Genomic DNA, 115343 nt, shown 5'->3' on the forward strand with positions numbered 1-115343 from the left:
AGATAATACACCTGTCTGTCATTTTGGATTGGCGGCAAACGCGGCAAGCTCTTGCGGAGAACGAATATGGATGATCCGAGCCCGTTCCCGATGCGCTTCAATGGCGACAAGCAGCTTTGGGCGCATGTCCCGATGCAGTTGCCACATCATTTTGAAAAGGCGAATGGTAACCGGAAACATGGGGCATCCATCGGGTCCATCCGGACGACCGTGGAATAGGGATTTTATCTGGCGTTTACTGGCCCACCAATAATGAACCCATATCGGGTGATCCACGAAGATGATCGTATCGGCCATCTCCATTCGACGCAGAATAGATGCCCATGAGCCATAACCATCGATCAGCCACCGCGCTTGCGAGAGCCAGGTCTCATGGGCAGCCGTGAATTCCGCCTCGGATATCTGAACCCAGTTCGGTTTCCACTGAAGCTTGTCGATAGCATGATAGGGCAAGGCGTGTGCAATGCTCAGCGCCCTGCACATCGTCGACTTTCCGCCGCCTGCGTTTCCAATCACCATTACGCGCGTCATAAATGAAGAATAATGCATCGCCCCAGCAACGCAAAGGCTGCCGTAATCGCTTTGGACCCGGCACCCATCACGGCAAACGAGTACATCCCAAAAATTCACTAAATCATTGTAATTGAATAAATTTTGGCGACCCCTGCAGGATTCGAACCTGCGACCACATGCTTAGAAGGCAAGTGCTCTATCCAGCTGAGCTAAGGGGCCTTGAGGCCAAATCACCGCGTGTTGCTCGCGGCGGGCAACACATGCCTGAAAGTGCCGCCAAACTCAATGGGCGGCACTGCAATGAATGCTCGGGTTCAATGCGTCCAGGGCTGGATGCGGTTGAAGCGGAAGTTATCGGTATAGGAAACCACCTGGCGATTGGCATCCTTGGGCGCGATGACGCGATATTCGATGCCTTCGCGCTGGGCATAGGCTTCGGCCTGTTCCTGCGTCTCGAAGGTCAGCTTCAGCTGCTGGCGGGTGTCGCCCGAGGAGGTATAGCCCATGATCGGATCGATCTTGCGGGGGCTCTCCTGGTCGAACTCCAGAACCCAGAGATGGGTCTTGGCCTTGCCGGACTGCATGGCGGTCTTCGCGGGACGATAAATCTTGGCAGGCATCGCTGCAGCGCCTCCGAATAAGCGGGAAAGCCCGCTTTCTTGCTTCTCTTGTCTTAGCGCCACGCTTTCGAGCAGCGCCCATATGGGATTTTGCTTAGCTGCGAATCCCTTTGTTTTCAAGCCCAAAAGGCGGACAGGCCCGATCTCGATCCAACGATATCATGGGAGATAAAAATGGTCGGAGTGGAGAGATTCGAACTCCCGACCCTCTGGTCCCAAACCAGATGCGCTACCAGACTGCGCTACACTCCGTACCCTTCCGCATACCCCTTCTGAGCATGAAGTCGCTCGGCCAAAGGATCTGCGTCGAATTCAAACACCGTGCATATTGCCCGGCGGAACGAGTGGGGAGATACACGGTTCATCCCCGCGCTGCAACAGCTAAAATTGCGCCGGCACCACCTTCCCCGGCAAATATCTATTTGCCGGGCTTGGCGGAAATGGTGGCGCTCGTTGCCTTGTCGCCGACAGCGAGACCGAGCTTCCGGACGATGCCGGCGTTCAGCTCGATGACGTAAGCAACCGGGCCGCCAGAGCTGATGATCGCTTCCGAATAGGGAACGGCATTTTCCTGGATATGGGTGACGACGCCATTGCGGTCCAGAAACAGCATGTCCAGCGCCAGCTTGGTATTCTTCATCCACATCATGACGGGACGCGGCGCGCCGAAATCGAAGAGCATGCCATGATCGGCCGGCATGCTGTCGCGATACATCAGGCCGTATTCCAGCTGCGGTTCCGTCAGCGCCAGTTCCACGGTGAACTTATGGGTCTCGCCTTTGGGGCTGGCAATCGACAGCGGCTCGGATGAGAACTTGACCGCTTGCTGGCTCATCGCCGGCGCGACAAAGACCGGAACGGGGGCGCCAACAAGAAAAAGCGCCATGGCGGCGCTCTTCAAGATGGTGGAAATCACATTTTTGGCCATATCAATGCGGCCGCGTGGCCGGGCTCGGCGCGTCAGGATGGATTTCCGCCGCCATCAGCCCCTTTTCGCCCGGTCCGAAGCGGACGAGCACCACCTGCCCCGGCCGCAGCTCGGCGAGACCGAAGCGGCGCAGCGTTTCCATATGCACGAAGATATCTTCCGTGCCCTCGCCGCGCGTCAGGAAGCCGAACCCCTTGGTGCGGTTGAACCACTTGACCAGAGCCCGCTCCAGTCCGCTTGTGGCGGTCACCTGGACATGCGTGCGCACCGGCGGCATCTGCGAGGGATGCACGGCGGTCGATTGATCCATGGAGAGGATCTTGAATGCCTGATAGCCGCGCTCGCGGCGCTGAATCAGCGCGACGATGCGCGTTCCCTCGAGAATCGTCTGGTAACCGTCACGACGAAGGCAGGTCACATGCAACAAAACGTCCTGCATGCCGTTATCCGGAACAATGAAGCCAAAGCCCTTCGCGACGTCGAACCATTTGACGACACCGGAGATTTCGATGAGCTCGACGGCTTCGCCCGACATCTCTTCGAAGTCAACGATTCCCTTCGATGAAATTCTGTCACTCATCCTAGCCAGCCCTCGATTACGCGTCACACTGTTACGGTTAACTGATTCCTTGAAATCAAGATTAACATCTTGGTAACGGAAAAGCGCAAGTCCTAGTTTTCGTTTATTCCCACCCTTAGATTATCACGCGCAAGTCTTGCCTGAAGCTGGAGCCACGCCCCATGATCGGCCCGGCGCAACATTAGAGAGGAAATAGAATGCGTTATCTCCACACCATGGTCCGTGTTACGGATCTCGACGCATCACTGCATTTTTACAGCACCCTGTTCGGCCTTACCGAAACGCGCCGTCACGAAAACGAGAAGGGACGCTTCACGCTGGTCTTCCTAGCCGCCAGCGCCGACGTCGAGGCGACGCGCGCCAATGGAGCCCCGTGCCTGGAACTGACCTACAACTGGGATCCGGAAGACTATACCGGAGGACGCAACTTCGGTCACCTCGCCTATGAAGTCGACGATATCTATGCCATCTGCCAAAAGCTCATGGACAATGGCATCACCATCAACCGGCCGCCCCGCGACGGTCATATGGCCTTCGTGCGCTCCCCGGACGGCATTTCCATCGAAATCCTGCAGAAAGGCGCAAACCTTCCGCCGGCCGAGCCCTGGTCCTCGATGCAGAATACCGGCGCCTGGTAAGCCCAGGCTTTCGCGAGGCTTACGGCACGCGCGCAGCCATCGGTTTCGCGCTTGCCGGCCATACCCGCTCTCCGGCATGCTTGGACGACTCGAAGCATCATGCATCGGATTTCGCGGGGTCTTCCGTTCCCAGTCAGCACCGCGCGATATCATCGTCCCTCGCAGGAGGCCGTTCCGATGCAACCTTTTCAAGCGGGGAACGTCCTTTGTGCCACAGGCAGATTTTATCCGGCAACGAGAAGCGTGCAAGCGCTATCGCCATCGCTCTTTCGTTCATGATGCTCGCCGGTTGCGCGACGACGGGCGACAAGCCGAAGCAGACGGCGGAGGCCACGCCGCCACCCAGCGCCGACGAACAGCTTGCCGATGCCCTCAACAGCAGGGCCGAGGCGAAGCGGCTGAGGGGCGATGTCGCCTATCGCGATCCGCTGGTGCGCAGCGTGCATGGGGTACGCTCGCAAATGATCGTGGGACAGGCAACGGATCAATCCGCCCTCGTGTCGGGACAAGGTCAATCCGCCGACACTCCGACCGGCATTGCCGGCCTGGTGACGCAGCCGACCGGGGTCAATGCCAGCAGGAGCAGCATCTATTCAGCCCCGCCGCCGATCGCCGTCAATCCCGATGGCACCCTGGCCAAGACGCAGCCCGGCGCGGAACCGCAGGGAATCGTTCCGATCACGCGCAGCGTCTACAGCATGCCGCCCAACGCCATGCAAAACATTGCGCCGCAGCAGGACAATGGCGGCATGGCATCCGGCCGGACCTCCGAATCGGTACTGCCGCCACCCGTCATCCGCAATGCCGCTCCCACGTCGGCAAGTCCGATGAAGCCGACAGCGGACGCAACGCCCTCGAAAATCATGCCGGCGCCCGGCTCCAACGCCCACAGGATCGATAGCAAGGAAGCGTTGATGCTGGCGCATATTGCCGCGTCGAAGGGCCAGGGCCAGAGCGGCAAGCCACTGATCGGGCAAACCGTCAGCACGCCGGGCCTTTGAACCGTCCCTGTCGGCAGACGTCCACAACATCCTGTTTAGGCAGGCTTATTCAAATTTCGCTGTAGCTTCATGCACCTGTCATTTTTTCGAAGAAAAAGCGAAATAGGCGCTTGCGGGAATGAAATCACCCCGCTATAAGCGCGCCACACAACAGCAGCACGCGCCCTTCGTCTATCGGTTAGGACGACAGATTTTCATTCTGTAAAGAGGGGTTCGACTCCCCTAGGGCGTGCCACTGCTGTGTGTAGTTCCCAAACAATCTTGTTTCTTCCCGTTGTGGCGCCTTTGCGGTATTCCTATATGCTCGCAGATGGTATGCGCCCTTCGTCTATCGGTTAGGACGACAGATTCTCATTCTGTAAAGAGGGGTTCGACTCCCCTAGGGCGTACCAATCGCGTGCGGCTCCGGCTTTTCCACAATCGCCTCGAAAAATCTTCTCCTGGCTGTGGATTTTTCTCGATTTTCCGCTTGCGGGAACGGAAGGTGCTGACTATAAGGGCGCCACAGCACGCGCCCTTCGTCTATCGGTTAGGACGACAGATTTTCATTCTGTAAAGAGGGGTTCGACTCCCCTAGGGCGTGCCACTGTTTCCTCCCGCAAAGCACTGATTTTTCATTGAAAAGACCGCGAATTTCCGTCGCCGGTCAGACTGCCTTGGCGGCGTCCGTGACGCGGAGCTGAACGCGCCTGCTCCCCTGCCAGTGATCGGCGCCGAGCGTGCCGGCGACATGGAGCTGAGCCCCTCTGGACGACAGCAGCAATTCGCCGAGCGGTGTCTCCGCGGCACGGAAAGCGATGCCGTCGAGACGGCCGCCATCCTGCGATTCCAGCGTGACCTTGATGTGCGACTGGCCGACCAGACGCGAGTCGCGCAGGCGGTGGCTCGGCAGGGCGAAGACCGGCTGCGGATGACCGGAGCCATAGGGGCCGGCTGTTTCGAGCTGGTCGATCAGCTCCACGGTCGCGCCGCTGGCGCCAAGCGCGCCGTCGATCTTCAGCGTTTCGTTGGCGACCAGCCCCGCCACCTGCTTTTCCGCCTTCTCGGTGAAGAAGGCGCGCAATTTGCCGAGATTGCCGCGCTCCACGGTGAGCCCTGCCGCCATGGCATGACCGCCGCCCTTGACCAGGAGGCCGGCATCGACGGCGGCGCGCACCATGCGGCCCATGTCGAAGCCATTGATCGAACGGCCGGAGCCCGTGCCCTTGCCGGTGGGATCGAAGGCGATCGCGAAGGCCGGGCGACGGAACTTGTCCTTCAGCCGCGATGCGATCAGGCCGACGATGCCGGGGTGCCAATTCTCGCGCGCCGTGATGATGACGGAAGCGCCGTCGCCGTTGCCATATTCCGCCAGCGCCTCGGCCTCGGCCTCCTGCAGCATGGCCGCTTCCATGGCCTGACGCTCGCGGTTCAGTTCGTCCAGCTTCTCGGCAATGGTCTCGGCCTCCCCGGCATCGTCGAGCGTCAACAGGCGTGCGCCAAGCGCCGCATCACCGATTCGGCCGCCGGCATTGATGCGCGGACCGATGAGGAAGCCGAAATGATAGGGCGTGACCGGCCCTCCTAGGCCTGCCTTGCGGAAGAGCGCCGCGAGGCCGGGATTGCCCTGGTGCCGGGCGGCGATCAGGCCCTTGACGACATAGGCGCGGTTCAGTCCCTTGAGCGGCACGACATCGCAAACGGTGGCCAGCGCGACGATGTCGAGCAAAGCGAGCAGATCGATAGAGCGGACGCGGGCATCGCCCGCCTCGCGCAGCTGCCGCAAGGCGGCGACAAGCACGAGGAAGACGACGCCGGCAGCGCAGAGATGCCCCTGCCCCGACAGATCGTCCTCGCGATTGGGATTGACCAGCGCATGGCAATGCGGCAGCTCGTGGCCGACCTGATGGTGATCGATGACGACGACGTCGATATTGCGAGCCCTTGCCGCATCCAGCGATTCGAAGCTGGTGGAACCGCAATCGACGGTGACGATGAGCTTCGCGCCATTGTCGATGAGCTGGTTGATGGCGGCCGGATTCGGGCCATAGCCTTCAAAGATGCGATCGGGAATATAGATGCTGGCGGGCACGCCGAAATGGGTTAGGAAACGATAGAGCAGCGCCGAAGACGCGGCGCCATCGACATCGTAATCGCCGAAGATCGCAACCGTCTCGCCCGTCCTGACGGCGCGCAGCAGACGGGCGGCCGCCTTTTCGCAATCGGTCAGCAGATAGGGGTCCGGCATCAGGCCGCGAATCGTCGGATCGAGGAAGGCCATGGCCTCGTCGAGGCCGACACCGCGCCCCGCGAGCACGCGAGCAATCAGATCCGGCAGACCGTGGACCTGGGCGATGGCAAGCGCCCTGTTCTGGCCGGCCTGGTCGAGCCGGGAGATCCAGCGATTGCCGGAAACGGAGCGTTCGACGCCCAGAAATGCCCGCTGCACTGGATCTGCCGGTTGTTCCACCATGTCTCCCAGAATTGAACGGCCCGCTTCGTTTTCGCGCGGGCCGACGCCGGATTATTCCTTCGGCCGCTCGATACGGATAACCTGCGGCTCGCCGACGAGATAGCCTTCCGTCTTGATCGAGGCTACCGCCTTGCGCACCGAATCTTCCATCGTCGCATGGGTGACGAGGATGATGGTCTGGTGATCGGAGGGCGACAGATGCTGGGTCGAGCGCTGCACGATCGATTCCAGCGAGATGTGATTTTCCGCCATGCGGGTCGCGACGCTGGCGAAGACGCCGGTGCGGTCGAGCACGGTCAAGCGAATGAAATAGCCGCCCTCGTGGCTCTGCATCTGCGCCTTGCGGTAAGGCTCGAGCGCCTTGGCGGGATGGCCGAGAACCGGTACGCGCTGGGCGCCCGGCCGGCTCTTGGCGATATCGGCGATATCACCAAGCACGGAGGATGCCGTCGCATTGCCGCCGGCGCCCGGGCCGACCATCAGCAGCTCGCCGAGAATGTCGGATTCGATCGCCACGGCATTGGTGACGCCATCGACCTGGGCGATGACCGATTCGAGCGGCACCATCGTCGGATGGACGCGCTGTTCGATGCCGCTTTCCGTGCGCTGGGCGACGCCGAGCAGCTTGATGCGGTAGCCGAGTTCGGCGGCGGCGCGGATATCCTCGATCGAGATATTGGTGATGCCTTCGAGATAGATGTCGTCGGCCGCGATGCGGTTGCCGAAGGCGAGCGTCGTCAGGATGGCGAGCTTATGCGCGGTGTCGTTGCCCTCGATGTCGAAGGCCGGATCGGCCTCGGCATAACCGAGACGCTGGGCTTCCTTCAGACAATCGGCAAAGGACAGGCCCTCCTTCTCCATCCGGGTCAGGATGTAGTTGCAGGTGCCGTTCATGATGCCGTAAACGCGCGAAATCGTGTTGCCGGTCAGGGATTCGCGCAGCGCCTTGATGACGGGGATGCCGCCGGCGACCGCCGCTTCGAAATTGAGCAGCGCGCCCTTCTCCTCGGCAATCTCCGCCAGCTCGACGCCGTGATAGGCCAGCAGCGCCTTGTTGGCCGTGACTACATGCAGACCGCGGGCAAGCGCGGCGCGCACCGCGGCATTGGCCGCGCCTTCGGAACCGCCGATCAGCTCGACGAAGACATCGATATCGGCCTTCTGCGCCAGATCGACCGGGCCGCCGAACCATTCGATGCCGTCGAGATCGAGACCGCGATCCTTGGTGCGGTCGCGCGCCGAGACGGCGACGATCTTGACCGGGCGACCGCAGGTGACCGCGAGCTCGTTGGCGCGACTTTGGATGATGCGGACCAACGAGGCACCAACGGTGCCCAAGCCCGCAATGCCGATTTTGAGGGCATCTGCCATGAGGAATTCCTGATCAATGTCTTGGGACACGGCAGCCGGGGAAACGGCTGCCGTGAAAAATTAGGACCGATGAGCGTTCAGCGAAATCACATTATGCATGGTTTCATCCGCGGTCGAGAGGAAACGCTTCAGGTTGCGCGCCGCCTGGCGGATGCGATGCTCGTTCTCGACCAGCGCGATACGCACATAATCATCGCCCTGCTCGCCGAAGCCGATACCCGGCGCCACGGCGATGTCGGCCTTTTCGACCAGCAGCTTGGAGAATTCCAGCGAGCCGAGATGACGGAACTTTTCCGGGATCTTCGCCCAGGCGAACATCGTCGCTGCCGGCGGCGGCACGTCGAAGCCGGCCTTGCCGAAGCTGTCGACCAGCACGTCGCGGCGGCGCTTGTAGATGTTGCGGACTTCGGCGATGTCGGAACCGTCGCCGTTCAGCGCATGGGTCGCCGCCACCTGGATCGGCGTGAAGGCGCCGTAGTCCAGATAGGACTTCACGCGCGTCAGGGCCGCGATCAGGCGCTCATTGCCGACGGCGAAGCCCATGCGCCAGCCGGGCATGGAGAAGGTCTTCGACATCGAGGTGAACTCGACGGTGACATCCATGGCGCCCGGAACCTCCAGCACCGACGGTGGCGGGACGTCGTCGAAATAGATTTCCGAATAGGCCAGATCCGACAGCACGATGATGTCGTGCTTCTTGGCGAAGGCAACGACTTCCTTGTAGAAATCGAGCGTCGCCACATAGGCTGTCGGGTTGGACGGGTAGTTGAGAATCAGAGCCAGCGGCTTCGGGATCGAGTGGCGCACGGCCCGCTCGAGCGGCGGGAAGAAGCTGTCGTCCGGTTCGACCTGCATGGAACGGATAACGCCGCCGGCCATCAGGAAGCCGAAGGCATGGATCGGATAGGTCGGATTCGGGCAAAGAATGACGTCACCGGGCGCGGTGATCGCCTGCGCCATGTTGGCGAAGCCTTCCTTCGAGCCGAGGGTGGCGACAACCTGCGTATCCGGGTTGAGCTTCACGCCGAAGCGGCGGGCATAGTAAGCGGCCTGTGCGCGGCGCAGACCGGGAATGCCCTTGGAGGAGGAATAACGATGCGTGCGCGGGTCCTGGACGACTTCGCACAGCTTGTCGACGATCGCCTTGGGGGTCGGAAGGTCCGGATTGCCCATGCCGAGGTCGATGATGTCGGCCCCGCCCGCTCGCGCGCTGGCCTTCAAACGGTTGACCTGTTCGAAGACGTAGGGCGGCAAACGCCGGACTTTATGAAACTCTTCCATTTCTTTCCCCATGGGACAGCGGCCCTTGCAACCGCAGTGAAGTTCGTCGATCTCCCGGTCAGCCACGATACGAACTTGGGAATCGCGGCGCCGTATTATGCAGACGCGAAAGATACGGTGAATCTTGGGCGGCTATGAGCGCGAAACACTCTCAACCAGGAAGAAACATCGAAATTCGGCCTATCGGAACGCTTTGCGTCCAAATCGCCTGAAACGCAAGGCTAATTCTGCGTCTGGCCGGGCTGTCCGCTCTGCTGCTGTATTTCGGACAGCGTATCCTGGCCGTGTTCGGCGGCGAGCTTGCGCATGTCGGCGACGCGCTTCTGGTATTCGGCCTCGGAAATCGAACCGGCCTTGCGCGCCGCGCCGAGCGCCGTCATCTGCTTGACCATGTCGGCGGCCTGCTGATCGTTGATCTGGACGTTGGCGGCCGTCGGCGGAGCGTTGAAGGAAGGATAACCGTCCTTGTAATGCTGCTGGGTGCTGCCTTCGTCGACAGGGCTGCCATTGGCGGACTTGACGACTACGGCCTGCGGCGCCTGCTTGCGCTTGGCGAAGGCGGCCTTTTCCTCAGGGGTGGAGCAGCCGGCGAGTGCCAATGCGAGGATGCCGAACAAAGCACCGCAGAATACGGAATTCCGGTTAAGTCTTGCCACCATGCCGCCCATATCGTCGTCCTGCCCTATTGCCTTGCTGTGGGATGCGACTGTTAAATTTGTCGCAGCGGCAAAGCAAGAGCAGGGTTGCGTTTCATTCGACTTGTATTCCTTTTCCCGCAAGATGTACAAATGGAAAACAAAAGAGATTTGCCGCCGGGAGGATGATGCGTGACCGACAGCAAGCGGGACAAAAGTGAAGGCAACGGCGCCTTTCCCGGCTTCGATCCGAAATCGGTCGAGCCCTATATCGTCAGGGATCCCGAGGCGATGGCCGTCAACTTTGCCCGCGCGCTGGAAAACCTCGGCAAGGCCGCCTCCGCCTGGCTTGCGCCGCGCGAAAGCGGCGAGAAGGTCGATACCGTCGCCGATCCGATCACCGACATGGTCAAGACGCTTTCCAAGGTCGGCGAATATTGGCTTTCCGATCCACGCAGGACGCTCGAAGCGCAAACCCATCTCCTGTCCGGCTATTTCGGCCTGTGGACGAAGACCATGCAGCGCCTCAGCGGCGATTCGTCGACGGAGGCCGCGCCCGAACCCGTCAAGGACAAGCGCTTTGCCGACGAGGATTGGCAGAAGAACCCCTTCTTCGACTTCCTCCGCCAGACCTATCTCCTGACCTCGGGATGGGTGGAGAAGCTGGTCAGCGACGCCGAGGGGCTGGACGAGCATACGCGACACAAGGCCACCTTCTATACCAGGCAGATCACGGCGGCGCTGTCGCCGACCAATTTCGTCGCGACCAATCCGCAGCTCTATCGCGAAACGGTCGCCTCCAACGCGGAAAACCTGGTGCGCGGCATGAAGATGTTTGCCGAGGACATCAGCGCCGGGCGCGGCGAACTGCATCTGCGCCAGACCGACATGAGCAAATTCGCCGTCGGAAAGAACATGGCGCTGACGCCCGGCAAGGTGATCGCCCAAAGCGATGTCTGCCAGATCATCCAATATGAGGCGACCACCGAGAAGGTGCTGAAGCGGCCCTTGCTGATCTGCCCGCCATGGATCAACAAATTCTACATTCTCGACCTCAACCCGCAGAAATCCTTCATCAAATGGTGCGTGGAACAGGGGCACACGGTCTTCGTCATCTCCTGGGTCAATCCGGATAATCGGCATGCCGCCAAGGACTGGACCGCTTACGCTCGCGAAGGCATCGATTTCGCGCTGGCAACCGTCGAGAAGGCGACCGGCGAGAGAGAGGTCAACGCCGTCGGCTACTGCGTCGGCGGCACGCTGCTGGCGGCCACGCTTGCCCTGCATGCCAAGGAAAAGAACAAGCGTATCCGCACGGTGACCTTCCTGACGACGCAGGTCGACTTCACCTTCGCCGGCGATCTCAAGGTTTTCGTCGATGAGGAACAGATCGCCGCACTCGAACAGCAGATGAACGCCCTCGGCTATCTCGAAGGTTCGAAGATGGCCACCGCCTTCAACATGCTGCGCGCCTCCGAGCTGATCTGGCCCTATTTCGTCAACAGCTACCTGAAGGGCCAGGACCCGCTACCCTTCGATCTTCTGTTCTGGAACGCCGATTCCACTCGAATGGCAGCGGCCAACCATTCGTTTTATCTGCGCAATTGCTATCTCAACAACGCGCTGAGCCAGGGCAAGATGGTGCTCGACGGCAAGACCCTGTCGCTGAAGGACGTCAAGATCCCCGTCTATAATCTCGCCACGCGCGAGGACCATATCGCGCCGGCCAAGTCCGTCTTCGTCGGCAGCCAGTTCTTCGGCGGGCCGGTGGAATTCGTGGTCACCGGCTCCGGCCATATCGCCGGCGTCGTCAATCCGCCGGACAAGCATAAGTACCAGTTCTGGACCGGCGGGGCGATCAAGGGCGAATACGACCAATGGCTGGCGCAGGCCACGGAAACGCCGGGCTCCTGGTGGCCGCATTGGCATGGCTGGATACTTGCTCAGGACAAGCGCATGACCGATGCGCGCAAGCCTGGCGGCGCGGCCCTCAACGCCATCGAGGAAGCGCCGGGCAGCTATGTCATGGAGCGCGCCTGAGCGGCAATCCATGCTCTTCCATCCGCCTCTCGTTCCCGCGCGGCTGATCGCCCGCTACAAGCGCTTCCTGTTCGACGCCGAGCTGGAGAATGGTGAGATCATCACCGGCTCCTGCCCGAATACCGGTTCGATGCAAGGCCTGACGACGCCCGGATCGCGCATCTGGCTCTCCGAGCATGACAGTCCCAAGCGGAAATATCGCCATGTCTTCGAGCTGATCGAGGCCGACGGCACCACGGTCGGTGTCAATACGGCCATGCCGAACCGGCTGGCGGCGGAAGCCATCGCTCTTGGCCAGGTCGCCGATCTTGGCGACTACACGACCGTGCGGCGCGAGCAGAATTACGGCCGCAACTCCCGCATCGACCTGCTCTTGACCGACCCGCTGCGGACGACCACCTATGTGGAGGTCAAGAACGTCCATTTCATGCGCCGGCCCGGCCTCGCCGAATTTCCCGATACGGCCACGGCCCGGGGGGCCAAACATCTCGAAGAGCTGGGCGACATGGCGGAGGCGGGATACCGCGCCGTCATGCTGTTCGTGATCCAGCGGCACGATTGCCATCGCTTTCGCGTATGCGGCGATCTCGACCCCATCTATGCCGCGGCCTTCGAACGGGCCTTGAAGCGCGGCGTCGAAGTCTATGCTCTGAAATGCAGGGTTTCGCCCACGGAAATAGCGCCGGCAGGGTTGATCCCGATAGACGAACCCGGCATAGCTGCATTAGATACCAAGTATAAAGATTTCCACTGAAGGCTGACCATGGTGAATTACATCGAAGCGGCAACGGCGCCGGCGAAAAATACGGGGGCGATCCGCCTCTACGGGCCGGATGCCTTTGCGGGAATGCGCAAGGCGTGCCAGCTCACCGCCCGCTGCCTCGATGAACTGGCCGCCATCGTCGCACCTGGCGTGCCGACCGACACCATCGATCGCTTCGTCTTCGAATTCGGCATGGATCACGGCGCCTATCCGGCGACCCTGAACTATCGCGGCTATACGAAATCCTCCTGCACCTCGATCAACCATGTGGTCTGCCATGGCATTCCCAACGACAAGCCGCTGCGCGAAGGCGATATCGTCAATATCGATGTGACCTATGTGCTCGACGGATGGCATGGCGATTCCAGCCGCATGTATCCGGTCGGCGAGATCAAGCGCTCGGCCGAACGGCTGCTGGAAGTGACCTACGAATCCCTTGTGCGCGGCATCGCCGCCGTTCGCCCAGGCGCGCGCACCGGCGCCATCGGCGAAGCTATCCAGACCTATGCCGAAGGGGAACGCTGCTCGGTCGTTCGCGACTTCTGCGGCCATGGAGTCGGCAGCCTGTTCCACGATTCGCCCAACATCCTGCATTATGGCCGCGCCAGCGAAGGTCCGGAACTGCGTGAGGGCATGATCTTCACCATCGAGCCGATGATCAATCTCGGCCGTCCGCATGTGAAGGTACTCGGCGACGGCTGGACGGCCGTCACCCGCGACCGCTCGCTGTCGGCCCAATACGAACACACGGTCGGCGTCACCGCGACCGGCTGCGAGATCTTCACCCTGTCGCCCGGCGGCCTCGACCGCCCCGGCCTGCCGCCGCTGCAGGCATAATTCATGGCGAAACGCCCCGCTTCTTCCTCCGGTCATGGCGACATGCCCATCGATGGCGGCGGGGCGACGGATGGGCTTGAAGACGCATCGCTTTTCGACGAGCGGCTGTTTTTCGCGCCTCAAGCCGCCAAAACCGGCCGGCTCAACAAGGCAGCGAAGCCACAGAATACACCCGCCCCTGCCGAAGCGCATTATCACGGCCATCGCGAGCGGCTGCGCAACCGCTATCGCGACAGCGGCGATGCAGCGCTTGCCGATTACGAAATCCTTGAATTGCTGCTGTTCCGGCTGATCCCGCGCCGTGACACCAAGCCGATCGCCAAGGCGCTGCTTGCACGCTTCGGCACGCTCGGCGGCGTTTTCGGCGCGCCCGCGCATCTGTTGCAGGAAGTCAGCGGCGTCGGCGAGGCCGTGGCACTGGATCTGAAGCTGGTGGCGAGCGTTGCCCAGCGCATGCTGAAGAGCGAGATCGCCGGTAAGCCGGTACTATCCTCCTGGAAAGCCCTGATCGACTATTGTCACACGGCGATGGCGCATGAGACACGCGAACAATTCCGCATCCTGTTTCTCGACAAGCGCAACGCGCTGATCGCCGACGAGGTGCAGGGCCATGGGACGATCGACCACACGCCGGTCTATCCGCGCGAGGTGGTGCGGCGGGCGCTGGAGCTCTCAGCCACCGCCGTGATTCTCGTGCACAACCATCCCTCGGGCGACCCGACGCCCTCACGCGCCGATATCGACATGACCAAGACGATCGTCGACACGGCCAAGCCCCTCGGTATCACCGTTCACGATCATGTTATCATCGGCAAGAACGGTCATGTCAGTTTCAGGGCGCTGCGATTGTTCTAATTCGGGCGCACATCACGCAATGTAAGACATTAGAAAAAGATAATATCTTTTTTATTTTCAAATTACTTTCTGCGGCCGGCGCACCTTGCTCGTCCGCAGTCTGGCCTGTCCTCGACATCGCGCGCCGCCGGCTATCGCTTTTCAGGTAGGCGTCAGGATGATCTGGCAAAAGGGCGATGCTACCGTATCGGCCCGTTCGCCTCCGGAAGCTGTTGTTTTGATTGCGCCCGCCCGTTCGAGGTTCGGCGTGCCCGGAGACCACATGCTGAAGCCCTCGTCGCCGCTCTCCCGCCGTTTACGCCGTATCGGCCGTGCCGCGTTCCTTGCCATCTCGCCATTCGCATTGGTCGCCGGCGGCTTCTATGCCCATATGCTGTGGACGACGAATTTCCATCCGGTCATCGCCGGCGAGGTCTACCGCTCCTCGCAGCCCTCGGCCGCCACGATCGCGGAACTGCAGAAGCAATACGGCATCAAGACGATCATCAATCTGCGCGGCAACAATACCGGCCACGCCTGGTACGACAATGAGGTCGCCCAGGCGAAAGAGCTGAACATCACCCACATCGATTTCGGCATGTCGTCCAGCCATGAGCTTACCCAGGAACAGGCTTCACGGCTGGTCGAGATCATGCGCGATGCGCCGAAACCACTCCTGATCCATTGCCAGGCGGGCGCCGACCGCACGGGACTGGCCTCGGCCCTTTATCTCGCTGCAATCGCCAAGACCGGCGAGGCCACCGCGGAAGGCCAGATGTCGATCATCTATGGCCACCTGCCCCTCTCCTTCACCCATGCCTATGCGATGGACCGGACATTCGAGAAGCTGGAGCCCTGGCTCGGCCTCCCGAACTCCTGAATATCGCGCCTTCCCTGTTAGATAATCTGTAACATTGAGCCGCTACCGGTTGACGGACTGCATGTTGCATTGCGACATTGATTCCGTATTCAAACATCCGAGGCTTTCCCATGGACCAATTCGATCTCCTCGTCGTGGGCAGCGGCCCTGCCGGCCGCAGAGGCGCCATTCAGGCTGCCAAGCTCGGCAAGAAGGTGCTCGTGATCGAACAGGGCAAGCGTGTCGGCGGCGTGTCCGTCCATACCGGCACCATTCCCTCAAAGACGCTGCGCGAGACGGCGCTCAATCTCTCCGGCTGGCGCGAACGCGGCTTCTATGGCCGCGCCTACAGGGTCAAGCAGGAGATCAGCGCCGAGGATCTGCGCCGCCGTCTGCTGATCACCCTCGATCACGAGGTCGAAGTGCTGGAGCATCAGTTTGCCCGCAATCGCGTGCAGCACATTCGCGGCCGCGCGAGCTTCATCGATCCCCGGACCATGCAGGTCGTGAAGGATGACGGCGAAATCGTCAACGTCAGCGCCGCGAGCATTCTGCTTGCCGTCGGCACGAAGCCCTTCCGCCCGGACTACATGCCCTTCGACGGCAAGACCGTTCTCGACAGCGACGAGCTGCTGGAGATCGAGCAGCTGCCACGCTCCATGGTCGTTATCGGCGCCGGCGTCATCGGCATCGAATATGCGACGATTTTCAGCGCGCTCGATACGCAAGTGACGCTGATCGATCCGAAATCGACCATGCTCGATTTCATCGACAAGGAGATCGTCGAGGATTTCATCTATCAGCTCCGCGACCGCAACATGAAGCTGCTGCTTGGCCAGAAGGCCGATAAGGTTGTCCGCCAGGATGGCAAGGTCGAGCTGACGCTCGATAACGGCCGCCGCATCGTCACCGACATGGTTCTGTTCGCCGCCGGCCGCATGGGAGCGACCGATACGCTCAATCTCCCCGCTGCCGGCCTGGAGGCCGACGGCCGTGGCCGGCTCAGCGTCAATCCGGAAACCTTCGCCACCAGCGTGCCGCATATTTTCGCGGCCGGCGACGTCGTCGGTTTTCCGAGCCTGGCCTCGACCTCGATGGAACAAGGCCGCATCGCCGCCCGCGTCGCTGTCGGCGCCATCGCCAAGGAGCCGCCGAAATACTTCCCCTACGGCATCTATGCCGTGCCGGAAATCTCTACCTGCGGCCTTTCCGAGGAAGAGGTCAAGGAACGGCACATCCCCTATGAATGCGGCATCGCCCGCTTCCGCGAGACCTCTCGCGGCCATATCATGGGCCTCGATACCGGCCTCCTGAAGCTGATCTTCTCGCTGAAGACCCGCCGCCTGCTCGGCGTCCATATCGTCGGCGAAGGCGCAACCGAACTCGTGCACATCGGCCAGGCCGTGCTGAATCTCAAGGGCACGGTGGAATATTTCGTCGAGAACACCTTCAACTACCCGACACTCGCCGAAGCCTACAAGATCGCTGGCCTCGATGCCTGGAACCGCATGGGCGATATCAAGTCGGAGCTTTGAAGGAGCGACGAACCTCACAATTGTGGAATAGTCCCCTCTCCCCGTAAAACGGGGAGAGGGTGAGGGGCCATTCACGAGGACAGTCAATTGCGTGGTCCTAAACCAGAAACAACACAACGAGCCCGTACTCTGCGCCAATCAGATAATGACGCGGAAGCAAAATTATGGTCGGAGCTGCGTGACCGGCGCCTGAATGGCTTTAAGTTCGTCCGGCAGCATCCCGTAGGACCCTACTTTGCCGATTTTGCCTGCCGTGAAAAGTATCTCATTGTAGAACTCGATGGCAGCCAGCACCTCAATAATGCTCATGATCTTCAACGTGATGCTTTTATGAATGGCCAGGGTTGATCCGTCGTCCGTTTCTGGAATGTTGATGCGCTGACAGCAATGTCGTCAGTTCTTGAAACCATCGTTGCCATTTGTGATGACCGGCTCACAGACACGGTGGACGCGCCTGATCTGCGGTTCTTTCCCGCGCAAAACAAACGATAACTCTCTGTCCAGCCGATAGCTGGCGGCCCCTCACCCCAGCCCTCTCCCCGCATGCGGGGAGAGGGAGTCTATGCCATGCTCACCCACCCAACCCCACTAACGAAAAAAAGCCCCGCCGCGAACGGCAGGGCCTGATTTCAGTCCGGAAGAAAAACCGATTATTCGGCGCTGTCTTCAGCAGCCTTCTTCTTCGGGGCGGCCTTCTTCTTCGGCGCAGCAGCAGCTTCTTCGCCTTCGGCAGCTTCAGCCTTGGCGGCAGCCTTCTTCTTCGGAGCGGCCTTCTTGGCGGCCGGCTTGTCTTCGGCTTCGTCGTCCGCCAGCAGCGCTTCCTTGGAAACGGTCTTGTCGGTGACGTCGACTTCGGTCAGCAGGTGATCGATGACCTTTTCTTCGAAGATCGGGGCGCGCAGGTTGGCGGAAGCGCCGGGCGTGTTGCGGAAGAAGTCCAGGATTTCCTTTTCCTGGCCCGGGAACTGCTGGAGCTGGGCGTAAAGCGCGCGCTGCAGTTCGTCTTCGCTCACTTCGACGCCGGCCTTTTCGCCGATTTCGGAGAGAACGAGGCCGAGGCGGACGCGGCGTTCGGCCAGCTTGCGGTAGTCTTCGCGAGCCTTTTCTTCCGTCGTGTCTTCGTCTTCGAAGGTCTTGCCGGATTCGCTGAGATCAGCCTGGATCTGGCGCCAGATGCTGGCGAATTCGGCTTCGACCAGCTTCTGCGGCGTGTCGAACTGGTACATTTCGTCGAGCTGGTCGAGGATCTGGCGCTTGACCTTCTGGCGGGTGACCGAACCGTACTGGCTTTCGATCTGGCCGCGGACGATTTCCTTCAGGCGGTCGGCCGATTCCAGGCCGAGCTTGGAGGCGAGTTCGTCGTTGATCTCGACGTCGCCGGGAGCGGCAACTTCCTTGACGGTGATGTCGAAGGTGGCTTCCTTGCCGGCGAGGTTCTTGGCCGGATATTCAGCCGGGAAGGTCACGGTGATGACCTTCTCGTCGCCAGCCTTGACGCCGACGAGCTGCTCTTCGAAGCCCGGGATGAAGCGGTTGGAGCCGAGAACCAGCTGGGAATCTTCGTCCTTGCCGCCGTCGAAGGCAACGCCATCGACCTTGCCGAGGTAATCGATGGTGACGCGGTCGCCATTGGCGGCCTTGCCCTTCTTGGTTTCGTAGCTGCGAGCGCTTTCAGCGATCTTCAGGATCTGCTCGGTGACTTCGTCTTCGGCGATCTCCGCGACTTCGCGGGTGACCTTGATGCCCTTGACGGACTTCAGTTCGATCGCCGGAATGACTTCGTAGGAGAGCGTGAATTCGAAATCGGCCTCGGCGGCGAGGATCTTCTCAGCCTCGTCCTTGTCCTCGGTCATGGCGATTTCCGGCTGGGTTGCCGACTTTTCGCCGCGCTCGGTCAGGATCGCCGGCGGCTGGTCGCGAACGATCTCGTTGACCAGGTCGGCCATGATCGACTTGCCGTAGACCTTCTTCAGATGCGCAACCGGCACCTTGCCCGGACGGAAGCCGTTGATACGGACCTTGTCCTTGACCTCGGCCAGGCGTTCGTTCATGCGAACTTCCATGTCCTTGGCGGGGATGACCACCTTGATTTCGCGCTTCAGCCCTTCAGCGAGCGTTTCGATAACCTGCATTGTCCTACCTTCATTCATGCCGGCCGTGCTCGGACAGCCGTTCGTTTCGATGAGCACGACGCCGGAAAATCCGAGCGTGGCTTGGATGCAATTCCTTGTCATTCTGCCAGAGCGCCGCGCGTTCCAATCGAACGCGCTAAAGGCAGCCCTGTCTCCGAACATCTTGTCCGCCTTCGACTTGAAAGCGGGATGCTCAAGGCAAAATGGCGCTTCCAACAGCGGGTCGGGAGGCAGGCCGTTAAGCCTCTCCCGTCCACAAGGCAGCCTTGGTGCGGGTAGAGAGACTTGAACTCCCACGCCTTGCGGCACCAGAACCTAAATCTGGCGTGTCTACCAATTTCACCATACCCGCGTTCCCAAAACCGCATGGCGATGCCTGCCCATGGGGCCTTCCGGAGCGCGGCGTCTCTATATCACCCGTTTCAAACCACGCAAAGGAAAAATGACGGTTCCGCGACCATGCGCAAGCTTATCCGGTTTCCATGGACAAACATCGTCAATAAAGCGGCTCCTCGTACACAGGTTTGCCGTCGAGAAGCAGGCTTCTGATATGGGCAACGCCATCGGGCGAGATACGGGCCGCGATGGCGACGCGACCGTCATTGCGGGCATGCTCTAGCTCGCGCCCCTGGCCTTCCGGCACGTAGTAGCGCTCAATACCGTAGGTGACCCCGATTATCGCCTGCGATGCGTCGGTCGGATCGCCATCGAAAGCATAAGCGACAAAAGGCAAGCTTTTGAGCACGACCGTGTCAGGCTTCGGATCGAGCGCGCCGAATGATGATTCGACAATGCCCCAGTAACCGTCGTCCTGCCTCTTCAGGCGAACGGACAGGATCACGGCATTCAGGCTCATCTTCGGCGGGCCGACGATCAGTGTCGAGATCGGAACCCGTGAAATGTCATAGTTCAGCGTCACGTAGTCGCCGCGCAGCAGATCGCGCGGATCAACCGGCGCGGTTTTCAGCAGGATCTCGACGCCGCTCCGCAGGCCCCAGGCCCGCTCGCCGACCATATAGGCAAGGACGGCTGTCTGCAGGGCTGCGACGATCATGGCCGCAAGCCACAGGCGGCGGGAGAGATTGCGCCCAGGCGCATTCGTATCAACGATCGGCGTCATGCCTTTTCTCCCTGCCCGTTACCATGCGAAAAACGGCGCTCCAGCCGGATGACCAGCCAGGCGGCGGCCGCGACCAGCACGCCGCAGATCAGGAAAAAGCCCGAGGTGCCGATGATCGAGCCGACCGTCTCGCCGGCCAGATAGAGAATCTCGCCGGCGAACACGACATAGGCGAGATAGCGCACGGCTCCATTGTCCCGCCCGACAAGAGCGATCGCGACGACAGCGCTTGCCAGCGTCGCGAAGGCGAGCAGGATAAGGGCCAGCTTGCCGTGACCCCAGATAGTCTCGTCCAGGATGCCGCCGTCGATCTCGCCATGGATCGCCAGCAACCCGATGGCGGCAACAAGAAAGCTATAGAATGCCGGTGCCGCACCGGCAGTCAGCGTCATCCGCCGCAAGGGCGAAGCCGGCAGGCTGACAGCCAGAAAGGCGGCCATGCCGGCGGCGGCGAGCAGGATCGCCGCCCGCAGGCTCTCATGCCGGGCGAAAATCCATGTCAGCCAGCCGACGATGACGAGATAGGCCAGGTGCCGCGCGCGCGGCGCATCAGCATAGCGCACAAGCACAATCACGACCGCCGCCATGACCGGAGGCACCCAGGGCATGGGGCCGTACCAGTCATCCGCATGCTCCCAGAGATAGAAGCCACAGAACCCCCAGGCCAGGAACCCGGCAAGCGCGACCTGCGCCGACGAGCGAAACAGCGCAGCCGCGACAGCAGCGGCGGCGAACCACACGACCATCATCGTCAGGCTATCGCCGGATATATTGTACATCTGGCCAACCAGCGACATGGCGCCGCCGAAACTGATCGTTCCGAGAATGAGAAGCGCCGAGGCGAGGACCGAACGTCCCTGCGCGGCGACATAGGCGCCGCCGAGATAAAAAGCCCAGATGATCCCGACGATACCGAAAAGGCGGACGATCCGTGGGATCTCCTGCCAATTCGAAGCCACGAAGAGCAGGATGGCGGCCCCGACCAGCAGCGCCGCCATGGCGGCCAGCACGCGGCCGAGGCTGAAGCTCGCCGGACGGCTGTCATATTCGCCGAGAATAGCCGCGGCCGCCGGCGCACCGATCAGCCCCTTGTCAACCCAGATCTTCAGATCACGCTCAAGCCTGCCTCGATACATGGTGCCCCGCCCGCGATTCCTCACCCCACATATGTCTTAGCACATCTCGATACGTGAACGAGATCGACACCTTGCGATCATATCGGCCAAAGAAATCCGCCCCACATTCATCCAACATTAAGACTTTATTCGGCATACAGAAGGCTTGCCTTGAGAAGCCGGAATGAGTCATGCGCGACAGACATATCTCCCATGATATTATTGCGCTGCACAAAATCCAAAAGTCATACTATTGATAGGTTATTGAAGGACGGCGGTGGCGCGCCGCTTCGGCGAAAGCCGGAAAGAGCCCGGGAAGATTTTCCTGACATGGAATTCGGAGCCGCACTCTCCTCCTCCCAGTGCGCTTCGATGGATTGACGACACTCCTCCTCCCAGTCGTCAATCACCACAAATGACGCCCACCGCATCCTCCTCCCGCGGTGGGCGTTATTTTTTCCACCATCTAAATCGTTTAAAGCACTCAAAACCACAAACATCGCGTTCGCTTGCTCCGATGTCGATCAAGACAAGGAAAGCAAGTCAGGCGTCGGAACCTTCGATTCCGCCGCGCCCATCGCGACAGCACCCGACAACACCATGGAGGACGTCGCGCATCGCCGCCGAATATTGGCGGAATTCGGGCATTTGCCCGACACCTGAGCGTAAGTGCTTATTTTTGGCGAACTATGCGCCTCTCGGAAGCAGGACCACATAGACACCCTGTTGCACACAAAGCAGCCACCATCTTGGGCAAAAGGTCCATGAGGATTGCAAATGATGCATAGGTGACATGAGGCTTTCGCTCTTTTAGTTTTCGCGGCGCAGCATATATTTAAATCCATTAGATCGACGACGGAACCAATCGCGGAACCGCTCGATACCAGATCCTCGAAAGGGACTTACAATGAACCTGACCCGCTCTTTCAACAACTGGCGCAAGTATCGTCAGACCGTTTCCGAACTCGGCCGCATGAGCACCCGCGAACTGCACGACCTCGGCATCGACCGTTCCGACATTCATCGCGTCGCTCGCGAAGCCACCGGCCGCTAATCGCCGGACAGGCTTCGCCGATAGCGAAAGCCTCACAACGCCCGTTGCGGACAACCGCGGCGGGCGTTCTTTTTTGTGCGTTTGTTAGCAATCGCAGCAGCGGACTGCCGCCTCCGAGCCATTCCTCCCATGCATGGCACATAAAAATTGGGCATTGGCGGGTTTTTAGGCGTCATATTGCACAAATGCATAGCAGATGCCTTTTATTCGCACTGCAAAATCAACGTCCTTATGTCTATATGTATCTCAAGCGCTGAGACGGCAATCACGCCGCTCGCAACCAAATGACTGAGGACACGATCATGAACCCGATTCGCATTGCTAAGAACTGGATCAGCTACCGCCGCACCCTGAACGAACTCGGCAACCTTTCCAGCCAGACCCTGTCGGATATCGGCGTAAGCCGTTACGAAATCCGCAACATCGCTTCCCGCTCCTTCCGTTAATACGACGGACCAAGTGGACTGCCTCAAGACGGCGCCCTTCGGCGCCGTTTTTGATTCCGGGGTCTGCGTAAAGCAATTGGATCGCCGGCCTGCCCGTGGTAATGACGCGCGCATGACAAAGACCAGCTCCTTTTCCCCCATCCATGTGATCGGTGGCGGCCTTGCCGGCTCCGAGGCCGCCTTGCAGATCGCCAGCGCCGGCGTACCCGTCATCCTGCATGAAATGCGCGGCGTGCGCGGCACCGAGGCACACAAGACCGACGATCTTGCCGAACTCGTCTGCTCCAACTCCTTCCGCTCCGACGATGCGACCAGCAATGCGGTTGGCGTCATCCATGCGGAAATGCGCATGGCCGGCTCCCTGATCATGGCCTGCGCCGACAAGCATCAGGTTCCGGCCGGCGGTGCATTGGCGGTGGACCGCGACGGCTTCTCGGCGGCGGTGACGCAGGCGATCAACGAGCATCCGCTGATCACCGTGCAGCGCGAGGAGATCCAGGGACTGCCGCCGCGGGAATGGGACCAGGCGATCATCGCCACCGGCCCGTTGACGGCGCCCGGCCTTGCCGGTGCCATCCAGGCCGAGACCGGCGCGGATGCCCTTGCCTTTTTCGATGCCATCGCGCCGATCGTCTATCGCGACAGCATCAACATGGACATTTGCTGGTATCAGTCCCGCTACGACAAGGTCGGGCCGGGCGGCACCGGCAAAGACTATATCAACTGCCCGATGGACGAAGCCCAGTACAACGCCTTCCTCGACGCGCTGATCGCCGGCGATGCCGTCGGTTTCAAGGAATGGGAGGGCACGCCCTATTTCGATGGCTGCCTGCCGATCGAGGTCATGGCCGAGCGCGGCCGCGAGACATTGCGCCACGGGCCGATGAAGCCGATGGGCTTGACCAATGCGCACAACCCGACCGTCAAGGCCTATGCGGTGGTGCAGCTGCGTCAGGACAATGCACTTGGCACGCTCTACAACATGGTCGGTTTCCAGACGAAGCTGAAATATGGGGCACAGGCCGAGATCTTCCGGCTGATTCCTGGTCTGGAGAATGCCGAATTCGCCCGGCTCGGCGGCCTGCACCGCAATACCTACATCAACTCGCCGACCCTGCTCGACCGCTCGCTCGTGCTGAAGTCGCGGCCGGGCCTGCGTTTCGCCGGCCAGATCACCGGCTGCGAAGGCTATGTCGAAAGCGCCAGCATCGGTCTGCTCGCCGGCCGCTTCGCCGCAGCCGAACGCAAGGGCGAAAGCCCGTCACTGCCGCCGGACACGACGGCGCTCGGTTCGCTGCTCAACCACATCACCGGCGGCCATATCGTTTCCGACGAGGAGCCGGGAAAGCGGTCTTTCCAGCCGATGAACATCAATTTCGGACTGTTTCCGGAGCTGGAGCCGGGCTCGATCGTCAAGCCGGAAGGCGTCAAGCGCTTCCGTGGCAAGGACAAGACAATCATGAAGCGGCAATTGATCGCCAAGCGAGCGCTTGCGGATTGCGCGCAATGGCTCGGCGTGGAGACGCCCGCCGTCGCCGAAAGCGCCTGATGTCTCTTGATTACGCCTTCGCCGCCGGCAAGGCGGCGGAGGGCTTGCCTTCATCGCCCGCAACATAATTGCCCAGCAGCCAGAGCGAGACCTCGGCGGCTTCCTGCGCCGTTGCGAATTCGAATGTGCCGTTGTGATGGGGCGCGTCGAGGAAATCGATGGTGAGGCCGCGGCCGGTTCCCGAAGCCTTGGCTCGCGCCCGCCCCGGCTCGATCAGGTGAACGCTGAAATGATTGCGCAGGCTGCGCATGAAACCGGCCTTGCCGTCATGCAGCCGCACGAAAACGGCCTGCCCGTTCGTGGTCGCCTGCAGTTGCCGGATCGCTTCGGTCGGAAAAGCCCGTCCGAACTCGAGGATGGCAAGCCCCGTATCATGCAGGCCGTCTTCCTTGTTCTGCGACGCCATGCGCGTCGCGAAGAAGGCGAAGAAAACGACGATCGCGAAGAGTGTGCACCAGACGACGATGCCCATGGCGGCTCCTCCATGAATGCGGGCGACCAGAGCGGCTCAACGTTTCTCAGAATCGCAGAAGCGCTCTATCTTTGTTTTGACGCAATTCCGGACGGAAAACCGCTGCGCACTTTTCCTGGAATTGCTCTCATCGGCAATCTCCTTAAACCACGAGACTTGCGCGAGCGTGGTCGGATTCAGATTTTCTTTGTTATCGAAGCCAGAGCCATGCGCAATTGTCTGCGCCATTGCGGCTCTTGAAGCGACCGATCGAACAGACCCGCGCCCAAGGTCTGCGCGCGCTTCAGCACAGGTTCGGCCAGCACCGCCGGCAGGAATGCCGGGAATACGGCCGGCGCGATAGGGCCGGCGGCCCTCGCCTTCGCCAGATGTTCGCGGCCGAGCCCCGCAAAGGCTTCGATGGCGGCGGAAATGCGCGCCTTGTCCTCCCCGGCGAGGAAGGTATCGCGATCGAGGCCGGTTGCCGTCAGGATTTCCAGCGGCAGGTAAAGCTGGCCACGCCGGCGATGCAGCGGCATCAGCAGCAGCAGCCCGGCAATGGCCTGCGCCACGCCGGCATGACCGGCGGCGTCCGCGGAGCGCGGTGCATCGTCGGGCGACAATATCAGGCTCGCGAGCTGGATCAGTGCCGAGGCCGTCTCGCCGGCATAGCCTTCCAGCGTGCCGCGGGTCTCCATCGGATCGTCATAGAGGTCGAAGATCCTTGCGTCGACCATGTCGATCAACGTCTGGCGCGGCAGACGGTACTGCTCGATCGTGGCCAGCAGCTCGGCCGCAACGGGATTGGCCGCGCTCGATCCATGCGCCTGCCCTTCCAGCAGGTCGCGCCAATATTGCATGCGCACCTCACCCGGCAGGGGCTCATGAACGAGGTCGCGGACACGCGCCAGTTCGGCACTGAAGGCATAGAGCGCGGCAAGCGCGGCACGCTTGTCCTGCGGCGACAGCAGGCATGCGAGATAGCGGTCTCGATCGGTGTCGCGGAGCGTCGCCAGGCAAATCTCCTGGTTGCTGCGAGGAACGGCATTCGTCGTCATGCGTGATCCGATCCCCGTCAAACGGCGATCAGCGCCGCGGCCACCGCTCGCGACTCGGACAACATGATGTTGAAGGTGCGTACGGCGGCTCCGGTGCTCATCGGGTCGGAGGAAATTTGTTTGGCGCGCAGCGCTGCCTTCAGCTCCGCCGGCAGGGGCCGCAATTCCGGGCCCGTACCGACCAGAAGCACCTCGATCTGGGCGGCTTCGTCGAGCACCTTCTGGAAATGCGCCGGCGTCAGCGCATCCTCCAGCGTCATGTCCCAGCCGTAAATGCCGGAGGGCAGGCACAGCAGCGAGCCGCGATGCGACATATCGGCGAAGCGGAAGCCGCCATTGCCGTAAGCGTCGATCGGTGCGCGGCCGGGAAAATGCGCATTCCGGATTTCTATACCTTTTGCCACTCTGTCACACCGCTGGTTTGCCTGATTGCACGTCGCTCCCCGTTTCTCCCTCGTTCTCGTCGCCGGTCTGGAACTTATCCGGCCGCAGCTTGAAAACGATCAGGACCGGCGCCGCGATATAGATCGACGAGAACGTGCCGACCGCGACGCCGAAGAGCAGGACGAAGGTGAAGGAGCGGATCACCTCGCCCCCGAATATATAGAGCGCGAACAGCGCCAACAACGTCGTCGCGGATGTCAAAACCGTGCGCGACAGCGTCTGATTGATCGAGGCATCGATCAGGATCGGCAACGGCATCTGCGAATAGCGCCTCAGATTCTCGCGCATGCGGTCATAGACTACGATCGTGTCGTTCAGCGAATAGCCGACGATGGTCAGCAGCGCCGCGATCCCCGTCATGTTGAATTCCATACCGGTCAACACGAAGAGGCCGAGCGTCAGGATCACGTCGTGCAACGTCGCGACGATCGCACCGACGGCGAACTGCCATTCGAAACGCAGCCAGATATAGACGAGGATGGCGGCGAGCGCGGCCAGAACGGCGAGCGAGGCTGTCCTGGTAATCTCGCCGGAAACCGCAGGCCCGACCACTTCAACGCGGGAGAAATCATAGTCCTTGCCGAGCTCATCGCGCACCATGGTCACCGCGGATTGCTCGGCATTCTCGCCGCCCTCCTGCGCATGCACCCGGATCACGGCGCCAAGGCGGTCATCCAACCGCTCGACCCGCACGTCGCCGGCAATGATGTCCTGCAGGCGCTGCTGGATATTAGCGGGATCGGCCACGCCCTGCTTGGCGCGAACCTCCAGGATTGAGCCGCCGGTGAAATCGATGCCGAGATGCATGCCGACAGTGGCGAAAGCGAGCAAGGTCGCAAGCGACAGCGCAGCCGATATGGTGAACGTATAGCGGCGAATGCCCATGAAGCGAATATTGGCGCCGTCGAAGATGCCGCTGCGCACGCCAGCCAACAGCGAGCGCGGCTTGCGATGCGAAATCCAGGCATCGATGAGCGAGCGCGTGACGAAGCAGGCGGTGAAGAAGGTAGTGAAGACGCCGACGATCAGGGTCGCCGCAAAGCCACGCACCGCGCCGCTGCTGACATAAAAAAGGATGGCCGCGACGATGAGCACGGTCAGATTGGCGTCGGCCACCGTTGCCGCCGCCCTGTTGAAGCCGTGCCGCAGCGCATCGAAGAGATGGTGCGTCGTCTTTTCCTCCTCGCGCACGCGCTCGTAGATCAGTACGGTCGCGTCGAGTGCGATGCCGATGATCAGCACGATGGCGGCAATGCCGGGGAGCGTCAGCGTGATGCCGAACAGGCCCATGATCGCCAGAACCATGATCATGTTGACGATGAGCGTCGCGGTCGCGGCGACACCGAGCAGCCCATAGAAGCCGATCATCAGTACCGCGACGAAAATCGCGGCGACAACGCAGGCGATGATGCCCGAACGCATGGTCTCGCTGCCGAGGCCCGGCTTGATGGTCCGTTCCTCGACCGTGGTCAGTGTCGCCGATAAGGGGCCGGATTTCAGCATCACGGCCAGATCCTGGGCGCCCTGCGCCGTGAAGTCGCCTGGGAGATTGATTTCGCCGGTGGTAATGGCGTTTTTCAGCGATGCGGCCGAGAGGACTTGACCGTCCAGGACCACGACGATGATCTTGCCGAGATTGGCCGCCGTCGCCTGCGCGAACCGGCCGCTCGCCTCCGGCGTCAGCCTCACCGAGACAGTGCCAGCATTATTCTCGACGTTGGAGACGGCAACCGCGTCGGCGACGTCTATGTTCGAGAGAAGCGGCTGTCTCTGAACAAGATAGCCGACGGGCGGATCATCCTCGGAAAACAGCACTTCCGAACCGGCGGGCGGACGGCCGTTGATGGCATCCTGCACCGGCATCGACGGATCGACCAGACGGAAGCTGAGACTGCCCTGCTGATTGACCAGTGCCTTCAGGCGCTGTGGATCGCCGAGGCCCGGCACCTGGATGGCGATGCGCTCGCCCCCCTGCCGACGGATCATCGCTTCGCCGACATCGATCTGCCCGACGCGATTGCGGATGACCTTCAGCGACCGCGCCATGATGCCGGACAGGGCATCGTCGATGCCGGCATTGGTGATGTCGATGGTCAGGGCGCCGTTGTCGCCTTGCGACAGAACGGCCTGCAGCTTGCCCGAGGCCGCATCGGTGATCGGCTTCAAGGCATTGACGGCAGCTTGCACCTGGGCGGGATCGTTGATGCGGAGCTGGATTTTCTGACCGGTGCCCGTCAATCCGGAATAGGCAATATTGACCGTGCGCAATCGTGCACTGATGTCGCCGACGACCGTTTCCAGCCGATCCCGCACGACATCGCCACGCTCGATCTTGAGCATGATGTGCGAACCGCCCTGCAAATCGAGCCCAAGCCCGACCTTGCGTTGCGCAAGCCAGGACGGCAACGAGGAAAGCCGGTCTTCGCTGAGCAGATTGGGTATGGCAAGAACGACGCTCAAGAGAACGGCGAACCAGATCAGGGCGGTCTTCCACCAGGAGACGTGCAGCATCGCTCTCTCGAGTTTGGGCTTCCTACCGCGCCGGGCATGCAAGAACACATGCAAACGGCGCAGTAACACCTTGAATTTGTGCACAATCCCTTGCGAAAGTCGAATCCGATCTTCGAAGCCCTGTGCAAGATGGGCAGGCCTCGACGGCCTGCCGCTGCATCAAGACCTTACGCGGCGTCCGCCTTGACCGGTTCACCCTTCACGCGCACTTCCGAGATCGCGCCGCGAACGACGCGGATTTTGACGCCCTCGGCGATTTCCACTTCCAGCTCTTTTTCGTCGACAACCTTGGTCACCTTGCCGACGATGCCGCCGCCGGTGACGACCTGGTCACCGCGGCGGATGTTCTTCAGGACCTCGTCGCGCTTCTTGGCCTGCGCACGCTGCGGGCGGATAAGCAGGAAATACCAAACGACCATCAGCGGCACAAACAGGATGATCATTTCAAAGCCGGAACCGCCGAAGGCACTCGCGGCTGAATCTGTCGCGCTCTGCGCATATGCGTTGGTGATAAACATCGAGAACTCCCATTAAACTTCCAGCGGGAACAGGCCCCGCGTCAGGTGGCCGGAATATAGTTACGCGCATGACGATTGCAACAAAAACAGCCGCCAACCGTACCGTTTTCCCGGCCTCTTAGCCTTTCAGCCCCGGAAGGAGCATGATAGCCGACAAGACAAGGCACGATTTAAGACCTTCCCGACCAATTTTCTGGAGGAAAAACGGTGACCGAAAACCAGAACGCCCTGATCCTTGCGGAAGTCCGCCGTCTCGCAAACGCCCTCGAACGGCTTGCCGGCCCAGCACCCGCGATCAATGACTGGGACGCCGCCGATTGCTTTGTCTGGGCGCCTGCCCGGCTTCATCTGCAGCCCGTCGCCCGACCGAACCGCGTCGCGCTCAGCCTCATTCGCGGTGTCGATCACGTCCGCGATATCCTCCACGAAAACACACTGCGTTTTGCCGAAGGCTTTGCCGCCAACAATGTCCTGCTCTGGGGCGCGCGCGGCATGGGCAAGTCGTCGCTCGTCAAGGCCGTGCACGAGGACGTGCGCCGCTCGACCGGCATCTCGCTGAAACTGATCGAGGTGCATCGCGAGGATATTTCCTCGCTGCCGGTGCTGCTCGACATCCTGAAAGCCACGCCGCACCGTATCATTCTCTTCTGCGACGACCTTTCCTTCGACCATGACGACACGGCCTACAAGTCTCTCAAGGCGGCGCTCGACGGCGGTGTCGAAGGACGTCCGGACAATGTGCTGTTTTACGCCACCTCCAACCGCCGCCATCTGTTGCCGCGCCACATGATGGAAAACGAGCAGTCGACGGCGATCAATCCTTCGGAAGCCGTCGAGGAAAAGGTATCACTTTCCGATCGCTTCGGTCTCTGGCTCGGCTTCCACAAATGCAGCCAGGAAGACTATCTGCAGATGATCGACGCCTATGCCGATCATTTCAAGCTCGGCCTCGAGCGCGAGCAGATGCATCATGAGGCGCTTGAATGGGCGACCACGCGCGGCGCGCGCTCCGGACGCGTGGCCTGGCAATATATCCAGGACCTGGCGGGACGGCAAAGGATCGTTCTGGAGCGGGACTGAGCCAGCTTTCAATCGTCAAACGACAAAAAGCCCGGTGTTGACCGGGCTTTTTGCAGACTCCTTGAGACGCACTACCTATTCAAGGAACGTCATTGGGTTGACCGGGGCCGAATTCTTGCGGACTTCGAAGTGAAGCTGCGGCTGCTGGACGTCGCCGCTCATGCCGGAGGTCGCGAGCGTCTGGCCGCGCTGGACCTTCTGGCCGCGGGCGACGCTGAGCGCGTCGGCATGGCCGTAGACCGTGACCGTACCGTCATCGTGGCGAACCAGGACCGTATTGCCGAGCTGCTTCAGGCCATTGCCGGCATAGATGACGACGCCGTTTTCGGCAGCCTTGATCGGCGTACCCGACGGAACCGAGATATCGATGCCGTCATTGCGGCTGCCGTTGACGTTGGAGCCGTAGCCGGCGATGACCGCGCCACGGACCGGCCAGCGATACTTGCCGATGCCGGTTGCTTCCGGTGCGTCGGCGGATACGTCGGACTTGTTGGCGGCGTCGCTGACCGACTGCGTCGGTGCGATGCTGGCCACGGCCTGCGGCTTGGAAGCGTCAGCATCGGCGGCACTTGCGACCTTGGCGCTGACCTTCGTAACCGGTTTTGCGTCCTGCTGAACAGCGGCCTGCTTTTCGACAACCGGAGCGGCCACCGATTTCGCCGCCGACTTCTGGGGCTCGATGGAGGCGGTCTTGATCGCATCCGCACCGTTGCCCTGCAGGTGCAGCGTCTGGCCGACACGGATGCCGTCGCCCGACTGCAAGCGGTTTGCCTGTTTCAGTTCATCGACGCTCACACCGGTGTTCCGGGCAATCCTGGCGAGAGAGTCGCCCGGCTTGACCACATAGGTGCCGTCGCCCTTCGGCAGCGGGCCTTTGCCGTTGCCAGCGGCAAGCTTGCCAGGCTCCGCGAGGCCGGCCTGCGATTTGCCGCGCAGCTGACCGTTGGACGGCAGTACGACCGCATCCTGCTCCGGCGCCTTGGCGGGGCCGGGCATCTTGCCACCCCTTGAGAGATCGGTCGCTTCCGAAGCAACCTTTGCTGGGCTCGGAGCGCCCGTACCGTTCATGGTGGGAATGATGATCTGCTGGCCGGGCTGCGCGCCAGCGCCGTTTCTCAGGCCGTTGGCCCGCAGGATTTCCTTTTCCGGCACACCGTAGCGGCGGGACAGGAGAGCGACGCTCTCGCCGGGGCGTAGCGTTACGCTCGGAGCATTGACGGTCGTCCAGCCGGAAGAGTTCGCGGCAGAGGCCCCAGCGTCCTTGACGACGCCAGCCGAAGCCGTATCCGGCGCGAGCGTCGGCTCCATGCGGGTAGCGGCCTTGTTGCGCGATGCCGGGAAAGGCTGCGCGAGCGCCTGCCCCTCGGCAACCGGCGCCGGGCGCTGCCGTGCCGGCGATGTGCTGGGGGCGGCAAGCTCGGAGCGCTGGATGGCGACGGGCGCGGTCGATACCCGGGCGCTGGAATAGGAAGGATTGTAACCGGCTGGAGAGTTCGGATAGGTCCGACGCACCGGCGCGTTCTGTTGCGAATAATCCTGCTGCTGGTAGCCGCCATCCTGGGCGACATCAGCTCTTGGAACAGGATCGCCGTCCGGGCCGTTCAGGGCGCCGCCGCGATTGATCGAGCCTGTCATCGTGCTTCGATCCGGCGAACTGGAGAAAAGCCCGCTGAAACGGGTCGTGTCCGAACTGCAAGCTGTCGCGGTGCTCGCCAAGAGAATGGCCACCAGGACTTTCCCTGCCGATTTACCGTAGTTTGAAGAAAGACTGAAACCCATGACTCGACCCACTAGAGACGCAACTGTTTATGGGTCGATTAAAGCGCGTTAATCTTACCATGCGGTTAAAGCACTGGTGTCGCATGTGTTTTTTTGAGGAATTGCTAACCATAGAAAACGAATCCGCCGCGCATCCGGGATACGCGGCGGCTATCGATCCAAATTTGGTCTCAAAGATAGGAAGCGAGCAGCGGCACGATCGGCTGATACGGAACCTCGAAAAGTTCCTCCCGCTCGAAGCGGCTGCCGGTCTTGGTGAGTCGCACCATGCGGCATTCCGTCTCCGACAGCATCAACGGCGCGATCATCGATCCGCCGGATACCAGTTGTTCGGCATAGAAGCGCGGCATGGCGCTGAAAGCCGATGTCACCAGGATGCGATCGAACGTGCCCTCGCCCGGCAAGCCGGCGCTGCCATCGGCCTGACGGATGATGACGTTGCGCAGACCGAGCGCATCCATGCGCTGCTGCGCCGTCGTGGTCAGGGTCTTGTAGCGATCGACCGTCAGCACCCGCTCGACGATGCGGCCCATGACGGCGGCCGTGAAGCCGCTGCCGGTTCCGATTTCGAGAACGCGGTGCCCGGGCTTGATCTTCAAGGCGTGCAGAAGGCGAACGACCAGATCCACGCCTTCCATGAAGGCGCCGCACTCGATCGGGATCGTACGGCTGGAATAGGCATCGTCGGCGAACTGAGCCGGCACGAAGGGCAGACGCGGCGTCTGTTCGACGGCCGTGAGAAGGTCGATATCCAAGATGCCTTCGGCGCGCAGCCGCAACACAACGGCTGCAAAGCCTTCCTTCTCGACCAAACGAGGTGTCAATCCGCTACTCCATACCCGAGCGCCCGCGCCACGCGGTCTTGCGCCGAATAATCCGTCAAATCGAGTTTCAAAGGAGTTACCGAAATACGATTTTGTTTCAGCGCGTGGATATCCGTGCCGGGGCGAAAGATGCCGCTACGCTCGCCGAAACGCAGCCAGTAGTAAGGAAAGCCGCGGCCATCGGCGCGCTCATCGACCTGCAGATTGAAGGCGAGATTGCCCTGCGCGGTGACTTCCGTGCCGGAGACTTCCTCCGGCTTGCAGTTCGGAAAATTGAGGTTGAGAAACGTGCCTTCGGGCAGGTCGACATCGATGAGCTTGGCGATCAGGGCCGGCGCGTGCGCCTCCACCACATCCCACGGCACGACACGCGTGCCGTTCTCGCGCACATAGGCCTGGCTCAGCGCAAAGGAACGCACGCCCTGCAGCGTACCCTCGATTGCACCGGCGATCGTCCCCGAATAGGTGACGTCATCGGCGACATTGGAACCGGCATTGACGCCCGACAGCACCAGATCGGGCTTGATGTCCATGACTTGGCGGATACCCATGATGACGCAATCGGTCGGCGTGCCGCGCAACGCATAATGCTTGTCGGAGATCTTGCGAAGACGCAGCGGCTCCGAGAGGCTCAGCGAATGCGCCAAGCCGCTTTGATCCGTTTCCGGCGCGACGATCCACACATCGTCGGACATGGTGCGGGCAATGCGCTCCAACGTTGCCAGTCCTTCGGCATGAATGCCGTCGTCGTTGGTCAGAAGTATCCGCATCGCCCCACCGATCAATTATGCTGCTTTTTCGATCCTCTTCAGACCACCCATATATGGCAGCAGTGCGTCCGGAATAGTCACCGAACCATCATCATTGAGATAATTCTCAAGAACCGCGATCAGGCAGCGACCGACGGCCGTGCCCGAACCGTTGAGCGTATGGACGAATTTCGTCGCCTTGTCGTCCTTGCCGCGATAGCGCGCATTCATGCGCCGCGCCTGGAAATCGCCGCAGACGGAGCAGGAGGAAATCTCGCGATAGGTATCCTGCCCCGGCAGCCAGACTTCGAGGTCATAGGTCTTGCGCGCACCGAAGCCCATGTCGCCGGTCGACAGCGTCATGACACGGTAATGCAGGCCGAGGCGCTTCAGCACCTCCTCGGCGCAGGCCGTCATGCGCTCGTGCTCGGCGATCGAGCTTTCGGCATCGGTGATGGAAACGAGCTCACACTTCCAGAATTGATGCTGGCGCAGCATGCCGCGCGTGTCGCGTCCGGCCGAGCCCGCTTCCGAGCGGAAAGACGGCGTCAGCGCGGTGAAGCGCAGCGGCAGCTTTTCCTGATCGAGGATATCACCGGCGACGAGATTGGTCAGCGTCACCTCGGCGGTCGGGATCAGCCAGCGGCCATCCGTGGTTTTGAATGAGTCCTCGGCAAATTTCGGCAGCTGGCCGGTGCCGAACATGGTTTCGGCGCGCACCATCAGCGGCGAACTGACTTCGGTATAGCCATGTTCGCCGGTATGCAGGTCGATCATGAACTGGCCAAGCGCACGCTCCAGGCGGGCAAGCTGCGAGGTCAGAACCGTGAAGCGCGAGCCGGAAAGCTTGGCGGCGCGCTCGAAATCCATATAGCCGAGCGCCTCGCCGATCTCGAAATGCTCCAGCGCCTTATGATTCCAAGTGGGCTTTGCGCCCCATGCATGCTTGACGACATTGTCATGCTCGTCCTTGCCGACCGGCACGTCGTCGAGCGGAATATTGGGAATGCGCGACAGGGCGTCGTTGAGCTCGGCCGACAGCACGCGCTCTTCTTCCTCCGCCGCCGGCAGCGAGGTCTTGATCTCGGCGACTTCGGCCTTCAGCTTCTCGGCAAGCTCGGTATTCTTCTGCGCCATGGCCGCGCCGATCTCCTTGGAGGCGGCGTTGCGGCGGGACTGCAGATCCTGAACGGACTGGATGACGGAGCGGCGCTTCTCATCGAGTGCGATGAGGTTTTGCGACAAGGGCTCGGCACCGCGCTTGGCAAGCGCCGCATCCAGAGCCTCGGCATTCTCACGAATCCATTTGATATCAAGCATCGTCGTTCCGCGTCGTTAGACATGACTATAACTCCGACCGAAAATTCGGTCGGAGATCGAATTGGCACCCCCCTATGGAAGGACGTTTCCGACCTGCCGCTTAGACATTATCCGTCTTGGCGACATCGGAGGTCTCGCCATTCTCCTCGAGCGCTTGCCGGGCACGCTGGCGCTCCACGAGTCGCGCCGCGTAAATGGAAATCTCGTAGAGAAGGATCGTCGGCAGTGCAAGGCCGATCTGTGACATCGGGTCCGGCGGCGTCAGCACGGCAGCAACGATGAAGGCGAAGACGATGGCAAACTTGCGCTTCTCCGCCAGCCATGTCGAGGTCAAGAGGCCGACACGTGCCAGCAGCGTAGTGACCACCGGCAGCTGGAAGACGAGACCGAAGGAGAAGACGAGCGTCATGATCAGGCTCAGATATTCCGAGACCTTCGGCATCAGCGCGATCGCCACCTGGCCCTCACCGGGCGCCTGCTGCATCTTCAGGAAGAACCACATCACCATGGGGGTGAAGAAGAAATAAACGAGCGCCGCCCCCATCAGGAACAGCACGGGCGATGCGATCAGGAACGGCAGGAAAGCCGCCCGCTCATTCTTGTAAAGGCCCGGCGCCACAAACTTGTAGATCTGCGCAGCGATGATCGGGAACGCGATCACCAGCGCGCCGAACATGGCGACCTTCACCTGCGTGAAGAAGAACTCCTGCGGCGCGGTATAGATCAATTCGGCCTTGGCGAGATCGAGACCAGCCCAGACCACGGCCCATTTATAGGGATAGACCAGGTAGTTGAAGAGATGCTTGGCGACCGCGAAGCATCCGATGAAGGCAATGAAAAAGGCGGCCAGCGACCATATGAGCCGCGTGCGCAATTCCATGAGGTGCTCGATAAGCGGCTGGGGCTTATCGTCGATATCACCCGTCATGCCTCGTCCTTCTTCTTAGGCGTTGTTTTGCTGGCCGTGCGCTTCTTCGCAGCCGCTGCTGGTACATCGGCGCCGGCTGCGGCGACCTTGGCGCGCGGTGCCCGCTTCGGCTTTTCCGTGACGACCGGTGTAACGACTACGGCCGCCACTTCGTCGACCTTGGCCGGCGCCTTCGCCCGAGGCTTGCGAGCCGGCTTCGGCTTGGTAACAGCTTCCGCAGATGCGACAGCGGGTGCCGCCGCGGCCACCGTTGGAGCCACAGTCGCGGCGGGAACGGTCGGCGGCGTTTCCGGCAGACCGAGGCTAGGCTCGGTCATCGGTTCGGATGGCAACGGCGTGGCGGCTACGGGCTTGTCGATCGTCGTCGAACGCTGAAGGTCCGCCTTGATGTCGTTGCCCATCTGCCGCAGCGGGTTCATGGCCTCGCGCAACGAATTGACCGGATTGAGTTTTTGCGCGTCTGAGATCGTCTGACGCACATCGTCCAGATCCGCCTCGCGCATGGCCTCATCGAACTGCGCACGAAACTCGCCCGCGACCTTGCGGGCGCGCGCTGTCATTTTGCCGATCGTCCGTAAGGTTGCGGGCAGCTCCTTAGGGCCAATGACCACAAGCGCCACAACGGCGATAACCACCAGCTCGGACCAGCCTACGTCGAACATGAAAAGGCTCCTGGGCCGACAGCAGGCCTTTCAGCCCGCGGCGTGCCCGACATGATTACTTCGTTTCGTCGGCCTTATGCTCGACCGTGCGGGACGTTGTCGTCTGCGCCGTCGTGTCTTCGTCGTCGTTCATGCCCTTTTTGAAGCTCTTGATGCCCTTGGCGACGTCACCCATGAGCTCCGGGATCTTCCCACGACCGAACAACAACAGCGCGATGGCCAGGACGATGAGCCAGTGCCATATGCTTAGAGAACCCATTGCGATAACTCCCAATTTCAATGTCATCTCGATGTAAGACGTTTGCGAATGTTTTTCAAACACCAAAATGCACTGGATCGGCGCTTATGGGGATAGTGCGCACCGATACCAGAGCCAAACGTCTCCAACCCGGGAGAATGACATCCATATTCGCATTCACTAATGGCGAAAGCGAGACGCGGCGCGCGATTGTGAAAAAAGCCCGGCCGGGGCTGGATCGATTCCAAATACCCCATAGACCGGGACAAGGCCTATTCGTCCGAACCGCCGCTCGGCGCCAGGAGGCCCAGTTCCTCCAGATCCAATTGCGTGATCGGATCTTCGTCTTCGGTCAATTCATCACTCATCAGCGGCGACGGCACGTTGAAATTGGCCGGGATGCGGCCGGACAGCAGCCCCGCCCCTTTCAGCTCCTCGAGGCCGGGCAGATCGCGCAGCTCTTCAAGGCCGAAATGATCGAGGAAATCGCGGGTCGTACCCAGCGTCACCGGCCGGCCAGGCGTGCGCCTGCGCCCACGAAAACGAACCCAGCCGGCTTCCATCAGTACGTCGAGCGTACCCTTGGAAGTCTGCACGCCTCGGATATCTTCGATCTCGGCACGCGTCACCGGCTGATGATAGGCGATGATCGCCAGCACCTCGAGTGCCGCCCGCGACAATTTCCGGGCCTCATTGTCGTCCCGCCGGATGACGAAGGAGAGATCGGCGGCGGTGCGGAAGGCCCAGGCGCCATCGACCTGGATGAGGTTGACGCCTCGCATGGCATAATCCGCCTTCAGCCGCTGCATGATGGCGTGGACATCCACGCCGCGCGAGACGCGCTCGGCAATGAACCCCTCGGATACGGGCTGCGCGGAGGCGAAGACCAGCGCCTCCGCGATACGTTCGGCCTCGCGAAGCGCGCGTTCGTCGACGACTGGTACCGTCGGTTCGGCTGCCTCGTCGTCCAAGGACTGTTCGTTATCGGAAACGGTCACGCTCGCTCCTATTCCGCAGCCTCAAGCTCGGCATGCTTCGGCCCGCGCCGCATGTAGAGCGGCTGGAAGGCACCCTCCTGGCGCATTTCCAGCTTCCCCTCGCGCACGAGTTCCAGCGAGGCGGCAAAGGCGCTGGCGATCGCGGTGACGCGCTCGCTCGCATTGGTCATATAGTCGAGCAGATAATGCTCCAATGCCGTCCAGTCGGTGATTTCGCCGATCATCCGATTGAGAATCGTGCGGGCATCGACCAGCGACCAGACGCGCCGGCGCTCGATCGTCACCTGCGTGACGGCCTGACGCTGGCGCAGGCTGGCATAGGCGGTCAGAAGCTCGTAGAGGCTGGCATCATAGGCGGATTGGCGCCGGTCGGGAATATGCTCCGGCGCGCCGCGCGCGAACACGTCGCGGCCGAGGCGATTACGGTTGACGAGATCGCTCGCCGCGTCGCGCATGGCTTCGAGGCGTTTCAGGCGGAAGGCGAGCGTCGCAGCCATCTCCTCGCCGGTCGGGCCGTCTTCCTTGCTCTGCTGCGGAATGAGCAGCTTCGACTTGAGATAGGCCAGCCAGGCCGCCATGACCAGATAATCGGCCGCCAGTTCGATGCGGATACGGCGGGCGCTCTCGATGAATTGCAGATATTGCTCGGCCAGCGCCAGCACGGAAATCCGCGAGAGGTCAACCTTTTGGTTGCGGGCAAGATGCAGCAGGAGGTCGAGCGGGCCTTCGAAGCCGGCGATGTCGACGACAAGCGCCGGTTCGTGCATGCCGCGCTCGGCATCACCGTCCTGCCACAGCTTGTCCATCGGTGCTGCCGCCTGCTGGCTCTTTTCCATGCCGCTCAACTTGTTCACCCGTCAGATCCCCGGAACCGGCCTATGCCACAGCGAACATGGCGTCGAATTCGGCGCGAATCGCTGCTTCGTCGGCACCGTCATTATAACCGAAAGCCGCCTCGACCGCCTTTGCCCTCGCAAGGGCCGCGCCGGCCAGGACCGGAACATTGCGCACCACCTGCTGCATCTCGTCCATGACACCATTGCAATGCAGCACGATATCGCATCCGCCCGCAACAATATTCGCCGCCCGCTCGCCGATCGTACCGGCGAGCGCGTTCATCGACGTGTCGTCGGAAAGCAGCAGACCCTTGAAGCCGATATAGCCGCGGATGATCTCATCGATCACCTTGCGCGACGTCGTTGCCGGATTGGCGGGATCGATATCGGTAAAGACGACATGGCAAGTCATCGCCATCAATTCATCTTTCAGCGCGACGAAGGGCGGGAAATCATGGGCTTCCAGCTCGGCGCGCGAAACGGTGACGACCGGCAACTCGTGATGCGAGTCGGCAAAGCCACGGCCGTGGCCGGGCACATGCTTCATGACCGGAAGAACGCCGCCGGCCTTGAGACCCTCGGCCGCCGCACGGCCCATCTCCGCCACCGTCACGGGATCGCCGCCATAGGCGCGATTGCCGATGACGTTGCTCGATCCCTCCACCGGTACGTCGAGCACGGGCAGGCAATCGACATTGATGCCGAATTTCAACAGATCGAAGGCGTGGAGGCGCGACATCAGCCAGGCGGCGCGAAGTCCCTTCTGCCGATCCTGGCGATAGATGTCCCCCAGGGCCTGGCCGGAAGGATAGTGCGGCAGAAGCGGCGGACGGATGCGCTGCACCCTACCCCCTTCCTGATCGATAAAGACAGGCGCATCGCGGCCGACGCTATCGCGCAGGGACGCGACGAGATCGGAGATCTGCGCCGCCTCGGAAATATTGCGCCCGAAAAGGATGAAGCCCCAAGGCTGCTCAGCCTGATAGAAGGAACGCTCTTCGGGAGTGATGGAATGGCCGCTACAGCCGAGGATCATGGATTTTGATTCGGTCATGCCCGAATCATAGCCGCCACGTCGAGAAATGCGAAGGACGTCAAGGCGAGATACACAAGAAGAAGCTGTTTCAAACGAAAATGGCGGGCATTTGCCCGCCATTTTTTACGATGTGTGGTCCTGCCGCTTACTTCGAGATCAGGCAGGTGCCGCCGGCAGCGCGGAAGCGCTGGCAGAGGTCGGCAGCCTCGTCCTTGGAGCCGGCGACGACGCGCACGCGATAGTACGTGCCCTTGCCGGCAATGTCGGCCTTGCGGATTTCAAGCGGATGACCGCCGATGACGCTGGCGAACTTGGCCTTCAGGTTTGTCTGCGACCGCTGTGCTTCGGCCTCGGAAGGCAGCGAAGCGATCTGCACGCCGTAAGCGCCGCTGGCGCTGACCGACGCCGCAGGCGTGGCCTGAGCCGCCGCCGGGCTCGCGGATGCGACCTGCTGCGGTTTCGGCTGGGCCGGGGCAGCAGCAGGGCGGGCAGCGGCGCTGGTGTTCTCGGCCGCCGCGCTCTTGGCCGGCGGCTGTGCCGGGCGCGAGGTCGGAAGCGGCGTCGTCTTGACGACCCGGATCGGCGTGCTTTCGGCGCTGGCCGCGTCATCGTCGGCGGCTGCCGGCTGCGTATCCTGCCGAACATCGGCGGTTGCGACCTGGGTATTGCTGACCGGCTTTACCGCGGCGGTCTTTGGCGTCGAGGCGGGAGAAGCAGCCGTCGTGGTATTGTCGACGACGGGCTCGTCGCGTGCAACCAGCGAACCATCCGGCTTGACGATCATGGTGCGCACCTTGCGCGGCGAGACCGACGGAACCTGACCATCGTCATTGGAAGCCACATCGGCGTTATTGCCGTTCGGCAACAGACGCGGATCCTCGGTTTCTCCAACCGGCGTCGGCGAGACCTGATCGGCGCTGCCGTCATCCGGCGACACCGCTTCCGGGATCAGCGTCTTCTGGACGACATCCACCGGCTGCTCATTGGAGGACACCAGTTCCTTCTGCTTGGGCGCCGCATTGCCGTCACCAGCGACGCGATCGTAAACAGCCTTGTCCTGGTTCGGGACAACGGTGCCGCCCGGATTTTCCGGAGCGACCTTCACCGGATCGGCGTCGGCGGTGATCACCCGCGGCTCGCCGGAGAAACTGGAGATGGGCGAGCCATGACGAACCCAGCCGTAGACGCCATAGGCGCCGAGGCCGAGAACCGCGATGACGGCCGCTGCGGTCGCCATGCCACGGAAGGAGCGTGCCGGACGGCGATAGGCGTGAGCCGCCGGGTTCAGCGTCATGCGGGCGACGTTCTCGACCGGATTAGCCGCTTCGCGATAGCTGCGGCGGAAATCTTCCTCCAGCGCGCGCTCGAACTCGTCGAACTCCTCGACGGGCTGCTTGGCGACCACCGGGGCGGGTTGCGCTGCCGTGTTCTTGGACCAGGAGGCTGCCGTCGCGGCTCCGCCAAGTGCCGCGGCAACGGCCGGCTTCACCGGATCGGATGCCGTTTCCTTGGCGGGCGTGCCGAACAGGCTCGCCATCTCCGCATCGATATCGAAATCATATTCCGGCGGAACCGCGATCGGCGCTTCCGGCTCGACCGGCGGCAAGTTCGGAACATGCGAGCCTTCGAAGGTCTCGACACGATCTTCCGTATCGGCAATTTCCGACGGATCGAAAGGCAACGCCTGATCGATGTCGAGCGCAGGTACTGCCTTCTGCGCCAGCGGCACGGCGGCTGCGACCGGCGGCTGAACCGGAGCGGGTCGGGGAGTCTCCACGACCGGCGGCACAATGGCGGCCGGCGCGGCGGCAACGGGAGCCGGGATTATCGGCGTTGCCCTGGAGATGACCGGCGCGGCCACTGCTGGAGCCGGCGGCGCGACCGGAGCGGCCGCCTTGGCTTCGGCAAGATCGAGTTGAGCAAGTTCCATCTCGATATCGGCAAGATCGAACTCGAAATCATCGCCAATGAAAGGATCGTCAGCCTGCAGGGTGATCGGCTTCACCTCTTCGCGCGCCGCAACCACGGGCGCAGCGGCAACCACGGGAGTGGCAGGCGTCGGTACCGGCTGCGAGGCGAAACCCTCGAAGGCGGGCTCGACCGGCTCCTCGGACGCGTTGCTCCGCGCGGGAACGGGATAGCGGTCAACATCGGCCAGTAGATCGTCAATCTCGGCGGCAAGAGCTGCCGCATCGAAGCTGGCCGGCTTGGCCGGTTCCGATGCCGTGGCGACTGGCTGCGACGCAACGGGGTGCGCCCGCGGGACTTCCCGCGCCGCCGGCAAATCGAAATCGATCGAAGTATCGATGGCGCGCACCGAAGCGATTGGAGGCGCGACAGAAGCGGCGGCGGCAGGCTTCGGCTGCTCACGCGTGTCAGATTGAGACGCCAGGGTAAAATTGGCGATCGGCAACCGCACGGTGGCGGCAGCAGACTGCGGCGTCGGCTTGACAGGCTGCGGAGCTACCGGCTGAAGAACGGCGACGGGCTGCGGCGCTACCGGAACCGATGCGGGCTGCAAGGCCGGAGCGATCGACATTTCCAACTCGTCGATGAGATCACGCGCACCGATGGTGGGCTTGATCGGAACAGCAGGCTGCTGCGGCTCAACGAATTGGGGCTCGATGCTCGCCGGCGCGGCCGGACGGGCAGGTTCAGCTGCTTCGGCAGCAAGCGGCTGCTCTTCCGGCACGACCGGGATGTCATCAGCAGGACTCAAACGAGGCGCATCATAGCGCTCGAACTCCCTGAGGAGTTCGTCTTCGAGGTCAAAGGCGGGATCTTGCCGCTGAGACGCAGGCGCCGCCTGGGCGGCTGGCCGCGGCTCGAAACCGACGATGCGGGCGAGTTCGGCAAGCGGATCATCATCCGCAAAGAACCCGTCGTTTCCGCTTGCGCGATACGCCAACTGTTTTTCTGCCATCACCCAATCCACTCGCAAACGCTACAGTTAAATGCCAGCGCAATGTGGGTAAATGGTGACGTTATCGCATTTCGTCCGGCGCTGCGGTCCCGGTTATACCAAGACCCGACTTCAAAACCGACGCGACAGCGTGCACCAGCCCAAGTCTGGCAATGCTTAATTCTCGGTTCTTATCGTTAACAAATCGTAATTCAGGTAAATCTTTACCTTTGTTCCAGTGTCCGTGGAACGAACTTGCCAAATCGTAAAGATAAAATGCGATGCGATGCGGCTCCTGAGCCTGCGCCGCAGCTTCGACGATTCGCGGGAATTCGGCAATCTTGGCGACGAGCTGCAATTCGGCCGGATCGGAGATCGTGCCGACGACGGCCTTGGCCAGATCGAGCGAGGCGATATCGAGATCCGGGAACGCTTCCTTGGCCTGGCGGAAGACCGACATACAGCGGGCATGCGCATATTGCACGTAGAAGACCGGATTGTCCTTGGACTGTTCCGTCACCTTGGCGAAATCGAAATCGAGCGGCTCGGAATTCTTCCGGTAGAGCATCATGAAGCGGACGGAATCGCGGCCCACCTCGTCCACCACTTCGCGCAGCGTGACGAAATCGCCCGAGCGCTTCGACATCTTCACCGGCTCGCCGTTGCGGAACAGCTTGACGAGCTGGCAGAGCAGCACTGTCAATTTCGCCTTGCCTTCCGACACGCCACGCGCGACGGCTTCCAGCCGCTTGACGTAGCCGCCATGGTCGGCGCCGAGAATATAGATCATCTCGTTGAAGCCGCGGTCGAACTTGTTCTTGAAGTAAGCGACGTCGGCGGCGAAATAGGTGTAGGAACCGTCCGACTTGATCAGCGGCCGGTCGATATCGTCGCCCACTTCCGTCGAACGGAAGAGCGTCTGCTCGCGGTCTTCCCAGTCCTCCGGCAACTGCCCCTTCGGCGGCGGTAGCGCGCCCTTGTAGACATAACCCTTGAAGGTCAGGTCGTTGATGGCGGTACGGATCAGCGCGGCGCCGTTGGCGTGCAGGGTCCGCTCCGAGAAGAACACGTCGTGATGGACGTTCAGCGCCTCGAGGTCCTCGCGGATCATCGCCATCATCGCGTCGATGGCGCGCTCCTTGACGATCGGCAGCCACTGCTCTTCCGTCATGCCGCGAAGCTTGCTGCCGAATTCCTTGACCAGGGCTTCGCCGACCGGAACCAGATAATCGCCGGGATAGAGACCGGCCGGGATGTCACCGACCTGCTCGCCAAGCGCCTCGCGGTACCGGATGAAGACCGAGCGCGCCAGCACGTCGATCTGTGAGCCGGCGTCGTTGATGTAATATTCCTTGGTGACCTCGTAGCCGGCAAAACCGAGCAGATTCGCCAGCGCGTCGCCGACGACGGCGCCACGGCAATGGCCGACATGCATCGGTCCCGTCGGATTGGCGGAGACATATTCGACATTGACCTTCTGGCCCTCGCCGAGCGTCGAGCGGCCGAATTTCTCGCCTTCGGCGATCATCGTCGCCAGCAGGCGCTGCCAGTAGCCGACTGAAAGGCGGATGTTGATGAAGCCCGGACCGGCCACCGAGACCTCGGCGACGTCGGCATCTTCCTTCAGCTTGCCGATGATGATTTCGGCCAGAGCGCGCGGATTCGTACCCAGCGGCTTTGACAGGACCATGGCCGCATTGGTCGCGACATCGCCATGGCTGGCGTCGCGCGGCGGCTCCACGCCGATACGTCCGAAGTCGAGTTCGGATCGCTTTTCTCTCACAATATCAATTTGCTCAAGGGCGTTCTTAATTCTTGCTTCGAAGTCGGTGAAAAGGTTCATCATATCGTCCACATGTCGCTTGGGCGGGCCGCTTCGGCCCGACGCCGCCGCTGCCTACCGCAAATCGGGAGTCTGGTCAAACAGACGCCTGTGGGCACTGATCGCATAGGTGTCGGTCATGCCGGCCAGATAATCGCCGACATGGCGAGCCTTGGCGGCAACGGCAAGCCCGGCGATGTGATCGACCCAATAGTGGCTCTGCATCTCCTTGGGATTGTCCATATAGGCCCGGAACAGGTCCGTGACGATCTGCGCGGCGCCGGCGCGGATGCGCATGATGTCGGGATGACGGTAGATGCGCTTGAAGAGCATCTGCTTGATCTGCTTGTCCGTCTCGGCCATCTCGGGAGAGAAGGCGGCAATGACGCGGCCGGCGGCGCGGATATCGCCGACGCTGCCGGGCTTGATCTCGCTCAAGGCCTGCTGCGAGACGGCAATCACGTCCTCGACCATGCGGGTAATCTGCCGGCGCATGATCTCATGGGTAAAGCGGCTCGGCTCCAGATGCGGGTAGCGCTCCCGCACCTCGGCCATCAGCTTCGACAGGAACGGCACCTCTTCCAGCATCTCGAAGGTCAGGTAGCCCGAACGCAGACCATCGTCGATGTCGTGGGTGTTGTAGGCGATATCGTCGGCAATGGCCGCGACCTGCGCCTCAAGGCTAGCATAGGTCGCGATTTCCAGATCGTGGATCTGGCAATAGTCGAGGATCGGCTGTGGCACGGGACCGCGCGTCTCTTTACCATCGGGCGTCAGCAACGGGCCATTGTGCTTGACCAGCCCTTCCAACGTTTCCCAGGTGAGATTGAGGCCGTCGAATTCGGCATAGCGCCGCTCGAGCTTCGTCACGATGCGCAAGGATTGGGCATTGTGGTCGAACCCGCCATAGGGCACCAGCATTTCGTGCAGGGCATCCTCGCCGGTGTGGCCAAAGGGCGTGTGACCGAAATCGTGGACCAGCGCGACGCCTTCGGCGAGATCCTCGTCGAGCCTGAGCGCCCGTGCGAGCGCGCGCGCCACCTGCGCCACCTCGATCGTATGCGTCAGGCGCGTGCGGTAATGATCGCCGTCCTGGGCGATGAACACCTGGGTCTTGTGCTTCAGGCGCCGGAAAGCCGTCGTATGCACGATGCGGTCGCGGTCGCGCTGGAAATCGGAGCGTGTCGGGCTCGATCCTTCTTCATAGAGCCGCCCACGCGACCTCCAGGGATCGGTCGCATAGACCGCCTTCTCTCCATAACCAAAACCCAATGCATGCCTGTCGATCGTCATCATCCATCCATTCCGGCGTTGAAGCGCCGCGTATCCGACTGGACACGCAAGGATCGTTCCATTTCCTGAGCCGCCTTCCCCACATTTGGATGCTGCCATCCGAATACAAGAGCCGGCCCATTGACGCCGCTTCGCGCCCTTCATACCTATAGCAAAGACAAACAGCAAAATGGCGCGCGGCTCAACCGTCAAACCATCGCTGTCACCAGCCGCACTTTCATGATAAAGGCTATGGATATCAGCCGTTTGAAAGTCGGACGGCCCATTGGTTCTCTCCGGATCTTGACCCCGGCAGGAGGAAAGCATGACTGAGACAAGTGTAACCCTATCGGACGCAGCGGCAAAGCGAATCGCCGCGATCGTCGGCGCCGAGGCCGGCAAGCACGCGCTGCGCGTCGCCGTCGAAGGCGGCGGATGTTCCGGATTTTCCTACAAATTCGATCTTGCCGAAGGCCCGCAAGACGATGACATCATTGTCGAAAAAGGCGATGCCAAGGTGCTGATCGATCAATTGTCGCTGGTCTACATGGCCGGTTCCGAGATCGATTTCGTCGACAACCTGCTTGGCCAGTCTTTTCAGATCAAGAATCCGAATGCGGTCGCAAGTTGCGGCTGCGGCACCAGTTTTTCGATCTGACGCTCCTGTTTTTCCACAGTTTGATCACCGGCCGGAAGCGCCCGCTCCCGGTCGGTTTTCATTTGCATGGTGGTCAAGGCCGGCGGCTGCGGATAGAAAGAAGGCGAAGCAGAGGAGCCGACCCTTCATGAAGATCGCCACCTGGAACATCAACGGCGTCAAGGCGCGCATCGAGAATCTGTGCCAGTGGCTGAAGGATTCCGATCCGGATATCGCCTGCCTGCAGGAGATCAAGACGGTCGACGAAGGCTTTCCGCGGCTGGAGATCGAAGCGCTCGGCTATCATGTCGAAACGCACGGCCAGAAGGGCTTCAATGGCGTCGCCATCCTCTCCAAGACGAAGCCGGATGAGGTTAATCGCGGGCTGCCGGGTGACGATGCGGATGAACAGGCCCGCTTCATCGAGGCGGTCTTCTCCGTGCCGGGACATGGCGTGCTGCGCATCTGCTGCCTCTATCTGCCGAACGGCAATCCCATCGATACCGAAAAATACCCCTACAAGCTCGCGTGGATGGAGCGTCTGCGGCGATTCGCAGCCGACAGGCTTGCGCTGGAAGAGCCGATCGTCCTCGCCGGCGACTACAATGTCATCCCGGAGCCGCATGACTGCTTCGATCCGAAGGTCTGGGAAAACGACGCGCTGTTCCTGCCGCAGACCCGCCAGGCTTTTCGCCAGCTCGAAAATCTCGGCTTCACCGACGCCGTGCGCGCCACCACCGATGCGACCAAACTCTATTCATTCTGGGACTATCAGGCCGGTGCCTGGCCGAAAAACAACGGCATCCGCATCGACCACCTGATGCTCTCGCCCGAAGCCACCGACCGCCTGACCTCCACGGCCATCGAAAAACATGTCCGCGCCTGGGAAAAGCCCTCGGACCACGTTCCGGTCATTGCACATCTCGATTTTGCGGACAGGAACGCCGCCTGACATACGGACGGAAACGCAGCCGTGCCATGAAAGCGGCTGCTGCGCCAGGCTGACGCCGGTCACTCGGAACCGGCGACATCCAATTGATGCGACATGGATACGGCGACGCGACGGTCGTTCTCGGTGGCGACCGAGAAGGCCTGCTCCTGCAGATCTTCCATCCAGCCACAGTCCTTCGGCTTGCACTTGTCGAGCGCCGCCGTCATGAAGGCCAGGCCACGCACGGACTGACCTTCCTGGAACAGGATATTGCCGAAGACCGCCATGGCGCCGGGATGGCCGCTCTTGCGGGCCTGGTTCAGCCACTTCTTGGCCTGCTGCACATTCGCGGAGCCGCCCTCACCCGTCAGCATCATCTGCGCGAGCTGGAACTGTGCCTCGGGAACGCCGAAGGTGGAGGCGACCTGGAAATAGAGCTGGCGAGCCTGGCTGAGATCGATCTTGACCGGGCTGTTCTGAATGCCGGTCTTGTAATAATTGGCGAGCGCAAGCAGCGCATTGATGAAGAAGCCGGTATCTTCCGAGCCAGGCTCCACACCCTGCTGGGCGATCTCACTATAGATCTTGAAGGCCTCGAAATCGTCCTGCGTGACGCCATCGCCGTCGGCATACATGTTGGCCAATGCCCAGCGCGAACCCGTATGGCCCTTTTCGGCGGCATAGCGATAGGCCTCGACCGCCTCTTCCTTCTGGCCGTTCTTATAGGCCCGGAAGCCGAACTTGAAGAGATCGAAAGGACCGGATTCCTTGGTGACGCCGGCATTGATATCGAATGCCCGGCACTGACCCGTAAGCACCACAAGGGTGGCAAGCGACAGGCTGAGCAGCATTACTCTCGCTGATATGAACTCGGACTTAAACATAACAGTCGATTTCTCTCGCTCCATTCGCATCCGCCACGGCGTTTCCGCCTGTACCGTAAGGTCCGCGAATGTATTCCCTACCGACGCACGGACCAGCCTGACCTTCCGTTGAGAAGGTTCGCGCGGCAACAGTCCAATGCTGTTCGCCACATTTCCGAACATAGTGGGAAATTGTGTCCAAACGAGCATTCTTGTTGCTGCGAACGCTCGGCGCTGCCGAAACAACGCCCCGCGTCACCGCTCTGAAAGGGGTGCTCGCGACCGGATGATTTCGGGATTCCCGCTGGAAATAACGGCTTTCCGGCTGCATCGGAAACGTCACCGTTCCGGTCCCGGACTGCTCGTTCTGACTAAGTGGAAACTGACCCATCAACCGTTTACGCACTTTCTAAAAGGCTCACCCCTTTGCCTGTATAATCGCTGCTCCTCATTTGTGGCGGGAAATGGACAAATTGGGCATCGAACACGCGGCTGTAATCTGTTGAAATGAAGTGTTGCTGAATCGTCACAAAGAGATTGCCGATCTTGAGCTTCTATTAACCATAGAACCGCTATCCGGGATGGTTTTGCGCGGCGCGACCGCAAATGATCTTCGCAAGACACAGTATAAAAACGCCGCGAGACCAAAAAGGGCTCGCGGCGCGGGAATCGATTGAAGCTATAGAGGAAATTCTTCCAAACTTGCTTCAATTCAATGGGTTAGGCTCAGAACCTCACCTTCATCGAGGTCGACAGGGCGGCAACCAGGTCGTTGCCGTAGCTGTAGGTAGCGTCACTGCCGTAGACGATGCCGTTGGAAGTCATCTGGCCGGACTTGCCGCTGGTCAGCAGGCCAAGCGCACCGGCGAAGGTAAACTCGACATGCTCCGTCGCCTTGTAGTTGACGCCAGCGCCCAGCGTCCAGGTATCGGAATTCATGCCATAGCCATGGCTGGTGCCGCGATCCCACGTCAGGCTGAGCGCGCCGCTCCACTTGTCATTGAACTTGTGACCGATACCGCCGGAGATCGTCCAGCCGTCCTGATAGAGCAGATCGAGCGAGGTAAGCTGGGTGGCGCCACCCGGACGGCAGGATATGCCGCGCGTGGAGGTCGGGCAAAGCGCGATGCTCTGCAGAACGCTCCAGTTGGTCCACTTGACCGAGCCGAAGGCCAGCCAGTCCGGAGCAATGCCGGTTTGGATCTTCCATTCCAGCGAGTCCGGCGCATCCGCCGAGCCGAAGACGGAGGTGGTCTTGCCGAAGAACGCGCGGATCGGCGGCAGTTCCGTCAGATCGACCGTGCCCTTGAGGTTGTCGTATTTGACGCGGCTGTTGTAGAGCAGGCTGGTGCGGAACGCGTATTCGTCGATCTCATAGGCAAGACCGGCGCGCCAGCCCCAACCATGACCGTCGACGTCGAGCGAGCCGACACCGTCATAGACGGCGGAAAGCGGAGCCGGAATGGCCGAGACCAGACGGGACTTGTAGCCGCTGACCTCCTGGTAGAAGCCGCCGCCGATCAAGCGTAGCTGACCCGGACCGGCATCGAATTTGTACGAGCAGGTCGCCGCATAATTATGCGTGCGCAGCTTGGTCTCGATCTCGTTGTTGGCGCCAGCCCAATTCAGACCGGGATTGCTGTGGCCACCAAAAGGTTCGGAATAATCCGCCAAGCAGTCGATGTCGTCGGTGATGCCGATCTTGAAGCCGATATACGGGATCGCATAGTTCTCGGTCACATCCGTGGAACTCGAGCGTCCGTTGAGATTGCCGTCAGCCGGATTGGTATCCTTGGCGTTCTTGAACTTGCGGCCGGGCATGACATACGTCACGCCGGACTCGAAAGCGTAGCGGCCCTTGTCGAAAAGCAGGTCGATATCGTAACCGCCGCGATCAAGCCCGCCCGCAAAGGCGGCGCTTGCAAAGGACGAGGTGATAACGAGCGCGAACGTGCTCTTCAACGCAATACGAAATGCCATTGTGTCTCCCCCACTTGTGCATCCATCCATGCGATTGTTGCGACGATCCTTCGACTTGGCAATGCACCCTTCGTGCCCGGCAAGCCTGGAGGATGGTGACTGATTTACGTAAGAAAATGAGCGACCTGTCTCATTGTGGCGGAAATTAGATAATTTTTGCTTTTTGAAAAACATTAAATGCCTCAGATAGATTATTATACCTCCCTGAAACAATTCTGTTACAATCTGACAACAGTTTCGCTTTTCGAGAGAACCTTCAATTTAATAGGATAATTGCTTTTACCTGCGCGAAGCTGGCGATTGGCAGGATGGCCATCTTCGATGCCGCCATCGAATCGACGGCGCAAACAAAAAGGGCATGCGGCGCCTGTCCGCATGCCCTTCCGCTTGAATGAATAAAGACCGATTATCAGCCGGCTTCGCTGACCCTCGCGAGCGCGACCTTGAGGCTGGCGAGCTGACCTTGCAGCTCATCCAGGCGCTCGCGTTCGGCGGCGACCACGTCCGGATTGGCGTTGGCGACGAACTTCTCGTTCGAAAGCTTGCCGGTGATGCGGGCCATCTCCTGTTCGTTCTTGGCGATGCTCTTCTCCAGACGCGCCTTTTCGACCGAGAGGTCGATGAGGCTGCCGAGCGGCAGGCAGATGGTCGCCTCGCCGACGACGATCTGTGCCGCACCCCTCGGCGCCACGTCGGAGAGCAAAATCTCCTCGACGCGGGCAAGCCGCTTGATCGCCGCGTCGTGGCGGAACAGGCGCTCGCGGGTCAGGCTGTTGGCGCCGACGATCACCAGCGGCGCGGTGGCGGCCGGCGGCACGTTCATTTCCGAACGCACGGAACGCAGGCCGGAGACCAGATCGATCAGCCAGTTGATCTCATCGGCAGCGACATCGTCGGCATAGGACGGCGCCGGCCAGTCGGCGTGGCAGATCAGGCCATCGCGTTCCTTGCCCTCGCCCGCCGTATGCGCCCACAGCTCTTCGGTCATGAAGGGCATGAAGGGATGCAGCAGCTTATAGGTCTCCTCAAGCACATAGGCCGCGCAGGACTGCGCTTCCGCCTTGGCGTTCTCGTCGTCGCCGCTGAAGACCGGCTTCAGGAGCTCGAGATACCAGTCGCAGAACTGGTTCCAGATGAAGCGGTAGAGCGCTCCCGCGGCGTCGTTGAAGCGATAGGCTTCGATCGCCTCCGTGACGTCACGCTCCGTCCGGGCAAGCTCGGTCAGAATCCAGCGATTGATGGTCAGCTCGGCTGCTTCCGGCACGAAATGCGGATCGCTCTTGGCGCCGTTCATCTCGGCAAAGCGCGTGGCATTCCAAAGCTTGGTGCCGAAATTGCGGTAGCCGGCGATGCGGGACGGGTCGAGCTTCACGTCGCGGCCCTGCGCCGCCATGATCGCCAGCGTGAAACGCAGGGCGTCAGCGCCATATTGATCGATGAGCTCGAGCGGATCGATGACGTTGCCCTTGGACTTCGACATCTTCTGCCCGTTCTTGTCGCGGACCAGGGCGTGAATATAGATCGTATGGAAGGGTTCGACGGGATCGCCGTTCTCGTCCTTCATGAAATGCAGACCCATCTGCATCATGCGGACGACCCAGAACGGGATGATGTCGAAACCGGTGACGAGAACGTTGGTCGGATAGTAACGGGCAAGCTCCGGCGTCTTGTCCGGCCAGCCGAGCGTCGAGAACGGCCAGAGGGCGGACGAGAACCAGGTATCAAGCACGTCTTCGTCGCGCGTCAGGATCTCGCCCGGCTTGAAGTTTTCCAAGAGGTCCTCGACATAGGCCTTCATCGGCCCCTCATGCGACAGATAATGCTGGATCGCCGCCTGCAGCGCTTCCTCTTCGCTCTTCTCGACGAAGACCTGCCCATCGGGACCGTACCATGCCGGGATCTGATGTCCCCACCAGAGCTGGCGGGAAATGCACCAGGGCTCGATGTTTTCCAGCCAGTTGAAATAGGTGTTTTCCCAGTTCCGGGGCACGAACTTGGTTTTTCCCTCGCGGACGGATTCCAGCGCGGGCTGTCCCAGGGTCTTGTTGTCGACGAACCACTGTTCGGTCAGCCGCGGCTCGATCGGCACACCGCCACGGTCTCCGTGCGGCACGACATGCGTATGCGGCTCGATCTTGTCGAGCAGGCCTGCCTCTTCGAAGATGCGGACGATGATCTTGCGCGCCTCGAAGCGGTCCTTGCCTTCCAGCTCGTCCCAGGCGCCGTGCAGCGCCGCCGGATTGTCGAGGCCTTCGAGGAAGTCCTCGTTCTCCTTGATGGTGATGGTGGCATCGACGTTCATAACGTTGATGGCGCGCAGCCCTGCCCGCTTGCCGACCTCGAAGTCGTTGAAATCATGGGCGGGCGTGATCTTCACCGCGCCGGTGCCGGCTGTCGGGTCGGCATAGGAGTCGGCGACGATCGGAATCCTGCGGCCGACGATCGGCAGGATGACATGCTTGCCGACGATCGGCTGGTAGCGCTCGTCTTCCGGATTGACGGCAATGCCGGTATCGCCCAGCATCGTCTCCGGACGTGTCGTCGCGACGACGATATAGTCGCGCGTCTCGAACTCGGTCGGCTTGCCGTCCTCGTCGAAGGCGATCGGATACTGATAGGTGACGCCCGGCTCGAGCGGATAGCGCAGGTGCCAGAGATTGCCCTTCATCTCCTGCTGCTCGACTTCCATGTCGGAAATTGCGGTCAGGAGCTTGGGGTCCCAATTGACCAGGCGCTTGTCCTTATAGATCAAGCCTTCCTTGTAGAGCGTGACGAAAACCTCGAGAACGGCCTTCGACAGGCCTTCGTCCATGGTGAAGCGTTCGCGCGACCAGTCGCACGACGCACCCAGGCGCTTCAGCTGGTTGAAGATCAGGCCGCCCGATTCCGCCTTCCATTCCCAGACCTTCTCGACGAAGGCTTCGCGTCCCATGGCGTGACGGTTGGGCTGCTGCCGTTCGGCGAGCTGGCGCTCGACCACCATCTGCGTGGCGATGCCGGCATGGTCCATGCCCGGCTGCCAAAGTACGTCCTTGCCGCGCATGCGCTCGAAACGCACCATGATGTCCTGCAGCGTATTGTTCAGCGCATGCCCCATGTGCAGCGAACCGGTCACGTTCGGCGGCGGGATGACGATGGTGAAGGTTTCGGCGCCGGGCTTGGCGTTCGCACCGGCGCGAAAAGCGTCGACCTCATCCCATTTCTGGGCGATTTTCGGTTCGACGGCGGCGGAATCATAGGTTTTGTCGAGCATTTTGGGACCGGATCTCTAGGGTTCGGTTATGCGGGTTGTAAATAGGATGGCCGCGGGCAAGTCAATAAAAAAGCCGCCCCGGAAGCCGGAGCGGCGGAGGTCTACCCGAAGCTCAGGCCGTCAGCGGCGCGGGCCGCGCGCCACTCGTTCGATTTCTTCGCGCACGAGACGCTCGACCAGCGTCGGCAGATTGTCGTCGAGCCACTCCTGCAGCATCGGCCGCAGCATCTCCTGTGCGATCTCATCCAGCGAACGGCGCGGACCGCCGTCGATCGCGGCCGCAAGCTCATCGAAGGAGCGCGCCACTTGCACTCCGGTCGCTTCCGAGATCAGCGACGGCGGGAGTTCGGCCTGTACCTGAGGCAGGAAACGATCGGCGGATACCGCGGGCTGCGGTTGCGGATTGGAAACCGGCGCGGCCGCGACGGTCGCAGTCTCGACGCGGTCCACGGCCGGTTGCGATTGCCCGTCGATCTTGGCCGCATGGGCGGCAGCCTCGGCCAGAAGGGCGGCCGCGGACGCCGGCACGGCGGAGACGGGCGCATCGGTGACCGCGCCGCGCAATGGAACTGAGGCGGCAACGGGCTCGACCAAAGCTTCGGCCAGACGCGCGGCCATGGATGGCGGCAGCTCGCGCGGTGCCTCGCGCGCCGGGTTCAACTGCGCGGCATTGCGCTCGGAAGCAGCACGAACGCGGGCCGCAACGTCGGCCAGCGACAAGGTACGGGCCGGCGCTTCCGGCTCACGCGACGGCGCCTGCGAATTGGCGGCGACGAAACGCGGCTCCGGGTCGGCAACGGAGGATGCGGCGGCCATTTCCGCGGCGGCGAACTCCTCATCGACCGTCAGGCGGATATCATCCTCCCGCTCATCGTCGGCAGTGGTGTAAACGGGCGGCAAAGAGGGCGAAATAGACTTGGCGGCGCCGGGTTCGTTGCTTTCGATGATACGGCGAATGGACGCCAATATCTCTTCCATGGACGGTTCACGCACTACGCTTGGCTGAGCCATATTCATCCCCGTTTTCCCAGATGCAACGACCGGAATCCCGTAAAAGGAGCGCCCGAATCAGCGCCACCCTAGAATACTACCCTGGGGAAAAAAATCACTGCCGCAGTCCTAAACCCGGTGATGCACAGTTTTGTTACGGCAGTCGCGAATCACCTGGCAATCATCGCTTTTGCCGGGTGCCGGCACAATAAAAAACGGGCGCCCGAAGCGCCCGTCTGGTGACTATCCGGTGATCGCCGAGGCAGATCAGAATACGAATTCCTTGGCCTTGGCGAAGCCCGGCAGCGGCTTGACCGATGCATTGAAGAAGACGTTTTCGGACAAGGCGCCACGCTCGCGGATGAAGACGGTGGCACGGGCGGCATGACCATAACCGAGCACGACGATCAACCGGCCGCCTTCGCCGAGCTGGTCGAGAAGCGCCGGCGGCACTTCCTCGACGGAGCCATCGACGAAGATGACATCGTAAGGACCGCCGGCGGCATTGCCCTTTTCCAGCTCGCCGGTGACGACGGTGACGTTGTCATTGCCGAGGGCTGCGAGATTGGCCTTGGCCTGCGACGCCAGCGCCTCGTCGGATTCGAGCGCGGTGACCTTACCGGCGAGGATCGACAGCAATGCCGAAACGTAACCGGTGCCGGCGCCGACATCCAGAACCTTGTCCTGCTTGCCGATCGCGCCGAGCTGCAGCAGCTTTGCCAGCGGCGAAGCTTCCATCAGGAAACGCCCCGGCTTGCCGGCAGCCGCCGGACAGACCTCGATATCGGTATCGATATAGGCCAGGAGCTTCGACTTCTCCGGCACGAAATTCTCGCGCGGCACCGTCAGAAACGCATTCAACACGGAATGGGAGGTGACATCCGTCGTGCGGATCTGGTTCTCGACCATCTTCACGCGTGCTGCTTCGAAATCCATCATATCCTCTCGCGCCCAAGGGCTAAGCCGGTTTTTGCTCTTATGCTCCGCGTGTCTTAATCGCGTGCGGCTGCGCTTTCAAGGCATCCCGGCAACGGGCGCGGAAATTCTGACGATGCGTCGCCGCGCGACAACAGCCCGTCGTCCTTCCGGCGCGATCAAACCACCTTCTTTTTGATGAGCTCGGACGGCTCGGCCGCCGCCCGCCCGCCCCTGCCGAGATTGCGGCCGAACTCGTGGAACGGCCTCTCTATATAGAGGTAGGACAGGCGGGAGACGACCAGCGTACCGGCAAGGGTCGCCGTCAGCAGATAGAGTGCCTGCTCCCAAGGCGACGCCAGCCCCATCCTTGGCAGCGTGGCGAGCGCCAAAAGCAGCACCAGCATATGCGACAGATAGAGCGAATAGGCCATGCCGCCCAGCCATTGCAGCGGCCGGCTGCAGGCAAGGGCGGAGATTTTTTCATAGACGGCGCCCCTGCCCTCGCGGGCCGAAACGATCACCAGGATCGCCGTCAGCCAGATGGCGAGCGGCAGATAGGCGACGGAACGCTGCAGGATGCACAGCCCGACGCCAACAAGCCAAAGCTGCGGCAAAGGCAGGGATTGGAGAAAAGGCTCGCCAAGCGCACGATGCTTCATGAAATAGAAGCTGGCGATGCCGATACCGAAATCCACCAGCCATTTGCCGAGAAAGCTCTGCGGCAGCTTCGGCAAGATGGCCGAGATCGCGAGCATCAGCAGAACGAGAAGCGTGATTCGCAGCCATGATATCGGCCTGGCGACCAATCCGATCAGCAACGGCGCGACCAGATAAAACTGCCACTCGAGCGAGATGCTCCAGGCCTGACCGAGAAAGGCATAATCGGTCGATGGCAGGAGGCGTGGCGGCACCAGCCCGTGCAAGCCCGTCACATGCGCCAGCAGATGCCAGGGCCAATAGGCAAGCGTATCCGCGGCAATGCCGATACGCGCGGCCTTCATCGAACCGTCGGGCGAATTCGTCCATATCTGCAGCGCGATTGCCGCGACCGTGACCGAGATCGCCAGATAGAAGAGATAGGCGGGGAAAATTCGAAGTGCGCGCCGGGCGATATAGAGACGATACGGCTCCGGCCGCTTGTCGATCAGCGCGGTGATGGCGAAGCCGCTGAGGATGATGAACACATCCACGGCATATTCATTATAGAACCGCTCCTGAAACAATCGCCCGTGAATGGCGACGGCCGAGGCGACATGGCCGACCAGAACCCAGATCGCCAGCAGACCCCGCAAGGCCTCGAATTCTCTCACATATTTCATAAACCGCTCCACCAGTCTATTCGAATGTTCGAACGGGACATAGGGGAGCAATCGATTTCTGCAATGCAATATCGTTGCTGCAAATGCGTTATCACGACGATCGGCCGGTGTGGCGGCAGCTCCCCCAAGCACAATCGACAAGTTATTTGATCATCGGCGGCAATAGGTCTTGCACTCTCCTGAGATTCGTTCTAAACGCCCGCCATCACTCGCCTTTATTTATATCGGATGGCCTCGTGGCGGAGTGGTTACGCAGAGGACTGCAAATCCTTGTATTCCGGTTCGATTCCGGACGAGGCCTCCACCTCCCCTAGTTTTCGTCAGCTTTGACACCGGTATGGTCGATGTTTTGCGCCGGAATCGGCGCATGGGAGCATGAGCGATCCTGTCTCCGTCGCAAGCACCCTTCCCTCCGGTTACGGACACCCCTTGCCCGCAACTAGCGGAAAGCCCTGATCGGGCGATTTGCGTCATTTTTGCAACAAAGATTTTTTTCAAGTAGCGTACATATAGTTCGCAAATCTTAGTAACTTGCCAAATCAGCGAAGCGGGTTCACCAAATAGTTCGTGAGACTTACTATCTCACATCCGATGACAGGGAACATTGAACGGGATGGGGTTGGGCACGCCGTTTTTCGGCGCGATATCTCATGCCCAATCATGAAAAGATTGGAGTTATTATGAACATCAAGAGCCTTCTTCTCGGCTCCGCTGCCGCGCTTGCAGCAGCAACCGGCGCGCATGCGGCGGACGCCATCGTCGCCGCCGAGCCGGAGCCGCTGGAATATGTCCGCATCTGCGACGCATACGGTCCAGGCTACTTCTTCATTCCGGGTACCGAAACCTGCCTCAAGGTCGGCGGCAAGGTTCGTACCGAAGGTGAATGGTACAACGCCTATAATCGGACCAGCAGCCAGGGCACGCTCTGGCATACCCGCGCGGAATTGAATGTCGATACCGCGACCGACACCGAATACGGCCCGTTGAAGACCGAAACCATCGTCCGCTGGGACTGGAACGACGGCGGCTCGACGAGCACGAACCTGCTGTGGTCCTATATCAGCCTCGGCGGCTTTACCGTCGGTAAGAAGGACTCGGCTTACAACCTGTATATCGGTTACGCCGGCGACGTCATCAACGACGACGTGATCTATGACGGTCCGTACGAACTGAACCAGATCACCTACAACTACGATGCCGGCAACGGCTTCACGGCTGTGGTCTCGGTCGAAGACAGCAACTCCAGCGGCTCCGGCGCTTCCTATGGCGCAAGCTGGTGGACGGATGACAAGGAAAATCACTACGCTCCGGACGCCGTTGCCGGTCTCGGCTACAAGGCCGGCGCATGGCAGTTCCGCGTCGTCGGTGGTTATGACTCCATCGTCGAGGAAGGCGCCATCAAGGCTCGCGTCGATGCCGACTTCGGTGCTTTCTCGGCCTTCCTGATGGGCGGCTGGAACACGGACGGCGACAAGCTCAACAAGTATGCCGGCACCAACCAGGACGTCTCGGCTTGCACGGCGCCGAACGGCACCGTCAATGCAGCCAAGTGCGGCTGGGGTGACTGGGCCGTCTGGGGCGGCGTTGGCGTTCCGTTCAATGAAAAGCTGAAGTGGAACCTGCAGCTCGCCTACACCGACTCGAAGATCTTCGAAGCAACCACGAACCTGAAGTTCAATCCGGTCAAGGACCTGCTGGTCGAGCCGGAAGTGACTTATGTTCACTATGACTACGCCAAGGACGATACGGTTTCCGGTATCCTCCGCTTCGAGCGCAACTTCTGACCTGATCTGACTTGACCTCCGATCAGAGAAGAGAGGGGCCTGGCTTTCCCTGCCAGGCCCCTTTTCCATGTCGGCTCCTCGAACAGTTTCTTTCGTCTCCGGCCCTATCGCATTGCGTGTCGCGCGACGGCCATGGTCAACTTTAAAGCGGAACATTCGGGCAGCTGCCGCGTTTATCTGCTAAAAGGGACATGGTTCGAACATAAGGAGTCGATGTCTTGAGACATTTCGCTTCGCTTGCCCTGGCCGCTACGCTGACCATGGGAACGTTGCTGGCGGCCTCTGTGCCGGCAATGGCAATGCCTGCGACCAATTCGCCCTCGCCCAATGTTTCCGGCATCGTTCTCGTCCAGGAACGCGGATCTCGGCGCTATCTGGATTACGATCGCGGACGGCGGGAATATTGGCGCGAGCGTCATCATGATCGCCGCCATTGGCGCGAGAGCCGCGACCGGCGCTGGGATCGCCGTTGGGATCGGCGCCGCTATTGGGATGACGACCGGGGCTATTATTATGACCGGCGCTACTACCGTCCGCGCCGCAGCGGCTTCATCCTGGAAATCCGCCCGTAATCCGGAGCAATGAAGCGCGGCGCGCCGCCTTGCATGTTCCGCAAAAGATTCCGGCCGCTGTCGAAGGAATTCGACAGCGGCCGGTTCATGTTCCGCCGGTCTGCGCCGACCGGCATAAACACTGATGCCGAATTAACGGCAGACGCGTTCCTTACGGATGACCCAGTGGCCATGTACCTTGTGCTTCACGGTCTTCACGAAGCAGTCATGGTGATGGCGATGGAACGGGGCAGCCTGGGACGGCGCGCTGACGGCGACGACGGATGCCAGGGCAACGGCGGAAGCGAGAATCAGGTTTTTCATGTCGAACCTCTAAAGCATTTGGGGGACTATGCTGCGCAATAGCGCCCGTCCTTGATGCGCCAACTCAGCTTAACGATACATGAATGTATCCTCACATTTTCGAGAGCAGCCGATTGCGCCCCAGCGATAATGATTTCGCGTTCCCTACCATGACAGAGCTACGATCGGCGGAGATCGACGAACCGGCGCTCATCCGGACGCCCTTAGTGGAACTGAACGAGAGCGTTCGCCGCAAACTCGCCGAATTGGATCAACAGTTCACCGAAAGCCGAGAGCTTCTGCAATCGAGCAAGTTCAAGCTAGTTTTTCGAGGAAAGGCAAATCGAACAGCGGCGCGGTGTGCGTGTTCTATGAAGAAGAGTGGCTCCCCGGGCCGGATTCGAACCGGCGACCTGTCGATTAACAGTCGAATGCTCTACCGCTGAGCTACCAGGGAATGCGCTTGGCGCGGTGTGAGCGGGGTAATACAAATGCTTTCCCGATTTGCCAAGCGCTTTTTTCAAAAAAATCGATTTCCCTTGTATTATTTCGTCGCCTCACCATTTCCTGTGGATGACTGACCAAGCCAGAACGACGGAAAACAGCGGCCGCAACGGGGGTGAAAAGGCCCGGCGTTTCGGCATAGATCCCAGCCGGCGCGAGCTGGTGATAGGCTCCATCCGCATCCCGCTTCCAAGATCCCGCCTTGCCCGCGTTGGGCTCGGCATCGGGCTGATCATCGGTGGCTGCCTCGGCTTTCTGCCCATTCTCGGCTTCTGGATGCTGCCGCTTGGCTTCGTCGTGCTGTCGCATGACCTATCACTGGTGCGGCGCTGGCGCCGACGCTTTGCCGTATGGTGGACGAGACGGCGCCGTCCGGCGGGCTGATTGCCGCTTCTTCCCTACGTCGTGGACAGAACCCTGGCGGGATTGCCGACCACGGTCGCGCCCGCCGCGACGCTTTTGGTGACCACCGAACCGGCCCCGACGATCGCGCCGTCGCCGATCGTCACCCCACCCAGGATGATGGCGCTGCCGCCGATCCAGACATTCTTGCCGATTTCCACTGGCCGCGCGATCTCGAGCCCCGTGCTTCGCAGCGCCGGATCCTTATGATGTTCCGGGCAATAGATCTGAACGCCCGGTCCCAGCATGCTGCCTTCACCGATTCGCACCGAGGCGCTGTCGAGAATCGTGCAGCCGGCATTCAGGTAGACCCTGGGACCGAGCCAGATGTTGATGCCGTAAGTGCAATGAAACGGCGCCTCGATGAAGGTGCCCGCGCCCGCGCCGGCAAACAGCGTCGACAGCATCGGGCCAAAACTGCCGCGCTGGACCGGCGACATCATATTGTGCTGGTGCACGGCGTCGCGGGCGCTTGCCCGCAAGGCCTCCAGCTCGGGATCGAGACAGCAATACCATTCGCCGGCCGCCATCTTCTGTCGCTCGCTCTCCGCCATGGATTCGCCTCCCCGCGCTTCGTTATGCAGGGACGATCATGCACATGACGGAAGCGGACGGCAAGGAGCAGGTCCCGCTGAATTCATACGGACCGGAAGCCCCAGGCCGGCGGCTTCCGCAATCATCAGCACCGGCGGAGCGAAACCGGCCAAGGCAAGTATAGCCGCGATCGGAAATGAGATTCCGATCATATAGCCCATCGTCCCGACAAGACATGGGATCGACGAGGCATGTGCATCTCGCTCGCGATCATAAATATTAGACAAACATCAAGTTACACTTGCCGCCCCAACTGTCCTTTCCTTCCAGTTCAGCCGAAACAGGTCTTTGAAAGCGTTTGCAGAGACGAAAAACCGCCTCCGAGCGGCAGATTCGCACCCACAACAAACTGTCACACAGCATGTCTATAACGCCGCTACCGCGGACTTGCGCAAGGCCACCGGTTCCGAACTTTTCAAAAGGAAATAGGGATATGTCCAAACTTAAAAATTGCATTTCGGCGGCCGCCGCCGGTGTGATGAGCGTCGCGCTGGCCCTGCCGGCCGCCGCCGCGCCGACCAAGTTCGATTTCTGGTTCGGCCTGTCGGGCGACCTGGAACGCGTCGTCCAGACGCTGTGCAAGAACTTCAACGATTCGCAGAAGGATTATGAAGTCGTCTGCACCAGCCAGGGCAACTACGACGCCACCCTGCAGAACACCATCGCCGCCTTCCGCGCCGGCAAGCAGCCGGCCGTCGTTCAGGTCTACGACGCCGGCACCGCGACCATGATGCTCTCCGGCGCCTATTACCCGGCCGGCAAGCTGATGTCCGAAAACGGCTACAAGATCGACTGGAAGGACTATTTCCCCGGCATTGCGCGCTATTACGCGACGTCCAAGGGCGAGCTGCTCTCCTTCCCGTTCAACTCCTCGACCGCCCTGCTCTACTGGAACAAGGACGCCTTCGCCAAGATCGGCAAGACCGCGGCTCCGAAGACCTGGGAAGAAGCAGCCGACGACATGAAGGCGCTGAAGGGCGCAGGCTATGATTGCCCGATGGCGATCAACATCTCCGGCAACGAGAGCTGGCAGCTCATGGAGCAGTTCTCCGCGATCCATAACCAGCCGATCGCCACCAAGAACAACGGCTATGACGGCCTTGACGCCCGCCTCGAGGTCAACAAGACCAAGTTCGTCAAATACGTGACCGACCTCAAGAGCTGGTACGATCAGGGCCTCATCAAGATCAAGTCGAAGGATCTCGGCCAGGACATGGTGCAGGCCTTCGCCGCCGGCGATTGCCAGATGATCATGACCTCGGTCGGCGACCACGGCACGGTCGGCAAGACCCAGAAGGCCGGCATGAACTGGGATGTCGCCGAGCTTCCGGTCTATGCCGGCACCGAACGCAAGAACTCGCTGGTCGGCGGCGCTTCGCTCTGGGTCCTCTCCGGCAAGTCGGCTGACGAATACAAGGGCGCTGCCGCGTTCCTGAACTTCATCCACGACCCCAAGACCGCCCTGTTCTGGTCGACCAACACCGGCTATATCCCGGTGACGAACTCCGGCTTCGAATTCATGAAGTCCTCCGGCTTTTACGACAAGGCCCCCTACAAGGGCCGCGAAGTCGCCATCGCCAGCCTGACCGCTTCCGAGCCGACCTCGATCACCCGCGGCATCCGTCTCGGCAACTTCACGCAGATCCGCGCCGAATTCGGCAACCAGATGCAGGCGATCTTCGCCAACAAGGTCAGCGTCCAGGACGGCATCGACAATCTCGTCAAGAACGGCAATGCCGTCCTCGAGCGCTTCGAAGCCACCTACAAGGGCAAGCAGCTTCCGTAAGCTGAAAGCCGCGACACACAGCGTCCGCCGGGACTTTCCCGGCGGACGTTTGTCATGACCGAGAATGGCATCAGACCAAAGCCGGAAGAATCCATGGAAAAGCGTACGACTTTCAGCAAATGGAGTGTCGGCATCCTGTTCGCAGTGCCGCAGCTCCTCCTCATCTTCACCTTCTTCTATTGGCCGGCGGGCCAGGCGATCTATTGGTCGCTGACGCTGCAGCAGCCCTGGGGAGGCGGCAATATCTGGGTCGGGCTCGACAATTTCAGATCCATCCTCGCCAGCGCCGATTACTGGAACTCGGTCACGATCAGCATCGTCTTCGCCGCCATCAGCACCGCCATCTCCATGGGCGCGGCACTGGTGCTCGCAGCGCTGACCGACCGGCAGCTGCGCGGTTCGAAATTCTACAGCGTCGTGCTGATCTGGCCCTACGGCATCGCGGCTCCGGCCTCGGCCATGGCCTTCCGCTTCATCCTGGCGCCCGAGGCCGGCTTCATGTCGGTCGTCAACCACTGGTGGCCGGGCTTCTGGGACCCGGGCCTCGACGGCAATGCCGCCATGGCCTCGATCATCGCCGCTTTCTCGTGGAAATATATCGGCTACAGCTTCATCTTCTTCCTGGCCGCCTTCCAGGCCATTCCGCGCTCGCTGATCGAGGCGGCGGCCATGGACGGCTCCGGCGTGCTCCGGCGCTTCTGGGACATCCAGTTTCCGCTGATCACGCCGACGATCTTCTTCCTGCTGGTGATCAACATCACCGAGAGCTTCCAGGATTCCTACGGCATCGTCGATATCATGACATCAGGCGGCCCGCACAACTCCACCAACCTCATGGTCTACAAGATCGTCTTCGACGGCTTCAGAGGTCTCGATTATTCCGGCGCGGCGGCGCAGAGCATCATTCTGATGCTGCTGATCATCGTGCTCACCATCTTCCAGTTCCGCTTCATCGAGCGGCGCGTGCATTACCGTTGAGGCTGACATGGTCGAGCGTACCCCCATTCTCAATTTCTTCACCCATGTGATCCTGTTCCTTGGCTTCGTGGTCGCGGTGGCGCCGCTGGCGATCGTCGCGATCGCGGCATCCCACAATCTCGCCGACGTCAACCGTGTCCCCATGTCGCTGATCCCCGGCACCGATTTCTGGGTCAATCTCAAAACGGCATGGACCACGGCCAATCTCGGGCCCAAACTGCTGAACAGCCTGATCTTCGCCGGCGGCGTGGCGGCGGGCAAGGTGATCCTTTCGGCGCTGACCGCCTTTTCGCTGGTCTATTTCCGCTATCCCGGCCGCCATCTCATCTTCTGGCTGATCTTCGTCACGCTGATGCTGCCGCTGGAGGTGCGCATCGTGCCGACCTATGCCGTCGCCGCCAACGTCTTGTCGCCCTATCAGGCGATCCTCGACGTCACCGGCATCAGCTGGCTGATCGAGAAGGTTTCCGGCATTCAGGTGTCGCTGGAGCTGGGCTTGCTCAACTCCTATCCCGGCCTGATCCTGCCACTGGTCGCCACCGCCACCGGCACGTTCCTCTATCGCCAATTCTTCCTGACGGTGCCGGACGAGCTGACCGAGGCCGCCCGCATGGACGGCGCCGGATCGCTTCGCTTCTTCATCGACATCCTGATGCCGCTGTCGCGTACCAACATGGCGGCACTCGGCACCATCATGTTCCTCTGGGCCTGGAACCAGTATCTCTGGCCGCTGCTGGTCACCACCGATCCATCGCACGCAACCGCGGTGACCGAACTCAAGCAGCTCATCCCGAATATCGGCGGCCTTCCCGAATGGCATATCGCCATGGCGGGCACGCTGATCGTCATGCTGCCGCCGCTCGCCGTCGTCGTGCTGATGCAGCGCTGGTTCGTCCGCGGCCTCATTTCCACCGAGAAGTGACCCTTATAGGCTGTCGTGCCTCAAGGCACGGCAGCCGGCCTATGGACGATCCGTCACGCTCATCGGAACGAGCTTCGCCTCCGGGTCTCCAGAGCGTTTAGCCGCCAAAGAAAAATGCCCGGAAATCGGGAAAGATTTCCGGGCGTTCCTGCTGAAAATTCATGTCTGAAATCAGCTTGCCAAGACCTTGAGCGGCGTGACGGAGGCGACGGCGTCAAGTCTCAGTCCGGTGTCCTGGGCAAAGAGGTGAAGATTCTCTCGCGGCAATTCCAGCGCCACGGCCTGGCCGGTTTCGCCAGTGGTGTGGTCGGCAACCGCAACGGCAAAGCTGGAGCCGTTGATGTCGCAATGGATAACGCGGCCGGCGCCGAGCTCTTCCACGAAATCAACCGTCGCCGGAACGGCGCCCGGCGTGCCGGCCGGCACGAGACGGGCATGCTCCGGGCGGATGCCGAGAGCGACCGGCTGGCCGGCATGGCGCTTGCCGATATTGGCGTCGATGGCGATCGGCAATCCGTCGAAGATGAACTGCTCGCCATTGGCCGCGAAGGAACCTTCGAAGAAATTCATGGCCGGCGAACCGATGAACGAGCCGACGAAACGGGTGCGTGGGGTGTTATAGACCTCGAGCGGCGTGCCGACCTGCTCGACATTGCCCTTGTACATGACCACCAGCTTGTCGGCGAGGGTCATCGCCTCGACCTGATCGTGGGTGACGAAGACGGAGGTGGCCGAGAGGCGCTTGTGCAGGCGGCGGATCTCGACACGCATCTGCACGCGCAGCTTGGCATCGAGATTGGACAGCGGCTCGTCGAAGAGGAATACCTTCGGTTCGCGGATGATGGCGCGGCCCATGGCAACGCGCTGGCGCTGGCCGCCGGACAGCTCGGCCGGCTTGCGGGCGAGGAAATCCTCCAGGCCGACGATGCGGGCGGTTTCCTTGATGCGGCGGTCGCGCTCCTCACGCGGCACGCCGGCGACCTTCAGGGCATAGCCCATATTGGCGGCGACATTCATATGCGGATAGAGCGCGTAGTTCTGGAAGACCATGGCGCAACCGCGCTCGCGCGGCTCGAGCTGATTGACGACCTTGCCGTCGATGACGATCTCGCCCGAGGAGATATCCTCAAGCCCGGCGATCATCCGCATCAGCGTGGACTTGCCGCAGCCGGAAGGGCCGAGAATGACGACGAATTCGCCTGAGCAAAAATTCAGGTCGACGCCGTGTACGACCTCATTGCGCCCATAGGCCTTGCGAACCTGCTCGATCCGGATCTCTGCCATCTTGTTCTTCCCCGCCTGTCAAATCTGGGCATGTCATTCCGGTGGACTGCTAGCGAAGTTGCATTACAGAACGGTGACAGGATCAGGCGCGAGATGATGATTTCTGATCGGCTCGCATCCAGGCATTGCGAGACATCAGGGCCGCCAAGACGCCGGCCGGATAGACATGCTTCGACTTCGGGTTACAGGACATATAAGGAGCATGATGGATCGGCATCGAGAGAGATCACAGCTTTGAAAGCCAATGAACAGAAGCCAGCCGTCCTTTGGTTCCGCAAGGATCTGCGTCTGGACGACAACCATGCGCTTCACATGACAACACAGACGGGACGACCGGTCATCCCGATCTACATTCGCGAACCGCCAACACTGGGGGCGGGGTCGCTCGGCAGAGCTCAAGACTGGTGGCTGCATCATTCATTGACCGCTCTGCAAGAGAATCTACGCCGCCTCGGTAGCTCCCTGATCTTTCGAAGCGGTGACGCCTTATCCGTCCTCTCACAGATCCTGGAGGAGACCGGCGCCGACACCCTCGTCTGGAATCGGCGCTACGACCCCGCGAGCATTGCCGTCGATACCCGGATCAAGGATGTGTTGCGCGGACGCGGCATCGATGTTCGCAGCTTTGCAGGCCAACTTCTGCACGAACCGTCGCGCCTGCTGACAGGCACCGGCAATGGCTATCGAACCTATGCCTCGTTCTGGCAAGCGCTCGAAAAATCGGGAGAACCGCCCCCTTGCGTCGACGCTCCGCGGGCCATGAATATACCGGCCTCGTGGCCCACCTCGGAAAGGCTGGATGACTGGGGTTTGCTGCCCGGCGGGCCGAACTGGGCGGGCGGCTTCTCCGAGGTCTGGGTTCCCGGCGAAGCATCGGCGCGGGATCGTCTGCTTCACTTTATCGAGACGGCATTTGACGGCTATCGACGCAATCGTGATTTTCCTGGCGAGCAAGCCACCTCCCTGCTGTCGCCTCATCTGGCAATGGGGGAAATTTCTCCCGCACGAATCTGGCAAGCTACCCTCGATCTCAGAGGCAAAATCCCGGCGGAAGACATCGTCCATTTTCGCAAGGAACTAGCCTGGCGAGAATTTTCACATCATCAGCTTTTCCACTTCCCGAAACTTTGCTCCATGAACTGGAATAGCCGCTATGACGACTTCCCCTGGCGGTCCGAGCCTCGCCTCTTTGCCCTGTGGAGCCGAGGCCAAACCGGTTACCCCATCATCGATGCCGGGATGCGACAGCTCTGGCGGCATGGCTGGATGCATAACCGCGTGCGAATGATCGTGGCCTCCTTTCTCGTGAAAGATCTGCTGATCGACTGGCGTCAAGGCGAGGCGTGGTTTCGCGACACTCTGGTCGACGCGGACGCGGCGAACAACGCCGCGAACTGGCAGTGGGTCGCCGGCTCCGGTGCCGACGCCTCCCCCTTCTTCCGCATATTCAATCCGGTACTGCAAGGCGAAAAATTTGACCCTGAGGGTCGATACGTGCGTGAATTCGTGCCTGAGCTGTCCCGCCTCGACAACCGCTACATACATCGCCCCTTCGACGCACCGGCCGCATCACTCGCACAGGCCAGCGTCACTCTTGGCAAGAACTATCCGCTGCCGATTATCGATCATGCCGGGGCAAGGCAACGCGCTCTGGCCGCTCACGCGGCAATGCGTGGCGCATGAGTTATGTGCTGTCTATTCGGCAGTGCGCGGTGAGGAGGATCGGCCAGCATCACGGCGCTTGCGACGATAACCAAGGACGCGTTGCATCAGGCCGAAATAAAGGCCGTAGGGCAGCAATTTCGCGAGTTTCAGCTTGTAGGTGAAACTCTTCGGGAAGCTGATCTCGAAGCCTGGCGATTTCAGACCCACGGCGACCGCCGCCGCGGCATCTTCGGCCGAGATCAGCCCCGGCATCGGAAATTTGTTCTTCGCCGTCAGCGGCGTCTCGATATAGCCGGGCGTGACCAGCTGAATGCGAATCCCCAGACGACCCAGGTCGAAATTCAAGCTTTCCGCCATGTTGATCAGTGCCGCCTTGGTGGCGCCATAGGCAGCACTTCCCGGCAACCCGCCGTAGCCGGCCGCCGACGAGACGATGGCGATCTGTCCATGCCCCCTCGCCCGCATATGGCGTACCGCCGGCACGAGACAGTTGACGACGCCATGAAGGTTGACCGCAAAGCTCCGTTCGAACACCTCGTGGTTCAAATCCTCGCCGCGCGCCGGTAGGTAGATGCCGGCATTCAGCACCACCAGCGCCAGGGGGCCATGCTGGTATTCGATGGCGGCGACGGTATGCTCCATGTCCTCGGCGCTGGTAACATCGCCATCGAGCACAAAGATGTTGCCCGGCAATGCGCTCGCCTCCGCCTGCAGCTCCAGCAGCGCCTCATGGCGGCGCGCGGTGACGGCCACCTTGTAGCCTTCGCCGGCGAGCTTCAGCGCCAGCGCCCGCCCGAGCCCGGAACTCGCGCCCGTGATCCAGACAACGCCATGTTCGGGACGGGCGACGAATGGGCTCATGGCTTTCCTCCTTGGCAGACTCTTGCCCGACATCCATGATCGGGCCAACTTATCCAGGCATTTTAGGAGTATCGCATCATTGTGGCCGCTTTCGGCCTGCCGGAAGCGGACGCAGCCGAATTCGATACCGATGACCGAAAGAGAGCTCTTTGAAATGGTATCGTCTTGCAAGCTTTTACCATGCAAGTTGAATTTTGCGGCTTGCGAGGGGCGCGAGGAACAGAATTTCTTGCCTATCCTGGCTTGTGAAGGGAAAAGACCGTTCTTACAGTAGTCCTGAACAGAAGGCAGAGATTCCATGACCGTCCATCCCTCCGTCCTAGAAGCGATCGGCAACACGCCACTGATCAAGCTCAAGGGAGCCTCAGAGGCGACGGGCTCGACCATTCTCGGCAAGGCGGAATTCCTGAACCCCGGCCAGTCGGTCAAGGATCGCGCCGCCCTCTACATCATCCGCGACGCGGAGAAGAAAGGCCTGCTGCGGCCCGGCGGCGTCATCGTCGAAGGCACGGCCGGCAATACGGGCATCGGGCTGACCCTCGTCGCCAAGGCGCTCGGCTACCGCACCGTCATCGTCATTCCGGAAACGCAGAGCCAGGAAAAGAAGGACGCACTGAAGCTGCTCGGCGCCGAACTCGTCGAAGTGCCGGCGGTTCCCTACAAGAATCCGAACAATTACGTGAAGCTCTCCGGACGGCTTGCCGAGCAATTGGCCAAGACCGAGCCGAACGGCGCGATCTGGGCGAACCAGTTCGACAACGTCGCCAACCGGCAGGCGCATATCGAAACCACGGCGAAGGAAATCTGGGCCGACACCAATGGCAAGATCGACGGTTTCATCTGCTCGGTCGGTTCCGGCGGCACGCTGGCGGGTGTCGCCATGGGTCTGCACGCCTTCAACAAGGACATCAAGATCGGTATCGCCGATCCGGAAGGCGCGGCCCTCTACGAATTCTACAAGAACGGCGAGCTGAAATCCTCCGGCTCCTCGATCACCGAGGGCATCGGCCAGGGCCGCGTGACGGCGAACCTGGAAGGGTTCACCCCCGATTACGTCTATCAGATCACCGACGCCGAGGCCCTGCCCTATGTCTTCGATCTGGTCGAGCACGAGGGCCTTTGCCTTGGCGGCTCGACGGCCATCAACATCGCCGGCGCGGTGCGCCTCGCCAGGGATCTCGGACCCGGCCATACGATCGTGACCATTCTCTGCGACTACGGCAACCGTTATCAGTCCAAGCTCTTCAATCCGGATTTCCTGAAGTCGAAGGGCCTGCCACTGCCGTCCTATCTCGCAAAGAGTGCCGACATTCCCATCCCATACGAAAATCTCGCGTGACATCATGCCGGTGAATGCCCTCTATCGTGACGATTTCTATCTTTCGACCGCGGAGGCTGTCGTCACCGCGATTCACGAAGACGGGGGCATAGAGCTCGACCAGACCTGCTTCTACGCCACCTCGGGCGGGCAGCCGGGCGATACCGGTTTCCTGGAGCGCGCCGACGGCTCGAAGATCATGCTCGGCCAAACCAGGCACGGGCCGATCAAGGATATCGTCATCCATGTTCCGCTCGAGGGCGAAGCGCAGCCGATCCTCGGCGAAAAGCTGGTGCTGCATATCGACTGGGCACGCCGCTACAGGCTGATGCGCATGCATACCGCCTGCCACCTTCTGTCGGTCGTCTGCCCCTATCCGATCACGGGCGCGGCTGTCGGCGAGGACGAGAGCCGCGTCGATTTCGACATGAGCGAGACGATCGACAAGGACGAGGTGACGGCAAGGATGATGGCGCTCGTCAACGAGAACCATCCCGTCTATGTGCAGTGGATCACGGACGAGGAGCTTGCGGCCAATCCGGGTATCGTCAAGTCCAAGAATGTGCGCCCGCCCGTCGGGCTCGGCCGCGTCAGCCTGGTCTGCATCGGCGAGAATTCCGCCGTTGACAGCCAGCCCTGCGGCGGCACACATGTGTCGGAGACGCAGGAGGTCGGGGCAATCCACATCGCCAAGATCGAGAAGAAGGGCAAGGAAAACCGCCGCTTTCGCATTCGGTTCGGCACGCCCACGGACGACGCCTAAAGTCGCCCAGATCCCACATCCAGACACAACCCTCAGAATCAAAATAGGCAGGGAGAGATCATCATGACAGCGGAGAAAAGCCGTTTCGTCGTATCCGCCGATTGGCTCCAGAACGAATTGGGCGCCAAGGATCTGCGCATCCTCGACGCATCCTTCTACCTGCCGGCGCAGAAGCGCGATGCCGATGCCGAATATGCCGGCGGCCATATTCCCGGCGCCATCCGCTTCGATCAGGACAAGATAGCCGATCATTCCACCGGCCTGCCGCATACGGTTCCCTCGCCGGAATTCTTCGCGGCCGAGGTGGGTAGGCTCGGCATCAGCGAAAACGATCTCATCGTCGTCTATGACGGTCCCGGCCTTTTCGCCTCGCCGCGCGTCTGGTGGCTGTTCCACCTCGTCATGGGCGCCAAGAACGTCTTCGTGCTCGATGGCGGACTGGATGGCTGGAAGGCCGAGGGACGGCCGCTGGAAACCGCCCTGCCCGCATTCGAACCCACGACCTTCAGGCCGAATTTCAACCCAGACCGTATCGTGCCGCTCGAGGAGATGCGCGGGATCGTCGACAGCGGTTCGCTGCAGATCGCCGACGCCCGCAGTGCCGGCCGTTTTGCCGCCACTGAGCCGGAACCACGCGAAGGCATGCGTTCCGGCCATATGCCGGGCGCGAGAAGCCTGCCGTCCGGCGTCTTTGCCGTGAACGGCAAATTCAAATCGCTGCCGGAACTGCGCGAGACGATCGCGAAGGCTGGTATCGATCTCGACAAGCCGGTGGTCACCACCTGCGGCTCCGGGATCACCGCCGCCATCATCACGCTGGCGCTGGAATCGCTTGGGAATGACAGCAACCGGCTCTATGACGGCTCCTGGTCGGAATGGGGCAGCCGGCAGGATACGCCCGTTGTCACCGGCAACGACTGAACGGCGCGGTCCCCGTGAAAACTCCCTCCTCGCTCAAGGTCCATATCACCCGGCTGGAAATGACGGCGCCGCCCAAGGCAAGCCTGGCGGTGCCTGTCAACATCCAGACAGCCATCATGCGCGCGCCGGACATTCCGCTGCCCTTTTACCGCTATCTCTACCGTCAGGTCGGCGCTCGCTGGCACTGGGTCGAGCGGCTGCGCATGAGCGACGAGGAACTGGCGGCGACCCTGCACGATCAGCGCAACGACATCAGCGTGCTCTACGTCAACGGCGCGCCGGCCGGCTTCTTCGAATATTTCCGCGAAGATGAGGACACGATCGAGCTCAGCCATTTCGGCCTGATCGAACACGCGCTGGGCCTCGGCATCGGCAAATGGTTCCTGCTGCAGTCGCTTTACGCCATGTGGACGCTGAGCCCGCAACGCGTCACCACGACCACCAACAATCTCGACCATCCGCGAGCGCTCCAGCTCTACCAGATGTTCGGCTTCTCGCCGGTCTCGACCGGCGAAGGCATCGTACGGCCGCTCAGCGACAAGGAATTGCTGGAACTGGCGAAAAAAGCCTGACCGCAGGAATCGGGTGGCTTCCGCCGCCCGCGCAGCGCATCACATGACACAGCTCAACAAGGAGATTTGTCATGTCCGCCATCGCTTTCGCCGCCATGCCCACATCCGATGCCGAGGTCCTCTGGAACGGCGGTGCGGATGCCTACGGCCTTCCGCCGGAGACGATGGTCTCAGATGGTCCCGGCCATCCCTGCCGCCATTGCCTGCGCAATGTCGATGCCGGCGACGAACTGCTCGTCTTCGCCTATCGGCCCTTTCCGGAACTGCAGCCCTATGCCGAGACCGGGCCGATCTTCCTCCACAAGGAGCCTTGCCAGCGCTATGCCGCCGAGGAAGTCCTGCCGCCGATGCTGACGACCAGCCCCGACTTCATCGTGCGCGGCTATGGCGAGAACAATCGCATCGTCTACGGCACCGGCGCCGTGACACCGATCAGTGACATTCCGACCTATGCGGCGGAATTGCTGAATCGCGAGGGCATTGCCTATGTGCATGTCCGCTCGGCGCGCAACAATTGCTACCAGTGCCGGATCGACCGGGCGTAATTCAAGGCGCATGCCGTCATGAAAAGGAAGCGCCGGCATATCGCTATGCCGGCGCTTCCATCCGACGTGGTGCGATGGGATTTACGCCACGTTGAGGATGCTTTCCGGTGCGACGGCCTCATAGCCCAGCGCCTCGGCCACCGGCTTGTTGGTGATGCGGCCCTTATGCACGTTGAGGCCGTTGCGCAGATGCTTGTCTTCGGCAATCGCCCGCAGGCCGCGATCCGCCAGCGCCAGGCCATGATAGATGGTGGCATTGTTCAGCGCATGCGCGGAGGTGACGGGAACAGCGCCCGGCATGTTGGCGACGCAATAGTGCACGACGCCCTCGACCTCATAGGTCGGCTCGGAATGGGTGGTGGCATGCGAAGTCTCGAAGCAGCCGCCCTGATCGATGGCGACATCGACGATGACCGAACCCTTCTTCATGCCCGACAGCATCTCGCGTGTGACCAGCTTCGGCGCGGCGGCGCCGGGAATCAGCACCGCGCCGATGACGAGATCGGCCGAGAAGACCTCCTCCTCCAGCGCCTGGATGCTGGAATAGCGGGTGTGGACACGGCCGTTGAAGATATCGTCGAGCTGGCGCAGGCGCGGCAGCGAACGGTCGAGGATGCTGACATCGGCGCCGAGACCGGCAGCCATCTTGGCGGCATGCAGGCCGACGACGCCGCCGCCGATGATCGCGACCTTGGCCGGCAGCACACCCGGCACGCCGCCGAGCAGGATGCCGAGGCCGCCATTGGCCTTCTGAAGCGCGGTGGCGCCCGCCTGGATCGACAGCCGGCCGGCCACTTCCGACATCGGAGCCAGCAGCGGCAGGCCGCCGCGCTCGTCGGTAACGGTCTCATAGGCGATGGCGGTCACGCCGGAAGCGAGCAGGCCCTTGGTCTGCTCGGGATCGGGCGCCAGATGCAGGTAGGTGTATAGAAGCTGACCGTCGCGAAGCTGCGCCCATTCGGAAGGCTGCGGTTCCTTGACCTTCACGATCATGTCGCACTTCTCGAAAATATCCTTGGCACTTGCGGCGATCCTGGCGCCGGCGGCGACATAGGCATGATCATCGGCACCGATACCGGCACCGGCCTTGGTTTCGACCCAGACCTCATGACCATGGGCGACATATTCGCGAACCGAGGCAGGCGTCAAACCGACTCGATATTCGTGATTCTTGATCTCTTTCGGACAACCGACGCGCATCTTGTTCCTCCCTGAACATCCATCCGCTCTGCAGTGGCGCTGTTCGAATGAGACCACCTCCGCCCCGCAATGTCCTTGCAAAGACAAATTGCCCGATGGCTATTTTTCGTGGAATATTGCGCCAGATTGAATTTCTTCGAAGGATCTTCGAATGGCAGAGCTAGACACCATGGATCATTCGATTTTGCGGGTGCTGCAGCAGAACGCCAGGATCACCAATGCCGAGCTCGCCGAGAAGGTCGGCCTGTCGCCATCGGCCTGCTCGCGGCGGCTCGACATTCTGGAAAAGAGCGGTGTGATCGACGGCTATCATGCCCGCCTGTCGCACAAGGCGCTCGACTACAAGATGATCGCCATCGTGCATATCTCGCTGTCGGGCCAGTTCGCCAAAACGCTGTCGGAATTCGAAGCGGCGGTGAAGCGCTGTCCGAACGTTCTGGTCTGCTACCTGATGTCCGGCGAATACGACTATATTCTGCGCATCGCCGCGCGCGATCTCGAAGATTACGAGCGCATCCACCGCGATTGGCTTTCGGCCCTGCCGCATGTGGTCAAGATCAATTCCAGCTTTGCGCTGCGCGAGATCATCGACCGGCCGAATGTCGGATTGTAGCCCGACCTATCGCAAATCGAGCAGCAGGGCGCGATGATCGGAAACCTCCGGCTCGGCGACAGGATCGAACGCGACCACGTCCACCGCCGGATTCACCAGCATATAGTCGGCAAAGCGCGGCTCCTTGCGGTAATGGGAGGTGCGGGTGTCGCGATGTCCCCGTGACGTGACGAGATCGGTAAGCCCCAGGGCTGCGAGCGCCTCGAAAGTCACGCTTCCCGGCAACACGTTGAAATCGCCGCAGACCACCAGCCTCTCATTGCCCGGCCACACCTGACGGATCACATTGACCAATGCTTTCGCCTGATGATGGCGCGCCGGCGTATCACCCTTGCCTTCGGGATCGCGCAGGCCATGCATCTGGGCGATCGTGATCGGAAAGCCGCCGTCATAGTCGAACAGGCGGATGCAATGGGCATTGCGCGACCGCGGATGCGGTCCCCAGCCATCGGCGCCGAACTCCCCGTGCACGAAACCCAGGGCCTGGCCGATGACCGGATATGTCTTACGCACGAAGGTGGCGAGACCGAATTCCGAGGCAAACCGCCGATCGCCGTCGAAGAGATCGCCTCGCGCCACGGGGTAGAACACGGCATCATGGTCAGGCAGGGCCGCCTTGATCTCCTCGAAGAGATTGGCGCGCTGCAAGAGCTCGACGCCATGATCGCGATAAACCAGCCAATCGGCTTCGGCAGCGGGTGTCCGCACGACTTCCTGCAGGCAGAGAATATCCGCATCGACATCGACCAGATATCGCATCAGCGGCTCGTGCAGCCGGCCGCCCCATGCATTCAGCGAGATGATGCGCAACGCCATGTTCTTCCCTCCCCAACATCGGCTAACCGTCCAACTCGCCACCGTCCGGTATGGATGGATGATCCAATTCTCGCCTGGAACGGACCGGCAGTGCCGATTCGGAACGAATGATCGCAATTTTAGCGATCATCCTAAACAGCTTTCAATGCATGCCCTGTATCGGAGAATTCGGAGACATGCACGCGTCGAGGTGAAATCATGCAGTCATCTTCAAAACCGCCGGCCCAATACAATCTGAAGATCAAGACAAGGCGTTCGCAGCGCCGCCGCGTCCGGTTGATGGGCCAGGTATGGTATCTCGCAAAAGCGGTGACCGGCCGTGTGGTCGATCTTTCCGCCAGCGGCATCGCGCTCGACCTGCAATCCCCGATCCACGCAGCCGCCGGCAGCAAGGTCCGCATCGAGTGCAGCGAGATCGGCCTGCTGGATGGTATTGTGCGCTGGGTCCATAACGGCCGAATCGGCATCGAATTCGACCCGTCTTCCAATGCCTCGGCTCTCGTCGCCTCCTATTTCCGCTTTTTCCACAAGGACATACAGCCGGTTCTCAGGCGCTGACGGCCTGTTTCCTCACTCCGCGCGGGAACCACAATAAGCCTGTCATATTACAGGTGCACACCTTCGAAAATCGTCCTAATCTCCCTCACCCCCAGAGGTGATCGAGAACCATAATTAGTCGTCGAAGGAGTGTTTCATGTCTTCCATACTGGAATTGTCCAGCATGTCGCGCCGTTCCCTGCTGCAGGGCCTCAGCGCCACCGCCGCGCTCATCGTGCTGCACCCCTTCGCTGCCCGCGCGGCCGGCAATCAGGCGCATCTGCGCCTCATGGAAACGACAGACATTCACGTCAACGTCTTCCCCTACGACTACTACGCCGACAAGCCGAACGACACGATGGGCCTGGCGCGCACGGCGACCATCATCGACAATATCCGCGCCGAGGCCACAAATTCGCTGCTGATCGACAATGGCGACGTGCTGCAGGGCAATCCGATGGGCGATTACATGGCCTATCAGCACGGCATGAAGGAGGGCGATGTCCATCCGGTCATCAAGGCGATGAACACGCTCGGCTACGAGGTCGGCACACTCGGAAACCATGAGTTCAACTACGGCCTCGACTTCATGTTCAAGGTGCTCGGCGGCGCGAACTTCCCCTTCGTCTGCGCCAACCTGACCAAGGGCCAGCTCGCTTCCGACCCGAAGAAGGACGATCTGTTCTTCAAGCCCTATCTGATCCTCGAAAAGAAGATCAAGGACGGCGCCGGCAATGAAAGCCCGATCAAGATCGGCTTCATCGGCTTCGTGCCGCCGCAGATCATGCTCTGGGACATCAAGAACCTCGAAGGCAAGGCGCAGACGCGCGATATCGTCGAGGCCGCCAAGGCCTGGGTGCCGGTCATGAAGGAAGAAGGCGCCGATATCGTCATCGCGCTGTCCCACTCCGGCATCGACGGCAGTGCTCCCTCCGACAAGATGGAAAATGCCTCGCTCTATGTTGCCGCCGTTCCCGGCATCGACGCTGTCTTCACCGGCCACCAGCATCTCGTCTTCCCCGGCCCCAAGACCTGGGACGGCATCAAGGACGCCGATCCGGTCAAGGGCACGCTGCATGGCAAGCCGACCGTCATGGCGGGATTCTGGGGCTCGCATCTCGGCCTGATCGACCTGCTGCTCGAAAAGGACGGCAACAGCTGGAAGATCGTCGACTTCACCGCCGAGGCACGGCCGATCTATCACCGCGACGACAAGAAGAAGGTCATCGCCGACGTCGCCGACAAGAAGGAAGTGGTCGAGGCCGCCAAGGCCGAGCACGAGGCGACGCTCACCTATGTCCGCACGCCCGTCGGCAAGACTTCCGCGCCGCTCTACTCCTATTTCGCGCTCGTCGCCGACGATCCCTCGGTGCAGATCGTCAGCCAGGCGCAGATCTGGTACATCAAGCAGATGCTGAAGGAGACCGACTACAAGGACCTGCCGGTGCTTTCGGCGGCAGCCCCCTTCAAATGCGGCGGCCGCAACGGCCCGGATTATTATACGGACGTTCCGGCCGGCAACATCGCCATCAAGAACGTCGCCGACCTCTATCTCTATCCGAACACGGTGCAGGCGGTCGTCATCAATGGCGCGCAGGTGAAGAACTGGCTGGAAATGTCGGCGGCGATGTTCAACCAGATCCAACCAGGCGCCAAGGATGCCCCGCTCCTCAACGACAGCTTCCCCTCCTTCAACTTCGACGTCATCGACGGCGTCACCTATCAGATCGACCTGTCGCAGCCGCGCCGCTTCGGCGATGACGGCAAGGTTCTGAACGCCGATGCCAACCGCATCCTGGACCTGCAATTCAATGGCAAGCCGATCGATGCGGCACAGAAATTCGTGGTGGTCAGCAACAACTACCGCGCCGGCGGCGGCGGCAACTTCCCGGAAATCGCGGCCGACAAGGTGATCTACAAGGCGCCCGACACCAATCGCGACGTCATCGTCCGCTATGTGCACGAACAGGGCACGATCAACCCGACCGCCGATGGCAACTGGACCTTCAAGCCGCTGCCGGGCACCACCGTCCTGTTCCCCAGCTCGCCCAAGGCCAAGGATTTCGTCGCCGAAGTGAAAAGCGTGAAGATCGAGGACGCCGGCGAAGGCGCCGACGGGTTTAGCAACTTCCGGCTGGTGCTGTAGCCCCCGATCGTTCCCTCTCCCTGTTTCGAAATGGGGAGAGGGCGACCCGCAAATACCCGGTTTATCTCGCCCTTGGCGGGCGAGAAAGCAATTTCACTGGTTTAGGAATTGCGATACCGAGGGTTCAGCATATTCGGGACTAAGCGCAATTTCTAAACCATTGAAATTGCAAGAGCGGGGGTCCGTGTCTTGTTCAAATTAATTCAGGAGCTCTCTGCGTCCCTGCCTACCCCCGCCCTTGCAATTTCTAAGAATTAGACGAGGGACGAGCCCTCATCTAATCCTAAGAAATTGCTTTCCCGCCCGCCAAGGGCGGGACAGACCTCACTCCGCCGCCAGCGGCTTCTGGCCGAGGCTGAACTCTTCCATTGCCGCTTTGAAATCGCTCCGGTCGGGGCATTGCGACAGGCGCGTGCGGAAGGCTTCGATCATCCAGGCCGCCGCGGGGCCTGGCGGATTGGAGAGCTTGCGGACGGCATAGATCGGATACTCGCCCTGCTCATAGGCATCGAGATCGAGATGCACGAGCCGGCCCTTCTGCAGGTCCTCATAGATCAGCGACGCCGGCAGGCCACCCCAGCCGAGGCCGCCGCGGATCAACTGATGCTTGGTGGCGATATCGCTGAGATGCCAGATCTTGTAGGACAGGACGTTGAAGTCCCGCCCCTTGGTGAGGTTCGAAGCATCGGTGACGACCAGCTGCACCTCTTCGCGCACGTCCGCGAGGGTGAGCGGCCGCTTGATCTGGGCGAGCGGATGGCGGGGCGCGGCGACCGGCATCATGAAGGAGTGGCCGATGCGCTCGATCACCATGGAATCGTCCTGCCTTATCACCGCGCCGCCGATCCCGATCGTCGACTTGCCGCTGGCGACCAGTTCCATCATCGTGCCGAGCTCACCCGTATCGAGCCGCAGCGAGACGGACGGGAATCGCTCCTGAAATTCGTTCAAAACGGCGACCGTGGCATTGGTCGGCACCATGACGCTGATGGCAACGGCCACTTCCGCCTCCAGCCCGGTCTTCAGGCCCTTCACTCTTGCGCGCATCACCTGGAGATCGGAGAGAATGCGGCGCGCATCCTCCAGCATCACCCTGCCCGCGTCCGTCAATTTCGGCTGGCGCGAGCCAGAACGCTCAAACAGCGGCATTTCGAGCTGCGCCTCCAGATTGGCGATGGTGTAACTGATGACGGACTGCGCGCGATTGAGCACGCGCGAGGCAGCGGAGAAGCTGCCGGACTCGGCAACGGTCAGAAAGACCTGCAATTGGTCGAGGGTCGGGTTGGGAAGCATGGGCTATCCATTCTATCGATAATTCCAATCCATATTATCACAGTTTTTCTCGATAGCACTGAGGACTTATCTATGGATGCGAAACGAGGCCGGACTCCCCACCCGGTTATCGCAACCCATTGATAAGGAACATAAGCATGTCCTCCATCCTGCTGCTGACCTCCAGCCCGCGCTCCGATTCCATCTCGACCAAGATCGCCACCGATCTTGCCGACAAGATCAAGGCCCAGAATCCGGGCAAGACGATCGTTCATCGCAATCTTGCCGGCGCTCCGCTGGCCCATATCGATGAGCGCTTCACCGCCGCCATCCGCACGCCAGCCGACGCCCGCACTACCGAACAGAAGGAAACCATCAAGGTTTCCGACGAACTGGTCGACGAGCTGCTCGCCGCCGACACCATCGTCATCGGCACCGGCCTCATCAACTTCGGCATCTATTCGTCGCTGAAGTCCTGGATCGACAACGTCGCCCGCGCCGGTCGCACCTTCACCTACACCGAGACCGGCCCGAAGGGCCTCGTCACCGGCAAGAAGGCCTATATCGTTCTCGCATCCGGCGGCGTCTACTCCGAAGGCCCGGCCGCTCCGCTGAACCACGCCGTTCCCTACCTGAAGTCGGTTCTCGCCTTCATCGGCATCACGGACGTCGAAACCGTTTATGTCGAAGGCCTCGCCTTCGGTCCGGAAGCTGCCGAAAAGGCTCTGGACGCAGCACAGGCCCGCGCTGCCGAACTGGCACTCGCCGCTTAATCGCAAGAGCGATCGTAAATCACGGCGGCCGGCTCAATGCCGGCCGTTTTTTATTTTCCGCCGCCTCGCGCCAGTTCCCCCATGAAGCGCCTCGCGGCGTCCAGAATTTCGTCTGAAAGCGCCTCGTCGTTCGCAACACGTGCAAGACCGACAGCACCGGCCATCAGGCAGATGGCAATGATCGCGTCATGCCGTGCTTCACCGGCGTCCGCCTGCGGCATCCGCGCCGTCATCGTTTCGATATTCTTCCGCATTCCTTCCGTGGCAACGGTGCGGACAGTCTCGCCGCTGCGGGCGATATCGGCGGTTAGAGCCGCATAGGCGCAGCCCTCGCCGCAATGGTCGCGATGGAAAGCACCGAGATAGTTCTCGGCATAGTCCTTCAGCGGGATATCCGCGGGATCGATCCCCCGCTCCGCCAATTGCCGCCGCTGCGATTCGATCGCCGACTGCACGGCCTCCGCGACGAGCTCGTCCCTCGAGGCGAAATGCTTGTAGAAACCGCCGACCGTCAGCCCGGCTTCCTTCATGAGATCGGCGACACCGATCCCCTCCAATCCTACCTCGCGCAGGCGCTTGGCGGCGAGCGTCACGATCCGCTCATGCGTCTTCTGCTTTTCAAGCTGCGAATGACCCATTCGAAAAATCTCCTCGATCCACCTTGACAATGTGGATTACAATCATAATCCTATTGGAGAACGATCATAATCCAGATCGCCATCAAAGCCAATAGGAGTTACCAACATGCGCCTCAAGAACAAGGTTGCCATCATCACCGGCGGAAACAGCGGCATCGGGCTTGCGACCGCCCGCCTCTTCCTCGCCGAGGGCGCCAAGGTCGCCATCACCGGCCGCAATCCCCAGACCCTTGCCGCCGCCGTCGAGGAGTTGGGCGGCGATGTGCTGGCGTTGCAGGTCGATGTCACCGACGTTGCGGCCACCGAGAAAGCCTTCGCGGAAGCGGCTGAGAAGCTTGGCAATTTCGACATCGTCTTCGCCAATGCGGGAATTGCCGGCGAAACGGCTGTCGGAAAGACCACGCTCGAACAGTTCGAGACGGTGGTTCGCACCAATTTCACCGCCGTCTTCTTCACCGTGCAGGCGGCCCTGCCGCATCTGAATGACGGTGCGTCGGTGATCCTGAACGGTTCGGTGCATGCGGTTCTCGGCATCCCCGGCTATTCCGCCTATGCCGGCACCAAGGCAGCTGTCCGCGCCATGACCCGCAACCTGGCTTCCGAACTCGCGCCGCGCGGCATCCGTGTCAACCAGGTGACGCCGGGCGCGACCAAAACGCCGATCTGGAATACGCGGGCAATGACGGAAGACGCCAAGGATGCGCTGGAAGCCCGCTTCGGCAGCCTGAGCCCGCTCGGCCGCATGAGCGAAGCGGAAGAGATCGCCAAGGCAGCCCTCTATTTCGCATCCGACGATTCGAGCAATGTCACCGCCATCGAGATCACCGTCGACGGCGGCGCCACCAGCGCTCCATCGGGCGCCAAGCTCTTCCGGACAGCAAGGGAGGCATAAGGAGCCCGACTTCCCACGGGATCGCAAAGGTCGCCCGGCATCGACGCCGATGGCGGCCTTTTTTCATCGCGAAGATAATCACAATCCAGACCGCCGGATTGTCAGCGCCGAGCAGGACTGGCCTGCCATTTATCGTGAAAGTGGCTTTGGCCTTCGGACGATCCCTTGCGGTATAGGCGGTCACAATGCATCGATGGGAACCTATCCAGAGCGCAGACGCCTCGTAGACGGTCGGAGAAACTCCGTGAAAGACAAGCTGCATACCTATCGGGTCAATATCGTCTGGACCGGCAATGACGGCACAGGAACGTCGAGCTATCGCAGCTACCGACGCGATCACGAGATCAGCGCCGAGGGAAAGCCGACGATCGCCGGATCGTCCGATCCGAGCTTCCGTGGCGATCCCGCCCGCTGGAACCCCGAGGAGCTGCTGGTCGCATCCCTTTCCGCCTGCCACAAGCTTTGGTATCTCGGCCTTTGCGCCCAAACTGGCGTGATCGTGCTTTCCTATGAGGATGCGGCCGAAGGGACCATGCTGGAGGAGAGCAGCGGTGCCGGACAGTTCACCTCTGTCGTCTTGCGTCCCAGGATCGTCATCGATGCGGCATCGGACGCGAAGACAGCGCTCGACCTGCATCACAAGGCGCATGAGATGTGCTTCATCGCCCGTTCGATGAACTTTCCCGTCAGCAATGAGCCGCAGATCTTGGTCGGGACGATCTAGACGGGCAAGAATCCGCGATTTCGAAATCGCGGCTTCAGTCCGTTTCGCGAACTCAGACCTGACGGGTCTTTTCGCCATCGCCGAACAGCGACGGACCGTTCTGATCGATGATCTGCCGCGCCTTGCGGAAGGTCGATTCGAGCGCGTCGTCCGAGGATGTGAAGACATCGGCGCGAATGAAATTACGCACCAGCGTCTCGCCGTTCACTTCCTTCTCGATCCGGCCCATCAGGCGAAACTGATTGCCCTCGCGCTGCGGCGTCGCATGGATCGTGCAGTCGCCATGCGTCTGCGGCTCGGCCGCGACGGAGGAGCCGCCGGTCTTTTCGGCGCTCGTCGCCGATGCACCGCCGGTGAAGATCGAGAGGATATTCGACAAGATCGAAGCCATGTTCCGCCTTTGGAGCGCTTCAGCGCCTCGTGGGGCTGATTGACCGCTCTATCCCATTGTTTTTACGCAATACCGGATAAAACCGCTGCGCACTTTTCCCGGAAATGCTCTAGCACGAAGGTTGCGAGGTCGCAAAGTCAAATGATCAGGTTGGCGAGGATGTCGTTTTCGGTAATGTCCTCGTAACCCATGCCCGCCTTTTCGAAATTCGCGATCAGCTGCTTGAAATTGTCCGGATCCTTGGTTTCGATGCCGATCAGGATCGAGCCGAAATTGCGGGCGGTCTTCTTCAGATATTCGAAGCGGGCGATATCGTCGTCGGGACCGAGCAGATTGAGGAAATCGCGCAGCGCGCCGGGACGCTGGGCAAGGCGCAGGATGAAATATTTCTTCAGCCCGGCATAGCGCATGGCGCGCTCCTTGACGTCGGGCAGACGCTCGAAATCGAAATTGCCGCCGGACACGACCGCGACGATCGTCTTGCCGCGAATGGCGTCGCGGTCCATGGTTTCCAGCGCGGTGATCGCCAGCGCGCCGGCGGGCTCCAGCACCACGCCTTCGACATTCAGCATATCGGTGATGGTCACGCAGATGGCGTTTTCCGCGATCAGCCGGACCTGCTCCGGCGCGAACGCCTTCAGCGCAGCGAAATTCAAGTCGCCGATGCGCCCGACCGCGGCACCGTCGACGAAATTATCGACCTTGGTCAGCGTCACCACCTGCCCCGCCTCGATGCTGCGCCTGAGGCTTGGCGCGCCCGCCGGCTCGGCGAAGACGAAGGCTTCCCTGGCAAGGCGATCGGCGAAATAGCCGGTGATGCCGGCGGCCAATCCGCCGCCGCCGACGGGCAGAATGATGTGATCCGGCAGAACGCCCTCGGGCAATTGCTCGGCGATCTCGGCGGCGACCGTCGCCTGCCCCTCGATGATATCGGCGTGATCGAAAGGCGGCACCATGACGCCGTCGATCTGCTGCACATGTTCGCGCGCAGCCTGATAGCACTGGTCGAAGAAGTCGCCGAAGAGTTTGATGGTGATGAAATCGCCGCCGAACATGCGGGTCTTGTCGATCTTCTGCTGCGGCGTCGTCACTGGCATGTAGACCACGCCCGGCACCCCGAAATGACGGCAGACGAAGGCGAATCCCTGGGCATGGTTGCCGGCCGACGCGCAGACGAAGGTCTTGCCCGTGCCGCCCTCGGCGATCACCTTGCGGAAGAAATTAAAGGCACCGCGAATCTTATAGGAGCGGACCGGCGTCAGATCCTCGCGCTTCAGCCAGATGTCGGCCCCGTAACGAGCGGAAAGATGCTCGTTGAGCTGCAGCGGCGTTGCGGGAAAAAGGCCACGCATGGCCTCGATGGCGTCGGGAACATTCTGCTTGTCCACGGGTCTGGTCCGTTCTTGTTCGATCCGCCTTCGCTATGGCACAGGAAACATGAGTAACGAAAGCCTGTTTATCGCGCTTTCGGACCTGTCGAGGCGACATAATGGCGACCCGGCCCGCAAATGTCCGTCCGGCCGGCAGCCACCGAGCATGCACCGGCACGTCGCTGCCGTCAAAACCCTAAAATCTTCGAATTGACAGGACGAACCGCTCCGCTTCCAATACGAACCAGCCATCATGATGATGGTTAGAGGCCCGCCCTAACCCGGCCCAGCCGATTCCGGCGGGCTTCGCTTTGTACTTTTCCTTCCGAATATTACCAGATTTTTCTAATTTAAATTATCGGAATATTCATGGATGATTGAGGCAAAGCCTCCCGGGCGGGAAATGGCAGCCTTTGCAAAGATTTGGTTCCACGGCGATCATGGTGCGGACGACGGGGGTCGAACCCGTATAGCCTAAGGCCGAGGGATTTTAAGTCCCTTGCGTCTACCAGTTTCGCCACGTCCGCGCTGGGCGATTTCAATAACTTGCATGGGTTGATTTGGGAAGCTTTGCGCGGTCGTTTTTTGATCGGCAATGAAGCTTTCTTGCTACCCTTGCAGATCGGACCCATCGCATTCGATAGACTCCAAAAGATAAGGCGGCCCAACGGACCGCCTTGCTCAACTCTGCTATGTCTTGCGACGATCAGCGAATGATGATCGTGAATGCGCTGCGCGGATACCAGAAGCCGTCGCTGTGGCGGCGGTAGCCGGGGCGCGCGTGACGGTAGCCCTGATAGCCCTTCCAGTAGCCGGGACGATAATGCGGAGGACGACGATTCGGGCGATGCCTTCTGTCTTCCCAGCGCCGGCCGTCCCGCTCGCGGTATTGCACCTGTTCGATGGCCGTGCTGGCAGCGCCTACCGCCGGCTTGGCCGGGTTGAGCGGTGCTGCGACCGAAGGCGTAACGGATGCGAATCCCATGATCAGAGTCAACGCGCCTGCGCCGACGATGTTGAAGATTTTGCTCATAATGTCTCCAATCAAAGTTTACGGCTCTTCATTGAAGCCTAATTGATGAACGCATTATGAATGCCACCAGAAATAGCGATCACATAATCGGCATTCCTTACTATTCCGGTGCCTGTTTGCGGCAAAACGGGACCCATGAAAAAGGCGCGGCTCTCGCCACGCCTCGTTTCATCGTCAATGGAGCAGAATCAGCCGGCGAGCTTCGCGGCGATCTTGGCCACATGGGCGCCCTGGTATTTCGCGCCCTCCAGCTCAATCTCCGAAGGCTGGCGCGAACCGTCGCCGTTGGTGATCGTCGAGGCGCCGTAGGGCGAGCCGCCCTTGACTTCCTCGGTGCCCATCTGCCCCTGAAAGGCATAGGGAAGACCTACCACCGCCATGCCGTGATGCAGCAAAGTCGGGATGAAGCCGAGAATGGTGGATTCCTGGCCGCCGTGCTGCGTGGCGGAAGAGGTGAACACCGAACCCACTTTGCCGACGAGCTTGCCGCTGAACCACAGACCACCGGTCTGATCCCAGAAATTGCGCATCTGCGAGGCCACGGTGCCGAAGCGCGTGCCGGCGCCGACGATGATGGCGTCGTATTCCGCCAATTCGTCGGGCGTTGCGATCGGCGCTTCCTGGTCGAGCTTGAAGTAGGAAGCCTTCGCCACCTCTTCCGGCACGAGTTCCGGAACGCGCTTGACCGTTACTTCGGCGCCCGCCGATTTCGCGCCTTCGGCGACGGCATAGGCCATCTTCTCGATATGACCATAGGCGGAATAATAGAGGACCAAAACCTTTGCCATGAACATCTCCCATCTGTTGGACACGATGAATTCCGGCGTTAGTCTTACCAGCGCCAGGACCAAGACGCATCCCCGGCAGCTGGAACGCACTGTTCACCCGATGTAGACGAACATCATTTGCGGCCACTATTTCTCTTCGTGGGCGAAAGGAGAACGGTGGTTTGCATTCGCAGCAAACGGCGTTACCTATTCGAGACATCAAACGCGCGGGCAGCGCAATTCCACGGATGCTTCCATGACCAACGAAACCATTGTCACCGCCGCCATGCTGGCCATCGGCGACGAACTGCTCTCCGGCCGGACCAAGGACAAGAATATCGGTCACCTCGCCGACATCATGCTGTTGTCCGGGATCGATCTGAAGGAAGTGCGCATCGTCGCCGACGACGAGGATGCGATCGTCAGCGCCTTGAACGCGCTGCGCGGCCAGTATGACTATGTTTTCACCTCGGGTGGCATCGGCCCGACGCATGACGACATCACCGCCGATGCCATCGCCAAGGCTTTCGGCGTCGCCTGCGAGCATGAGCCGGAAGCGATGCGGATCATGGGTGAAATGTATGCCCGGCGCGAGATGGAGTTCACCGAGGCCCGCCAGCGCATGGCGCGCATGCCCGTGGGATCGAAGCATATCGCCAATCCGGTTTCGACCGCTCCCGGCTTCAACATCGGCAACGTCTATGTCATGGCCGGCGTGCCGCAGGTGTTCCAGGCCATGCTCGACAATGTCGTGCCGACGCTGCGCACCGGCACGCGCATGCTCTCGACGGCAATTTCCTGCCCTTACGGCGAAGGCGAGATCGGCACACCACTCGGCGCCATCCAGAAAGCCCATCCGGATACCAGCATCGGTTCCTATCCGCGCTATGTCGGCCAGTCCTTCTCCACCGAGATCGTCGTGCGCGCCCGCTCCGCCGAACGGGTCGAGACGGTCGCAGCCGAGGTCAGGGCCATGATCGAGGATATCAGGCAGGCAAAAGCCAGGGAAAATCAGCCGTCTGCGACATGAGGCTCAGATCGAACCCGCCAGCCGTGGGGAACCGGATCGGTATATGCCGCATTAATATCAGACGGAATGGTGGTATAATGAACTGATCCGATCCCTTCCGAAACGGGAGATCACGTCATGTCCTACAAGACCATATTGGTCATACTCGACACTCCTGAAAACGCGAATGTGGCGGTCGACTTCGCCAGTGCGCTCGCCCGGGAGTACGGCGCGCACATTGTCGGCCTGCATGCGGAAATCGTCTCTTCCGTGCCGCTGGTCGCACCGATGGAAATTCCCGATCCAGTGGCCGTGCAGGCGCTTCAGGACATGGCACACAGCCAGGCGGTCGAGATCGAACGGCTGTTCCGCGCGAAGATGGAACGCGAGGGTCTCGACTATGACTGGCGCAGCTTCATGAGCACCGTCGGCTACGGCACCGAACCGCTGATCGAAAGCGCCCGCAGCGCCGATCTGCTGATCGCCGTGCAGCCCGACCCCTCGAAATCTTCGGACTTGCATGTCGATGTCGAAAGCTTTCTGTTCGAAAGCGGCCGTCCTGTGCTGATGATCCCCTATATCTTCACGCAGCCGAAGCCGATCCGCCGCGTGCTGATCGCCTGGAACGGCTCGAAAGAAGCGGCCCGTGCCACCTTCGACGCCTTGCCATTCCTGAAAGCGGCCGATTCCGTGGAGATCTTCTCGGTCGATACGTCCGAGAGCTCAAAGCATTCGCCGGAACAGATCAGCGCCGATATCGGCGCGACGCTTGCCCGCCACGGCGTTCGCGCCACGACGGCCACGGCGACCTGCGGCGGCAAGACGCCCTCGCAAGTCATCGAAAACCGCCTCGCCGACAATTCGATCGATCTGCTTGTCATGGGCGCCTATACGCATTCCTGGCTCTGGCAGCTGATCTTCGGCGGCACGACGCGGACGCTGCTGCACTCGATGACGGCGATGACCTTGCTCGCGCGGTGAGTTTGCACGATCCCGAAATCGAAAGCCCGAAATCGAAAGATTGAGCGTCGGGATCGCGCGATCTTGCGGGAATTCAGACATCCTTGGCAGATCCCGACGGCAGCCGGCAGCGCCCCGCTCTTGCCTTTTGGCCGTAAATCCAGCAGAAAGCAGCGACCGATGGCAGAATTCCCGCCCGGGAACCATTCGCGCGGTCCATGGAACATGAGGCAGGACGCCGAGCGGCCGCTTGCCTGGATCATGTTCAGGCAGACGGCGAGCGAACAGCGTTTCAGGATTCGGTCCATGATCCGCGCCCGTTGCGGGGTCTGCTCAGGGTCGCCGGCCGTGCCGGCGCGTCGTTATTCCATGCCCCGGAGCTTTCTGCCATGTCCCTGCCCGATAAAGCCTTTCCCGTATCCTGGGATCAGTTTCACCGCGATGCCCGCGCGCTTGCCTGGCGGCTTGCCGGCCTCAACCGCGAGTTCAAGGCGATCGTCTGCATCACCCGCGGTGGCCTGGTGCCGGCCGCCATCATCTCGCGCGAGCTGAACATCCGCCTGATCGAAACCGTCTGCGTCGCCTCCTATCACGATTACTCCAGCCAGGGCGAAATGACCCTGCTGAAAGGCATCACGCCGGAGCTGATGACCGACGGCGGCGAAGGCGTGCTGGTTCTCGACGACCTCACGGACACCGGCAAGACGGCGCTCGAAGTGCGGGCACTGATGCCGAAGGCGCATTTCGCCTGCGTCTACGCCAAGCCGAAGGGCGTGCCGACCATCGACACCTTCATCACCGAAGTCAGCCAGGACACCTGGATCTATTTCCCCTGGGACATGGGCTTCACCTATCAGGAGCCGATCGCCAAGGGTCATCGCGGCTGACTTCCATCGCCGGCACCGCGAATCAGCGGCGAATTTTCCTGGGGTGCCCGAATCGGGCGCAACGGTCGGAATTGAGGGTGGGCGCTTCGGCGCCCACTATATTTAGTGGCATCCACCCATCGAGAACATGTGGGATTCAAGGCCTTCCGCGCGAATCATGAGACGCTACGGCATGGTTTTGCCTCCATGCCAATGGCTTCGCGGTCACGGTCACAATTTTGTCGCGTTTGTTTTCGTTGCCGGTGATATCCGCCCCCATAGCGGTCTCACGAAGGGCGAGCATTTTCCGCCAAGAGCTTGAATCTTCTAGCCTCCTGGCATTTCCCCAATTTCCACAGATCAGCCCACAAGATATTGTGGTTAAAAATCCGTCGCAAACCACCCCTTGACGGAATCGGGTCTTTCAAAGTTAATGAGAAACGTTGCGGCGGCGACTGGGCCAGGCGGAATAACGAGGGCTGGTCCTCAACTCGAAATCGGATTTGGATTCAGGGCGATGCACCATTCCCATGGTGGCGCCGTGAGGGGTTTTGTGCCGATCTCGAAGCTGCCGAAAAAACACATGCGGGGACTGGCGGCAATAAGCTGTTAATACTATATTTAGTGTTTGCAGCCACCATCACCACAAGATACAGGAAGAGCATCTCCGGATGACACCTCCTGTCAGAAAGCGGATCAGAGACTGGCTGCGCGTTAAATTCGCGATGCCGGAATGAGAATTTTTGCGCCCTGTTCACGAGGCGGGCGCGCACCAACGAATGAGGATTGGGACATGCGCATCGAACGTCGCTTTACGAAGGCCGGCCAGTCACCCTACGCGGAGATCGAGTTCCGCAAGGCGACCAGCGAGATCAAGAATCCCGACGGCTCGATCGTCTTCCGCCTCGAAAACATCGACGTTCCCGCGCAGTTCTCCCAGGTCGCGGCCGACATTCTCGCGCAGAAGTATTTCCGCAAGGCCGGCGTGCCCGCCAAGCTCAAGAAGGTCGAGGAAAACGACGTTCCTTCCTTCCTGTGGCGCTCCGTTGCCGACGATGCGGCCATGAAGGATCTAGCCAAGGAAAAGCAGAGCGGCTCCGAAACCGATGCGCGCCAGGTCTTCGACCGTCTGGCCGGCACCTGGACCTACTGGGGCTGGAAGGGCGGCTACTTCTCCTCCGAAGAAGACGCCTCGGCCTTCCGTGACGAGCTTGCCTATATGCTCGCCACCCAGCGCGTCGCGCCGAACTCGCCGCAATGGTTCAACACCGGCATGCATTGGGCCTACGGCATCGACGGCCCCGGCCAGGGCCATTATTATGTCGATCCGTTCACCGGCAAGCTCACCAAGTCCAAGTCGGCTTATGAGCATCCGCAGCCGCATGCCTGCTTCATCCAGTCGGTCGAGGACGATCTCGTCAACGAAGGCGGCATCATGGACCTCTGGGTTCGTGAAGCGCGTCTGTTCAAATATGGTTCCGGCACCGGCTCCAACTTCTCGCTGCTGCGCGGCGAAGGCGAAAAGCTCTCCGGCGGCGGCCGCTCCTCCGGCCTGATGAGCTTCCTGAAGATCGGCGACCGCGCCGCCGGCGCCATCAAGTCTGGTGGAACGACGCGACGCGCCGCCAAGATGGTCGTCGTCGACATCGACCATCCGGATATCGAGGAATACATCAACTGGAAGGTCAAGGAAGAGCAGAAGGTCGCCGCCCTCGTCACCGGCTCGAAGATCGTCGCCAAGCATCTGAAGGCGATCATGAAGGCGACGGTCAATTGCGAAGGCGACAATGACGATTGCTTCGACCCGGCCAAGAACCCTGCCCTGAAGCGCGAGATCCGCGCGGCTAAGAAGGATCAGGTTCCGGAAAACTACGTCCAGCGCGTCATCCAGTTCGCCCGCCAGGGCTACAAGGATCTTGAATTCAAGACCTACGACACCGACTGGGATTCGGAAGCCTACCTGACCGTTTCCGGCCAGAACTCCAACAATTCCGTCTCGATCAAGGACGAGTTCCTGCGCGCCGTCGAGAGCGATGCCGACTGGCACCTGACCGCCCGCAAGGACGGCAAGGTCATCAAGACGCTGAAGGCGCGCGATCTCTGGGAATCGATCTCCTATGCCGCCTGGGCATCGGCCGATCCGGGCCTGCACTTCAACACGACGATGAACGACTGGCACACCAGCCCGGCCGCCGGCTCGATCCGCGCATCCAACCCGTGCTCGGAATACATGTTCCTCGACGACACGGCCTGCAACCTCGCTTCGCTGAACCTGATGACCTTCAAGGATGCGGCCACCAAGCGCATCAACATCGCCGACTACGAACACGCCGTCCGCCTCTGGACCGTCGTTCTCGAAATCTCCGTGATGATGGCGCAGTTCCCGTCGCGCCGCATCGCCGAACTTTCCTATGAATACCGCACGCTCGGCCTCGGCTACGCCAATATCGGCGGCCTGCTGATGTCGTCGGGCATTCCCTACGACTCGGACGAAGCCCGCGCCATCGCCGGCTCGCTGACCGCGATCATGACCGGCATTTCCTATGCCACCTCCGCCGAAATGGCTTCCGAGCTCGGGACCTTCCCGATGTTCAAGCCGAACCGCGAGAACATGCTGCGCGTCATCCGCAACCACCGCCGCGCCGCCTATGGCGAGACCTCGGGCTATGAGAGCCTGTCGGTCAATCCGGTGGCGCTGATCCACGGCCACAATCCGGACCAGGACCTCGTCGCCCATGCCAAGGCTGCCTGGGACAAGGCGCTGGAACTCGGCGAAAAGCACGGCTATCGCAACGCCCAGGCAACCGTCATCGCGCCGACCGGCACGATCGGCCTCGTCATGGATTGCGACACGACCGGCATCGAACCGGACTTCGCGCTGGTGAAGTTCAAGAAGCTCGCCGGCGGCGGCTACTTCAAGATCATCAACCGCGCCGTTCCGGAAGCGCTGCGGGCACTCGGCTACAGCGAAAGCCAGATCGCCGAGATCGAGGCCTATGCCGTCGGCCATGGCAACCTGAACCAGGCGCCGGCCATCAACCCTTCGACGCTGAAGGCCAAGGGTTTCACCGACGAGAAGGTGGAAGCCGTCAACGCCGCGCTGAAGAGCGCCTTCGACATCAAGTTCGTCTTCAACCAGTGGACCCTCGGCGCCGACTTCCTGAAGGGCACGCTGAAGGTTTCCGACGAGCAAATGGCCGATATCAGCTTCAACCTGCTCGACCATCTCGGCTTCTCCAAGAAGGACATCGAAGCCGCCAACATCCATGTCTGCGGTGCGATGACGCTGGAAGGCGCGCCGTTCCTCAAGAACGAGCATCTCGCCGTCTTCGATTGCGCCAATCCCTGCGGCAAGATCGGCAAGCGTTACCTCTCGGTCGAGAGCCATATCCGCATGATGGCGGCTGCTCAGCCCTTCATCTCGGGTGCGATTTCCAAGACGATCAACATGGCCAATGAAGCAACCGTCGAGGATTGCAAGAACGCCTACATGCTGTCCTGGAAGCTCGGCCTGAAGGCGAACGCGCTCTATCGCGACGGCTCCAAGCTCAGCCAGCCGCTGAACGCCTCGCTGATCGAAGACGAGGATGACGAGGATGCGCTGGAGGAATTCCTGCAGGCTCCGGCAGCCGCCCAAGCCGTCACCGTCACCGAGAAGATCATCGAACGCGTCATCGAAAAGGTCGTCCGCAGCCAGGAGAAGCTCCCCGGTCGCCGCAAGGGTTATACCCAGAAGGCCAAGATCGGCGGACACACCATCTTCCTACGCACCGGCGAATATGACGACGGTCGTCTCGGCGAAATCTTCCTCGACATGAACAAGGAAGGCTCGGCTCTGCGCGCCTTCATCAACAACTTCGCCATCTCCGTCTCTCTCGGCCTGCAATATGGCGTGCCGCTCGAAGAGTATGTCGATGCCTTCACCTTCACCAAGTTCGAGCCGGCCGGCATCGTCACCGGCAACGACGCGATCAAGAACGCCACGTCGATCCTCGACTACGTATTCCGCGAACTGGCGATCTCCTATCTCGGCCGCCACGATCTCGCCCATGTCGACACCTCGGACTTCAACGCCACGGCGCTCGGCCGCGGCATTTCGGAAGGCAAGGCCGATGTGTTCTCCAAGGGCCTGACCCGCGGCTACAAGCCGACGCTGGTGCCGACCTCGGGCGAACGCCCGGCAGCCGAGGTCAAGGGTTCGGCCACGGCCGCCCCTGCCCGCGCCTCCTCGGTCTCGACGATCTCCGCCTTCTCCGGCAATGCCGTGCGCAAGCTGGAAACGACGAGCTCCATCTCCACCTCGGAAGTCGTCGCCTTCAAGCGCGACTATGAGGAACGCGCCAAGGAGCTGGCCGAAGAGATCGCCGAGGAAGTGGCCGAAGAAACCGGCCTCTTCACCGACAAGGCGGCGGACGACGCGGCAACGGCCAAGACCGAAGCCAAGAAGCTGGAATCCGAACGCCGCGCCCGCTCCATCATGCAGGGCTACACCGGCAACATGTGCACCGAATGCCAGAACTTCACGATGGTCCGCAATGGGACCTGCGAGAAGTGCGACACGTGCGGCGCGACGAGCGGGTGCAGTTGATTGGAAGGCGGCAGTCGTATCGCCCCTATAACGAACTTGACGAAGTAGAAAAACCGGGCGCCCAGGCGTCCGGTTTTCGTTATAAAAGTAGATTGAAATCCATGAGCGGAATTCTATCCGTTGAGGGCTAAGCGCTCCCCTGTTCGGTGAACGATGGGTGCAAGCTTGCAAGAGGTTCGTCGCAATGTTCAATAGCGATCATAAATGCGGGGGGCTGATGCGTTACATCGTTGCTGGCTTGCTATCGAAACCACCTGAAATCGCATCTCCTCATATCCGAGCCGGAGCGAAGGATAGAGGCCATCTCGTCACATCCGACATTTACATGACCGCCGCCATCACTTACGGGAAGGCCCATATTGTAGGGCTTAAGGGCGAACGACCATGCTGATCAAGCAAAGCGACTACCATCGGATCTACCGGGTCATCAACAGCCTGCTGATCAACGAAAACGCCAATCCCGCTACGGCTTCGATGTATTTCAGCACGTTTGGGGCCTTCATTCTCGAACATCATTTCAAGGTCAAGGCAAAGCCGAAAGGCGGTCTCGCCGCTTACAATCTAGACGGAAAACACATCCTTTTCGCCGACCAGCGCGATGATGGCTATGTCTCCGGCGCCGGCGAAAATTTCCACTGCTGGGTTGAGGCGGACGGCTGGGCAATCGACTTCATGGCCCCGGCGTTCTCGGAAAGTGCGCCGGATCTGTCGATCCATTCGAAGATGTTTCAGCGTCCGCTTTCCTCCATGGCGCAATCCATCAACGATCTCAGCCAAACCGGAGATTTCTTCTATCATTCCGAGCCTGATGCTACGAACCGCCGTTTCGCCGACTGGCGCAAGCAACCGATGATCGGAGACCTCGCTATCGTCGCCACCAACTGGTTTCGGAAGTCGCCTAAGAAAATGCAGGCGTCAATCACGGTTCGGAATCAGGACGGGAAAACCAACCTTGTGCCGCTCATCGGCAATTCCCTGGTCGGCGCGTGGTGATGTTCGAAAGCGCCTTCAAGCCGAAATAGCGATTGCGGTATGGCTCGGAGTTTGCCTGCAAAGAACTATTCAGCTCTGTGCTGACCAAACTCGGTTTGAGGCAATGAAAAGCATTGCTTTTCATGATGGTCGATGGGCCACTGCGAGATGGCAATTGGGGTGGATACACCCACCCCCCCATCAATGATGCGGATGCATGCATTCCCCGTGATCGGCCAAAACCTCGATCACCCGGCATTGGTCGACGCGGCCGTGGCCGCAGCCTTCGACCATCATTTCCAGCTCGGCCTTCAGGGCCATCAGGCTGCGGATGCGCTGTTCGACTTCGATCAGGCGGGCCTTGGCGATGGCGTCGGCGGAGGCGCAGGATTGGTTGGGGTCGTCCTGCAGCGTCAGCAGCGTGCGGATGGCGTCGATCTCGAAGCCCAGTTCGCGGGCGTGGCGGATGAAGGCGAGACGGTGCAGATGCGATTGCGCGTAGGAGCGCTGGTTGCCCTCGCTGCGCTCCGGTTCGGCCAACAGACCGATGCTCTCATAATAGCGGATCGTCGGGACTTTCACGCCGCTTTGCCGGGCCGCTTCGCCGATGGTGATCTTTTTCATGATTTTCCTCTTGCACCTCTAGTCGCTAGAGGATGTAGGAAGGATGCCACGATTTGACAAGGAAACGGATCATGGCAGCGGCGACACAGACGAAGTACAGAATCGGCGGCATGGACTGCGCCTCCTGCGCGGCCAAGATCGATACCGCCGTCCGGCGCATGCCGGGTGTCGAGGACGTCTCCGTTTCGGTGACCGCCGGCACGATGACCGTGCGTCACGACGAGACCAGCAATCTCACGGCGATCGAGAAGAAAGTGACCGGGCTCGGCTATTCCGTCGCGCCGATTGTGGGCAAGGCAGCCCCCGCGCCTGCCGAACATCGGCATGACGATCATGGTCATCAATGCCAGGGCGATCATGATCACGACCATTCGCACGATCACCACGGACACGATCATTCGACCCATGATCATTCCGCGCATGACCATGCCGCTCATGATCATGATGGCGATCACAAACACGCTGAAAAGGAAATCGAGGGCCTGCACGGCCATGATCACGGGCCGACGAACGGCCCGTGGTGGGCGAGCAAAAAGGGTCGCTTGACGATCCTGTCGGGCGCAGCACTGGTTGCCGCCTATGCGGTCGGCCATCTCGTCCCCTCGATCGCGCCCTATGCCTTCATCGCCGCCATGCTCGTCGGCCTCGTACCGATCGCCCGGCGTGCCGTCATGGCGGCGCTGGCCGGCACGCCTTTCTCCATCGAGATGCTGATGACCATCGCCGCCGTCGGCGCCATCGTCATCAATGCCGGCGAAGAGGCGGCAACGGTGGTCTTCCTCTTTCTCGTCGGCGAGCTGCTGGAAGGCGTTGCCGCCGGCAAGGCGCGCGCCAGCATCCAGTCGCTGGCGACGCTGGTTCCGAAAACCGCGCTGGTCGAGGAAAATGGCCAGACCCGCGAAGTCCAGGCCGAGGCCCTTGCGGTCGGCACCACCATCCTCGTGCGTCCCGGCGACCGTATCGCCGCCGATGGCGTGATCATCGAAGGCGAAAGCGCCATCGACGAAGCGCCGGTGACGGGCGAAAGCACGCCCGTGCGCAAAGGAATGGATGCCAAGGTCTTCGCCGGCACGATCAATACGGATGCGGTGTTGCGCGTCAAAGTCACCGCCGCGGCCGCCGACAACACCATCGCCCGCGTCGTCAAGCTGGTCGAGGAGGCGCAGGAATCCAAGGCGCCGACCGAACGCTTCATCGATCGTTTCTCGCGCTATTATACGCCAGGCGTCGTCGCTGTCGCCGCGCTGGTCGCAGTGCTGCCGCCGCTGGTGGCCGGCGCGAGCTGGCTGGAATGGGTCTACAAGGGCCTCGCCATCCTGCTGATCGGCTGCCCCTGTGCCCTTGTCATCTCGACACCCGCGGCCATCGCCGCCGCGCTGTCGGCCGGCGCCCGCAACGGCCTCCTGCTGAAGGGCGGCGCGGTGCTGGAGACCATGGGCAAGGTAACGAAGGTCGCTTTCGACAAGACCGGCACGCTCACCGAAGGCAAGCCCAAGGTGACCGATGTCACCGCTTACGGACATACCGAGGCGCAGGTCCTGTCGCGCGCCGCCGCGCTGGAAAACGGGTCGAACCATCCGCTTGCACTCGCGATCCTGGAGCGGGCAAAGGCCGACAGGCTCCCGGTGCCGCCCGCCGCCGAAGCGAAGGCCCTGCCCGGCAAGGGCGTCAGCGGCCGGGTCGGCGGCGAGGCCATATCGCTTTTGTCGCCACTGGCCGCGCGCGAGATCGAGGCATTCTCGGATGAACAGAATGCCCGGATCGAGACCCTGAATGACGACGGCAAAAGCGTTTCCGTGCTGATCGTCGAAAACAAGGTCGCCGGCCTGATCGCCATGCGCGACGAACCGCGTGCCGATGCCCGCATCGGGATCGAGGCGCTGAAAGCAGCCGGCATCGGCGCGGTGATGCTGACCGGCGACAATGCACGGACGGCGGCGGCCATCGCCAAGGGTCTCGGCATCGAACCGCGCGCCCAGCTGCTGCCGGAAGACAAGCAGCGGGTCGTGCGCGAGCTGCAGGCGCAAAAGCAGGTGGTCGCCAAGGTCGGCGACGGCATCAACGATGCCCCGGCGCTCGCCGCCGCCGATGTCGGCATCGCCATGGGCGGCGGCACCGATGTGGCGCTGGAAACCGCCGACGCCGCCGTCCTGCACGGCCGCGTCACCGATGTCGCCAACATGGTCACGCTGTCGCGCACGACGATGAGCAACATCCACCAGAACATCACCATGGCGCTCGGCCTGAAGGCGGTGTTCCTGGTGACGACGATCGTCGGCATCACCGGCCTTTGGCCCGCCATCCTCGCCGATACGGGCGCGACCGTGCTCGTCACCGCCAATGCGATGCGGCTTCTCGGCTGGAAGGGCGCGAGAGCCTGAGGATCATGCCGGGCGGCGAGGTTTTCTTCCGCCGCCCACTCTTCACGATCCGTTCAAAAGACCGCGCAGCTCCGGCAGCTTGTCGTTGACCAGCCAGCCGTAATAATTCTCCTCGGGAAGCTTTCTGCCGCCGGGCCTGTCGGCATCCTGCCGCAGCGCCAGCGCACGGCGACGGGGCTGGCCGACATTGTAGAGCGTCGCGGTCAGGCCCGGATTGCCGGAAATGTCGAAGCCCTGATCACGATAGGCATCGATTGCGTCCTTGATGATCGCGGCGATGTAGAGAACGCTGCGAGAGGGGTCCATGATGTCGCGATAGATCGCCTGCGGGTCATCCGGCGACAGTTTCGGCAATCCGCTGGTGGCGTGCACCAGATCCGTGACCTCCAGCGCCGTCAGCGGGCTGATCTGCCCGAGGCCGAAGGTCTGGCCGGCATAGAAGGGCTGGAAAAATGCCCTTTGGAACGTCAGGTTCTCGTAGGAAACGTCATCGATGGTCCTGCCGCGAAAATTCTCGTCCCACACCTCGTCGCGGCATTCCCACAGGTCGTTGCTGGCCGTGAGAGCGTCGCAGCGCGCGAATTCCGGCTTCTTGACGAAGGATTGAACCGATACGCCTTTGTAGGAAAAGGAGAAATCGGCCTTCGAATAGGCAAGCGCCTTCACATAGTAGGACTGGACCCGGTCGACGATGGTGATGTTGTAGGTATGCTCGCCAACAAGGGCGCCGACGATATGCATCGGATCGATGCCGTAGGCTTGGGCTGCTTTCCTGATCTGCTGCATCAGGCTCTTGTCCTGACGCAGCACCGTGAGGATCTTCTGGTATTTCTCTTCATAGGTGGTGGCGAAGGCCTTGGCGCGCAGGGCCGAGGCGCTGGGGACCGCCGGCTGCTCGGAAAAGCGGTTGCCGGGAGGCACGAGCACCATGTCGCGGGCGGCATCGGCAGAGGCGGCGGAGAGGAACATAACGAGGCAGATCGCCGGGATCTTCGATAGGCTTATTGGCATTCGATCATCGCTTTCGTGGACGGCCCCGACTGCAAGGCCACTGTCATATTCGATCAAGCTCCTGAAACAAGGCTGAGCTTCCGCTGCCGAAAGCGGATCACGATAAGTTTTGTTGGTGAGCGCCCGATCGCGCCAAAATCGTGGGTTCCGATCGGCACCACGATCAATCTTGTCGCCGCCTCCACTGGCGCGACGGGGCATTGACGCATATCTTCACCGGCATCGTCATCAATCGTAAGAGCCGGTTTTGTTACTTGAAATTTCAATCGTCGTCCTGCTGACCATCCTCAACGGTGTGCTGGCAATGTCGGAGCTCGCCGTGGTTTCCTCCCGCCCGGCCCGTCTCAAGGTCCTCGCGGACCAGGGCAGCAACGGCGCCCGTCTGGCGATCAACCTGGCCGAAAACCCCGGCCGCTTCCTGTCGACGGTCCAGATCGGCATCACCCTGGTCGGCGTTCTGTCCGGCGCCTTCTCCGGCGCGACGCTCGGCGCCCGTTTCACGGGCTGGCTCATCACCCAGGGCCTGTCACAGGGGCTGGCCGACGCCCTCGGCGTGGGAACGGTCGTGGTCGCCATCACCTATCTCTCCCTGATCGTCGGCGAGCTGGTGCCGAAGCAAATCGCGCTCAGGGCACCCGAGACGGTCGCAAGCAAGGTTGCGCCGGCGATGACCGTTCTCTCCAAGCTCGCCTTGCCGCTGGTGTGGCTTCTCGACGCCTCTGGCCGCCTGGTGCTCACTCTTCTCGGGCAATCCGGAAAGGGTAGCGACAGCGTCACCGACGAGGAAATCAAGACCATTCTTGCCGAGGCGCAGAGCGCCGGCGTGATCGAAAGGGAAGAGTCGGCGATGATTTCGGGCGTCATGCGCCTGGCGGATCGCACGGCCCGTGCATTGATGACGCCGCGGCGCGAGGTCGAGCTGATCGACATCGACGACAGCGCGGAAGAGATCCGCGCACAGCTCCGCCAGACCAGCCGCGCGCGCCTGCCGGTGCGCAAGGGAAGCTCCGACGAGGTTCTCGGCGTTCTTTTCGTCAAGGACTATTACGACGCCGTATCCACCAAGGGCAGCGCCGATCTCAAGGCGCTGACGCGCGAAGCCCCGGTCGTCTCGGATCTCGCCACCGCCAACACCGTCATCCAGACGATCCGGACCTCGCCTACCGACATGGTTCTCGTCTTCGACGAATACGGGCATTTCGAGGGCATCGTCACCTCCGGCGACATCATGGAAGCCATCATGGGCGTGTTTCAGGCGGAAGCCGGCGAAGAACCGGCGGTCGCCCGCCGCGACGACGGCTCCTATCTCGTCTCCGGCTGGATGCCGATCGACGAATTCTCCGAATTCATGAGCATCCCGCTGGACGATGACGCCGAATACCAGACCGTCGCCGGCCTGGTCCTCGAAGAGCTGAAGCACCTTCCGGAGCTTGGGGAGAGTTTCAGCAGAAACGGCTGGCGCTTCGAGGTCATCGATCTCGACGGCAGGCGGATCGACAAGCTGCTGCTGACCCCCGAAAAGGCCGAGGCCGCATAATGGCGTGACCAAGCCAGCTTCCCGACGAGCCGGGGAGCTTTGCTGCATGGCAGCAATTTTCACGGATCATGACGCCGAAAAACTGCGACAGCTCCGGCAACACATGGCATAAGGGCGCCGAAATCTCTTTCTTCGGGCCGCGCGTAACCATGATTCGTATCGAAAATATCAGCAAGCAGAACAGCCACCGCATCCTCTTCATCGAGGCATCCGCGGCGCTCAACAGAGGCGAGAGCGTCGGGCTCGTCGGCCCGAACGGCGCCGGCAAGACGACGCTGTTCCGGATGATCACCGGGCAGGAACTGCCCGACGAAGGCCAGGTATCCGCCGACAAGGGCGTCACCATCGGGTACTTCAATCAGGATGTCGGCGAGATGGAAGGCCGTAGCGCCGTTGCCGAGGTCATGGAGGGCGCCGGGCCGGTGAGCGCCGTTGCCGCCGAATTGCGCGAACTCGAAGCCGCCATGGTCGATCCCGACCGGGCTGACGAGATGGACGCGATCATCGAGCGTTACGGCGAGGTGCAGGCGCGCTACGAGGAGCTGGACGGCTATGCGCTGGAGGGCCGCGCCCGCGAAGTCCTGGCCGGCCTGAGCTTCAGTCAGGAGATGATGGACGGCGACGTCGGCGCGCTGTCGGGCGGCTGGAAGATGCGCGTGGCGCTTGCCCGCATCCTTCTCATGCGCCCCGACGTCATGCTGCTCGACGAGCCCAGCAACCATCTGGATCTCGAAAGCCTCATCTGGCTGGAAGAGTTCCTGAAAGGCTATGAAGGCGCGCTGCTGATGACCTCGCACGACCGCGAGTTCATGAACCGCATCGTCACCAAGATCATCGAGATCGACGCTGGCTCGCTGACGAGCTATTCGGGTGACTACGAGTTCTACGAACAGCAGCGGGCGCAGAACGAGAAGCAGCAGCAGGCGCAATTCGAGCGCCAGCAAGCCATGCTCGCCAAGGAAATCAAGTTCATCGAGCGCTTCAAGGCGCGCGCCTCGCATGCCTCGCAGGTGCAGAGCCGCGTCAAGAAGCTGGAAAAGATCGACCGCGTGGAGCCACCGAAGCGGCGCCAGACGGTCGCTTTCGAATTCCAGCCGGCACCGCGCTCCGGCGAGGACGTCGTCAATCTGAAGAACGTTCACAAGAAATATGGCGGCCGGGTCATCTATGAAGGGCTGGACTTCATGGTCCGCCGCCGCGAGCGCTGGTGCATCATGGGCATCAATGGCGCCGGCAAGTCTACGCTGCTGAAACTGGTCGCGGGCTCGACGACGCCGGACGAAGGCAGCGTTGCACTCGGCGCCAGCGTCAAGATGGGCTATTTCGCCCAGCATGCCATGGATCTGCTCGACGGCGAACGCACCGTGTTTCAGCAGCTGGAACATGATTTTCCGCAGGCGGGCCAGGGCTCGCTGCGCGCGCTTGCCGGTTGTTTCGGCTTTTCCGGAGATGATGTCGAAAAGAAATGCCGGGTGCTGTCAGGCGGCGAAAAGGCGCGCCTCGTCATGGCGATCATGCTTTTCGACCCGCCGAACCTGCTGGTCCTGGACGAGCCGACAAACCATCTCGACCTCGACACCAAGGAAATGTTGATCAAGGCCCTGTCGCAGTATGAAGGCACCATGCTGTTCGTCTCGCACGACCGCCATTTCCTCGCGGCCCTTTCCAACCGCGTGCTGGAACTGACGCCCGAGGGCATTCATCAATATGGCGGCGGCTATACGGAATATGTCGAGCGCACGGGCTATGAAGCGCCCGGCATCCATGGCTGATCGGAGGAGCTGAGCCGATTGCTCAGTGCAGGCTGACCGGGTTCACCGCCGCGCTGTCGATTACGGCAACCGGCGCGGTCCGGCCGCGCACGCGGATTTCGATGCGCCGGCGCGATTCGACGGCACCGGCCTGCCCGCGCGTCACCGTGTCGCCGGGCAGGATCAGTTGTGCCGCCGACATCGGCAGGATGGTGGCGTTCTTCAGCTTCGGATTGGCTTTCAGGACATTGGCGACGGCGATGGCGCGCGCCAGGCCAAGACCGGCATTGTCGGCCGGTTCGACCGCCGATATCGGCAGCCTGCCCTCCATCGCGCCGATCAGCGTGTCGTCGAGGTTCGAGATTCTGCGCGCCACCGGCTGCTCGTCCGTATGGCCGATGACCTCGACGATATTGGCATCGTAGTCGTTGAGGTTGCCGGCGATCTCGTCGGCAACGGTCGTGTTGAGCAATTGCACGAAGGTCTTGGTCAGATCGGTGCTGCCGGACTGGAAGTAGTTCGTCCGGACATCGTCGAGATTGATGATCGGCGGCCATTCGCGGGGGCCTACCCCTCCCTGCCCCGCGGCAAGCAGCTTATCGACCCTGTCCGGTGCCTTGGCCAGTTCGATATCGTGCTGTTTCAGCACCTCGGCGACCTTTACCAGCTCGCGCAGATCCTCCGGCTTCACGCCCTCGGCGCTCAAGCTGTCCAGGGTTTCGCGCGCCAGCACCAGCTCGCGCCATTCCTTTTCCAGCTTTGCCTGGTCCGCCGGCGAAAGGTCGCCGGACTTGAGCTGCCGTTGCAGCTGCACGATGAGATAACTTTGCTCGGAGCGCTTCTGCTCCAGAAGGGCAAGCTGCTGCTCCGCCTCCTTGAGCTTGCGTTCGGCCTCGTAGCGATGGCTCCGTTCCGCCGAAATCATGGCGGCCGCGACCAGCAGCAGGCAGAAGACCAGCAGCAGCATGGATTCAGCCATGGTCAGGCCAAGAATGAGGCCGCGATTGTAGCCCTTGTGCTCGAGCTTCGGTGCCTTGTCGGAAACGCCCATCACCATAGGTGCCACCGACGCTTCGGCCGCGCCGCGCCGGCAAGCGGCGCATTCTCATTGGCCGATCGACCCGAATCCATTCGGTTGTCCACCGATGCGGCATCGGAAGCAGGTGAAACAAGCTGTGCCGGCGCCGGCCGCGGCAAGTCCGCCATGCGCTTCAGCGTCTCCTCGATGTTGCGCAGCGGCTGCAATTGCGCCTCGGCCATCTCCTTGATGGCGGCAATGGCGGGCGCCAGCTCGGCGCGCACGACGTCTTCGGGAGAACGGATATCTTCAAGCTTCTTGCCGACGGTTTCGACCGCCGCGCCGAATTTGCCGATAATCTCGGAAAGCTGCGCCGTCGTATCCGTCAGTTGCGCCGCCGCCTCGTTGATCGGCTTGACCGCCTGTTTCGCCAGGACTTCCAATATCTTCTGGATTTCCTCGCCGTTGCGTTCGGCCTGTCGGGCGATCTCTTCGAAACCTTCCGACAGCATCTGGTTGCTGACGCGCCGATAATGGGAAAACTCACGCGACGATGAATCGAGCTCCGAACGCACGCGCCGCGTCATTTCGGCGAGCTCATGGCGAACGCTGCGCTCGATATCGATCGGATCGCGACGCATCTGGTTGAAGAGAATGCGCAGCGTCACACCGGCGATGGTCGAGGTGACGGCGATGCCGAAATTGCGCACGATGGTCTCGATCGAGGTCTCGCCGGCAAAGAGATAGAGCGAGACGCCAAGGCTCGACAGGGTGAAGAGGAAGCCCATGTAATAGAGATTGTCGCCGGCCTGCTCGTTGTGTAGCCGGAAGCCGGCAAAGGCGAGCGATACCGCGAAATAGACCGCCATCAGCAGCAGCGGCACGCCGGTGACGACCGGCAGCGACCAGCCCAAGAGCTTCGACGTCCAGATGAAGATCATGCCGCCGATGGTGACGGAGGAGAAGAGGATCATCGGCCCGTAGTCGCGCAGGGCCTGTCTCGTCTCGACATCCGCCATCAGCGTATCCCCTCTAGTCGGACGAAGCCATCGAAATAGCCGTTATTGTCCTTGATCCACTGCGCCCAGAAGTTTGCAAGCTCCTCAATGCCGAACTTCATGCCGGGCCTTTGAAAGGCAAGGATCCTGATCTTGACACCATCCAGTGACGTGCGGAAGCGGTCGCGCGCCGGGCTTGACTGGAACTTCCGGTAGGAAACGCCGTCGCGATAATTCGAGAAGGCGTCGGTGTGCTCGATCATGTCGGAGGCAATGTAGAGCTGCTTCGGGATGCTACCCGAGGCGCCGGCGAAGACTTCGAGATTGATCTTCTGGATGCCGGCCATGATCGGCGATTGCTTGCCGGCTTCGCCGACGTTCAGTTTGCCGGCGATATCGGCAAGCGGCTTTTGAAATCCCTTTTCCCAGCGCGCCTGCATCAGCCTGGGATTGCTGGTCCATTCGTCGGCGCTGGCGCCGCTGCCGGGATTGCAGCCATGGAAGGTTTGGACGAGCACGCCTTCCTTCTCCGTCAGGGCATAGATGTCGATCGCGCCGCCGACCGGCACGTCGGCGACGATCTTCTGGAACTGGTTGCGCAGGTCGAGCGTCGTCGTGTCCGAAATCGGGTCGGTGACATCAAGCAGGATGGCCGTCTCCGATTTTGGCCCATCCACCGGGCAGAGCGATGCCTGGTCGACCGCGACATTGCCGCTCGCCTTCAAGCGCAGCCAGCCATAGGCACCGACAATGCCGAGGGAGAGGACGGCAAGGCATACCGTCGCAATGATGAGACCCGCCGAGCCACCGCCCCGGCTACGCCGCCTGCGTCGCGCCAATGCCATTCTCCGGGAAAAGATGATCGAGCTTGTGATACTTCTCGATCGCGCTTTCGAATTCGTCGCCGATCCGCTTGATCTGGTCGCTCAGTTCCGCCTGCGCGCCCTGGATGCGCTCGCCCAGCACCTTGTCGTCCCACTCCTCCTCGGTACGGAGCACCGGCGTCAGCCGCTCGAGCCGATAGCGGGCGGAGAAATAGGCGGGCTCCGGCTCCGTGCGCGCGCTTGCGTTCGCCTCGCGATAGATGGTCAGCAGCGTGTTGGCGGTGCGTTCGAGATGGTTCTGGTGCTCGGCGAACAGGCCGGCAGTGCGGGCACGATGCGCGATGATGGCGGCGGTCTCCTGACGGCGCATGCTGAGATCGCGGATGATGGCCTCGATCTTGCTGTTGTGCTCGTCGCGGATATCCCGGAGATCGTCGATCAGATCGACCCGGCGGTCGATATAATTGCTTCTTGCTGCATCGAGACGCTTCTGCACGCCGGCAAATCCCGGATAGGGATCGGTCAGATAGCAGCCGTCGATGAAGGCGAAGAGCGAGAACATCAGGCCGACGGCAAACAGCATCCAGGAATTCAGCTCCTGCAGGCCGAGCGGCGCCGTCTTCAGCCGCTGGATCACCTCTATGCCCGCGCCGGACAGAATGGTCGCCGAGACCTCGCGGTAATGCGCCAGCGCGATGTTGATCCCCAAGGCCACGGCGACATAGGCCACTAGCCCCAACAGGCCAAGCAGCTTCAGCAGAAACGACCGATGCACGAGGAAACGGACGCAGAAGAAGGAAAACATCAGCGCCGCGCCGATGTTCAGGAAGGCGAAGGCCGCCGCCTCGGTCACGCCGCCGACGATCCCCTGCTCGCTGCCCTTGGCAAGAAAGCTGCCGTTCATCACCATTTCGATGAGGACGAGGAAGACGATCAGCGCCACTTTGAAACCCCAGGCCGCCTTGCTGGAGACCTTCGCGGCGCGTTGCAGCCTGTGCCTGGCCTTGAAATCCACCATTTCGTCTTCGGCGGTTTTCAGATTGCGGCGCAGGCCGTGCAGCTCGTCGACGCCGCTGGCCGCTTCCGCCCTGAAATCCGAAACGCTGGAGGCATTCGCCTGGCGGATGAGCCCGAACTGCCCCTCGAAATCGAGATTGCGCAACCGGCTGTCGAAGGTTTGGAACTGATCTTCGAGCACCTGATACGAGCTCTTCTTCTCCGCCTCGACCCAGCCGATGACGCGCTGCTCGGTCTCGTCGAAGGACTGGGCATTCGCAGCCGGCCGGTTGGATTGGCCGGCGGACGCGCCTTTCTCCTTGAGGCTAAGCGTCGTGCTCAGCTTCTCGACATCGACGACGGGAAACACATCGGTCGAGGCCCGGAAATCATGGCTGGTCTCGCGGGCTGTTTCCCACAAGCGGTTTAGAGCTTCGAAACGCAACGATCCTCCCCGAGGGAATTATCAACTTTAGAAGGACTGACGATAAACCGATACCGCACCGGTTGTCCCTGGTCCAGAGCAGTATCCCGGAAGTTAAAATGGGATTGTGGTAAAGACTAGCCCGAACGAAGAATACGCTTCGCAAGCCCGCCATCGCCGGTAGCGAAAGCCCGAAATTTGCATTCGGCTTTAACAAATCACTCGCCAAATCATGAAGATCGCCTAACTTGCTCCCATCGAGAAAGACCCGGAGATCAAGACCATGGCATCCTCTCCCCTTAAGACCATTTGCATCTACGGCGCCGGCGCACTCGGCGGCGCGATCGCGGCAAAGCTTGCTACGGGACTGGGAGAGCAGGTGACCGTTTCGGTGGTGGCGCGCGGTGCGCATCTGGAAGCGATCCGCGCACAGGGCCTGCGCCTATGGGAGGCGGGTGCCGATCGTCCGCTCGTGGCACGCATGACGGCAACCGACAATGCGGCGGAGCTGCCGCCGCAGGATCTGGTGATCACCGGACTGAAGGGCCATCAGCTCACCGCCGCCGCGCCCGGCATCGCCGGGCTCCTGCATTCCGGCACGCGCGTCGCGATGATCCTCAACGGCGTGCCCTGGTGGTATTTTCACCGGGACCGGCAGAGCGGTCATGCCGAGCGCCAGATCGAGGAGCTCGATCCGAATGGCGAACTCTGGCGGCGGATCGGGCCTGAGCGGGTCATCGGCTGCGTTGCCTATCAGGGCGCGGAGGTCATCAATCCCGGCGAGGTCGAGCTCAGCAACAACGGCCGCTTCATCCTCGGCGAGCCCTCCGGCGAAAACTCTGTCGACATCGAGGCGATTGCGACTCTGCTGCGAGAGGCCGGGGTCAATATTTCGATTTCGCCGCGCATCCGCGACGAGATCTGGAGCAAGCTGATGGGCAATGCCGCCTTCAACCCGATCAGCGCACTTACCCGCGCCCTGATGTCCGACATCATGCAGAACCCTGCCCTTGCGGCCATGGTCGGCGACGTCATGAACGAGGTGAAGGCGGTCGCGGAATCTTTGGGCGCGCGGATCGCGATTTCCGTCGAGGAGCGCCTCGAACGCTCCCGCCAGATCGGCCCGGTGCGCACCTCCACCCTGCAGGACCTGCTGGCCGGCAAGCCGCTGGAAATCACCCCGCTCGTCGGCGCGGTCGTCTCGCTCGCAAAGCTGACGGGCATCTCTACGCCAACCTCGGCGACGATCCTGGCGCTGGTCACGCAACTGGACCGGGAGAATATGCGGGCGGCGGAATAGCCATTACCCGCCCTCGCGCTTCGAGGATCATCCTTCGACAAGCCCAGGGCTCCCACCGCAGCGTGAGGGCTGATCTTCGGTATCCGCGGCACGCTCGCTCCAGTCCTGACGGTGAGGCGTCTTGACGGCCTAGCATCGCGACGGCGGCAAGATCTCGAACCCACAGGGCTGGCCCGCGAGATCAATCTCACCTCCCATCACCCTCGTCTTTATATCCCGCTTATTTCTTCGCCTGCCGCCGCGAATGGATTTCCTATGCGGCCCGGCGTTACCCTCCGCTCAGAATGCAGAGGTAAACGCCATGCTGGATACACATTCACCGAATCTGGCCGAATCCATCCGTATCCTCGTTCACAACAGCGACGAGAAGCATCACCGCATCGCCGCGTCTGCCCCCGCCGGCAAGAGCCAGACGAAATGCAGGCTGCGCAACCGCCAGGTCCGCGAAAGACGCACCTTCCAGGCCATGTTCGCCTTCGGGCTGCTGCTCGGCGGCCTGGAGCTGTTCATCGTGCTGCATTATCTCTGAGCGGCAACGGATCATGACAGCACCTGCCTTGCAAAGACGTCCCGGCGGTACGATCACGGCGCTCGTCACGCCGTTTCGCGATGGGTTGCTCGATGACGTCGGGCTGATGGCGCATGTGGAATGGCAATTGCTGAGCGGCGTGGACGGGCTGCTTGCCTGTTCGCTGACCGGCGAAGGCCCGACGCTGACCACGAACGAACGCGCGAGGATCATCTCGATTTGCGTCGAGCTGGCAGAGGGCCAGGTTCCCGTCATCGTCGCCAGCGGCACCAATGATACGGCAACGACCATCGAGGAGACACGTCAGGCCCAAAACCTCGGCGCCGACGCTGCGCTCGTCACCCTTCCCTATTATTCCAGACCGAGCCAGAAAGGCATTCTTCAGCACTTCGAACGGCTGGCCGACAGTACCGACCTGCCGCTGATCGTCCATAACCATCCGGCCCGCACCGCCGTCGGCCTGGCTCCGGCAACCGTCGCCAGGCTCGCCGAAATCCCCTCCGTCATCGGCATCGCCGACGGCAGCGGTGATATCCGTGGGATTAGCGAGTGGCGGTCATTGCTGCCGGAACGGATCGGGCTCTATGCGGCCGATGATCGGGCAACCCTCGCCCTCATGATAGCCGGCTGCCGCGGCTCTTTCTCCAGCGCCGCCAATATCGTGCCGCGGCTCGTCCGTGCCATGCAGCTATCGGCCGGATGCGACCAGACGGCAGCGGCGCGGCAGATCGACGACCGGCTGCGGCCGCTCTTCCAGGCGCTCGCACGCGAAAGCGAGCCCGCCACAGTCAAGCAGGCTCTTACCTTCCTGCGGGGAATGAGCCCGGACGTACGGCTGCCGCTGACGCAGGTCGAGAGCGAAACTCGCCAGGCTCTCCAGGCGGCGATCGCCCCGCTCGTTCCTGCCCAGCAAGCCCGGATGCCGTCGCTGCCGACTTTCCGCCTGGGATTATGAAATCGGCCTATCCCTATGAGATTTTTATATTTTAGCATTTTCTTCCGAATGGAATTCATACCGTGCCGGCCATAGATTCATGGACATGGCGCTGCCCCTTCAGGTCGCCAGCGCCGGTGACACTTGGAAAGGAACTCGAATGTCACGCCATATGCAGGACGGCCTTCTCGCCGTCGCACCGCGTCTTGCCCTCGTCATTCTCGCCGCCGGCATCATCCAGCTTCTGATGCATTGGGCCGGCAACTGAGCACATCAATCGTTTATGAGGATAAAGACATGGCAAACGCACACGCTCTCCAACGACACATGGCCCGCATCGCAGCATCGCCTGCCCCCGCCCGCTTCACCATCGGCCGCGACCGGCGCGGCGCATGGATCGTGCAGGACCGGCAAGGTCTCGTCGGCGGCCTATTCGCCAGCGAGGCGGCGGCGGCGCATTTCGCGGCGGAAGAATGCAATCACAATCCAGCCGATATCTGCCGTGCCCCGGAAGGCTCGGTGCTCGACTTCGGCGGCTTCGTCGCGCCGATCTCCAACCTGCATTGAGGCATGATCGTCCAGGGTGATTTTCGATCGCTCGTACAAGCGGCCAACGCTTCCTTAACCCCGGTCCGGATAGGATGCCGGCCGGGTATTAGTAAAGTGAAAGCGCAATGTCGAAGCCTGCCTTCCGTTACAGCCACTATGATCTCGGAGAACAGCGTGGCGGAGCCGTCATCGAGATCACGCTCTCGGCCATCGCCAATGTCCGGCTGATGAATAGCGCCAACTTCGAGCGCTTCACCGAAACCTTGAAACATCAGTTCCTCGGCGGCGTCGCCAAGAAGTCACCCATCCGGCTGAGCATTCCCGAAAGCGGCCATTGGCATCTCGTCGTGGACATGGAAGGCCATACCGGCATGGCGGAATCGAGCGTCAGGGCGATCGCCGAAAAAGTGCCCGCGCCGCGCATGCAGAAGGTGGAAACCGAAAACGTCACCGGCAAGTGATATGCTTTCTACCGCTCGCCACGCTCCTTGCGCAGCTTTGCCCACCAGTCCAGCCGCTTGCGGATTTCCCGCTCGAAGCCGCGCTCCGGCGGATCGTAGAAGGTCTGGCGACCCATCTTTTCCGGAAAGTAGTTCTGGCCTGAAAAGGCATCCGCCTCGTCATGATCGTAGCGGTAGCCATCGCCGTAGCCCTCGGTACGCATCAGCTTCGTCGGTGCATTGAGGATCTGTTTGGGCGGCAACAGCGAGCCGTTTTCCTTGGCGGCCACGGTTGCGGCCTTGAACGCCGTGTAGAGTGCATTCGATTTCGGGGCGGTGGCGAGATAGACGCAGGCCTGCGCCAGCGCCAATTCGCCTTCCGGCGAGCCGAGATACTCGTAGGCGTCCTTGGCGGCGTTGCAGATCACCAGCGCTTGCGGATCGGCAAGGCCGATATCCTCCACAGCCATCCGCACCAGCCGCCGACCGAGATAAAGCGGGTCCTCGCCGGCATCGAACATACGGGCGAGATAATAGAGCGCCGCATCCGGATCGGAGCCGCGTACCGACTTATGCAGCGCCGATATGAGATTGTAGTGGCCGTCCTGCGCCTTGTCGTAGACCGGCGCGCGACGCTGCACGATCTTCACCAATGCGTCCGGATCGAACTGCTCGTCCTTGCGGGCGGCACGCCAGACTTCTTCAGCCAGCGTCAGCACCGAGCGGCCATCGCCATCAGCCATGCGGACCAGGCTGGCGCGGGCATCCTCTGTCAGCGGCAGCGGTTTGCCCTCCGCCGTCTCAGCCCGGCGCAGCAGCTCCTCCAGGCTTTCTTCGTCATGCGAGCGAAATGTCAGCACGCGGGCGCGAGACAGAAGAGCGGCGTTGAGCTCGAAGGACGGGTTTTCGGTCGTCGCCCCCACCAGGATGACGGTGCCGTCTTCCATGACCGGCAGGAAGCTGTCCTGCTGGGCGCGGTTGAAGCGATGGATCTCGTCGACGAACAGCAATGTCTGCCGGCCATCCATGCGGCGCAGGCGCGCGGCCTCGAACACCTTCTTCAAATCCGCCACGCCGGAAAAGATCGCCGAGATCTGCTCGAAAGCCAGCCCCGCCTCGCCCGACAGCAGCCGCGCCACCGTCGTCTTGCCGGTGCCGGGCGGCCCCCAGAAGATCATCGAGCCGAGCGAACCGGATTCGATCATGCGGCGCAGCGCGCCATCCTCGCCGGTCAGATGCGACTGACCGGTGACATCGGCAAGCGTTTGCGGCCGCAGACGATCGGCGAGAGGCCGCTTGCTGGCGACCCCTTCCGGTATCTTCGGTGCAAACAGATCATCACTCATCGGAAAAACTGCCGTATGCGCTGGCCGTCGCGCTCGATCTCGACGCGCCAGAAGCTTGGATTGCCGCTGACGGCATCCTGTAGCACGTCCGTCGAGGTAATGGCGACGCCGTTGACGGAAATGACAATATCCTTCGCCGCGAAACCAACACGGTCGGCCGGCGAGTTCGCCTTCAGGCTCTCGATGACGACACCGACCGTATCCGGCGGCAGGTGCAGCTCATCGGCGACGCGCGGCGAGAGATTGGCGACGGTCACGCCCGCGAAGGGGTTGTTGCCCTGGATCAGCTTTTCGGCGCGCGGCGTGCTTTCGGGCGCGGCCGAGAGCGTCATGCTGGCCTGATGCTCCTTGCCGCCGTCCAACACGGTTAGGCTGACGGTGGCGCCAAGGCCGGCCGTCGTCAGGCGATAGCCAAGTGCATCCGGATGCTCGACGGGGATATTGTTGAGAGCAGTGACGACTTCACCGGGCTTGAGACCGGCCTTGGCGGCCGGCCCGCCATCGACCACCTTGGTGATCAGCGCGCCGCGCACCTTGTCGAGGCCGAGCGCTTCGGCGACATCCGACGTCACCGGCTCGAAGGAGGCGCCGATATAGGGCCGATCAAAGGTCTTGTCGCCACGATCGGCAGCCGCCAGGAACACCTTCACCAGATTGGCGGGAATGGCGAAGCCGATGCCGTTGGAGCCACCGCCCTGCGAAAAGATCGCCGTGTTGAGACCGATGAGCTCGCCGCTCATATTCGTCAGCGCACCGCCGGAATTGCCGGGGTTGATCGAGGCGTCGGTCTGGATGAAGAAGCCGACCTCGTTCTTCACCTGATTGCGGGCGAGCGCCGAAACGATGCCGCTCGTCACCGTCTGGCCGACGCCGAAGGGGTTGCCGATCGCCAGCACGAGATCGCCGACTTCGACGGCATCGGAATTGCCGAGCGGCAGGATCGGGAAGTTTTCGGTCTTGGACTGGATCTTCAAGACGGCGAGATCGACGCGATCATCCTTGAGGACGACCTTGCAGGGAAACTCGCGGCCATCGGACAGCGCGATCTTGATATCGTCGGCGCCATCGACGACGTGGTTGTTGGTGATGACGGTGCCATTCGCCTCGACGATGACGCCGGAGCCGAGCGAGGATTGCTTCTCGGTGCGATTCGGCATGCGCTGGCCGAAGAACTGCTCGAAAAAGGGATCGCCGGCAAAGGGCGACTGCCGCTGCACCACCCTCTCGGCATAGACATTCACCACCGCTCCGGCCGTCTGCTTGACCAGCGGCGCAAAGGAAAGCTGCATTTGCATCTGGCTTTCCGGCACCGACTTGGCGGTCTGCGCCGCGGCGGAAAGCGGCATCGCCATGATGAGGGCAATCATCGAAACAGCGGTGCGCCTCAGCAGAACCTGCATGGAATTATCCTTTTTGAATGCTCTTGAAACAACGTTGTAGCGCCCGATTCTAGAAAGGAAAGAGGGCGGAAGCATGAAGCATAAGTGGTTGTGGATGCCCGCGAAAAACAGACGCGATGAACAAAAACCTGTGATCGCGCATTTCGTTTCGGAAATTGGCAGATGGAGCAAGACCATGCGATCAAACAGCCTTGCGGCGGCTTTCCTCGTCACCACCCTCACCCTGTTCGCCAACGCCGGAACATCGCAGGCGGCGAGTTTCGATTGCGAGGCCCAAAACCTGAAGCCCGACGAGAAAGCCATCTGCGACGTGAGAGCGCTCAACGATGCCGACGTGAAGATGGTGACGACCTTCGACCTGCTGGCGGGGCTTCTGGCCATGGGCGCGCGCGGCACGATGCAGGACGAGCAATCCGCCTGGCTCAAGAAGCGGCAGGCCTGCGGCGCCGATGTCGCATGTTTGACATCTTCCTATCAGGAGCGGCTGAAGGAACTGGGGGAGATGTACAAGCAGATCAATCGGCCGCTTTAAAGGGGAACTATCAGTTTCTAGCGCGGGGGGCGATCTTGTTCTGTCGTCCCCTCTTCCCGCCTGCGGGGAGAGGGCTAGGGTGAGGGGCTACCGCGGGTCCGGCACACTCTGCCGTCTCGGCTGATTTCGAGAAGGCCCCTCATCCGACCTGGAGCAATTTCGCTGTGCGCAACTGCTCCGGCCCACCTTCTCCCCGCTTTTGCGGGGCGAAGGAGTTTTTACTTCCCGCCCAGATCCCTGACGGCGCCACGGTCGGCGCTGGTCGCAAACGCCGCATAGGCTTTCAGCGCCGTGGTGACATTGCGCTTGCGCGGCTCGGCCGGCTGCCAGCCCTTGGCATTCTGGGCTTCGCGGCGGGCGGCTAGTTCCGCGTCGTCGACGCGCAGGCTGATCGTGCGGTTGGGGATGTCGATGTCGATCATGTCGCCCTCGCGCACCAGGCCGATCGTGCCGCCGTTTGCCGCTTCCGGCGAGGCGTGGCCGATGGAAAGGCCGGACGTGCCGCCCGAGAACCGGCCGTCGGTGATCAGCGCGCAGGCCTTGCCGAGGCCCTTCGACTTCAGATAGCTCGTCGGATAGAGCATTTCCTGCATGCCGGGGCCGCCCTTCGGGCCTTCATAGCGGATGACGACGACATCGCCGGCCTTGACCTCGTTGCTGAGGATGCCCTTGACGGCAGCGTCCTGGCTTTCGAAGACCTTGGCCGGGCCGGAGAATTTCAGGATCGATTCATCGACGCCGGCCGTCTTCACGATGCAGCCGTCGAGCGCCAGATTGCCCTTCAGGACGGCAAGCCCCCCATCCTTGGAGAAGGGATGCTCGACGGAGCGGATGACGCCGTTCTGGCGGTCGGTGTCGAGCTCTTCCCAGCGCGCATTCTGGCTGAAGGCGACCTGGGTCGGAATGCCGCCGGGTGCTGCGCGGAAGAATTCGCGCACCGTTTCGCTGTTGGTGCGGGTGATGTCCCAGCGATCGATGGCGTCGCCGAGCGTTTCGGCATGAACGGTCGGGCAATCACGGTTGATCAGGCCGCCCTTGTCGAGTTCACCGAGGATCGACATGATGCCGCCGGCGCGGTGCACGTCTTCCATGTGAACGTCGTTCTTGGCGGGCGCAACCTTCGACAGGCACGGCACGCGGCGCGACAGCGCATCGATGTCGGCCATGGTGAAATCGACTTCGCCCTCATGCGCGGCGGCCAGGATGTGCAGAACCGTGTTGGTCGAGCCGCCCATGGCAATGTCGAGCGCCATCGCATTTTCGAATGCCTGCTTGGAAGCGACGGAACGCGGCAGGATCGATGCATCCTCCTGCTCGTAATAGCGGCGGGCGAGATCGACGATCAGATGGCCGGCCTCGACGAAAAGGCGCTTGCGGTCGGCATGGGTGGCGAGCGTCGAGCCATTGCCCGGCAGCGACAGGCCAAGGGCTTCGGTCAGGCAGTTCATGGAATTGGCGGTAAACATGCCCGAGCACGAACCGCAGGTCGGACAGGCCGAGCGCTCGATGACCTGAACGTCCTCGTCGCTGATCTTGTCGTCAGCGGCGGCAACCATGGCGTCGACGAGGTCGAGCGCGACCTTCTTGCCGTGCAGGACGACCTTGCCGGCTTCCATCGGGCCGCCGGACACGAAGACCGTCGGGATGTTGAGGCGCAGCGATGCCATCAGCATGCCGGGGGTGATCTTGTCGCAGTTGGAAATGCAGACCATGGCATCGGCGCAATGGGCATTGACCATGTATTCGACGCTGTCGGCGATAAGCTCGCGCGACGGCAGCGAATAGAGCATGCCGTCATGGCCCATGGCGATACCGTCGTCGACGGCGATGGTGTTGAATTCCTTGGCGACGCCGCCAGCCGCCTCGATCTCGCGCGCGACGAGCTGGCCGAGATCCTTCAGGTGGACGTGGCCGGGCACGAACTGGGTGAAGGAGTTGACCACCGCAATGATGGGCTTGCCGAAATCGCTGTCCTTCATACCCGTCGCGCGCCAAAGGCCGCGCGCGCCGGCCATGTTGCGGCCATGGGTCGTGGTTCTGGAACGATATGCTGGCATGGTGTATTCCTCGTCGTCTTGGAAATGCGGTGCCGGCCGGCCATGGCTTCGCGCCGGAAAGGGCGCCGACAACTACGCGTTTTGGAATTGTCCTAATCCAATCGCACCGGACTGTCACTATCAAGTCGACCGAATCCGGTACGCCGCAGGACGGCCAATCCCAGGCATAGAGCGCTCATCGTCCGGTCAAATGCCGCGCATGGGTGAGAACATCTCCCATTCTATCACGATCGCGCACGAAAAGTTGCTTTTCATCAAAGAGAAATACCGTCCTAAGACTGTAACCTATCATGCATCTGCTGCGTACAGAGCGTATCATCCCTGTGATCGCAGAAAGGACTATAGCAATGGCTTCCTACCGTCCGCCAAGAATCGGCTCCTCCGAGATCACGCCGCGCTCGATCTATCTGCGGCGGCGAGAATTCCTGACCATCGCCGCGGCTGGCGCCGGCATGGCTGCCATCGGCGGCAAGGCCGCCCTTGCGGAGGCGCTGACCGCAACGAAGAGCAATTATACCGTCGACGAGAAGCTGACGCCGCTGAAGGACGTCACCACCTACAATAATTTCTACGAATTCGGTCTCGACAAGGCCGATCCGGCCAAGCTGTCCAGCAAATTCAAGCCCCGGCCGTGGACCATCAAGGTCGACGGCATGGTCAACAAGCCGGGCACCTTCGACATCGACGCGCTGATCAAGGAATTTCCGCCGGAAGAGCGCATCTACCGCATGCGCTGCGTCGAGGCCTGGT

At 61.4% G+C, this 115343-nt stretch carries 104 protein-coding genes, 9 tRNA genes and 1 pseudogene (1 of these 114 only partly in view); 52 read left to right on the top strand and 62 right to left on the bottom strand.

What is annotated here, in order from left to right:
- Window positions 1-18: 18 nt before the first annotated feature.
- The 6 genes from FHX11_RS04650 to FHX11_RS04675 form a co-directional block, all read right to left on the bottom strand.
- Window positions 19-519, bottom strand: a complete 501-nt coding sequence (locus tag FHX11_RS04650; RefSeq protein WP_246780877.1) for a flagellar protein FlaR — start codon at window positions 517-519, stop codon at window positions 19-21.
- A gap of 136 nt (window positions 520-655) precedes the next feature.
- A tRNA-Arg gene (locus FHX11_RS04655) sits at window positions 656-732 on the bottom strand.
- Window positions 733-827: 95 nt separating this feature from the next.
- Window positions 828-1133 (bottom strand): ETC complex I subunit, encoded by a 306-nt coding sequence (locus tag FHX11_RS04660; RefSeq protein WP_184355493.1) that lies wholly within the window; start codon window positions 1131-1133, stop codon window positions 828-830.
- Between the two features lie 175 nt (window positions 1134-1308).
- Window positions 1309-1385, bottom strand: a tRNA-Pro gene (locus FHX11_RS04665).
- A gap of 166 nt (window positions 1386-1551) precedes the next feature.
- Window positions 1552-2019 (bottom strand): DUF192 domain-containing protein, encoded by a 468-nt coding sequence (locus FHX11_RS04670; protein ID WP_246780878.1) that lies wholly within the window; start codon window positions 2017-2019, stop codon window positions 1552-1554.
- 43 nt (window positions 2020-2062) lie between these two features.
- Window positions 2063-2641, bottom strand: a complete 579-nt coding sequence (locus FHX11_RS04675) for a cold-shock protein (protein WP_184355495.1) — start codon at window positions 2639-2641, stop codon at window positions 2063-2065.
- 197 nt (window positions 2642-2838) lie between these two features.
- Here FHX11_RS04675 and FHX11_RS04680 point away from each other — a divergent pair, with 197 nt between their 5' ends.
- The 5 genes from FHX11_RS04680 to FHX11_RS04700 all read left to right on the top strand — a co-directional run bounded on the left by FHX11_RS04680 (window position 2839) and on the right by FHX11_RS04700 (window position 4866).
- Window positions 2839-3279, top strand: coding sequence for a VOC family protein (locus FHX11_RS04680; RefSeq protein ID WP_184355496.1), 441 nt, complete (start codon window positions 2839-2841; stop codon window positions 3277-3279).
- A gap of 206 nt (window positions 3280-3485) precedes the next feature.
- A complete protein-coding gene (locus FHX11_RS04685; RefSeq protein WP_184355497.1) occupies window positions 3486-4280 on the top strand; it encodes a hypothetical protein in 795 nt (264 codons plus the stop codon).
- 160 nt (window positions 4281-4440) lie between these two features.
- Window positions 4441-4515 (top strand) — tRNA-Glu (locus FHX11_RS04690).
- Between the two features lie 82 nt (window positions 4516-4597).
- Window positions 4598-4672 (top strand) — tRNA-Glu (locus tag FHX11_RS04695).
- 119 nt (window positions 4673-4791) lie between these two features.
- Window positions 4792-4866 (top strand) — tRNA-Glu (locus FHX11_RS04700).
- Between the two features lie 60 nt (window positions 4867-4926).
- Here FHX11_RS04700 and recJ read toward each other — a convergent pair.
- The 4 genes from recJ to FHX11_RS04720 form a co-directional block, all read right to left on the bottom strand.
- Window positions 4927-6732, bottom strand: a complete 1806-nt coding sequence (recJ, locus tag FHX11_RS04705; RefSeq protein WP_184355499.1) for a single-stranded-DNA-specific exonuclease RecJ — start codon at window positions 6730-6732, stop codon at window positions 4927-4929.
- 51 nt (window positions 6733-6783) lie between these two features.
- Entirely contained in the window at window positions 6784-8103 is a 1320-nt protein-coding gene (locus FHX11_RS04710; protein ID WP_184355501.1) for a homoserine dehydrogenase, read from the bottom strand.
- 60 nt (window positions 8104-8163) lie between these two features.
- Complete coding sequence (locus FHX11_RS04715) at window positions 8164-9384, bottom strand: LL-diaminopimelate aminotransferase (RefSeq protein ID WP_184355503.1); 1221 nt, start codon at window positions 9382-9384, stop codon at window positions 8164-8166.
- Window positions 9385-9605: 221 nt separating this feature from the next.
- A complete protein-coding gene (locus FHX11_RS04720; RefSeq protein ID WP_246780879.1) occupies window positions 9606-10043 on the bottom strand; it encodes a hypothetical protein in 438 nt (145 codons plus the stop codon).
- Between the two features lie 168 nt (window positions 10044-10211).
- On the opposite strand from FHX11_RS04720, the gene phaC reads away from it, so the two are divergent.
- From phaC to FHX11_RS04755, 7 genes and pseudogenes are all read left to right on the top strand, one after another.
- A complete protein-coding gene (phaC, locus tag FHX11_RS04725; protein ID WP_184355507.1) occupies window positions 10212-12059 on the top strand; it encodes a class I poly(R)-hydroxyalkanoic acid synthase in 1848 nt (615 codons plus the stop codon).
- Window positions 12060-12069: 10 nt separating this feature from the next.
- Window positions 12070-12813, top strand: coding sequence for a DNA/RNA nuclease SfsA (gene sfsA, locus FHX11_RS04730; RefSeq protein ID WP_184355509.1), 744 nt, complete (start codon window positions 12070-12072; stop codon window positions 12811-12813).
- A gap of 9 nt (window positions 12814-12822) precedes the next feature.
- Window positions 12823-13659 carry a type I methionyl aminopeptidase gene (map, locus tag FHX11_RS04735; RefSeq protein ID WP_184355511.1) on the top strand — a complete coding sequence of 279 codons (837 nt, stop codon included), beginning with the start codon at window positions 12823-12825 and terminating at the stop codon, window positions 13657-13659.
- A gap of 3 nt (window positions 13660-13662) precedes the next feature.
- Window positions 13663-14514, top strand: coding sequence for a DNA repair protein RadC (gene radC / locus FHX11_RS04740; protein WP_184355513.1), 852 nt, complete (start codon window positions 13663-13665; stop codon window positions 14512-14514).
- Window positions 14515-14776: 262 nt separating this feature from the next.
- Window positions 14777-15373 (top strand): dual specificity protein phosphatase family protein, encoded by a 597-nt coding sequence (locus FHX11_RS04745; RefSeq protein WP_184355515.1) that lies wholly within the window; start codon window positions 14777-14779, stop codon window positions 15371-15373.
- A gap of 110 nt (window positions 15374-15483) precedes the next feature.
- Entirely contained in the window at window positions 15484-16887 is a 1404-nt protein-coding gene (gene sthA, locus FHX11_RS04750) for a Si-specific NAD(P)(+) transhydrogenase (protein WP_184355517.1), read from the top strand.
- 87 nt (window positions 16888-16974) lie between these two features.
- Window positions 16975-17379 (top strand): annotated as a pseudogene (locus FHX11_RS04755) (endonuclease domain-containing protein).
- A gap of 158 nt (window positions 17380-17537) precedes the next feature.
- On the opposite strand, the gene tig reads toward FHX11_RS04755, so the two are convergent.
- From tig to FHX11_RS04775, 4 genes are all read right to left on the bottom strand, one after another.
- On the bottom strand, window positions 17538-19019 hold the full coding sequence (gene tig, locus FHX11_RS04760; protein ID WP_184355519.1) for a trigger factor: 1482 nt from the start codon (window positions 19017-19019) through the stop codon (window positions 17538-17540).
- 267 nt (window positions 19020-19286) lie between these two features.
- A tRNA-Leu gene (locus FHX11_RS04765) sits at window positions 19287-19371 on the bottom strand.
- Between the two features lie 144 nt (window positions 19372-19515).
- Window positions 19516-20139: a GDYXXLXY domain-containing protein gene (locus tag FHX11_RS04770; protein ID WP_184355521.1), complete on the bottom strand. Its 624-nt coding sequence runs from the start codon at window positions 20137-20139 to the stop codon at window positions 19516-19518.
- Window positions 20136-21275 (bottom strand): DUF2157 domain-containing protein, encoded by a 1140-nt coding sequence (locus FHX11_RS04775; protein WP_184355523.1) that lies wholly within the window; start codon window positions 21273-21275, stop codon window positions 20136-20138. The genes FHX11_RS04770 and FHX11_RS04775 overlap by 4 nt, the downstream gene beginning before the upstream one ends.
- Window positions 21276-22161: 886 nt before the next feature.
- Between FHX11_RS04775 and FHX11_RS04780 the strand changes: the two genes are divergently transcribed.
- From FHX11_RS04780 to trmFO, 3 genes are all read left to right on the top strand, one after another.
- The gene (locus FHX11_RS04780) at window positions 22162-22308 is read left to right on the top strand and encodes a DUF1127 domain-containing protein (RefSeq protein ID WP_184355525.1); all 147 of its coding nucleotides are present in this window, start codon (window positions 22162-22164) and stop codon (window positions 22306-22308) included.
- 302 nt (window positions 22309-22610) lie between these two features.
- Window positions 22611-22754: a DUF1127 domain-containing protein gene (locus FHX11_RS04785; protein WP_007690982.1), complete on the top strand. Its 144-nt coding sequence runs from the start codon at window positions 22611-22613 to the stop codon at window positions 22752-22754.
- 112 nt (window positions 22755-22866) lie between these two features.
- A complete protein-coding gene (trmFO, locus tag FHX11_RS04790; protein WP_184355527.1) occupies window positions 22867-24303 on the top strand; it encodes a methylenetetrahydrofolate--tRNA-(uracil(54)-C(5))-methyltransferase (FADH(2)-oxidizing) TrmFO in 1437 nt (478 codons plus the stop codon).
- Between the two features lie 10 nt (window positions 24304-24313).
- Here the strand turns inward: trmFO and FHX11_RS04795 are convergent, their stop codons facing one another.
- From FHX11_RS04795 to yajC, 5 genes are all read right to left on the bottom strand, one after another.
- Complete coding sequence (locus tag FHX11_RS04795; RefSeq protein WP_184355529.1) at window positions 24314-24775, bottom strand: hypothetical protein; 462 nt, start codon at window positions 24773-24775, stop codon at window positions 24314-24316.
- Window positions 24776-24951: 176 nt separating this feature from the next.
- Window positions 24952-25812, bottom strand: a complete 861-nt coding sequence (locus tag FHX11_RS04800) for a phytoene/squalene synthase family protein (protein WP_184355531.1) — start codon at window positions 25810-25812, stop codon at window positions 24952-24954.
- Window positions 25813-25829: 17 nt separating this feature from the next.
- The gene (locus FHX11_RS04805; RefSeq protein ID WP_184355533.1) at window positions 25830-26216 is read right to left on the bottom strand and encodes an Mth938-like domain-containing protein; all 387 of its coding nucleotides are present in this window, start codon (window positions 26214-26216) and stop codon (window positions 25830-25832) included.
- 4 nt (window positions 26217-26220) lie between these two features.
- Window positions 26221-28767 (bottom strand): protein translocase subunit SecDF, encoded by a 2547-nt coding sequence (gene secDF, locus FHX11_RS04810; protein ID WP_184355535.1) that lies wholly within the window; start codon window positions 28765-28767, stop codon window positions 26221-26223.
- 167 nt (window positions 28768-28934) lie between these two features.
- Window positions 28935-29285, bottom strand: coding sequence for a preprotein translocase subunit YajC (gene yajC / locus FHX11_RS04815; RefSeq protein ID WP_184355537.1), 351 nt, complete (start codon window positions 29283-29285; stop codon window positions 28935-28937).
- Between the two features lie 207 nt (window positions 29286-29492).
- On the opposite strand from yajC, the gene FHX11_RS04820 reads away from it, so the two are divergent.
- On the top strand, window positions 29493-30365 hold the full coding sequence (locus tag FHX11_RS04820) for an ATP-binding protein (protein WP_184355539.1): 873 nt from the start codon (window positions 29493-29495) through the stop codon (window positions 30363-30365).
- A gap of 75 nt (window positions 30366-30440) precedes the next feature.
- On the opposite strand, the gene FHX11_RS04825 is transcribed toward FHX11_RS04820, so the two are convergent.
- The 13 genes from FHX11_RS04825 to FHX11_RS04885 form a co-directional block, all read right to left on the bottom strand.
- Window positions 30441-32144 (bottom strand): LysM peptidoglycan-binding domain-containing M23 family metallopeptidase, encoded by a 1704-nt coding sequence (locus FHX11_RS04825; protein WP_184355541.1) that lies wholly within the window; start codon window positions 32142-32144, stop codon window positions 30441-30443.
- Window positions 32145-32314: 170 nt separating this feature from the next.
- Complete coding sequence (locus FHX11_RS04830) at window positions 32315-32968, bottom strand: protein-L-isoaspartate(D-aspartate) O-methyltransferase (protein ID WP_184355543.1); 654 nt, start codon at window positions 32966-32968, stop codon at window positions 32315-32317.
- Window positions 32965-33738 (bottom strand): 5'/3'-nucleotidase SurE, encoded by a 774-nt coding sequence (surE, locus tag FHX11_RS04835; RefSeq protein ID WP_184355545.1) that lies wholly within the window; start codon window positions 33736-33738, stop codon window positions 32965-32967. The genes FHX11_RS04830 and surE overlap by 4 nt, the downstream gene beginning before the upstream one ends.
- Before the next feature lie 15 nt (window positions 33739-33753).
- Window positions 33754-35037, bottom strand: coding sequence for a serine--tRNA ligase (gene serS / locus FHX11_RS04840; protein ID WP_184355547.1), 1284 nt, complete (start codon window positions 35035-35037; stop codon window positions 33754-33756).
- A gap of 100 nt (window positions 35038-35137) precedes the next feature.
- Complete coding sequence (tatC, locus tag FHX11_RS04845; RefSeq protein ID WP_184355549.1) at window positions 35138-35965, bottom strand: twin-arginine translocase subunit TatC; 828 nt, start codon at window positions 35963-35965, stop codon at window positions 35138-35140.
- Entirely contained in the window at window positions 35962-36627 is a 666-nt protein-coding gene (gene tatB, locus FHX11_RS04850) for a Sec-independent protein translocase protein TatB (protein ID WP_184355551.1), read from the bottom strand. The genes tatC and tatB overlap by 4 nt, the downstream gene beginning before the upstream one ends.
- Window positions 36628-36682: 55 nt before the next feature.
- On the bottom strand, window positions 36683-36886 hold the full coding sequence (locus FHX11_RS04855) for a twin-arginine translocase TatA/TatE family subunit (protein WP_184355553.1): 204 nt from the start codon (window positions 36884-36886) through the stop codon (window positions 36683-36685).
- A 251-nt stretch (window positions 36887-37137) separates the two neighbouring features.
- Window positions 37138-37836: an SMC-Scp complex subunit ScpB gene (gene scpB / locus FHX11_RS04860; protein ID WP_184355829.1), complete on the bottom strand. Its 699-nt coding sequence runs from the start codon at window positions 37834-37836 to the stop codon at window positions 37138-37140.
- Between the two features lie 35 nt (window positions 37837-37871).
- Complete coding sequence (locus FHX11_RS04865; RefSeq protein ID WP_184355555.1) at window positions 37872-38717, bottom strand: ScpA family protein; 846 nt, start codon at window positions 38715-38717, stop codon at window positions 37872-37874.
- A 22-nt stretch (window positions 38718-38739) separates the two neighbouring features.
- Window positions 38740-39753 (bottom strand): beta-N-acetylhexosaminidase, encoded by a 1014-nt coding sequence (gene nagZ / locus FHX11_RS04870; RefSeq protein ID WP_184355557.1) that lies wholly within the window; start codon window positions 39751-39753, stop codon window positions 38740-38742.
- Between the two features lie 127 nt (window positions 39754-39880).
- Window positions 39881-42658 carry an SPOR domain-containing protein gene (locus FHX11_RS04875; protein WP_184355559.1) on the bottom strand — a complete coding sequence of 926 codons (2778 nt, stop codon included), beginning with the start codon at window positions 42656-42658 and terminating at the stop codon, window positions 39881-39883.
- 61 nt (window positions 42659-42719) lie between these two features.
- The gene (argS, locus tag FHX11_RS04880; RefSeq protein ID WP_184355561.1) at window positions 42720-44480 is read right to left on the bottom strand and encodes an arginine--tRNA ligase; all 1761 of its coding nucleotides are present in this window, start codon (window positions 44478-44480) and stop codon (window positions 42720-42722) included.
- A gap of 54 nt (window positions 44481-44534) precedes the next feature.
- A complete protein-coding gene (locus FHX11_RS04885; RefSeq protein ID WP_184355831.1) occupies window positions 44535-45752 on the bottom strand; it encodes a deoxyguanosinetriphosphate triphosphohydrolase in 1218 nt (405 codons plus the stop codon).
- A 304-nt stretch (window positions 45753-46056) separates the two neighbouring features.
- On the opposite strand from FHX11_RS04885, the gene erpA reads away from it, so the two are divergent.
- Both erpA and xth read left to right on the top strand, forming a co-directional pair.
- Window positions 46057-46389: an iron-sulfur cluster insertion protein ErpA gene (gene erpA, locus FHX11_RS04890; protein ID WP_184355563.1), complete on the top strand. Its 333-nt coding sequence runs from the start codon at window positions 46057-46059 to the stop codon at window positions 46387-46389.
- 127 nt (window positions 46390-46516) lie between these two features.
- On the top strand, window positions 46517-47320 hold the full coding sequence (xth, locus tag FHX11_RS04895; protein ID WP_184355565.1) for an exodeoxyribonuclease III: 804 nt from the start codon (window positions 46517-46519) through the stop codon (window positions 47318-47320).
- Window positions 47321-47379: 59 nt separating this feature from the next.
- Here the strand turns inward: xth and exoR are convergent, their stop codons facing one another.
- From exoR to FHX11_RS04925, 6 genes are all read right to left on the bottom strand, one after another.
- Complete coding sequence (exoR, locus tag FHX11_RS04900) at window positions 47380-48183, bottom strand: exopolysaccharide production regulator ExoR (RefSeq protein ID WP_184355567.1); 804 nt, start codon at window positions 48181-48183, stop codon at window positions 47380-47382.
- Between the two features lie 705 nt (window positions 48184-48888).
- Entirely contained in the window at window positions 48889-50142 is a 1254-nt protein-coding gene (locus tag FHX11_RS04905; protein ID WP_184355570.1) for an OmpP1/FadL family transporter, read from the bottom strand.
- A gap of 409 nt (window positions 50143-50551) precedes the next feature.
- Window positions 50552-53395, bottom strand: coding sequence for a valine--tRNA ligase (locus FHX11_RS04910; RefSeq protein ID WP_184355572.1), 2844 nt, complete (start codon window positions 53393-53395; stop codon window positions 50552-50554).
- A 120-nt stretch (window positions 53396-53515) separates the two neighbouring features.
- Complete coding sequence (locus FHX11_RS04915; protein WP_184355574.1) at window positions 53516-54406, bottom strand: DUF2497 domain-containing protein; 891 nt, start codon at window positions 54404-54406, stop codon at window positions 53516-53518.
- A 246-nt stretch (window positions 54407-54652) separates the two neighbouring features.
- Window positions 54653-55324, bottom strand: coding sequence for a protein-L-isoaspartate O-methyltransferase (locus tag FHX11_RS04920; protein ID WP_184355576.1), 672 nt, complete (start codon window positions 55322-55324; stop codon window positions 54653-54655).
- A 155-nt stretch (window positions 55325-55479) separates the two neighbouring features.
- The gene (locus FHX11_RS04925; RefSeq protein WP_184355579.1) at window positions 55480-56622 is read right to left on the bottom strand and encodes an acyltransferase; all 1143 of its coding nucleotides are present in this window, start codon (window positions 56620-56622) and stop codon (window positions 55480-55482) included.
- A 230-nt stretch (window positions 56623-56852) separates the two neighbouring features.
- Here FHX11_RS04925 and FHX11_RS04930 point away from each other — a divergent pair.
- The 3 genes from FHX11_RS04930 to FHX11_RS04940 all read left to right on the top strand — a co-directional run bounded on the left by FHX11_RS04930 (window position 56853) and on the right by FHX11_RS04940 (window position 58978).
- Window positions 56853-56926, top strand: a tRNA-Cys gene (locus FHX11_RS04930).
- Window positions 56927-57302: 376 nt separating this feature from the next.
- Entirely contained in the window at window positions 57303-58406 is a 1104-nt protein-coding gene (locus tag FHX11_RS04935) for a porin (RefSeq protein WP_184355581.1), read from the top strand.
- Between the two features lie 218 nt (window positions 58407-58624).
- Window positions 58625-58978 carry a hypothetical protein gene (locus FHX11_RS04940; RefSeq protein ID WP_184355583.1) on the top strand — a complete coding sequence of 118 codons (354 nt, stop codon included), beginning with the start codon at window positions 58625-58627 and terminating at the stop codon, window positions 58976-58978.
- Window positions 58979-59110: 132 nt separating this feature from the next.
- On the opposite strand, the gene FHX11_RS04945 is transcribed toward FHX11_RS04940, so the two are convergent.
- A complete protein-coding gene (locus FHX11_RS04945) occupies window positions 59111-59281 on the bottom strand; it encodes a hypothetical protein (RefSeq protein ID WP_184355585.1) in 171 nt (56 codons plus the stop codon).
- A 361-nt stretch (window positions 59282-59642) separates the two neighbouring features.
- Window positions 59643-59717 (bottom strand) — tRNA-Asn (locus FHX11_RS04950).
- 116 nt (window positions 59718-59833) lie between these two features.
- Between FHX11_RS04950 and FHX11_RS04955 the strand changes: the two genes are divergently transcribed.
- Window positions 59834-60148: a hypothetical protein gene (locus FHX11_RS04955; RefSeq protein ID WP_184355587.1), complete on the top strand. Its 315-nt coding sequence runs from the start codon at window positions 59834-59836 to the stop codon at window positions 60146-60148.
- 14 nt (window positions 60149-60162) lie between these two features.
- Here FHX11_RS04955 and FHX11_RS04960 read toward each other — a convergent pair whose 3' ends face one another.
- Window positions 60163-60720: a sugar O-acetyltransferase gene (locus FHX11_RS04960; RefSeq protein ID WP_184355589.1), complete on the bottom strand. Its 558-nt coding sequence runs from the start codon at window positions 60718-60720 to the stop codon at window positions 60163-60165.
- 473 nt (window positions 60721-61193) lie between these two features.
- On the opposite strand from FHX11_RS04960, the gene FHX11_RS04965 reads away from it, so the two are divergent.
- The 3 genes from FHX11_RS04965 to FHX11_RS04975 all read left to right on the top strand — a co-directional run bounded on the left by FHX11_RS04965 (window position 61194) and on the right by FHX11_RS04975 (window position 64446).
- Entirely contained in the window at window positions 61194-62546 is a 1353-nt protein-coding gene (locus tag FHX11_RS04965; RefSeq protein WP_184355590.1) for an extracellular solute-binding protein, read from the top strand.
- Window positions 62547-62639: 93 nt separating this feature from the next.
- Entirely contained in the window at window positions 62640-63524 is an 885-nt protein-coding gene (locus FHX11_RS04970) for a sugar ABC transporter permease (protein WP_184355592.1), read from the top strand.
- A gap of 7 nt (window positions 63525-63531) precedes the next feature.
- A complete protein-coding gene (locus FHX11_RS04975; protein WP_184355594.1) occupies window positions 63532-64446 on the top strand; it encodes an ABC transporter permease subunit in 915 nt (304 codons plus the stop codon).
- A 171-nt stretch (window positions 64447-64617) separates the two neighbouring features.
- On the opposite strand, the gene FHX11_RS04980 is transcribed toward FHX11_RS04975, so the two are convergent.
- Window positions 64618-65730, bottom strand: coding sequence for a sn-glycerol-3-phosphate import ATP-binding protein UgpC (locus tag FHX11_RS04980; protein ID WP_184355596.1), 1113 nt, complete (start codon window positions 65728-65730; stop codon window positions 64618-64620).
- 234 nt (window positions 65731-65964) lie between these two features.
- Here FHX11_RS04980 and FHX11_RS04985 point away from each other — a divergent pair, with 234 nt between their 5' ends.
- A complete protein-coding gene (locus FHX11_RS04985) occupies window positions 65965-67413 on the top strand; it encodes a deoxyribodipyrimidine photo-lyase (RefSeq protein ID WP_246780881.1) in 1449 nt (482 codons plus the stop codon).
- Between the two features lie 12 nt (window positions 67414-67425).
- Here the strand turns inward: FHX11_RS04985 and FHX11_RS04990 are convergent, their stop codons facing one another.
- Window positions 67426-68256 carry an SDR family NAD(P)-dependent oxidoreductase gene (locus FHX11_RS04990; protein ID WP_184355598.1) on the bottom strand — a complete coding sequence of 277 codons (831 nt, stop codon included), beginning with the start codon at window positions 68254-68256 and terminating at the stop codon, window positions 67426-67428.
- A 298-nt stretch (window positions 68257-68554) separates the two neighbouring features.
- Between FHX11_RS04990 and FHX11_RS04995 the strand changes: the two genes are divergently transcribed.
- The 5 genes from FHX11_RS04995 to FHX11_RS05015 all read left to right on the top strand — a co-directional run bounded on the left by FHX11_RS04995 (window position 68555) and on the right by FHX11_RS05015 (window position 72375).
- Window positions 68555-69595: a cysteine synthase A gene (locus FHX11_RS04995; RefSeq protein WP_184355600.1), complete on the top strand. Its 1041-nt coding sequence runs from the start codon at window positions 68555-68557 to the stop codon at window positions 69593-69595.
- Between the two features lie 4 nt (window positions 69596-69599).
- Window positions 69600-70337 carry an alanyl-tRNA editing protein gene (locus FHX11_RS05000; RefSeq protein WP_184355602.1) on the top strand — a complete coding sequence of 246 codons (738 nt, stop codon included), beginning with the start codon at window positions 69600-69602 and terminating at the stop codon, window positions 70335-70337.
- A 63-nt stretch (window positions 70338-70400) separates the two neighbouring features.
- A complete protein-coding gene (gene sseA, locus FHX11_RS05005; RefSeq protein ID WP_184355604.1) occupies window positions 70401-71258 on the top strand; it encodes a 3-mercaptopyruvate sulfurtransferase in 858 nt (285 codons plus the stop codon).
- A 59-nt stretch (window positions 71259-71317) separates the two neighbouring features.
- Window positions 71318-71830 (top strand): GNAT family N-acetyltransferase, encoded by a 513-nt coding sequence (locus FHX11_RS05010; RefSeq protein WP_184355835.1) that lies wholly within the window; start codon window positions 71318-71320, stop codon window positions 71828-71830.
- A gap of 71 nt (window positions 71831-71901) precedes the next feature.
- Window positions 71902-72375, top strand: coding sequence for a DUF1203 domain-containing protein (locus FHX11_RS05015; RefSeq protein ID WP_184355606.1), 474 nt, complete (start codon window positions 71902-71904; stop codon window positions 72373-72375).
- Window positions 72376-72456: 81 nt separating this feature from the next.
- On the opposite strand, the gene ald is transcribed toward FHX11_RS05015, so the two are convergent.
- Window positions 72457-73575 (bottom strand): alanine dehydrogenase, encoded by a 1119-nt coding sequence (ald, locus tag FHX11_RS05020; protein ID WP_184355608.1) that lies wholly within the window; start codon window positions 73573-73575, stop codon window positions 72457-72459.
- Between the two features lie 151 nt (window positions 73576-73726).
- Between ald and FHX11_RS05025 the strand changes: the two genes are divergently transcribed.
- Window positions 73727-74188, top strand: coding sequence for an Lrp/AsnC family transcriptional regulator (locus FHX11_RS05025; RefSeq protein WP_184355610.1), 462 nt, complete (start codon window positions 73727-73729; stop codon window positions 74186-74188).
- A gap of 6 nt (window positions 74189-74194) precedes the next feature.
- On the opposite strand, the gene FHX11_RS05030 is transcribed toward FHX11_RS05025, so the two are convergent.
- Window positions 74195-75004 (bottom strand): endonuclease/exonuclease/phosphatase family protein, encoded by an 810-nt coding sequence (locus FHX11_RS05030; RefSeq protein ID WP_184355612.1) that lies wholly within the window; start codon window positions 75002-75004, stop codon window positions 74195-74197.
- A gap of 198 nt (window positions 75005-75202) precedes the next feature.
- On the opposite strand from FHX11_RS05030, the gene FHX11_RS05035 reads away from it, so the two are divergent.
- Window positions 75203-75562, top strand: coding sequence for a PilZ domain-containing protein (locus tag FHX11_RS05035; RefSeq protein WP_184355614.1), 360 nt, complete (start codon window positions 75203-75205; stop codon window positions 75560-75562).
- Between the two features lie 136 nt (window positions 75563-75698).
- Window positions 75699-77687, top strand: a complete 1989-nt coding sequence (locus tag FHX11_RS05040; RefSeq protein WP_184355616.1) for a bifunctional 2',3'-cyclic-nucleotide 2'-phosphodiesterase/3'-nucleotidase — start codon at window positions 75699-75701, stop codon at window positions 77685-77687.
- A gap of 324 nt (window positions 77688-78011) precedes the next feature.
- Here FHX11_RS05040 and FHX11_RS05045 read toward each other — a convergent pair whose 3' ends face one another.
- Window positions 78012-78980: a LysR family transcriptional regulator gene (locus tag FHX11_RS05045; protein WP_184355618.1), complete on the bottom strand. Its 969-nt coding sequence runs from the start codon at window positions 78978-78980 to the stop codon at window positions 78012-78014.
- A 137-nt stretch (window positions 78981-79117) separates the two neighbouring features.
- Between FHX11_RS05045 and FHX11_RS05050 the strand changes: the two genes are divergently transcribed.
- Window positions 79118-79732 carry an FMN-dependent NADH-azoreductase gene (locus FHX11_RS05050; protein ID WP_184355620.1) on the top strand — a complete coding sequence of 205 codons (615 nt, stop codon included), beginning with the start codon at window positions 79118-79120 and terminating at the stop codon, window positions 79730-79732.
- Window positions 79733-79782: 50 nt separating this feature from the next.
- Here FHX11_RS05050 and FHX11_RS05055 read toward each other — a convergent pair whose 3' ends face one another.
- Complete coding sequence (locus FHX11_RS05055) at window positions 79783-80370, bottom strand: TetR/AcrR family transcriptional regulator (RefSeq protein WP_184355622.1); 588 nt, start codon at window positions 80368-80370, stop codon at window positions 79783-79785.
- 106 nt (window positions 80371-80476) lie between these two features.
- On the opposite strand from FHX11_RS05055, the gene FHX11_RS05060 reads away from it, so the two are divergent.
- On the top strand, window positions 80477-81262 hold the full coding sequence (locus FHX11_RS05060) for an SDR family oxidoreductase (RefSeq protein ID WP_184355624.1): 786 nt from the start codon (window positions 80477-80479) through the stop codon (window positions 81260-81262).
- 244 nt (window positions 81263-81506) lie between these two features.
- Entirely contained in the window at window positions 81507-81986 is a 480-nt protein-coding gene (locus FHX11_RS05065; RefSeq protein ID WP_184355626.1) for an OsmC family protein, read from the top strand.
- Window positions 81987-82038: 52 nt separating this feature from the next.
- On the opposite strand, the gene FHX11_RS05070 is transcribed toward FHX11_RS05065, so the two are convergent.
- The 5 genes from FHX11_RS05070 to wrbA all read right to left on the bottom strand — a co-directional run bounded on the left by FHX11_RS05070 (window position 82039) and on the right by wrbA (window position 85568).
- Window positions 82039-82377 carry an HlyU family transcriptional regulator gene (locus FHX11_RS05070; protein ID WP_184355628.1) on the bottom strand — a complete coding sequence of 113 codons (339 nt, stop codon included), beginning with the start codon at window positions 82375-82377 and terminating at the stop codon, window positions 82039-82041.
- A 137-nt stretch (window positions 82378-82514) separates the two neighbouring features.
- Window positions 82515-83765: a threonine ammonia-lyase gene (ilvA, locus tag FHX11_RS05075; RefSeq protein WP_184355629.1), complete on the bottom strand. Its 1251-nt coding sequence runs from the start codon at window positions 83763-83765 to the stop codon at window positions 82515-82517.
- 423 nt (window positions 83766-84188) lie between these two features.
- Window positions 84189-84274: transfer RNA gene (locus FHX11_RS05080), tRNA-Leu, on the bottom strand.
- 179 nt (window positions 84275-84453) lie between these two features.
- On the bottom strand, window positions 84454-84780 hold the full coding sequence (locus FHX11_RS05085; protein ID WP_184355631.1) for a hypothetical protein: 327 nt from the start codon (window positions 84778-84780) through the stop codon (window positions 84454-84456).
- Window positions 84781-84968: 188 nt separating this feature from the next.
- A complete protein-coding gene (gene wrbA / locus FHX11_RS05090; RefSeq protein WP_184355633.1) occupies window positions 84969-85568 on the bottom strand; it encodes an NAD(P)H:quinone oxidoreductase type IV in 600 nt (199 codons plus the stop codon).
- Between the two features lie 235 nt (window positions 85569-85803).
- Here wrbA and FHX11_RS05095 point away from each other — a divergent pair, with 235 nt between their 5' ends.
- From FHX11_RS05095 to FHX11_RS05115, 5 genes are all read left to right on the top strand, one after another.
- Window positions 85804-86577, top strand: coding sequence for a competence/damage-inducible protein A (locus FHX11_RS05095; RefSeq protein ID WP_184355635.1), 774 nt, complete (start codon window positions 85804-85806; stop codon window positions 86575-86577).
- 117 nt (window positions 86578-86694) lie between these two features.
- Window positions 86695-87537, top strand: coding sequence for a universal stress protein (locus FHX11_RS05100; RefSeq protein ID WP_184355638.1), 843 nt, complete (start codon window positions 86695-86697; stop codon window positions 87535-87537).
- A gap of 368 nt (window positions 87538-87905) precedes the next feature.
- Window positions 87906-88403, top strand: coding sequence for a xanthine phosphoribosyltransferase (gpt, locus tag FHX11_RS05105; protein ID WP_184355640.1), 498 nt, complete (start codon window positions 87906-87908; stop codon window positions 88401-88403).
- A 772-nt stretch (window positions 88404-89175) separates the two neighbouring features.
- Window positions 89176-92970, top strand: a complete 3795-nt coding sequence (locus tag FHX11_RS05110) for a vitamin B12-dependent ribonucleotide reductase (protein WP_184355642.1) — start codon at window positions 89176-89178, stop codon at window positions 92968-92970.
- A 384-nt stretch (window positions 92971-93354) separates the two neighbouring features.
- Window positions 93355-93963 (top strand): DUF2026 domain-containing protein, encoded by a 609-nt coding sequence (locus FHX11_RS05115; RefSeq protein WP_184355644.1) that lies wholly within the window; start codon window positions 93355-93357, stop codon window positions 93961-93963.
- Between the two features lie 180 nt (window positions 93964-94143).
- On the opposite strand, the gene FHX11_RS05120 is transcribed toward FHX11_RS05115, so the two are convergent.
- Window positions 94144-94566 (bottom strand): helix-turn-helix domain-containing protein, encoded by a 423-nt coding sequence (locus FHX11_RS05120; protein ID WP_184355646.1) that lies wholly within the window; start codon window positions 94564-94566, stop codon window positions 94144-94146.
- Between the two features lie 71 nt (window positions 94567-94637).
- On the opposite strand from FHX11_RS05120, the gene FHX11_RS05125 reads away from it, so the two are divergent.
- Window positions 94638-96947, top strand: coding sequence for a heavy metal translocating P-type ATPase (locus tag FHX11_RS05125; protein ID WP_184355648.1), 2310 nt, complete (start codon window positions 94638-94640; stop codon window positions 96945-96947).
- A gap of 42 nt (window positions 96948-96989) precedes the next feature.
- Here FHX11_RS05125 and FHX11_RS05130 read toward each other — a convergent pair whose 3' ends face one another.
- Together FHX11_RS05130 and FHX11_RS05135 are read right to left on the bottom strand one after the other, a co-directional pair.
- On the bottom strand, window positions 96990-97958 hold the full coding sequence (locus FHX11_RS05130; protein ID WP_184355650.1) for a DUF1402 family protein: 969 nt from the start codon (window positions 97956-97958) through the stop codon (window positions 96990-96992).
- Between the two features lie 53 nt (window positions 97959-98011).
- Window positions 98012-98224: a hypothetical protein gene (locus tag FHX11_RS05135; RefSeq protein ID WP_184355652.1), complete on the bottom strand. Its 213-nt coding sequence runs from the start codon at window positions 98222-98224 to the stop codon at window positions 98012-98014.
- Between FHX11_RS05135 and FHX11_RS05140 the strand changes: the two genes are divergently transcribed.
- Complete coding sequence (locus FHX11_RS05140) at window positions 98206-99495, top strand: hemolysin family protein (protein WP_184355654.1); 1290 nt, start codon at window positions 98206-98208, stop codon at window positions 99493-99495. The genes FHX11_RS05135 and FHX11_RS05140 overlap by 19 nt on opposite strands.
- 149 nt (window positions 99496-99644) lie before the next feature.
- Window positions 99645-101267 (top strand): ABC-F family ATP-binding cassette domain-containing protein, encoded by a 1623-nt coding sequence (locus FHX11_RS05145; RefSeq protein ID WP_184355656.1) that lies wholly within the window; start codon window positions 99645-99647, stop codon window positions 101265-101267.
- A 22-nt stretch (window positions 101268-101289) separates the two neighbouring features.
- Here FHX11_RS05145 and FHX11_RS05150 read toward each other — a convergent pair whose 3' ends face one another.
- The 4 genes from FHX11_RS05150 to FHX11_RS05165 are packed head-to-tail and all read right to left on the bottom strand — an operon-like array spanning window position 101290 to window position 105527.
- Entirely contained in the window at window positions 101290-102303 is a 1014-nt protein-coding gene (locus FHX11_RS05150) for an OmpA family protein (RefSeq protein WP_184355837.1), read from the bottom strand.
- Window positions 102297-103283, bottom strand: coding sequence for a hypothetical protein (locus FHX11_RS05155; RefSeq protein ID WP_184355658.1), 987 nt, complete (start codon window positions 103281-103283; stop codon window positions 102297-102299). Before FHX11_RS05155 ends, FHX11_RS05150 begins: the two co-directional genes overlap by 7 nt.
- The gene (locus FHX11_RS05160; RefSeq protein WP_184355660.1) at window positions 103283-104107 is read right to left on the bottom strand and encodes a hypothetical protein; all 825 of its coding nucleotides are present in this window, start codon (window positions 104105-104107) and stop codon (window positions 103283-103285) included. Before FHX11_RS05160 ends, FHX11_RS05155 begins: the two co-directional genes overlap by 1 nt.
- Window positions 104079-105527: a hypothetical protein gene (locus FHX11_RS05165; protein ID WP_184355662.1), complete on the bottom strand. Its 1449-nt coding sequence runs from the start codon at window positions 105525-105527 to the stop codon at window positions 104079-104081. The genes FHX11_RS05160 and FHX11_RS05165 overlap by 29 nt, the downstream gene beginning before the upstream one ends.
- 262 nt (window positions 105528-105789) lie before the next feature.
- On the opposite strand from FHX11_RS05165, the gene FHX11_RS05170 reads away from it, so the two are divergent.
- From FHX11_RS05170 to FHX11_RS05190, 5 genes are all read left to right on the top strand, one after another.
- Window positions 105790-106806: a 2-dehydropantoate 2-reductase gene (locus FHX11_RS05170; protein ID WP_184355664.1), complete on the top strand. Its 1017-nt coding sequence runs from the start codon at window positions 105790-105792 to the stop codon at window positions 106804-106806.
- A 301-nt stretch (window positions 106807-107107) separates the two neighbouring features.
- Window positions 107108-107335: a hypothetical protein gene (locus FHX11_RS05175; protein WP_184355845.1), complete on the top strand. Its 228-nt coding sequence runs from the start codon at window positions 107108-107110 to the stop codon at window positions 107333-107335.
- 13 nt (window positions 107336-107348) lie between these two features.
- Window positions 107349-108290: a 4-hydroxy-tetrahydrodipicolinate synthase gene (dapA, locus tag FHX11_RS05180; RefSeq protein ID WP_184355666.1), complete on the top strand. Its 942-nt coding sequence runs from the start codon at window positions 107349-107351 to the stop codon at window positions 108288-108290.
- Window positions 108291-108566: 276 nt separating this feature from the next.
- Entirely contained in the window at window positions 108567-108836 is a 270-nt protein-coding gene (locus FHX11_RS05185; RefSeq protein ID WP_184355668.1) for a hypothetical protein, read from the top strand.
- A gap of 107 nt (window positions 108837-108943) precedes the next feature.
- Window positions 108944-109279 (top strand): DUF1883 domain-containing protein, encoded by a 336-nt coding sequence (locus tag FHX11_RS05190; RefSeq protein ID WP_184355670.1) that lies wholly within the window; start codon window positions 108944-108946, stop codon window positions 109277-109279.
- Between the two features lie 8 nt (window positions 109280-109287).
- On the opposite strand, the gene FHX11_RS05195 is transcribed toward FHX11_RS05190, so the two are convergent.
- Window positions 109288-110604: a replication-associated recombination protein A gene (locus FHX11_RS05195; protein ID WP_184355672.1), complete on the bottom strand. Its 1317-nt coding sequence runs from the start codon at window positions 110602-110604 to the stop codon at window positions 109288-109290.
- Entirely contained in the window at window positions 110601-112004 is a 1404-nt protein-coding gene (locus tag FHX11_RS05200) for a DegQ family serine endoprotease (protein WP_184355674.1), read from the bottom strand. The genes FHX11_RS05195 and FHX11_RS05200 overlap by 4 nt, the downstream gene beginning before the upstream one ends.
- Window positions 112005-112179: 175 nt before the next feature.
- Between FHX11_RS05200 and FHX11_RS05205 the strand changes: the two genes are divergently transcribed.
- Window positions 112180-112536 (top strand): hypothetical protein, encoded by a 357-nt coding sequence (locus tag FHX11_RS05205; RefSeq protein WP_184355676.1) that lies wholly within the window; start codon window positions 112180-112182, stop codon window positions 112534-112536.
- 218 nt (window positions 112537-112754) lie between these two features.
- On the opposite strand, the gene ilvD is transcribed toward FHX11_RS05205, so the two are convergent.
- Window positions 112755-114593, bottom strand: coding sequence for a dihydroxy-acid dehydratase (gene ilvD / locus FHX11_RS05210; protein WP_184355678.1), 1839 nt, complete (start codon window positions 114591-114593; stop codon window positions 112755-112757).
- A gap of 347 nt (window positions 114594-114940) precedes the next feature.
- Between ilvD and msrP the strand changes: the two genes are divergently transcribed.
- Window positions 114941-115343 carry the beginning of a protein-methionine-sulfoxide reductase catalytic subunit MsrP gene (gene msrP, locus FHX11_RS05215; RefSeq protein ID WP_184355680.1) on the top strand. 548 nt of this gene lie beyond the right edge of the window, so 403 of the gene's 951 nt are visible here — the first part of the coding sequence; the start codon lies at window positions 114941-114943; the stop codon falls past the right edge of the window.

Origin of the sequence: Rhizobium sp. BK602 (genome assembly GCF_014195095.1) — a bacterium.
GTDB lineage: Bacteria > Pseudomonadota > Alphaproteobacteria > Rhizobiales > Rhizobiaceae > Rhizobium.

Bases quoted from the DNA above. Each gene is read 5' to 3' on its own strand.
- tatB (WP_184355551.1), bottom strand. From the start codon at position 36,627: ATGTTCGACGTAGGCTGGTCCGAGCTGGTGGTTATCGCCGTTGTGGCG.
- FHX11_RS05035 (WP_184355614.1), top strand. From the start codon at position 75,203: ATGCAGTCATCTTCAAAACCGCCGGCCCAATACAATCTGAAGATCAAG.
- erpA (WP_184355563.1), top strand. From the start codon at position 46,057: ATGACTGAGACAAGTGTAACCCTATCGGACGCAGCGGCAAAGCGAATC.
- map (WP_184355511.1), top strand. From the start codon at position 12,823: ATGGTGAATTACATCGAAGCGGCAACGGCGCCGGCGAAAAATACGGGG.
- secDF (WP_184355535.1), bottom strand. From the start codon at position 28,767: ATGCTGCACGTCTCCTGGTGGAAGACCGCCCTGATCTGGTTCGCCGTT.
- FHX11_RS05040 (WP_184355616.1), top strand. From the start codon at position 75,699: ATGTCTTCCATACTGGAATTGTCCAGCATGTCGCGCCGTTCCCTGCTG.
- FHX11_RS05125 (WP_184355648.1), top strand. From the start codon at position 94,638: ATGGCAGCGGCGACACAGACGAAGTACAGAATCGGCGGCATGGACTGC.
- FHX11_RS05120 (WP_184355646.1), bottom strand. From the start codon at position 94,566: ATGAAAAAGATCACCATCGGCGAAGCGGCCCGGCAAAGCGGCGTGAAA.
- xth (WP_184355565.1), top strand. From the start codon at position 46,517: ATGAAGATCGCCACCTGGAACATCAACGGCGTCAAGGCGCGCATCGAG.
- FHX11_RS05170 (WP_184355664.1), top strand. From the start codon at position 105,790: ATGGCATCCTCTCCCCTTAAGACCATTTGCATCTACGGCGCCGGCGCA.
- FHX11_RS05145 (WP_184355656.1), top strand. From the start codon at position 99,645: ATGATTCGTATCGAAAATATCAGCAAGCAGAACAGCCACCGCATCCTC.
- dapA (WP_184355666.1), top strand. From the start codon at position 107,349: ATGACAGCACCTGCCTTGCAAAGACGTCCCGGCGGTACGATCACGGCG.
- FHX11_RS05185 (WP_184355668.1), top strand. From the start codon at position 108,567: ATGGCAAACGCACACGCTCTCCAACGACACATGGCCCGCATCGCAGCA.
- FHX11_RS04785 (WP_007690982.1), top strand. From the start codon at position 22,611: ATGAACCCGATTCGCATTGCTAAGAACTGGATCAGCTACCGCCGCACC.
- FHX11_RS05155 (WP_184355658.1), bottom strand. From the start codon at position 103,283: ATGGCGGATGTCGAGACGAGACAGGCCCTGCGCGACTACGGGCCGATG.
- FHX11_RS04855 (WP_184355553.1), bottom strand. From the start codon at position 36,886: ATGGGTTCTCTAAGCATATGGCACTGGCTCATCGTCCTGGCCATCGCG.
- FHX11_RS04770 (WP_184355521.1), bottom strand. From the start codon at position 20,139: ATGACGCCGATCGTTGATACGAATGCGCCTGGGCGCAATCTCTCCCGC.
- exoR (WP_184355567.1), bottom strand. From the start codon at position 48,183: ATGTTTAAGTCCGAGTTCATATCAGCGAGAGTAATGCTGCTCAGCCTG.
- FHX11_RS05070 (WP_184355628.1), bottom strand. From the start codon at position 82,377: ATGGCTTCGATCTTGTCGAATATCCTCTCGATCTTCACCGGCGGTGCA.
- FHX11_RS05115 (WP_184355644.1), top strand. From the start codon at position 93,355: ATGCTGATCAAGCAAAGCGACTACCATCGGATCTACCGGGTCATCAAC.
- FHX11_RS04910 (WP_184355572.1), bottom strand. From the start codon at position 53,395: ATGCTCGACAAAACCTATGATTCCGCCGCCGTCGAACCGAAAATCGCC.
- FHX11_RS04920 (WP_184355576.1), bottom strand. From the start codon at position 55,324: ATGATGGATTTCGAAGCAGCACGCGTGAAGATGGTCGAGAACCAGATC.
- wrbA (WP_184355633.1), bottom strand. From the start codon at position 85,568: ATGGCAAAGGTTTTGGTCCTCTATTATTCCGCCTATGGTCATATCGAG.
- FHX11_RS04875 (WP_184355559.1), bottom strand. From the start codon at position 42,658: ATGGCAGAAAAACAGTTGGCGTATCGCGCAAGCGGAAACGACGGGTTC.
- FHX11_RS04670 (WP_246780878.1), bottom strand. From the start codon at position 2,019: ATGGCGCTTTTTCTTGTTGGCGCCCCCGTTCCGGTCTTTGTCGCGCCG.
- ilvD (WP_184355678.1), bottom strand. From the start codon at position 114,593: ATGCCAGCATATCGTTCCAGAACCACGACCCATGGCCGCAACATGGCC.
- FHX11_RS04775 (WP_184355523.1), bottom strand. From the start codon at position 21,275: ATGTATCGAGGCAGGCTTGAGCGTGATCTGAAGATCTGGGTTGACAAG.
- FHX11_RS05190 (WP_184355670.1), top strand. From the start codon at position 108,944: ATGTCGAAGCCTGCCTTCCGTTACAGCCACTATGATCTCGGAGAACAG.
- FHX11_RS04675 (WP_184355495.1), bottom strand. From the start codon at position 2,641: ATGAGTGACAGAATTTCATCGAAGGGAATCGTTGACTTCGAAGAGATG.
- FHX11_RS05030 (WP_184355612.1), bottom strand. From the start codon at position 75,004: ATGGCGTTGCGCATCATCTCGCTGAATGCATGGGGCGGCCGGCTGCAC.
- FHX11_RS04885 (WP_184355831.1), bottom strand. From the start codon at position 45,752: ATGACGATCGACAGGCATGCATTGGGTTTTGGTTATGGAGAGAAGGCG.
- FHX11_RS05000 (WP_184355602.1), top strand. From the start codon at position 69,600: ATGCCGGTGAATGCCCTCTATCGTGACGATTTCTATCTTTCGACCGCG.
- FHX11_RS05205 (WP_184355676.1), top strand. From the start codon at position 112,180: ATGCGATCAAACAGCCTTGCGGCGGCTTTCCTCGTCACCACCCTCACC.
- serS (WP_184355547.1), bottom strand. From the start codon at position 35,037: ATGCTTGATATCAAATGGATTCGTGAGAATGCCGAGGCTCTGGATGCG.
- FHX11_RS05100 (WP_184355638.1), top strand. From the start codon at position 86,695: ATGTCCTACAAGACCATATTGGTCATACTCGACACTCCTGAAAACGCG.
- FHX11_RS05060 (WP_184355624.1), top strand. From the start codon at position 80,477: ATGCGCCTCAAGAACAAGGTTGCCATCATCACCGGCGGAAACAGCGGC.
- FHX11_RS05025 (WP_184355610.1), top strand. From the start codon at position 73,727: ATGGCAGAGCTAGACACCATGGATCATTCGATTTTGCGGGTGCTGCAG.
- radC (WP_184355513.1), top strand. From the start codon at position 13,663: ATGGCGAAACGCCCCGCTTCTTCCTCCGGTCATGGCGACATGCCCATC.
- tatC (WP_184355549.1), bottom strand. From the start codon at position 35,965: ATGACGGGTGATATCGACGATAAGCCCCAGCCGCTTATCGAGCACCTC.
- FHX11_RS04975 (WP_184355594.1), top strand. From the start codon at position 63,532: ATGGTCGAGCGTACCCCCATTCTCAATTTCTTCACCCATGTGATCCTG.
- FHX11_RS05160 (WP_184355660.1), bottom strand. From the start codon at position 104,107: ATGGCATTGGCGCGACGCAGGCGGCGTAGCCGGGGCGGTGGCTCGGCG.
- FHX11_RS04800 (WP_184355531.1), bottom strand. From the start codon at position 25,812: ATGACGACGAATGCCGTTCCTCGCAGCAACCAGGAGATTTGCCTGGCG.
- sseA (WP_184355604.1), top strand. From the start codon at position 70,401: ATGACAGCGGAGAAAAGCCGTTTCGTCGTATCCGCCGATTGGCTCCAG.
- FHX11_RS05200 (WP_184355674.1), bottom strand. From the start codon at position 112,004: ATGCAGGTTCTGCTGAGGCGCACCGCTGTTTCGATGATTGCCCTCATC.
- FHX11_RS04970 (WP_184355592.1), top strand. From the start codon at position 62,640: ATGGAAAAGCGTACGACTTTCAGCAAATGGAGTGTCGGCATCCTGTTC.
- gpt (WP_184355640.1), top strand. From the start codon at position 87,906: ATGTCCCTGCCCGATAAAGCCTTTCCCGTATCCTGGGATCAGTTTCAC.
- FHX11_RS04960 (WP_184355589.1), bottom strand. From the start codon at position 60,720: ATGGCGGAGAGCGAGCGACAGAAGATGGCGGCCGGCGAATGGTATTGC.
- FHX11_RS05150 (WP_184355837.1), bottom strand. From the start codon at position 102,303: ATGGTGATGGGCGTTTCCGACAAGGCACCGAAGCTCGAGCACAAGGGC.
- FHX11_RS04935 (WP_184355581.1), top strand. From the start codon at position 57,303: ATGAACATCAAGAGCCTTCTTCTCGGCTCCGCTGCCGCGCTTGCAGCA.
- FHX11_RS04905 (WP_184355570.1), bottom strand. From the start codon at position 50,142: ATGGCATTTCGTATTGCGTTGAAGAGCACGTTCGCGCTCGTTATCACC.
- trmFO (WP_184355527.1), top strand. From the start codon at position 22,867: ATGACAAAGACCAGCTCCTTTTCCCCCATCCATGTGATCGGTGGCGGC.
- ald (WP_184355608.1), bottom strand. From the start codon at position 73,575: ATGCGCGTCGGTTGTCCGAAAGAGATCAAGAATCACGAATATCGAGTC.
- FHX11_RS05085 (WP_184355631.1), bottom strand. From the start codon at position 84,780: ATGAGCAAAATCTTCAACATCGTCGGCGCAGGCGCGTTGACTCTGATC.
- FHX11_RS04710 (WP_184355501.1), bottom strand. From the start codon at position 8,103: ATGGCAGATGCCCTCAAAATCGGCATTGCGGGCTTGGGCACCGTTGGT.
- FHX11_RS04795 (WP_184355529.1), bottom strand. From the start codon at position 24,775: ATGGGCATCGTCGTCTGGTGCACACTCTTCGCGATCGTCGTTTTCTTC.
- argS (WP_184355561.1), bottom strand. From the start codon at position 44,480: ATGAACCTTTTCACCGACTTCGAAGCAAGAATTAAGAACGCCCTTGAG.
- tig (WP_184355519.1), bottom strand. From the start codon at position 19,019: ATGCAGGTTATCGAAACGCTCGCTGAAGGGCTGAAGCGCGAAATCAAG.
- FHX11_RS04995 (WP_184355600.1), top strand. From the start codon at position 68,555: ATGACCGTCCATCCCTCCGTCCTAGAAGCGATCGGCAACACGCCACTG.
- FHX11_RS05050 (WP_184355620.1), top strand. From the start codon at position 79,118: ATGTCCTCCATCCTGCTGCTGACCTCCAGCCCGCGCTCCGATTCCATC.
- yajC (WP_184355537.1), bottom strand. From the start codon at position 29,285: ATGTTTATCACCAACGCATATGCGCAGAGCGCGACAGATTCAGCCGCG.
- FHX11_RS04955 (WP_184355587.1), top strand. From the start codon at position 59,834: ATGACTGACCAAGCCAGAACGACGGAAAACAGCGGCCGCAACGGGGGT.
- FHX11_RS05195 (WP_184355672.1), bottom strand. From the start codon at position 110,604: ATGAGTGATGATCTGTTTGCACCGAAGATACCGGAAGGGGTCGCCAGC.
- FHX11_RS05110 (WP_184355642.1), top strand. From the start codon at position 89,176: ATGCGCATCGAACGTCGCTTTACGAAGGCCGGCCAGTCACCCTACGCG.
- FHX11_RS04925 (WP_184355579.1), bottom strand. From the start codon at position 56,622: ATGAAATATGTGAGAGAATTCGAGGCCTTGCGGGGTCTGCTGGCGATC.
- FHX11_RS05055 (WP_184355622.1), bottom strand. From the start codon at position 80,370: ATGGGTCATTCGCAGCTTGAAAAGCAGAAGACGCATGAGCGGATCGTG.
- FHX11_RS05045 (WP_184355618.1), bottom strand. From the start codon at position 78,980: ATGCTTCCCAACCCGACCCTCGACCAATTGCAGGTCTTTCTGACCGTT.
- FHX11_RS05175 (WP_184355845.1), top strand. From the start codon at position 107,108: ATGCTGGATACACATTCACCGAATCTGGCCGAATCCATCCGTATCCTC.
- FHX11_RS04825 (WP_184355541.1), bottom strand. From the start codon at position 32,144: ATGGGTTTCAGTCTTTCTTCAAACTACGGTAAATCGGCAGGGAAAGTC.
- FHX11_RS04680 (WP_184355496.1), top strand. From the start codon at position 2,839: ATGCGTTATCTCCACACCATGGTCCGTGTTACGGATCTCGACGCATCA.
- FHX11_RS05010 (WP_184355835.1), top strand. From the start codon at position 71,318: ATGACGGCGCCGCCCAAGGCAAGCCTGGCGGTGCCTGTCAACATCCAG.
- FHX11_RS04650 (WP_246780877.1), bottom strand. From the start codon at position 519: ATGGTGATTGGAAACGCAGGCGGCGGAAAGTCGACGATGTGCAGGGCG.
- sfsA (WP_184355509.1), top strand. From the start codon at position 12,070: ATGCTCTTCCATCCGCCTCTCGTTCCCGCGCGGCTGATCGCCCGCTAC.
- FHX11_RS04990 (WP_184355598.1), bottom strand. From the start codon at position 68,256: ATGAGCCCATTCGTCGCCCGTCCCGAACATGGCGTTGTCTGGATCACG.
- recJ (WP_184355499.1), bottom strand. From the start codon at position 6,732: ATGGTGGAACAACCGGCAGATCCAGTGCAGCGGGCATTTCTGGGCGTC.
- FHX11_RS05130 (WP_184355650.1), bottom strand. From the start codon at position 97,958: ATGCCAATAAGCCTATCGAAGATCCCGGCGATCTGCCTCGTTATGTTC.
- sthA (WP_184355517.1), top strand. From the start codon at position 15,484: ATGGACCAATTCGATCTCCTCGTCGTGGGCAGCGGCCCTGCCGGCCGC.
- FHX11_RS04945 (WP_184355585.1), bottom strand. From the start codon at position 59,281: ATGAAAAACCTGATTCTCGCTTCCGCCGTTGCCCTGGCATCCGTCGTC.
- FHX11_RS04780 (WP_184355525.1), top strand. From the start codon at position 22,162: ATGAACCTGACCCGCTCTTTCAACAACTGGCGCAAGTATCGTCAGACC.
- FHX11_RS04720 (WP_246780879.1), bottom strand. From the start codon at position 10,043: ATGGTGGCAAGACTTAACCGGAATTCCGTATTCTGCGGTGCTTTGTTC.
- surE (WP_184355545.1), bottom strand. From the start codon at position 33,738: ATGCGGATACTTCTGACCAACGACGACGGCATTCATGCCGAAGGACTG.
- FHX11_RS05015 (WP_184355606.1), top strand. From the start codon at position 71,902: ATGTCCGCCATCGCTTTCGCCGCCATGCCCACATCCGATGCCGAGGTC.
- FHX11_RS04660 (WP_184355493.1), bottom strand. From the start codon at position 1,133: ATGCCTGCCAAGATTTATCGTCCCGCGAAGACCGCCATGCAGTCCGGC.
- nagZ (WP_184355557.1), bottom strand. From the start codon at position 39,753: ATGACCGAATCAAAATCCATGATCCTCGGCTGTAGCGGCCATTCCATC.
- FHX11_RS04980 (WP_184355596.1), bottom strand. From the start codon at position 65,730: ATGGCAGAGATCCGGATCGAGCAGGTTCGCAAGGCCTATGGGCGCAAT.
- FHX11_RS04915 (WP_184355574.1), bottom strand. From the start codon at position 54,406: ATGGCTCAGCCAAGCGTAGTGCGTGAACCGTCCATGGAAGAGATATTG.
- FHX11_RS04965 (WP_184355590.1), top strand. From the start codon at position 61,194: ATGTCCAAACTTAAAAATTGCATTTCGGCGGCCGCCGCCGGTGTGATG.
- FHX11_RS04745 (WP_184355515.1), top strand. From the start codon at position 14,777: ATGCTGAAGCCCTCGTCGCCGCTCTCCCGCCGTTTACGCCGTATCGGC.
- FHX11_RS04715 (WP_184355503.1), bottom strand. From the start codon at position 9,384: ATGGAAGAGTTTCATAAAGTCCGGCGTTTGCCGCCCTACGTCTTCGAA.
- FHX11_RS05095 (WP_184355635.1), top strand. From the start codon at position 85,804: ATGACCAACGAAACCATTGTCACCGCCGCCATGCTGGCCATCGGCGAC.